102 protein-coding genes and 1 CRISPR repeat array (1 of these 103 cut by a window edge) are annotated in these 114772 nt (G+C 62.7%); of the genes, 35 read left to right on the top strand and 67 right to left on the bottom strand.

Annotated features, from left to right (window positions below):
• From cas9 to KI609_RS00495, 4 genes are all read left to right on the top strand, one after another.
• Window positions 1-2263 carry the 3' portion of a type II CRISPR RNA-guided endonuclease Cas9 gene (gene cas9 / locus KI609_RS00510; RefSeq protein ID WP_226445896.1) on the top strand. It extends 1127 nt beyond the left edge of the window, so only the last 2263 of its 3390 coding nucleotides appear in the window; its start codon lies off the left edge, out of view; it ends in the stop codon at window positions 2261-2263.
• A complete protein-coding gene (gene cas1 / locus KI609_RS00505) occupies window positions 2250-3158 on the top strand; it encodes a type II CRISPR-associated endonuclease Cas1 (RefSeq protein WP_226445895.1) in 909 nt (302 codons plus the stop codon). The genes cas9 and cas1 overlap by 14 nt, the downstream gene beginning before the upstream one ends.
• Window positions 3159-3215: 57 nt before the next feature.
• Window positions 3216-3524: a CRISPR-associated endonuclease Cas2 gene (cas2, locus tag KI609_RS00500; protein ID WP_182119397.1), complete on the top strand. Its 309-nt coding sequence runs from the start codon at window positions 3216-3218 to the stop codon at window positions 3522-3524.
• A gap of 64 nt (window positions 3525-3588) precedes the next feature.
• Window positions 3589-4955: direct repeats of the CRISPR family, unit length 36 nt; unit sequence AGTGTAGCTATCCGGGGTGAGAGAGGGAGCTACAAC.
• 275 nt (window positions 4956-5230) lie between these two features.
• Window positions 5231-7465: an NADP-dependent isocitrate dehydrogenase gene (locus KI609_RS00495; protein WP_226445894.1), complete on the top strand. Its 2235-nt coding sequence runs from the start codon at window positions 5231-5233 to the stop codon at window positions 7463-7465.
• A 195-nt stretch (window positions 7466-7660) separates the two neighbouring features.
• Here the strand turns inward: KI609_RS00495 and KI609_RS00490 are convergent, their stop codons facing one another.
• The 3 genes from KI609_RS00490 to KI609_RS00480 form a co-directional block, all read right to left on the bottom strand.
• Entirely contained in the window at window positions 7661-9052 is a 1392-nt protein-coding gene (locus tag KI609_RS00490; RefSeq protein ID WP_226445893.1) for a hypothetical protein, read from the bottom strand.
• Between the two features lie 202 nt (window positions 9053-9254).
• Entirely contained in the window at window positions 9255-9767 is a 513-nt protein-coding gene (locus KI609_RS00485) for a DUF1993 family protein (protein ID WP_226445892.1), read from the bottom strand.
• Between the two features lie 174 nt (window positions 9768-9941).
• Window positions 9942-11213, bottom strand: coding sequence for an MFS transporter (locus KI609_RS00480; protein ID WP_226445891.1), 1272 nt, complete (start codon window positions 11211-11213; stop codon window positions 9942-9944).
• 65 nt (window positions 11214-11278) lie between these two features.
• On the opposite strand from KI609_RS00480, the gene KI609_RS00475 reads away from it, so the two are divergent.
• From KI609_RS00475 to KI609_RS00465, 3 genes are all read left to right on the top strand, one after another.
• Entirely contained in the window at window positions 11279-12220 is a 942-nt protein-coding gene (locus KI609_RS00475) for an AraC family transcriptional regulator (RefSeq protein WP_226445890.1), read from the top strand.
• 38 nt (window positions 12221-12258) lie between these two features.
• Window positions 12259-13854 (top strand): PilN domain-containing protein, encoded by a 1596-nt coding sequence (locus KI609_RS00470; protein WP_226445889.1) that lies wholly within the window; start codon window positions 12259-12261, stop codon window positions 13852-13854.
• 158 nt (window positions 13855-14012) lie between these two features.
• A complete protein-coding gene (locus tag KI609_RS00465; protein ID WP_226445888.1) occupies window positions 14013-14648 on the top strand; it encodes a flavin reductase family protein in 636 nt (211 codons plus the stop codon).
• 60 nt (window positions 14649-14708) lie between these two features.
• On the opposite strand, the gene KI609_RS00460 is transcribed toward KI609_RS00465, so the two are convergent.
• The 13 genes from KI609_RS00460 to mnmG form a co-directional block, all read right to left on the bottom strand.
• Entirely contained in the window at window positions 14709-15767 is a 1059-nt protein-coding gene (locus tag KI609_RS00460; protein WP_226445887.1) for an alpha/beta hydrolase, read from the bottom strand.
• Window positions 15768-15806: 39 nt separating this feature from the next.
• Window positions 15807-16763 (bottom strand): DUF1373 domain-containing protein, encoded by a 957-nt coding sequence (locus KI609_RS00455; RefSeq protein WP_226445886.1) that lies wholly within the window; start codon window positions 16761-16763, stop codon window positions 15807-15809.
• Between the two features lie 192 nt (window positions 16764-16955).
• Window positions 16956-17570 (bottom strand): penicillin-binding protein activator LpoB, encoded by a 615-nt coding sequence (gene lpoB, locus KI609_RS00450; protein WP_226445885.1) that lies wholly within the window; start codon window positions 17568-17570, stop codon window positions 16956-16958.
• A 176-nt stretch (window positions 17571-17746) separates the two neighbouring features.
• Window positions 17747-18151: a YcfL family protein gene (locus KI609_RS00445; protein WP_226445884.1), complete on the bottom strand. Its 405-nt coding sequence runs from the start codon at window positions 18149-18151 to the stop codon at window positions 17747-17749.
• A gap of 40 nt (window positions 18152-18191) precedes the next feature.
• Window positions 18192-19727 carry a COG3014 family protein gene (locus KI609_RS00440; protein ID WP_226445883.1) on the bottom strand — a complete coding sequence of 512 codons (1536 nt, stop codon included), beginning with the start codon at window positions 19725-19727 and terminating at the stop codon, window positions 18192-18194.
• Window positions 19728-20086: 359 nt separating this feature from the next.
• Window positions 20087-20815 (bottom strand): class I SAM-dependent methyltransferase, encoded by a 729-nt coding sequence (locus KI609_RS00435; RefSeq protein ID WP_226445882.1) that lies wholly within the window; start codon window positions 20813-20815, stop codon window positions 20087-20089.
• Between the two features lie 392 nt (window positions 20816-21207).
• Window positions 21208-22131: a ParB/RepB/Spo0J family partition protein gene (locus KI609_RS00430; protein ID WP_226445881.1), complete on the bottom strand. Its 924-nt coding sequence runs from the start codon at window positions 22129-22131 to the stop codon at window positions 21208-21210.
• Window positions 22132-22142: 11 nt separating this feature from the next.
• Window positions 22143-22415: a hypothetical protein gene (locus tag KI609_RS00425; RefSeq protein ID WP_226445880.1), complete on the bottom strand. Its 273-nt coding sequence runs from the start codon at window positions 22413-22415 to the stop codon at window positions 22143-22145.
• Window positions 22412-22957, bottom strand: a complete 546-nt coding sequence (locus KI609_RS00420) for an RBBP9/YdeN family alpha/beta hydrolase (protein WP_226445879.1) — start codon at window positions 22955-22957, stop codon at window positions 22412-22414. The genes KI609_RS00425 and KI609_RS00420 overlap by 4 nt, the downstream gene beginning before the upstream one ends.
• 34 nt (window positions 22958-22991) lie before the next feature.
• Window positions 22992-23804, bottom strand: coding sequence for a ParA family protein (locus KI609_RS00415; RefSeq protein ID WP_226445878.1), 813 nt, complete (start codon window positions 23802-23804; stop codon window positions 22992-22994).
• A gap of 36 nt (window positions 23805-23840) precedes the next feature.
• The gene (locus tag KI609_RS00410) at window positions 23841-24455 is read right to left on the bottom strand and encodes a LysE family transporter (RefSeq protein WP_226445877.1); all 615 of its coding nucleotides are present in this window, start codon (window positions 24453-24455) and stop codon (window positions 23841-23843) included.
• Window positions 24456-24573: 118 nt separating this feature from the next.
• Window positions 24574-25248, bottom strand: a complete 675-nt coding sequence (rsmG, locus tag KI609_RS00405; RefSeq protein ID WP_226450604.1) for a 16S rRNA (guanine(527)-N(7))-methyltransferase RsmG — start codon at window positions 25246-25248, stop codon at window positions 24574-24576.
• A 2-nt stretch (window positions 25249-25250) separates the two neighbouring features.
• Complete coding sequence (gene mnmG, locus KI609_RS00400; protein WP_226445876.1) at window positions 25251-27248, bottom strand: tRNA uridine-5-carboxymethylaminomethyl(34) synthesis enzyme MnmG; 1998 nt, start codon at window positions 27246-27248, stop codon at window positions 25251-25253.
• 356 nt (window positions 27249-27604) lie between these two features.
• Here mnmG and KI609_RS00395 point away from each other — a divergent pair, with 356 nt between their 5' ends.
• The 5 genes from KI609_RS00395 to KI609_RS00370 all read left to right on the top strand — a co-directional run bounded on the left by KI609_RS00395 (window position 27605) and on the right by KI609_RS00370 (window position 31931).
• The gene (locus KI609_RS00395; RefSeq protein WP_226445875.1) at window positions 27605-28213 is read left to right on the top strand and encodes an NADPH-dependent FMN reductase; all 609 of its coding nucleotides are present in this window, start codon (window positions 27605-27607) and stop codon (window positions 28211-28213) included.
• Between the two features lie 14 nt (window positions 28214-28227).
• Window positions 28228-28509, top strand: coding sequence for a YkgJ family cysteine cluster protein (locus KI609_RS00390; RefSeq protein WP_226445874.1), 282 nt, complete (start codon window positions 28228-28230; stop codon window positions 28507-28509).
• 405 nt (window positions 28510-28914) lie between these two features.
• A complete protein-coding gene (locus tag KI609_RS00385) occupies window positions 28915-29688 on the top strand; it encodes a class II aldolase/adducin family protein (protein WP_226445873.1) in 774 nt (257 codons plus the stop codon).
• Window positions 29689-29777: 89 nt separating this feature from the next.
• Window positions 29778-30386: a glutathione transferase GstA gene (gstA, locus tag KI609_RS00380; protein ID WP_226445872.1), complete on the top strand. Its 609-nt coding sequence runs from the start codon at window positions 29778-29780 to the stop codon at window positions 30384-30386.
• Between the two features lie 420 nt (window positions 30387-30806).
• Window positions 30807-31931, top strand: a complete 1125-nt coding sequence (locus KI609_RS00370; protein WP_226445871.1) for an alkene reductase — start codon at window positions 30807-30809, stop codon at window positions 31929-31931.
• A 61-nt stretch (window positions 31932-31992) separates the two neighbouring features.
• Here the strand turns inward: KI609_RS00370 and KI609_RS00365 are convergent, their stop codons facing one another.
• The 3 genes from KI609_RS00365 to KI609_RS00355 all read right to left on the bottom strand — a co-directional run bounded on the left by KI609_RS00365 (window position 31993) and on the right by KI609_RS00355 (window position 37202).
• Window positions 31993-32571, bottom strand: coding sequence for a hemerythrin domain-containing protein (locus tag KI609_RS00365; RefSeq protein ID WP_226445870.1), 579 nt, complete (start codon window positions 32569-32571; stop codon window positions 31993-31995).
• Window positions 32572-33094: 523 nt separating this feature from the next.
• Window positions 33095-34729 (bottom strand): methyl-accepting chemotaxis protein, encoded by a 1635-nt coding sequence (locus KI609_RS00360; protein ID WP_226445869.1) that lies wholly within the window; start codon window positions 34727-34729, stop codon window positions 33095-33097.
• Window positions 34730-34853: 124 nt separating this feature from the next.
• Window positions 34854-37202 (bottom strand): heavy metal translocating P-type ATPase, encoded by a 2349-nt coding sequence (locus KI609_RS00355; RefSeq protein ID WP_226445868.1) that lies wholly within the window; start codon window positions 37200-37202, stop codon window positions 34854-34856.
• A gap of 176 nt (window positions 37203-37378) precedes the next feature.
• Here KI609_RS00355 and KI609_RS00350 point away from each other — a divergent pair, with 176 nt between their 5' ends.
• The 3 genes from KI609_RS00350 to KI609_RS00340 all read left to right on the top strand — a co-directional run bounded on the left by KI609_RS00350 (window position 37379) and on the right by KI609_RS00340 (window position 38593).
• A complete protein-coding gene (locus tag KI609_RS00350) occupies window positions 37379-37585 on the top strand; it encodes a heavy-metal-associated domain-containing protein (RefSeq protein WP_226445867.1) in 207 nt (68 codons plus the stop codon).
• Between the two features lie 172 nt (window positions 37586-37757).
• Window positions 37758-38294, top strand: a complete 537-nt coding sequence (gene cueR / locus KI609_RS00345) for a Cu(I)-responsive transcriptional regulator (RefSeq protein WP_226445866.1) — start codon at window positions 37758-37760, stop codon at window positions 38292-38294.
• A 41-nt stretch (window positions 38295-38335) separates the two neighbouring features.
• Entirely contained in the window at window positions 38336-38593 is a 258-nt protein-coding gene (locus KI609_RS00340) for a type I restriction-modification enzyme R subunit C-terminal domain-containing protein (protein WP_226445865.1), read from the top strand.
• 87 nt (window positions 38594-38680) lie between these two features.
• Here the strand turns inward: KI609_RS00340 and KI609_RS00335 are convergent, their stop codons facing one another.
• On the bottom strand, window positions 38681-39739 hold the full coding sequence (locus tag KI609_RS00335) for a recombination-associated protein RdgC (protein ID WP_226445864.1): 1059 nt from the start codon (window positions 39737-39739) through the stop codon (window positions 38681-38683).
• A gap of 238 nt (window positions 39740-39977) precedes the next feature.
• Here KI609_RS00335 and KI609_RS00330 point away from each other — a divergent pair, with 238 nt between their 5' ends.
• Together KI609_RS00330 and KI609_RS00325 are read left to right on the top strand one after the other, a co-directional pair.
• A complete protein-coding gene (locus KI609_RS00330) occupies window positions 39978-40964 on the top strand; it encodes an IS5 family transposase (protein WP_226443853.1) in 987 nt (328 codons plus the stop codon).
• A 299-nt stretch (window positions 40965-41263) separates the two neighbouring features.
• The gene (locus KI609_RS00325; RefSeq protein ID WP_226445863.1) at window positions 41264-41905 is read left to right on the top strand and encodes a Spy/CpxP family protein refolding chaperone; all 642 of its coding nucleotides are present in this window, start codon (window positions 41264-41266) and stop codon (window positions 41903-41905) included.
• A gap of 1105 nt (window positions 41906-43010) precedes the next feature.
• Here the strand turns inward: KI609_RS00325 and KI609_RS00320 are convergent.
• From KI609_RS00320 to leuA, 4 genes are all read right to left on the bottom strand, one after another.
• Entirely contained in the window at window positions 43011-47885 is a 4875-nt protein-coding gene (locus KI609_RS00320) for an EAL domain-containing protein (protein ID WP_226450602.1), read from the bottom strand.
• A gap of 308 nt (window positions 47886-48193) precedes the next feature.
• Window positions 48194-49294 carry a 3-deoxy-7-phosphoheptulonate synthase gene (locus KI609_RS00315; protein ID WP_226445862.1) on the bottom strand — a complete coding sequence of 367 codons (1101 nt, stop codon included), beginning with the start codon at window positions 49292-49294 and terminating at the stop codon, window positions 48194-48196.
• 188 nt (window positions 49295-49482) lie between these two features.
• The gene (locus KI609_RS00310; protein WP_226445861.1) at window positions 49483-49995 is read right to left on the bottom strand and encodes a C40 family peptidase; all 513 of its coding nucleotides are present in this window, start codon (window positions 49993-49995) and stop codon (window positions 49483-49485) included.
• A 151-nt stretch (window positions 49996-50146) separates the two neighbouring features.
• Entirely contained in the window at window positions 50147-51826 is a 1680-nt protein-coding gene (gene leuA, locus KI609_RS00305) for a 2-isopropylmalate synthase (RefSeq protein WP_226445860.1), read from the bottom strand.
• A gap of 438 nt (window positions 51827-52264) precedes the next feature.
• On the opposite strand from leuA, the gene KI609_RS00300 reads away from it, so the two are divergent.
• From KI609_RS00300 to KI609_RS00280, 5 genes are all read left to right on the top strand, one after another.
• The gene (locus KI609_RS00300) at window positions 52265-52630 is read left to right on the top strand and encodes a YciI family protein (protein ID WP_226445859.1); all 366 of its coding nucleotides are present in this window, start codon (window positions 52265-52267) and stop codon (window positions 52628-52630) included.
• 147 nt (window positions 52631-52777) lie between these two features.
• A complete protein-coding gene (locus KI609_RS00295) occupies window positions 52778-53191 on the top strand; it encodes a YciI family protein (RefSeq protein WP_226445858.1) in 414 nt (137 codons plus the stop codon).
• Between the two features lie 25 nt (window positions 53192-53216).
• A complete protein-coding gene (locus tag KI609_RS00290; protein ID WP_226445857.1) occupies window positions 53217-53753 on the top strand; it encodes an SRPBCC family protein in 537 nt (178 codons plus the stop codon).
• Between the two features lie 65 nt (window positions 53754-53818).
• Complete coding sequence (locus KI609_RS00285; protein WP_226445856.1) at window positions 53819-54226, top strand: VOC family protein; 408 nt, start codon at window positions 53819-53821, stop codon at window positions 54224-54226.
• Between the two features lie 6 nt (window positions 54227-54232).
• Window positions 54233-55525: an RNA polymerase sigma factor gene (locus KI609_RS00280; protein WP_226445855.1), complete on the top strand. Its 1293-nt coding sequence runs from the start codon at window positions 54233-54235 to the stop codon at window positions 55523-55525.
• Window positions 55526-55651: 126 nt separating this feature from the next.
• On the opposite strand, the gene KI609_RS00275 is transcribed toward KI609_RS00280, so the two are convergent.
• The 9 genes from KI609_RS00275 to metC all read right to left on the bottom strand — a co-directional run bounded on the left by KI609_RS00275 (window position 55652) and on the right by metC (window position 63527).
• The gene (locus KI609_RS00275) at window positions 55652-56158 is read right to left on the bottom strand and encodes a ribonuclease HI family protein (RefSeq protein WP_226445854.1); all 507 of its coding nucleotides are present in this window, start codon (window positions 56156-56158) and stop codon (window positions 55652-55654) included.
• Window positions 56155-56418: a DUF3297 family protein gene (locus KI609_RS00270; RefSeq protein ID WP_226445853.1), complete on the bottom strand. Its 264-nt coding sequence runs from the start codon at window positions 56416-56418 to the stop codon at window positions 56155-56157. Before KI609_RS00270 ends, KI609_RS00275 begins: the two co-directional genes overlap by 4 nt.
• Before the next feature lie 89 nt (window positions 56419-56507).
• The gene (locus KI609_RS00265; RefSeq protein ID WP_226450600.1) at window positions 56508-57089 is read right to left on the bottom strand and encodes an NnrU family protein; all 582 of its coding nucleotides are present in this window, start codon (window positions 57087-57089) and stop codon (window positions 56508-56510) included.
• 187 nt (window positions 57090-57276) lie between these two features.
• Window positions 57277-57888, bottom strand: a complete 612-nt coding sequence (locus tag KI609_RS00260; RefSeq protein ID WP_226445852.1) for a PolC-type DNA polymerase III — start codon at window positions 57886-57888, stop codon at window positions 57277-57279.
• Between the two features lie 156 nt (window positions 57889-58044).
• The gene (locus KI609_RS00255; RefSeq protein ID WP_226445851.1) at window positions 58045-58413 is read right to left on the bottom strand and encodes a glycine cleavage system protein H; all 369 of its coding nucleotides are present in this window, start codon (window positions 58411-58413) and stop codon (window positions 58045-58047) included.
• Window positions 58410-59585 (bottom strand): CMD domain-containing protein, encoded by a 1176-nt coding sequence (locus tag KI609_RS00250; protein WP_226445850.1) that lies wholly within the window; start codon window positions 59583-59585, stop codon window positions 58410-58412. The genes KI609_RS00255 and KI609_RS00250 overlap by 4 nt, the downstream gene beginning before the upstream one ends.
• Before the next feature lie 60 nt (window positions 59586-59645).
• Window positions 59646-61127 carry an NAD(P)-binding domain-containing protein gene (locus KI609_RS00245; RefSeq protein WP_226445849.1) on the bottom strand — a complete coding sequence of 494 codons (1482 nt, stop codon included), beginning with the start codon at window positions 61125-61127 and terminating at the stop codon, window positions 59646-59648.
• Window positions 61128-61162: 35 nt separating this feature from the next.
• A complete protein-coding gene (locus KI609_RS00240) occupies window positions 61163-62122 on the bottom strand; it encodes a Bug family tripartite tricarboxylate transporter substrate binding protein (RefSeq protein ID WP_226450598.1) in 960 nt (319 codons plus the stop codon).
• A 223-nt stretch (window positions 62123-62345) separates the two neighbouring features.
• Window positions 62346-63527: a cystathionine beta-lyase gene (gene metC / locus KI609_RS00235; RefSeq protein WP_226445848.1), complete on the bottom strand. Its 1182-nt coding sequence runs from the start codon at window positions 63525-63527 to the stop codon at window positions 62346-62348.
• A 134-nt stretch (window positions 63528-63661) separates the two neighbouring features.
• Between metC and KI609_RS00230 the strand changes: the two genes are divergently transcribed.
• On the top strand, window positions 63662-64120 hold the full coding sequence (locus KI609_RS00230; protein WP_319003148.1) for an Lrp/AsnC family transcriptional regulator: 459 nt from the start codon (window positions 63662-63664) through the stop codon (window positions 64118-64120).
• A 137-nt stretch (window positions 64121-64257) separates the two neighbouring features.
• Here the strand turns inward: KI609_RS00230 and KI609_RS00225 are convergent, their stop codons facing one another.
• The 5 genes from KI609_RS00225 to dinG form a co-directional block, all read right to left on the bottom strand.
• Window positions 64258-65541: an alpha/beta hydrolase family esterase gene (locus tag KI609_RS00225; protein ID WP_226445846.1), complete on the bottom strand. Its 1284-nt coding sequence runs from the start codon at window positions 65539-65541 to the stop codon at window positions 64258-64260.
• A 78-nt stretch (window positions 65542-65619) separates the two neighbouring features.
• Window positions 65620-66045: a CopG family transcriptional regulator gene (locus tag KI609_RS00220; protein ID WP_226445845.1), complete on the bottom strand. Its 426-nt coding sequence runs from the start codon at window positions 66043-66045 to the stop codon at window positions 65620-65622.
• Between the two features lie 278 nt (window positions 66046-66323).
• Window positions 66324-66827 (bottom strand): pyridoxamine 5'-phosphate oxidase family protein, encoded by a 504-nt coding sequence (locus KI609_RS00215; protein ID WP_226445844.1) that lies wholly within the window; start codon window positions 66825-66827, stop codon window positions 66324-66326.
• A gap of 147 nt (window positions 66828-66974) precedes the next feature.
• Window positions 66975-67334 carry a zinc ribbon domain-containing protein YjdM gene (locus KI609_RS00210; protein ID WP_226445843.1) on the bottom strand — a complete coding sequence of 120 codons (360 nt, stop codon included), beginning with the start codon at window positions 67332-67334 and terminating at the stop codon, window positions 66975-66977.
• A gap of 139 nt (window positions 67335-67473) precedes the next feature.
• Window positions 67474-69636: an ATP-dependent DNA helicase DinG gene (gene dinG, locus KI609_RS00205; protein ID WP_226445842.1), complete on the bottom strand. Its 2163-nt coding sequence runs from the start codon at window positions 69634-69636 to the stop codon at window positions 67474-67476.
• A 133-nt stretch (window positions 69637-69769) separates the two neighbouring features.
• Between dinG and KI609_RS00200 the strand changes: the two genes are divergently transcribed.
• Together KI609_RS00200 and KI609_RS00195 are read left to right on the top strand one after the other, a co-directional pair.
• Entirely contained in the window at window positions 69770-70654 is an 885-nt protein-coding gene (locus KI609_RS00200; RefSeq protein ID WP_226445841.1) for a Bro-N domain-containing protein, read from the top strand.
• A 302-nt stretch (window positions 70655-70956) separates the two neighbouring features.
• The gene (locus tag KI609_RS00195; protein ID WP_226445840.1) at window positions 70957-71265 is read left to right on the top strand and encodes a hypothetical protein; all 309 of its coding nucleotides are present in this window, start codon (window positions 70957-70959) and stop codon (window positions 71263-71265) included.
• Window positions 71266-71366: 101 nt separating this feature from the next.
• Here KI609_RS00195 and KI609_RS00190 read toward each other — a convergent pair whose 3' ends face one another.
• The 3 genes from KI609_RS00190 to KI609_RS00180 form a co-directional block, all read right to left on the bottom strand.
• Window positions 71367-73247 carry a B12-binding domain-containing radical SAM protein gene (locus tag KI609_RS00190; RefSeq protein WP_413463450.1) on the bottom strand — a complete coding sequence of 627 codons (1881 nt, stop codon included), beginning with the start codon at window positions 73245-73247 and terminating at the stop codon, window positions 71367-71369.
• A 132-nt stretch (window positions 73248-73379) separates the two neighbouring features.
• Entirely contained in the window at window positions 73380-73958 is a 579-nt protein-coding gene (locus tag KI609_RS00185) for a gamma carbonic anhydrase family protein (protein ID WP_226445838.1), read from the bottom strand.
• An 87-nt stretch (window positions 73959-74045) separates the two neighbouring features.
• Entirely contained in the window at window positions 74046-74780 is a 735-nt protein-coding gene (locus KI609_RS00180) for a TetR/AcrR family transcriptional regulator (RefSeq protein WP_226445837.1), read from the bottom strand.
• A 151-nt stretch (window positions 74781-74931) separates the two neighbouring features.
• Between KI609_RS00180 and KI609_RS00175 the strand changes: the two genes are divergently transcribed.
• Complete coding sequence (locus KI609_RS00175; protein ID WP_226450596.1) at window positions 74932-76044, top strand: MBL fold metallo-hydrolase; 1113 nt, start codon at window positions 74932-74934, stop codon at window positions 76042-76044.
• 1 nt (window position 76045) lies between these two features.
• Here KI609_RS00175 and KI609_RS00170 read toward each other — a convergent pair whose 3' ends face one another.
• On the bottom strand, window positions 76046-77518 hold the full coding sequence (locus KI609_RS00170) for a PLP-dependent aminotransferase family protein (RefSeq protein WP_226445836.1): 1473 nt from the start codon (window positions 77516-77518) through the stop codon (window positions 76046-76048).
• A 100-nt stretch (window positions 77519-77618) separates the two neighbouring features.
• Between KI609_RS00170 and KI609_RS00165 the strand changes: the two genes are divergently transcribed.
• The gene (locus KI609_RS00165; RefSeq protein ID WP_226445835.1) at window positions 77619-78098 is read left to right on the top strand and encodes an OsmC family protein; all 480 of its coding nucleotides are present in this window, start codon (window positions 77619-77621) and stop codon (window positions 78096-78098) included.
• A 1-nt stretch (window position 78099) separates the two neighbouring features.
• On the top strand, window positions 78100-78726 hold the full coding sequence (locus tag KI609_RS00160) for an FMN-binding negative transcriptional regulator (protein WP_226445834.1): 627 nt from the start codon (window positions 78100-78102) through the stop codon (window positions 78724-78726).
• Between the two features lie 178 nt (window positions 78727-78904).
• Here the strand turns inward: KI609_RS00160 and KI609_RS00155 are convergent, their stop codons facing one another.
• From KI609_RS00155 to KI609_RS00145, 4 genes are all read right to left on the bottom strand, one after another.
• The gene (locus tag KI609_RS00155; protein ID WP_226445833.1) at window positions 78905-80284 is read right to left on the bottom strand and encodes a homoserine dehydrogenase; all 1380 of its coding nucleotides are present in this window, start codon (window positions 80282-80284) and stop codon (window positions 78905-78907) included.
• A 137-nt stretch (window positions 80285-80421) separates the two neighbouring features.
• The gene (locus KI609_RS22875; protein ID WP_264181361.1) at window positions 80422-80550 is read right to left on the bottom strand and encodes a hypothetical protein; all 129 of its coding nucleotides are present in this window, start codon (window positions 80548-80550) and stop codon (window positions 80422-80424) included.
• A 345-nt stretch (window positions 80551-80895) separates the two neighbouring features.
• Window positions 80896-81333 (bottom strand): OsmC family protein, encoded by a 438-nt coding sequence (locus KI609_RS00150; RefSeq protein WP_226445832.1) that lies wholly within the window; start codon window positions 81331-81333, stop codon window positions 80896-80898.
• Between the two features lie 146 nt (window positions 81334-81479).
• A complete protein-coding gene (locus tag KI609_RS00145; protein ID WP_226445831.1) occupies window positions 81480-81725 on the bottom strand; it encodes an ATP-binding protein in 246 nt (81 codons plus the stop codon).
• Window positions 81726-81883: 158 nt separating this feature from the next.
• On the opposite strand from KI609_RS00145, the gene KI609_RS00140 reads away from it, so the two are divergent.
• Window positions 81884-82192, top strand: coding sequence for an acylphosphatase (locus KI609_RS00140; protein ID WP_226445830.1), 309 nt, complete (start codon window positions 81884-81886; stop codon window positions 82190-82192).
• A gap of 87 nt (window positions 82193-82279) precedes the next feature.
• Here KI609_RS00140 and KI609_RS00135 read toward each other — a convergent pair whose 3' ends face one another.
• From KI609_RS00135 to KI609_RS00110, 6 genes are all read right to left on the bottom strand, one after another.
• A complete protein-coding gene (locus tag KI609_RS00135; RefSeq protein ID WP_226445829.1) occupies window positions 82280-82693 on the bottom strand; it encodes a YkgJ family cysteine cluster protein in 414 nt (137 codons plus the stop codon).
• 188 nt (window positions 82694-82881) lie between these two features.
• Window positions 82882-84309 carry a chloride channel protein gene (locus KI609_RS00130; protein WP_226445828.1) on the bottom strand — a complete coding sequence of 476 codons (1428 nt, stop codon included), beginning with the start codon at window positions 84307-84309 and terminating at the stop codon, window positions 82882-82884.
• A gap of 98 nt (window positions 84310-84407) precedes the next feature.
• Window positions 84408-84656, bottom strand: a complete 249-nt coding sequence (yedF, locus tag KI609_RS00125; protein ID WP_226445827.1) for a sulfurtransferase-like selenium metabolism protein YedF — start codon at window positions 84654-84656, stop codon at window positions 84408-84410.
• A gap of 14 nt (window positions 84657-84670) precedes the next feature.
• Complete coding sequence (gene yedE, locus KI609_RS00120) at window positions 84671-85981, bottom strand: selenium metabolism membrane protein YedE/FdhT (protein WP_226445826.1); 1311 nt, start codon at window positions 85979-85981, stop codon at window positions 84671-84673.
• A 423-nt stretch (window positions 85982-86404) separates the two neighbouring features.
• Window positions 86405-87241, bottom strand: a complete 837-nt coding sequence (locus tag KI609_RS00115; protein WP_226445825.1) for a hypothetical protein — start codon at window positions 87239-87241, stop codon at window positions 86405-86407.
• 718 nt (window positions 87242-87959) lie between these two features.
• Window positions 87960-88763, bottom strand: a complete 804-nt coding sequence (locus KI609_RS00110; protein ID WP_226445824.1) for a hypothetical protein — start codon at window positions 88761-88763, stop codon at window positions 87960-87962.
• Between the two features lie 219 nt (window positions 88764-88982).
• Between KI609_RS00110 and KI609_RS00105 the strand changes: the two genes are divergently transcribed.
• On the top strand, window positions 88983-91088 hold the full coding sequence (locus KI609_RS00105) for a DUF4238 domain-containing protein (protein ID WP_226445823.1): 2106 nt from the start codon (window positions 88983-88985) through the stop codon (window positions 91086-91088).
• Between the two features lie 249 nt (window positions 91089-91337).
• Here KI609_RS00105 and KI609_RS00100 read toward each other — a convergent pair whose 3' ends face one another.
• From KI609_RS00100 to KI609_RS00060, 9 genes are all read right to left on the bottom strand, one after another.
• A complete protein-coding gene (locus KI609_RS00100) occupies window positions 91338-91718 on the bottom strand; it encodes a hypothetical protein (RefSeq protein WP_226445822.1) in 381 nt (126 codons plus the stop codon).
• Between the two features lie 292 nt (window positions 91719-92010).
• Window positions 92011-92499, bottom strand: coding sequence for a hypothetical protein (locus KI609_RS00095; protein ID WP_226445821.1), 489 nt, complete (start codon window positions 92497-92499; stop codon window positions 92011-92013).
• Window positions 92500-92527: 28 nt separating this feature from the next.
• A complete protein-coding gene (locus KI609_RS00090; protein ID WP_226445820.1) occupies window positions 92528-94483 on the bottom strand; it encodes a helix-turn-helix domain-containing protein in 1956 nt (651 codons plus the stop codon).
• Window positions 94480-95544, bottom strand: coding sequence for a TniQ family protein (locus tag KI609_RS22990; RefSeq protein ID WP_226450594.1), 1065 nt, complete (start codon window positions 95542-95544; stop codon window positions 94480-94482). Before KI609_RS22990 ends, KI609_RS00090 begins: the two co-directional genes overlap by 4 nt.
• A 2-nt stretch (window positions 95545-95546) precedes the next feature.
• A complete protein-coding gene (locus tag KI609_RS00080; RefSeq protein ID WP_226445819.1) occupies window positions 95547-96605 on the bottom strand; it encodes a TniB family NTP-binding protein in 1059 nt (352 codons plus the stop codon).
• Between the two features lies 1 nt (window position 96606).
• On the bottom strand, window positions 96607-98622 hold the full coding sequence (locus tag KI609_RS00075; RefSeq protein WP_226445818.1) for a hypothetical protein: 2016 nt from the start codon (window positions 98620-98622) through the stop codon (window positions 96607-96609).
• On the bottom strand, window positions 98603-99250 hold the full coding sequence (locus KI609_RS00070; RefSeq protein ID WP_226445817.1) for a TnsA endonuclease N-terminal domain-containing protein: 648 nt from the start codon (window positions 99248-99250) through the stop codon (window positions 98603-98605). Before KI609_RS00070 ends, KI609_RS00075 begins: the two co-directional genes overlap by 20 nt.
• 266 nt (window positions 99251-99516) lie before the next feature.
• Entirely contained in the window at window positions 99517-99939 is a 423-nt protein-coding gene (locus tag KI609_RS00065; protein ID WP_226445816.1) for a helix-turn-helix transcriptional regulator, read from the bottom strand.
• A gap of 563 nt (window positions 99940-100502) precedes the next feature.
• On the bottom strand, window positions 100503-101555 hold the full coding sequence (locus KI609_RS00060; RefSeq protein ID WP_226445815.1) for a hypothetical protein: 1053 nt from the start codon (window positions 101553-101555) through the stop codon (window positions 100503-100505).
• 33 nt (window positions 101556-101588) lie between these two features.
• Here KI609_RS00060 and KI609_RS00055 point away from each other — a divergent pair, with 33 nt between their 5' ends.
• The 3 genes from KI609_RS00055 (at window position 101589) to KI609_RS00045 (ending at window position 104682) form a co-directional block, all read left to right on the top strand.
• Entirely contained in the window at window positions 101589-102455 is an 867-nt protein-coding gene (locus KI609_RS00055) for a competence protein CoiA family protein (protein WP_226445814.1), read from the top strand.
• Window positions 102456-102855: 400 nt separating this feature from the next.
• A complete protein-coding gene (locus KI609_RS00050) occupies window positions 102856-104415 on the top strand; it encodes an anti-phage dCTP deaminase (protein WP_226445813.1) in 1560 nt (519 codons plus the stop codon).
• 57 nt (window positions 104416-104472) lie between these two features.
• Entirely contained in the window at window positions 104473-104682 is a 210-nt protein-coding gene (locus tag KI609_RS00045; RefSeq protein ID WP_226445812.1) for a hypothetical protein, read from the top strand.
• Between the two features lie 193 nt (window positions 104683-104875).
• Here KI609_RS00045 and KI609_RS22950 read toward each other — a convergent pair whose 3' ends face one another.
• The 3 genes from KI609_RS22950 to KI609_RS00030 form a co-directional block, all read right to left on the bottom strand.
• On the bottom strand, window positions 104876-105064 hold the full coding sequence (locus KI609_RS22950; RefSeq protein WP_319003147.1) for a DUF6527 family protein: 189 nt from the start codon (window positions 105062-105064) through the stop codon (window positions 104876-104878).
• 197 nt (window positions 105065-105261) lie between these two features.
• Window positions 105262-106644, bottom strand: coding sequence for a ThiF family adenylyltransferase (locus KI609_RS00035; protein ID WP_226445810.1), 1383 nt, complete (start codon window positions 106642-106644; stop codon window positions 105262-105264).
• Window positions 106641-107729, bottom strand: a complete 1089-nt coding sequence (locus KI609_RS00030) for a multiubiquitin domain-containing protein (protein ID WP_226445809.1) — start codon at window positions 107727-107729, stop codon at window positions 106641-106643. Before KI609_RS00030 ends, KI609_RS00035 begins: the two co-directional genes overlap by 4 nt.
• Window positions 107730-108118: 389 nt before the next feature.
• Between KI609_RS00030 and KI609_RS00025 the strand changes: the two genes are divergently transcribed.
• Together KI609_RS00025 and KI609_RS00020 are read left to right on the top strand one after the other, a co-directional pair.
• Complete coding sequence (locus tag KI609_RS00025) at window positions 108119-108463, top strand: helix-turn-helix domain-containing protein (RefSeq protein ID WP_226445808.1); 345 nt, start codon at window positions 108119-108121, stop codon at window positions 108461-108463.
• An 8-nt stretch (window positions 108464-108471) separates the two neighbouring features.
• Complete coding sequence (locus KI609_RS00020; RefSeq protein ID WP_226445807.1) at window positions 108472-109062, top strand: ImmA/IrrE family metallo-endopeptidase; 591 nt, start codon at window positions 108472-108474, stop codon at window positions 109060-109062.
• A gap of 294 nt (window positions 109063-109356) precedes the next feature.
• Here the strand turns inward: KI609_RS00020 and gyrB are convergent, their stop codons facing one another.
• The 3 genes from gyrB to dnaA all read right to left on the bottom strand — a co-directional run bounded on the left by gyrB (window position 109357) and on the right by dnaA (window position 114772).
• Window positions 109357-111972, bottom strand: a complete 2616-nt coding sequence (gene gyrB, locus KI609_RS00015) for a DNA topoisomerase (ATP-hydrolyzing) subunit B (RefSeq protein ID WP_226445806.1) — start codon at window positions 111970-111972, stop codon at window positions 109357-109359.
• Between the two features lie 126 nt (window positions 111973-112098).
• Window positions 112099-113217, bottom strand: coding sequence for a DNA polymerase III subunit beta (gene dnaN, locus KI609_RS00010; protein ID WP_226445805.1), 1119 nt, complete (start codon window positions 113215-113217; stop codon window positions 112099-112101).
• 130 nt (window positions 113218-113347) lie between these two features.
• Window positions 113348-114772, bottom strand: coding sequence for a chromosomal replication initiator protein DnaA (gene dnaA / locus KI609_RS00005; protein WP_226445804.1), 1425 nt, complete (start codon window positions 114770-114772; stop codon window positions 113348-113350).

Genomic DNA, 114772 nt, shown 5'->3' with positions numbered 1-114772 from the left:
GTTAAGCAAAGCCGGGCTGCAAGCTGTGTGGCAGCAAGTCAGCGTAGCCGCGTTGGACGGGCAGTCGCAGTGGCTTGACGGCATTGGCTGGGTGCTCAGCGTCTACAAGGACGATGCCGAAGTGGAGCGCGAACTTGCCGCACTGGAGCTGCCGCAAGCGCAGGCAGTCATACCGGTATTGCTGGGGCTGCGCTTTGACAAGTTTCATGCGCTGTCGCTCAAGGCGCTGCGCCAGATCGTTCCGCACATGGAGCGCGGCCTGCGCTACGACGAGGCGGTGGCGCAAATCAGCGACTACGGCCACCACAGCCAGCGCGTGGTGCTTGGCACGGGCACAAGGTCCTACCTGCCGTCGTTCTACAAGGACGAGCGTAGCAGCACCGGCTCCATGGTGTTCCGCGATGACATCGACGTACCGCGCAACCCCGTGGTACTACGAGCCTTGAACCAGGCGCGCAAGGTGGTGAACGCCATCATCAAGAAGCATGGCAGCCTGTCTGCCGTGCACATTGAAATGGCAAGAGATTTGTCGCGGCCACTAGATGAGCGGCGCGAAGTCAAAAAACTGCAGGAGGAATTCAGAGATCGCAACGACAAGGCCCGGGAGAGCTTTGAACAAGACCATGGCTATCGTCCCAAAGGCATTGTTTTTGAAAAGTGGATGCTTTACCGCGAGCAACATGGCAAGTGTGCGTACTCGCTGGAAGGCCTGGACATTGATCGCGTCCTCAACGATGCCAACTATGCGCAGATCGACCACGCGCTGCCCTACTCGCGCAGCTACGACGACAGCAAGAACAACAAGGTGCTGGTGCTGACGCGCGAGAACCAGAACAAGGGCAACCGCACCGCGTATGAATACCTAACCATCTTTGCCGGGGGCGAAGACGGCGACCGCTGGCGCAACTATGCAGCGTGGGTGAACGGCAACAAGAGCTACCGCATGGCCAAGCGCAACCGCTTGCTGCGTAAGAACTACGGGGCCGAAGAGGCCAGCGGCTTCAAAGACCGCAACCTCAATGACACACGCTACATCTGCAAGTTCTTCAAAAACTATGTGGAGGAACACCTGCAGTTGGCCCCACGTGCCGACGGCAATGCCAACAAGCGCTGCGTGGTGGTCAATGGGCAACTCACGGCCTTTTTGCGCGCCCGCTGGGGCCTGAGCAAGGTGCGCAGCGAGAGCGACCGCCACCACGCACTAGATGCCGCCGTAGTGGCCGCCTGCAGCCACGCCATGGTGAAAGCCCTGGCTGACTATTCTCGCAACAAGGAAGTGGCCTACTTGAAGGAGGGATTCCCTGACCCGGAAACTGGCGAGATCCTCAACCCCGAGGCCCATGCTCGCGGCGTGCTGCACTTTCCAGAACCCTGGGCGCACTTCAGGCACGAGCTGCAGGCACGCTTGTATTCGGACGACCTGCAGGCACTGCGCGAAGATTTGCAAAGGCTGGGTACGTATTCGGAGCAGGACTTGCTGGGGGTGCGCACGCTGTTTGTGTCGCGAGCTCCCCAGCGGCGTAATGACGGGGCGGTGCACAAAGAAACGATCTATGCCCAACCCGAAGCGCTGCGCAAGCAAGGCGGAGTGGTGCAGAAAGTACCTCTATCGAGCCTGACCCTCAAGGACCTGGACAACTTGGCAGACCCGCACCGCAATGCCAAGCTGTACGCCGCCATTCGCGCACGCCTGGAAGTCCATGGCGGCAAAGCCGACAAAGCCTTCGGCCCAGACCAACCGTTCTATAAGCCCGACAAGGACGGGAATCCCACTGGCCCCATTGTGCGAACCGTCAAGCTGGTGATCGACAAACTCAGCGGCATCCCCATTCGTGGTGGCATTGCCAAGAACGACACTATGCTGCGTGTGGACGTGTTCACCAAGGCGGGCAAGTTCCACCTAGTACCGGTGTACGTGCACAACCGGGTGACTGGCTTGCCCAACCGGGCGATCGTGGCGTTCAAGGACGAGGAGGAGTGGACGCTTGTGGATGAGAGTTTTGAGTTTTTGTTTTCCGTGTACAGCAACGACCTGCTGAAGATATGCCTTAAAAAGGAACAGTACGTTGGCTACTACTCTGGTTGTGATCGATCAACCGGTGCATTGAATCTTTGGGCGCACGATCGGGCAAGCGATGTCGGCAAAGACGGGCTCATTCGTGGCATCGGTGCGAAAACAGCGCTATCGATACGAAAGTTGAATGTCGACGTTCTGGGAACAAGCCACCCCACCCGGCCGGAGCAGCGTCATGGTCTGGCGTAGCGTCATCGTCAGCAAGCCCGCCAAGCTCAAGCGCGAGCATTTCGCGCTGGTGGTGGAGCAAGAGCAATCGGCCCGTGTACCGTTTGAAGACATCGCGGTAATCGTGCTCAACCACCGCGAGATCACGCTCACGCACCCTGTGCTTTCGGCCTGCGCCGAATACGGCATTGGCATGTACAGCACAGGCGACAACCACCAGCCTAATGGCGTTTTTTTGCCCTTCTTGCAGCACAGCCGTGCTACCCGCATGCAGCGCCTGCAGCTGAGCATTGACAAGCCCACCGCCAAGCGTGCATGGGCCACCATCGTGCAAAGCAAGATCGACAACCAGACCCGGTGCCTGCAACTGCTGGCTGTCTCTGGCGCAGACCGCCTGGCCTCGTATGCACGCAGGGTGCGCTCGGGCGATACCGGCAATATGGAAGCGCAGGCCAGCGCGTATTACTTTCCGCAACTGTTTGGACGCAGCTTTCACCGCAGCCAGGAAGGCTGGGTAAATGCCGCCCTGGACTACGGTTACGCCGTGATGCGCGGTGCCTGCGCCCGTGCGCTGGTAGCGCATGGCTTGCTGCCCAGCGTGGGGCTGTTTCACAGCAGCGAGCAAAACGCCTTCAACCTGGCCGACGACCTGATCGAACCGTATCGCGCCATCGTGGACCTGCATGTGGCGCAAAACTGCCCGGCAGAGACGGACGGCGACCTGAGCCCTACCGACAAGGTGGCCTTGGTGGGCCTGCTGAACGTGGACGTGGCCATGCCGCGTGGCCGCATGAGCGTGCTGTCTTCCATCGAGCAGGCGGCAGAGTCGTTGGCCAGGCTGCTGGACGGCGGCGGCGAACAAGCCCTGGAGTTGCCCAGGCTGGTGGGCCTAGACCAGCACAGATTTGAGATGTAGCTGTAGCTGTAGCAACGCTTCGACATCATCACCATGGGCCAGACCACGAGGCGATTCATGCGCATGATGGTGTTCTTCGACTTGCCAGTGGTGACCAAGGCCGAGCGCCGGGCCTACACCGTGTTCCGCCGCTTCTTGCTCAACGACGGCTACGACATGATCCAGTACTCGGTGTATGGCCGCATCTTGAACGGCAGCGACGCCGAAGAAAAGCATATGAAACGCTTGCTGGCAAACTTACCCCCTGAAGGCTCTGTACGGGTATTGACAGTGACCGAAAAACAATTTGCCAGCATGAAGATGCTGGTGGGGCTGCCGCTGTTTCAGGAAAAAAAAGTCAACGCTGCCCAAATTGCGTTGTTTTGAAGGGTTAATTTCACAAACGAAAACCCGCTCCAAGCCAAGCCTGGAGCGGGTTTCGAGAGGGCCAAGTGTAGCTATCCGGGGTGAGAGAGGGAGCTACAACGATCCAGCTTGGTCGGGCGGCGTTTTTATGGAGTGTAGCTATCCGGGGTGAGAGAGGGAGCTACAACTCGTCCGGCTGGCCCAGCACGATGCTCTCAAGTGTAGCTATCCGGGGTGAGAGAGGGAGCTACAACGTCACGCACGGCTTACCCGCATCAAGGGGCAGTGTAGCTATCCGGGGTGAGAGAGGGAGCTACAACTGGAGCCTCACAACACCACTCAACAAGCTTAGTGTAGCTATCCGGGGTGAGAGAGGGAGCTACAACGTCGCCGGGGTCGCCCTGCGGCTTTGCGGGAGTGTAGCTATCCGGGGTGAGAGAGGGAGCTACAACAAATCTCGATCAGGCCTTTGCTGGCCAACAAGTGTAGCTATCCGGGGTGAGAGAGGGAGCTACAACGCGCTGTGCGCCATTACCCCGGTGGCCTGGAGTGTAGCTATCCGGGGTGAGAGAGGGAGCTACAACGTTCGAAGGAACGGACATGAAGCCCGCCAGAGTGTAGCTATCCGGGGTGAGAGAGGGAGCTACAACAATAGTGATACCAATATCAGGGGGCTGCGTAGTGTAGCTATCCGGGGTGAGAGAGGGAGCTACAACCAACTTGGTGACCAGCACGTTTGAGTTGGGAGTGTAGCTATCCGGGGTGAGAGAGGGAGCTACAACTGGCAAACAGCAGGGCAGCAATGGGGCGGGGAGTGTAGCTATCCGGGGTGAGAGAGGGAGCTACAACCTACGAGGCCACCAATCACAACCACCTCATGAGTGTAGCTATCCGGGGTGAGAGAGGGAGCTACAACATAGCCCAGCGTCTCAAGCCAGGTATCCATGAGTGTAGCTATCCGGGGTGAGAGAGGGAGCTACAACCCCACCGATGATGACCGTGACAGCTACGTCGAGTGTAGCTATCCGGGGTGAGAGAGGGAGCTACAACCAAGGACACCACCAACGCCATCAAGCAGCAGAGTGTAGCTATCCGGGGTGAGAGAGGGAGCTACAACTCGCGGATGGATACCCCGGCTACCTCCCTGGAGTGTAGCTATCCGGGGTGAGAGAGGGAGCTACAACTTCTTTGATCGTCGTTCGTCGTCTCATTGCGAGTGTAGCTATCCGGGGTGAGAGAGGGAGCTACAACATTGCTGGGCGCGCAGAACCCGCTTGATCTGAGTGTAGCTATCCGGGGTGAGAGAGGGAGCTACAACCAAGTTCTCCACGGGTGAGGCGGACGCAGCGAGTGTAGCTATCCGGGGTGAGAGAGGGAGCTACAACCCGCTCGGCGGCGGGGTGGCTGGTGGTGCTGAGTGTAGCTATCCGGGGTGAGAGAGGGAGCTACAACCCACTTTGCCTTGCTGCCCCGGCAGCCCTTTCCGTAGCGTCGGCCAGGGAATGGCGCACACCCACCGAGCGGTCAAACTGCAGGGGCCGCAGGGTAATTACCACTTATTTAGTGAAAAAAATGCCCTGGGCTTATGATAATTTTGCATTATGAGATTCGATTGCAAAAACAGCAGGCACAGACAGCCCCAAGAAGGGAGAATGAGAGAGCATCCGCTTTCGGCCCCGCTGTGAACCAGCCGGGGGCGTTTACCTCCCTGTTTCGTGAGACAAGCCATGACGACCCAGCAACCGACCATCATTTACACCCTGACCGACGAGGCACCTCGCCTGGCCACGGCTTCTTTTCTGCCCTTGATCCGCGCGTTTACCGCGCCGGCCGGCATCAACGTGGTGGAGTCCGACATTTCGGTGGCGGCCCGCGTGCTGGGCGAGTTCCCCGAGTTCCTGAAGGAAGAGCAGCGCGCCCCCAACACGCTCGCCGAGCTGGGCAAAAAGACCCTGCAAGCCGATACCAACATCATCAAGCTGCCCAACATCAGCGCCTCGGTGGGCCAGCTGATCGCCTGTATCAAGGAACTGCAAGGCAAGGGCTACGCGCTGCCCGACTACCCCGAAGACCCGAAGACGGACGAAGAAAAATCGATCCGCGCGCGCTATGCCAAGTGCATTGGCAGTGCCGTGAACCCCGTGCTGCGCGAAGGCAACTCGGACCGCCGCGCGCCCAAGGCCGTCAAGGAATACGCACGCAAGAACCCGCACAGCATGGCCGAGTGGAGCCAGGCCTCGCGCTCGCATGTCTCGCACATGCACGCCGGCGACTTCTACCATGGCGAAAAGTCCATCACGCTGGACCGCGCCCGTGACGTGAAGATGGAGCTGATTGCCAAGAGCGGCAAGACCATCATCCTCAAACCCAAGGTCTCGCTGCTCGACCGCGAGATCATCGACAGCATGTTCATGAGCAAGAAGGCGCTGGTCGAGTTCTACGAAAAAGAAATCGAAGACGCGCACAAGACCGGCGTGATGTTCTCGCTGCACGTCAAGGCCACGATGATGAAGGTGTCGCACCCCATCGTGTTCGGCCACTGCGTGAAGATCTTCTACAAAGACGCTTTCGCCAAACACGGCAAGCTGTTTGACGAGCTGGGCGTGAACGTGAACAACGGCATGGCCAACCTGTACGAAAAGGTCGCCACCTTGCCCACCGCACAGCGCGAAGAAGTCATGCGTGACCTGCACGCCTGCCACGCCACCCGCCCCGAGCTGGCCATGGTGGACTCGGCCAAGGGCATCACCAACTTTCACTCGCCCAACGACATCATCGTGGACGCGTCCATGCCCGCGATGATCCGCAACGGCGGCAAGATGTGGGGTGCCGATGGCCGCCTGAAGGACGTGAAGGCCGTGATGCCCGAATCGACCTTTGCCCGCATCTACCAGGAGATCATCAACTTCTGCAAATGGCACGGCGCGTTCGACCCCAAGACCATGGGCACGGTGCCCAACGTGGGCCTGATGGCCCAGCAGGCCGAGGAATACGGCTCGCACGACAAGACGTTTGAAATTCCCGAAGACGGCGTGGCCAACATCACCGACCTGGCCACCGGCGAAGTGCTGCTGTCCCAGAACGTGGAAGCGGGCGACATCTGGCGCATGTGCCAGGTCAAGGACGCCGCGATCCGCGACTGGGTGAAACTGGCCGTGAACCGCGCCCGCAACTCCGGCATGCCCGTGGTGTTCTGGCTCGATGCGTACCGCCCGCACGAAGCGCAGTTGATCACCAAGGTCAAGATGTACCTGCACGAGCACGACACCACTGGCCTGGATATCCAGATCATGAGCCAGGTGCGTGCGATGCGCTACACGCTGGAGCGTGTGGTGCGTGGCCTGGACACCATCAGCGCCACCGGCAACATCCTGCGCGACTACCTGACCGACCTGTTCCCCATCATGGAACTGGGCACCTCGGCCAAGATGCTGTCCATCGTGCCTTTGATGGCGGGTGGCGGCATGTACGAAACCGGTGCGGGTGGCTCGGCGCCCAAGCATGTGCAACAGTTGGTGGAAGAAAACCACCTGCGCTGGGATTCGCTGGGCGAGTTCCTGGCGCTGGCCGTGTCGCTGGAAGACCTGGGCCTGAAAACCGGCAACGCACACGCCAAGGTGCTGGCCAAGACGCTGGATGCCGCCACCGGCAAGCTGCTGGACAACAACAAGAACCCCTCGCCCAAGACCGGCCAGCTTGACAACCGTGGCAGCCAGTTTTATCTGGCCTTGTACTGGGCACAGGAGCTGGCCGCGCAGACTGCAGACGCCGAGCTGGCCAAGCGGTTCGCGCCGCTGGCCAAACAGCTGAGTGACAACGAGCAGACCATCGTGGCCGAATTGGCCGCCGTGCAGGGCCACCCCGCCGACATCGGTGGCTACTACCTGCCCGATACGGCCAAGCTGGACGCCGTGATGCGCCCCAGCCACACGTTGAACAACGTGTTGAAGGCGGTGGCCTGAATCCAGCAGGCGGCGGCGTAGCCGCCACGTCACTGGCGCGCTGAGTGCGCGCCCGCAAAAAGGCCCCGTTGATCGGGGCCTTTTTTTGCGCGCCACGCCGTGCCTTCCATATCGGCCCGTGGCTACCGACCATGCTGATGAGCCACACGCCGCGCCGCGCGCGCCAACGCGTGCCTACGCCAGGGCTACGGGCGATCAGGGACGTTCGCGATCGGCAATGCGCGTGTTCAGCGCCGCAGGCGCATAGCCCGGCAGAAACGCACAACCTTTGCCCAGCGTCGCTTCCACCTCGGGGCATTGCCGGGCGATGCCCTCGGGCGTGGGCTTGACCCCGTCGTCCACCCAGCGCAGCAAGGCGGTCAATAACGTGGGGTACGTCGGGTCGCTCAGGTAGCTGTGCGTGTGGTGCTGGGTGAAGGTCTGCACCAAGCGCCCGCCACTTCCCCCGCGCTCCATGGTGTTTTTGAAATACGCATCGAGTTCGACAAACGCGGTGGGGTCGTTCACCCCTTTGACGGTGAGCACAGGCACAGGAATGGATCCGGTGAGGTCGGTGTCTTGCGCAAGGCGTTGCACGGCTGCCGGGTCGGCCCGGTAACGCAGCACCGCAGCGTTCAGCGCCCCATCATCGGCCGAGCCCCGGTAATAGGCACCAGCATTGCCAAATGGGCTGGTGCCCCCCGTGCGGTGCTGCACCACGTCGCGAAAGTGAAAGGTGGCCCAGGCCATGTGGCCCTGGATGGAGCTCGGCACGATGTGGACCACATCGGTAATGGTCTGGATCTTGCGCTGCTGCTCAGGGGTACGCTCGGCCACAGGTTTGTTCAGCGCCAGGCATTCGTTCACGCGCGCCTGCAGCTCGCGGCTTGTCAGCGTGGCGTCACGGGGCAAGCCGATGTTGAGGGGATAGGCGGCCTCGGTGGGCCGGGGGTGGTTGTTGCACAGGGTTTGGTAGACCACACGCAGGTCGGTGCGAAAGTCGTACGAACGGGTGCCACCCGCCAACACCCCGCTGGTCAGCAGCACGCCGTCGTAGGGGCGCTTGCCGTCGGCCGTGCGCTGAAACATTTCGGCCGCCTTGGCGGCCACGCTGGCGCCCCACGACTGGCCGTGCAGGATGGTGTGCTTTGGCCGGGCCACATGCTGCACAAAGATCTGCCGCAGCCGCTCGGTGTCCTCGGCGGCGGCTCGCACCTCCACGCCGCCCTGGCGGAAGGTGCTGCCCGCCCAGGCGTAGCCAGCGCGCACCATGATGGCCCAGCGCTCCAGGTCTTCCACCGACCGCTCCATCTTGGGCGCACCCAGTGCAGGGCCGCCGTGGGCGTGCAGCACCAGGTGGCCGTTCCACTGCTGCGGCAGGGCGATGAGGTAATACGCCCCGGCAGAATCCTGGCCCGACAGGCAGCGGGCAATGGGTGCCAGGTCCTTGGGGCATGGGGTGGCCGTGGGGGCGGCCTCGGCCACCGCACTCACCTGCGCGGAGGCCACAGGCTGTGTGGGCACCGGGGCGCAAGCCGCCAGCAGGCAGGCCATCCCGGCCAGCGCCAGGCGCGGCAGGGTGCGTTGTGTTGCGCAGAAGGTCTTCATGGGTCAGGTCTCCGTAGGAATGCTTCAGGCGGCCCGGGGTAAAAACACCTGCGGCGGGTCGTCAGCCAGCACTACCATTTTGATAGCTGCCTCCGCATACCCCATAAGCACCACCACCACTTTTGACTGCTATCTCACCGCGTTGCACGGCAGGGGGTTCCACACAGGCCCCTGCACCGCCAAGGGCCTGTCGGGCGTGGGGTCAGTATGTGCCCATGTAGTCGCGTTTGCCCAACTCCACGCCGTTGTGGCGCGCAATGGCGTAGGTTGCGTTCACGTGGAAGAAGAACTGGGGCAGGCCGTAGTGCAGCAGGTAGTGTTCGCCCACAAACTGCTTTTCGCGCGGCGTACCAGGCTGGATGGTGATCTGGCGCGTGGCGGCCTCGGCAAACGCCGCCTCTGGCAGGCCTTCGACAAACGCCAGCACGGCATCGATGCGCGCACTCAGGTCGGCAAAACCGGGGCGCTCGGCGTCGGGGAAGGACGGCACCTCCACCCCTGCCAAACGCGCCGCCACGCCCTTGACGAAGTCGCAAGCAATCAGCACCTGCCGTGCCAGCGGAAACATGTCGGGGAACAACCGCGCCTGCAGCAAAGCGTCGGGCTCGATCTTGCGCGCCGTGGCATGGACCTCGGTCTTGGCCAGAACGTCTTTGAGGGCGCCCAGCATCTGGCGGAAGACGGGAATGCTGGCGTTGTAGATGGGGAGGGTCATGGAGTGTCCTGGGAGTGATGCGAAAGGCTGCACAGCCGCCCATTCAATGGGGGCGTGCGCAGTCGAGAGCGATTGCAACACAAGCCCACCTCCCGCGCTGAACCGCTTGCAGAACCCCTGGCGCACCAGGCCCATGCGGTCGGTGTGCCGATTCCCTTGCAGCGTCCTGACCCCTCAGGCAGCCGCCGCCACGGGCCGTGCGGCGCGGGCCGCCACGCCCATGCCCACCATCGCCGCAGACACCACGCTCAGCGCCAGCGTGGCGGCCGAGCCATAGAAGATGCCCGACGTCATGCCATGGTCGAGCATGGCGCCAAACACGGGAGCGGACAGACAAAAGCCCAGGTCCAGCCCCGAATACACCGTGCCATACACCCGCCCCGTAGCGCCGGGGGGCGCAGCGCGCTTGATGAGCATGTCGCGCGATGGCCCCGCCAGGCCCGTGCCCAGCCCCGCCACTGATGCCACCACCAGCGCCGCCATGCCCGGCAGCAGCCCGGACGCCACCACCACCAGCAGTGCGGCCGAACCCAGCAGGCTCACCGAGATGATCTTCTCCAGCCGCTGCACACGCCCCACCAGGAACCCGCCCACCAGCATGCCCGTCGCGCCAAACAACATGTAGCCCGTGACCACCATGGCGGTCATGCTGAGCGGCAGGCCGTACAGGGACTGCAGCGCGGGGCTGGCAAAACTCTGGATGGCGCTCAGCGCGCAGGTGCTCCAGAAGAAAAACGAGAAACACAGCCACACCGAAGGCAGCTTGAGGAAAGCCATGGGGTGCTCGGGTGTGGCCGCCGCAGCGCCGCCCTTGGCCTGGTGGGCCCAGGCGCCCTGGCGGTCGTCGAGTGCGTCGCGGTTCCACACCATGATGGCCAGCACCGCGAGGGCCAGCACCGCGCCGCACAGACAGGCCGTGCGCCACGAACCCGTGGCCGCGGCAATGCCCGCCATGAACACCGGTGCCGTGGCCCAGCCCAGGTTGCCACTGATGCCATGCACCGCAAAACCATGGCCCAGGCGTTGGGGCGAGACGCGCTTGTTCAAAATGGTGAAGTCCACCGGGTGGAACGGCGCATTGCCCAGCCCGGCCAGTGCCGCTGCCAGCAAGAGCCCCGGGTAGCCCTGTGCCGTGCCGGCCGCCAGGCCCGCCGCCGCAAAACTCGACAGTGCAAAGAACATCACCGGTCGCGCGCCCACGCGGTCCACCAAAAAGCCCGACAGCGCCTGGCCCACGCCCGAGATCACAAAAAACACCGACACCAGCAGGCCCAACTCGGAATAGCTAAAGCCGAACTCACCAATCAGCCACGGAAACAGCGGCGGCAGCAGCATGTGAAAGAAGTGCGAGCTGCCATGGGCCAGGCCGATCAGGCCGATGGTGCGGGCGTCCTGCCGCAGGGGGACAGGGTTGGTGGTGGTGCCAGGGGAAGAAGAAACGGTCATGGGCTTGATCTTAGGCAGGCTGGCCTCGGCAGGTTTACGATAGACGGACAACTTCTATCGCAAACATGCCAAACCCTTCCGCTGCGACCGCTGCACCCGCTGATCCGGCGGCGGAACACTTTGCGGCCCAGATCGTGCCCCGTGCCCCAGCAGGCAAGCCGCGCGGCATGTCGTACGTGGGCTCGCTCACGCCCGAGCTGTTTGTGCCCACCACCGCCCGCCCGGTGCGCGCCAAGCTGCGCTGGCTGGCCGCCGACACGCAGGTGATGCCCCACAGCCACCCCTGGGCGCAGGTGGCGATATCGACCACGGGCGTGATCCGGCTCACGGTGAACCATGGCACCTACATCGTGCCGCCGTCGCGTGCACTGTGGATTCCGCCCGGCGTGGAACATGCCGTGACCATGGTGGAGGACGCCGACCTGCGCACGCTGTACTTCCACCAGCCCCGGGGGCGCTGCGGCCCCGGCGTGCCGCGCGACCAGGAAGACGCCTGGCGCCAGTGCCGCGTGCTGGAAGTGTCCGACCTGCTGCGCGCCCTGGTGCGAGAGATGCCCAACGCGCCCGACGGCGGGCCCGCGCTCACAGCGGCCGAACTGCGGCGCGAGCAGCACCAGAGCGCCCTGATCAAGGACGAACTGGCCCGCGCCGCCGCCGTGAAGCTGGGCGTGGACCTGCCCCAGGACAAGCGCCTGCGCCACCTGTGCGAGGCCGTGCTGGCCGACCCCACGCGCCACGACACCCTGGCCGACTGGGCGCAGGACACCGGCGCCAGCCCGCGCACCGTGGCGCGACTGTTCCGCTCCGAACTGGGCAGCACCTTCACCCGGTGGCGCCAGCAGGTGATCCTGGCCAAGGCCGTGTCGCTGGCCGCCGGGCACATGCCCATGGGCCAGATCGCCGCCGAGCTGGGCTACAGCGCGAGTGCCTTCAGCGCCATGGTGCGCAAGTCGGTGGGACAGACGCCGGGGCGGTTTCTGGGGCAGCAGCAGCCGTTCCCCCTGTGATGGAGGTGAGCGCAGGGTGTCAGTACCATGCGGACAGCATGACCCCCTTTCGTACTCCAAGCACTCCGCGCACTCTTCGTTCTCTGCTCCTGGCGGCGTTGGCGTGCGCAGCCACCGCGCTGGCCCACGCAGCGCCGCTGGACGCAACCCCCGACACGCTGATCGAGCGCGCCAACCTGCTGCGCGACGCCCGCGAGCGTCCCTGGGACCCGGGCACGGGTCGGCTTGGAAACTTGCGGCATGTGCACATCATCGCCAACGACTGCACGGTGCGCGTGGTGTCGGGTGCGGAGAACCGGCTGTTCCTTGGACGGGGGACGTTCCAGGTGGCCGACACCACCTACGGCGCGGACCGCCAGGGCGGCAACCGGCCCAGGCTGTACGACGTGACGATCAGCGCTGCACAAGGCGCTTCAACCATCCCGCGCGCGGGCGCTGACAACGCTGCCGTGTGCTTCACGCTGCAGCTGGCCACAGCCCACGAACTGCTGCTGCGCGGCGACCACCTGAAGGTGCTGTTCGACCGGGTGGACCTGCCGGCGTTGCGAATCAGTCTGAACCCCAGCCACGGCATGAAGCTGTGGTTCTATGGGGTGCGCCTGGGCCTGCTGAGCGTGCACTCGAACGCATCGGTCGTGGCGGGCGGCACGGGCCAGGTTCAGTGGCTGCAACTGGCCAGCGCGCAAAGCAGCACAGCGCTGCTGTTCCACGACATGGATGCGCGCCACGCGCGCGTGTCAACCACTACCACCCGGGCACGGTTCTCCATTCGCATTGGCGCAGACACAGATGCAGATGCAGATGCAGGCTACTACCAGCCGGCCAGCGCGCCGGGCCAGATCGCACTGGAGTACCCGATCTGGATTGATGGCCCCGTCAGCGCGCTGAAAGTGCCTGCAGGCCGCGTGAACCCCATGCCCCTGATCAGCGCCCTGCGCGATGAAACCCGCGCCCTGCAACTAGACGTGATGGGCCTTGCGGGCCCCCGGCCGGTGCTGCCAGCGCCCGACCCGGGCTCTCCACCGCCCCCTGGCGCGCAGGCTGCAAGCGGTGAGCCCGTCTCACCGCGCCGGCGGGTCAGCGATGTGCTGCAGCCGCTGCTGCCCAGCGGCGTGACCCTGGGCAAGATAGACCTGTGGAAGGACGGCGCAGCGCTGGAAGGCCGCGCACCCGATGACGCGACCGTGCGCCAGTGGGTGCAGGCGCTGCAGCGCTCGGGCGAGGTGCGCAACCCGCAGGTGGCCTGGGTCCGGCGCGAGGCCGATCAGGTGGCCTACCGCGTGCTCGTCAACTTTCTGTGCGCGGCCCCGGGCGACCGCAGTGTGTGTCTGCCAGCGTCGGGCAGCGCCTACACCGCGCAGCAGGTGGAAGACGCACTGCGCCCGGTGCTGGGCAACGACGTGACGCTGACGCGGCTGGCCCTGCATGACGGCAAGCTGGTCGAGCTGGAGGGACGCGGCAGCGAGGCAGAAGCCCGCGCAGCGCTGGAGCGCGTGCGCCAGCAGGTGCCCTGGCTGGAGGCGTCGAGCTCCGGCATCGGCAAGGGCGCGTTCTCTGCCCGGCTGCGCATGGTGTGTGCCGCGCCGCCGCGCGCAACCCCCGGCATCTGCGCCGCGCCCGAACAGCGCCGCTGAGCCACGGATTAGAGCCCCAGTGCTCCAATCGCCCCTGAGCGCTAGAACCATATGCCCGAATAGCTATTAAAAAGTGAGCATACAGATATCCTGATGACTGCAGTGCGCCACGTCTGCCGCTAAGGTAAGGGCTTGTTCGCCCCACCCTGCCGAGCCCCATGACCACTCCACAACCCCCACGCACCTTCCACAGCTACGAACCCCGCCAGGGCCATGGCCTGCCACACGACCCGTTCAACGCCATCGTGGGGCCGCGCCCCATTGGCTGGATCTCCACGCAGAACGCGCAAGGCGCCACCAACCTGGCGCCCTACAGCTTTTTTAACGCGTTCAACTACGTGCCACCCATCGTGGGCTTTGCCAGCATTGGCTACAAGGACACCGTGCGCAACGTACAGGCCACGGGCGAATTTGTGTGGAACCTGGCCACGCGCGACCTGGCCGAGGTGATGAACCAGAGCTGCGCCGCCGTGCCGCCCGAGGTGAGCGAGTTCAACCTGACCGGCCTCACGCCCCTGCCCTCCACCCGCGTGCGCCCGCCGCGTGTGGCCGAAAGCCCCGTCACCTTTGAATGCCGCAGCACGCAGATCCTGCAGCTGCAGGGGGTGGACGGGGCCCAGGTGGACACCTGGCTGGTGCTGGGCGAAGTGGTGGCGGTGCACATCGACCAGGCGCTGCTGAAAGACGGGGTGTATGACACGGCCGGTGCCGGCCACATTCTGCGCGGTGGCGGCCCGGCCGACTACTTCACGGTGGGGCCCGAGCAGCTGTTCAAGATGTACCGGCCCCGGTAAGCCCCGCACTGCGGCGCCCCGCCGCAGACCGCCCTCCCCGCCCCGATATTGGGCCATCGCTCAGCGCCGCAAGGGCCCGCACAGCCCGGCCTGCGGCGCACGCGCCCACTGCTCCGTCAAGGCCCACACCTGCTGCACGCCGTCGCCTCCCGCTGGCCCGGTGGTGTGCTCCAGTCCGTGGTCCGCCCCTTCAAGGCGGCGCACACACCATGACAGGGGCGCGCGCTGACCCATGCGCTGCGCAAAACGTTCGTAAGCGGCTGCGGGCACCAGGGCGTCTTCGCCGCCCCAGACCTGCAACACCGGCCAGGGGCCGTCGATCAGTGGCTGCGCCACGGGCCAACGCCACAGGTCGCGCCAATACCCCAGACTGCGGCCCTGCACCACCGTGGTGTCGGGCAGGTGCCCAGCCTGCATCACGCCAAGGGCACGCCAGTCCGCCTCCAGGCCCAGGCGGCGCGCTTGCAGCGCACCGGCTTCTTGCGGGTCAAGACCACTGGCGGACACCAACACCAGCCCCGCCAAATTCGGCACCTCGGGCGCCAATGCAGGCAGTAGCTCGGCCCCTTCCGAGATACCCACGAGCAATTGCGGCACAGCGGGCTGACCCTGTCGCTGCGATGCGTCGGCGCGCAAGGCGGCGCGGGCGTGTGCCAGCCATACAGCCAGGCGGTCTCGTTGCACAAAACCGGGGGCGCAATCGGCGGGGGCGGTGCGCGCCTGTGGGGCCACTCCGGGTTTGTGCAACACCAGCACCTGTGCGTGCAGCAGGCCCGCAAAATAGCGGTCGGCCATCACACCCATACCGGCACAGCCCGAGCCCGGCACCACGATGACGCGGTAGCGCAGGGGCGCTGCCCGCTCGCTGCGCTGCAATGCCCACAGCGTCACATCGCCGTCACCCGGCAAGGGGTGCACCTGAAAGTCGCTGGGGGCCTCGGTGGCAAGCGCAACAGGGTCCCCCGGCGGTACGCGCACGTTCATCCTTGCCCCTGCGGGGGGAGAACCCTGCGCGCACCCCGCCAGCAAGCCCGCGCACCCCAGCGCCACGGCACCCCGCCACACCGGGCGCAGCGGCACCCCGAGTGGCCGAAGCAGTCCCATAAAAAAGGCCAGCACGGGGCTGGCCTTCAGGCGCGTGGCAAACACCGGCAGCGCTTATTTGAGAATCAGCACCTGCTCAGGCTGCGGCTGAGGTGCAGGCATGGGTTGGCCGCCCTGTTGGTACACCACAGGTGGGCGCACGCCGCGCGCCAGATTGGCGTCGGTGTAGCCCAACTGCATGGCCATTTGCTGGTACACGTCCTGCGCCAGCGACAGCGAGGTTTCGCGCATCACCTTGGCACGGTTGGGCGGGGCAATGTCGCCACGGATCGACAGGATCTTGGTGTCGTTGCCTTCGCCCTGGGCCGAGAAGGCAGCCTTGATCTCATACGTCTTGGTGTTGATCAGCGAGAAGTCGGCCAGCAGCTGCAGGCCGTACTGGCGCGTGGCGCTGGTCGTGCCCTGCAGCGGCGAGAGTGCGTCGGTGAAATCGATGCTCGACACCACGCCAAACAGCACATAGTCGGCACCGGCAAACTCGCCCTTCTTGATGCGCGCAATCACGTTGTTGACCTCAGGTTGCGTCTGGGGTGTGGCCATCTTGCCGCCTTGCACCTGGTTGAGCACCTGCTCGGCCTTGGACGGCTGGGGCTTGCCCGCATCAAAGCCCTTGCCCTGGATCAGGCGGAAGTACGTGCCCTGCAGGATGGCGCCCTTGATGTCGTTGGTGTAGCCACCGAGTTCGCGTTGCTCGATGTAGCTGTAGCGCCCCGCCACATAGGTGCCGCTGGCCTGCTCGGACGCCTGCATGGACTGTTGACCCGAATGGGATCCCGAGCCGCCGTAGGCGCCCTGGCTGTAGCCGCCGCTGTGGCTGCCCTGCGCACTCATCTGGCTGCTGCGCTGGTAGGTGCCGGCCATGAAGTAATCGGACACGCGCTGGGCGTAGGCCAGGTCGGTCACGGCGATTTTGGGGGCCACGTTTTGCTGTGCGTGGGCGGTGGCACCCCACGCGAGGGTGGTGGCCGCGATCACGGCCAGGGCCGCGTGGAGGGTGATTCTGCGTTGCATGGTGTGCTCCTTGTGAGCTAACGGAAAGTCATGAATTGATCGAGCGATGCGGCCATAGCACCTACATCCTTCGAAACTGGCGCGGCCCAGGCCAGCAGCCGCCGTGCAAGGGCCGCCCCGCCGCACTGGCGGCGTCCCCCTTCCCGCGCGCAGCGCGAGAGAAAGGGGGAAGCGGCGCAGCCGCTCAGGGGGTTACCTCTTACTCGTCTTGCGAATTTCTTTTTCGTCCTGCCATTCGATCGTGCCTTCCTGCACGTCAAACAGCTTGAGCGTGAACTTGTAGTACACGTCCTTGGTGCTGTTGTTCTGCTTGACGATGCTGGTCAGCTCGCCTTCCATGGTGTATTTGGCGGCCGTCATCTGGCCGACCTTGGCGGTGGTCCCCTGCTTGTACAGGCCGCTCTGGTTCTGGCGCTGCAGTTCGTCCACGCCTTGCTGCATCTCGTTGATGGAGCGCACAAAACGCACCTTGCCCGACTTGACGAGCGCCGTCTGGATCGAGCTCATCACGTTGGTGGTGTCGATGTATTCGCTGGTCTTGTTCTTCACGGTCGAGATCGTCACCGTGGGGCGGCCCTGGAAGATGCCGGTTTCGAGCAGGCCGCCCGTCATCTTCTCGGCAATCATCTGCAGGTCGGTGGAGCCGAACTCGTTGGTCACCAGCTCCACAGCCTTGGCGTCGCCGTAGTTGACCTGGCGGTCAAAACGCACGGTGGGCGAAGACAGGTTCTGGCAGGCCGACAGGGCCAGGGTGCTGGCCGCAAAGGCCAGGATGAGCGCGCTGCGCTGGATGCGGTTCTTGGTCATGGTGTTGATTTCCTTAGTAATACATAGCGCTTTGCGCTACCTGCAACGCTTGAGCCTGGCGGGCCCCAAGCGCGGGCAGCCGCGCAAGGGCCGCCCCGCCGCGCTGGCTGCGTCCCCCTCCCACGCGAAGCGTGAGAGAGGGGGAAGGCGCGCAGCGACTCAGGGGGTGTTTCATCTCAGCGCTCCACATTCATTTCAAGCCGCAAATCGACCGCAGCACCCGTGGGCGCCACGCTCTTGACGGTCTGCTGGCCCAGTCCAAGCACGCTCAACTGCTTCCAGGATTCGCCGTCGCCCACCTGGTTGCCCACGTTGTCGAGCCACTTGAAGCGGTAGAACACGGTGCGGTCGGTGCGACCCATGTTGGCCATATCGGCCTGCACCACCAGGATGTCGTTCTTGCGCACGATGCGCATCTCGCGCACGGCGATGCCATTGGCTTCGCCACGCAGCGCCACTTTGGAGGCCACAGCCAGCGGCGTGGCGGGGTCGTGCTGCTGCGCGCTGGCGCTGCTGGTCAGGGTGATCAGGGCCGCGCACACCAGGGCAGGTGCGGCAGCGAGGGTGAAGCGGTTTCTCATGCCAGAGGCTCCTTCAGAAAATCAAAATAACGGTGTGTGATCAGTTCTTGGTGCCGGCTGGCGCAGTCGATGTCGACTTGACGGCGGCCGAGGGCACCGTGCGGTTGCGCGTGCGGTTGTTGTTGGTGCGCACCGGCGCTGCAGCGGGCGCCGCTTCGGCAGCTTGCGGGGCCGCCACAGCCACGGTGGGCAACTGGCCGAGCATGGCCACGTCGCCGATGAGCACACTGTTGTCATACATGCGCAGCGGCACCAGCGCGTACTGGCCATCGACCTTGATTGGCGTGGGCAACTGGCGGCCATTGATGGTGACGATGTGCTCGCCGGGGGGCAGGTAGCCGCGGGCTACATACACACGGCCCGGCAGCATGCGCCACATGCGGTCGTCCGCCTGCTCGGTGGCCACCGAGGCGGCCGCGCCGATGATGCCGCCGATCAGCCCACCGCGCTTTTGCAGCTCGTTCTGCATCACGCCCTTGGCGACGGCGCGCGTGAAGCCACGCAGCACCATGCCCGGCATTTCATCCTTGAGCGCTCGGCGTGCCATCACGTTCACGTCCACCACTTTTTCGAGCTTGAAGTCGGTGCCAGCGGCTGAAAGCTGGGTCAGCAATGGGTCTTGCGATGGCTCGATCACCGGGTACGAAAGGCTCGCTGTCACCAAACCACGGCCTGTGGGCACGGGCAGCGTGAAGGCCTTGGGCTTGCGCGCGGGTGCGTCGCCCGCTTCCACGATGAACAGCACGTCCGTCATGCGCTGACGGCGCTTCCAGGTGAAACCCGTGCGGGTGTCCAGGCCGCGCAGGCCTTCTTCAAGCACTGCTGTTTCGGGCTTGAGCTCGATGGCCTTGCGGTAACCAGGGGCCGCCAGTCCGGGCTCGTTGAGCATCTCGTACAGAAAGCCCGCGAGGTAATGCGAGAGCGCATTGGAGTAGCCGTTCTTGAGGGCCAGCACTTCAGGGTCATTGAGGGTCTCGACGGGGTAGCCGTTGAGCTCCTTGCCACCCGACGAAGCACCCTTGGACTTGGCTTCCTCTTCGGCCGCCAGGGTTTCCTTGGAGCGGAACTCGGCAATGACGGCTTCGCGCTCATGGGTGCGCTTGATGTCCACACGGGCGTTGTCAAAGTCTCCCACGGCCATGCGGTTCATGGCCAGGCGTGTGGTCAGCCACACCTTTTCATAGTCCTGGCCTTCGTAGGCCTTCAGGCGCTCGCTGATCAGCGCCGCACCCACGGTGCCCATGAGCTTGCTCGGGTTGGTCTTGGCCGTGTCTTCCCATTCCTTGACCTTGTTGTCGGCCAAGAGGAAGGCGTTGGTGCTGTCGGGGTAGCGGCGGTCCATGCGCAGCAATTCGCCACGCTCCAGATTGAACAGCAGCGCTGTTTTTTCGTCCTCGGTCTTGGCGGTGCTCTCCAGGCTGGCCAGCGCCGCAGGAATCCCGCCGGTGCGCCCGGCAGTTTGCATGTCGCCCGCCACCTTGTCGTGGCTTTGCATGGTGGCGCAACCGGTGAGGGCGGCGCTCAGCGCCAGCACCCACAAAAGGCACGGTCGAAATGGGGACTGGGATCGGGTCATGAATGCTCCTCGCAAGTGGTTCGGTTGAGCACCAGAAAACCCCGGCAAGCCCTACACGCCAGGCACTACCCGCTGGCGCGCGCACCACTGAAGGCGGCGCGCAGCAAGGGGGTTAGCCGCGTGAAGGAAGGACCGGACAAGGAAGGTACTGACAGCCCGTGCGCCCCCTCCCGGTGCGTGGACGTACTGTGTATGACCCCCTCTGGCTGTGAGTTTCTTGGTTGTTTTGTATGGGTTTGTAGCCAGCCTCGCAATGTAGCAAAAGCTTGTATCTTTTCTGTAACGCCCTCGCCCGGCATGCATCGATCAAACCGACCATAAGAACGTGTTCACGATCGATCTAAGGAGCCCCCCGCATGTCAGTTCTCCAGCCGATGGAGCGGCATGCGATAGAGCCACACCACCCGCCCCCCTGGGGCGCGCAACTGGGCACAGGGCAGCACGCCAGGCACGGCGAACTCCAGGCTCACCAGCCACGCGCCAGGTGCGAGTTCGGCCTCGGCCTTGGCGGCGGCGCGCGCCATGCTCTCGGGGCGCTGAAACAGGTAGACCATGCGGTACGGGCTCCAGTGCACTTTCCACATGTCCGCCCGGCGCACATGGGCCCAAGGGCACAACAACGCACACAGCAACCGCAGCGGCCAGCTCCACTCCAACCCGTCCAGCTCGGCAGCGGGGTAGGCATGGCGCAGCGCCTTCAGTCCATCGCCCAGGCCACAGCCGGCATCCAGCACACGGGCCCCCAAAGGCAGTGGCGCCTGCGCCGGAAGGGCGCGCAGCGCATAGCGTGGCGTAGGAAACAGGGGTGCATCGCGCCAGGCGTTCAGGGGATACACCAGCAACAGCAGCAGCAAGGGCACCAGCCAGGCCCAGGTGGGCAGGCTGGCGGTGCCCAGCAGCGCCAGCGACAGCGGAAAACCTGCGGCAATCAACCCCCGCCGCCACCAGCTGCCGCCCAACAGGCTGGCCGCCGTGCCCAACGCGCTGGCAGCCACCAACGCCGCCACCGGGGACACCGAGCGCTGCAGCGCCACAAAGAGCAGCCACGCGCACGCCCACACCATCAATGCGGGCAGGGGCCAGGGCATGCGTAGCGTCATGGAAACCGGTGCCCTAGCAAGTGAGCACGCCGCGCGGCAGGCCGCCCACAGCGCGGATCTGGCGTGCAAAGAAGAAGAAGAAGGGAACAGGGCTCAACGGGGTCATGTCGGTGTGCGGCAAAAGAGACATCGATCACCCGGGAACCTCCGTGGGCCACAGGGCAGCGCTGCTGCCCTGAACAAGCCTTGCGAACAAGCCGGGAGTGTCGAACGCAGCGCAGTGTAGGGCCCGCGCCGACGCATTTTGCCTGCGCAAGTTACGCAAGGAAACACGTTTCGTGCGCTATTTCACAGGTTTCTGTTGCGTGAAGGCTGCAACCTGTCGGCGCGCGGGCCGCAAGCCCGCAGTGGCCGCCGGATTCCACCTTGCAGCTGGCTTGTCAGGTGCTGCCGCGCAACCGATCAATCAAGCCGTTGAGCGCTTCGAGCGACCCGAACTGGATCGCCAGCTCGCCCATGTCCTCCACCCGGCCATGGCGCTTGACGCGCTTTTTCACGCGCACCTCGACCTCGGCCATGAGCAGGTCCGAGAGTTCTTCTTCCACCCGCTTCAAGTCGCGCGACTTTTCCTTCTGGGGCTTTTGCGGCACCAGGCTGAATTCGGCGCCGATCTTCTTGACCAGGGCCTCGGCCTCGCGCACCGACAGCTTCTTAGCAGCGATCTGGTTGCCCGCCGTGATCTGCGCGGCGCGGTCCAGCGACAGCAGCGCGCGCGCATGGCCCATGTCGATGTCGCCCGCCATCAGCATGGTCTGCACCGGCTCGGCCAGGTTCAACAGGCGCAGCAGGTTGCTGGCCGCGCTGCGCGAGCGGCCCACGGCCTGCGCGGCCAGCTCGTGCGTGAGGCCAAACTCCTTGACCAGGCGCTGCAGGCCGTGGGCTTCTTCCAGCGGGTTGAGGTCTTCGCGCTGGATGTTTTCGATGAGCGCCATGGCGGCTGCCGACTCGTCGGGCACATCGCGCACCAGCACCGGCACCTCGGCCAGGCCCGCCAGGCGCGAGGCCCGAAAGCGCCGCTCGCCCGCGATGATTTCGTACTTGCCCGCGTTGTCCCCACCCGTGAGGCGCCGCACCAGGATGGGTTGCATGATGCCCTGGGCCTTGATGGACTCGGCCAGCTCGTACAGCGCACCCTCGTCCATGCGCGTGCGGGGCTGGTAGACACCGGGCACCAGCTCGCTCAGCGGCAGGCTGCTGGGCAGCCCGGCTTCGGCCGCCTGGGCCTGTTCCACTTTTTCTTCGACCTTGGGGCCCAGCAGGGCTTCCAGGCCGCGGCCGAGGCCCTTGGGTTTTTTGGTAACCATGGTGATTTTTCCTAAGAGGTGTTTGTGCGGTTGCGCCAACGCTTGCGGCCCCGCCATAAGCGCAGCCAGACACCGGCGGCCACGGCCAGCAGCACCAGGGCCAGCGCGAACTGGCCGATGGCCGCCACCACCACGGCACTGCCCGGCAGGAACCAGGACAGCACGGTGAGCGGCACTTCGATCCACGCAGGATCCCGCCTTCGCGCAGGCGGTACGTCCGGCGTTTTTGGCGAACCCGGCTGCTGAGCCGGCGCAGGCGTGCGCCAGAAGGCCCGCATCTTCATGCGGCGTCGCTCGCCAGGTCGCGCAGCCAGGCATGGCCTTCGTCCCAGGCGCCCAGGCCCGACTCGGCATTGATGTGGCCGCGCGCACCGTAGTCGATAAAGCGGGCGCCCCAGGCCTGCGCCAGACCTTGTGCGCGCTCGAAGCTGCAATACGGGTCGTTGCGGCTGCCGACCAGCACGGCAGGGAACGGCAGCGGCTGACGCGCTATGGGCGCCCAACCATGAATTTGCGCTGCAATGTCGGGTCGCTCCACATCGCCCGGCGCCACCAGCAGCACACCCACCACGCGGTGTGCACTGGCCGAGTGCGCCGCCCACCACGCGGTGAGGATGCAGCCCAGGCTGTGCGCCACCAGCAGCACGGGGCCATCGGCATCGACCACTGTTTCTTCCAGCCGCGCCGACCAGTCGCCGCGCAGCGGGCGCATCCAGTCGTGCTGCTCCACGCGCTGGTAGCCGTGCGCAGCCTCCCAGCGGCTTTGCCAGTGGTCGGGCCCGGAGTTCTGCCAGCCGGGCAGCAGCAGGATGTTGGCGGCTTTCATTACTACTAATTTGATAGCTACTAGCGCTTACCCATCAAGCGTCAGGTGCCGTTTTGGCTATAGAAGTTGTCGCTGCAGGCATGTTCTGCACGCGCTCGACCATTTCTTGCGCAAACTCCACAAAGGCCTGGCTGCCCTTGGCGGCCGGGTCGAACACCACACCGGGCAGCCCGTAGCTGGGCGCCTCGGCCAGGCGGACGTTGCGGGGGATCACGCTGTTGAACACCTTCTCGCCAAAGTGGCCCTTGAGCTGGTCGCTGACCTGTTGCTGCAGGGTGATGCGCGGGTCGAACATCACGCGCAGCAGGCCGATGATCTGCAGGTCGGCGTTGAGGTTGGCGTGCACCTGCTTGATGGTGTTGACCAGGTCGGTCAGGCCTTCGAGCGCGAAGTATTCGCACTGCATGGGCACGATCACGCCGTGCGCGCTGCACAGGCCGTTGAGGGTGAGCATGCTTAAAGACGGCGGGCAGTCGATGAGCACAAAGTCATAGTCGCCATCGGCCTCGGCCAGCGCGGCCTTCAGGCGTTTTTCGCGGTGCTCCAATGCCACCAGTTCCACCTCGGCGCCCGCCAGTTCGCGGTTGGCGCCCAGCACCCAATAGCCACATTTGTCCGACAGCACGGCCGCCTCTTTGACCGAGGCGGATTCGAGCAGCACGTCGTACACCGTGAGGTCAAGGCTGCGCTTGTCCACGCCCGAGCCCATGGTGGCGTTGCCCTGCGGGTCCAGGTCCACCATCAGCACGCGCTGGCCGATCTTGGCCAGGCCGGCGGCGAGGTTGACGGTGGTGGTCGTCTTGCCGACGCCACCCTTTTGGTTGGCAACGCAGAAAATTTTGGCCATGGGGAATGTGCAGTCCGTGTGGTTGTCGTTGTTGTTTTATTTGGAAATGGCCAGCTTGATGCCAAAGCCGATCAGAAAGATGCCGGCCACTTTCTCCAGCGCGCGGCCGATGCGCGGGTTGGCGCGCATGCGCTCGGCCAGGTGGTGCGTGAGCAGCACGGCGGTCAGGCCGTAGAAAAACGTCAGCACCGCCACCGTCGCTGCCATCACACCAAAGGTCAGCATGCCCTGGTGCCGCGCCGGGTCCACAAACAGCGGGAAGAAAGCCATGTAAAACACGATGGCCTTGGGGTTGAGCAAGGTGATGAGCCCCGCCTGCTTGAAATAGTGGCGCGGCTGGATGTTGAGAATGGGTTGTGCCCCTGGCTTGGCGATGAGCATCTTGAAGCCCAGCCAGGCCAGGTAGGTCGCGCCCAGCCACTGCACCGAATGGAAGGCCGTCGGGTAGGTGGCCAGCAACGCAGCCACACCGGCCACTGCCGCCCACATCAGCACCTGGTCGCCCGCAATCACGCCCATGGTGGCCGCCATGCCGCCGCGAATGCCGCCCTTGCTGGTGGAGGTGATGAGCGCCAGATTGCCGGGGCCTGGAATGAGCAGGAACAACACAATGGCGGCGACAAAGGCGCCGTAGTCTGCGATGCCTAACATGATCTCTCCCGGTGTGCTGGATGGGTGCACAGAATGGATGCACCCGAAGTGAGGAGCCGAGTTTACGCGACCACCCTGCCCCGGCCGCTGAAAAGTCAGCGCCCGGCGGCCAAGATGGTCAGGCGGGCTTCATCCAGATGATGCAGCGCTCCGCATCCAGGCCCGGCACGGTGAGCTGTTCCACGTGAAACACCGCCACATCGGCGGGCAGCGCCGCGATTTCGTCCTCGGGGTGTTTGCCCTTCATGGCCAGCCAGACACCATGTGGCGCGGCGAGCGCACTGCGCGACCAGGTGACAAAATCGGGCAGCGAGGCAAACGCGCGGCAACTGATGATGTCGAACGGTGTGGTCAGCGTCTCAACCCGTGCGTGCACACCATGCAGGTTGCGCAGCTTCAGCGCCACCGCTGCCTGTTGGATGAAGGCTGCCTTCTTGCCCACCGTATCCACACAGCTCACGTCCACACCCGGGCAGCAGATGGCAAACACCACACCGGGCAGACCGCCGCCAGAGCCGACGTCGAGCAAGCGTACAACACTCTTGCCCTCCCCCACCAACGTTGCGACATGGCGGCGCAGCGGTGCCACGGCAGCCAGGCTGTCGAGCAGGTGGTGCGTCATCATCTCCTGCGGGTCACGCACAGCGGTCAGGTTGTAGACCTTGTTCCATTTCTGCAGCAGGGCCAGGAAGTCCATCAACTGCGTGATCTCGGCATCGCTCAGGTCCAACGCCAAGACATCCGCCCCGGCCTGCAGTTGCCGGCGCAGGCTGTCGTTGTTGTTCACCACCATCGTCATGCCGCCACTTCACCTTCTGCCTTGGCGGGCGTTGCCGGGGCCACGGCCAAGTCCTTGAACCCACCCTTCTTCAAATGCACCATCAGGAGCGAAATCGACGCCGGAGTGATGCCTGTGATGCGCGACGCATGGCCCAGTGTTTCCGGCCGGTGGCGACTGAGCACCTGGCGCGCCTCGATGCTCAAGGCGGTCACCTGCATGTAGTCCAGATCAGGCGGCAGGCGCAGCTTCTCAAAATGTGCCGCACGCTCCACCTCACCCTTCTGGCGGTCGATATAGCCTGCGTATTTGGCAGCGATCTCTACCTGCTCTAACACGGGTTCCGTCAGATCACCCAGGGTTTCACGTGAAACATCGTTGGATGCGTACTTGCCTCCATCCATCGACATCAGGGTGGCGTAGTTCACATCCGGGCGCCGCAGCAGCTCGAACAGGTTGTATTCGTGATCGATGCTTTTACCCAGCACCCGCTCGGACTCCGCCGCAGGCAGGTTGCGCGGGTTCACCCAGGTGGCCTTCAGGCGCTCTGTTTCACGTGAAACAGCGTCGCGCTTGCGGCTAAAAGAATCCCAGCGCGCATCATCCACCAGGCCCATGCCCCGCCCTGCTTCGGTCAGCCGCATGTCGGCATTGTCCTCACGCAGCTGCAGGCGGAACTCGGCCCGGCTGGTGAACATGCGATAGGGCTCGGTCACGCCTTTGGTGATCAGATCGTCCACCAGAACCCCCAGGTAGGCCTCGTCGCGACCGGGCAGCCAAGCTGCCTCACCACGGCATTGCAGCGCGGCATTGATACCAGCGAACAGGCCCTGGGCCGCCGCCTCTTCGTAGCCCGTGGTGCCGTTGATCTGCCCAGCAAAGAACAAGCCCTGGATCTGCCGCGTTTCAAAGCTACTCTTGAGCGAGCGCGGGTCGAAGTAGTCGTATTCGATGGCATAGCCGGGGCGCAGGATGTGCGCGTTCTCCAGCCCGGGCATGCTACGCACCAGCGCGTACTGGATGTCGAACGGCAGGCTGGTGCTGATGCCGTTGGGGTAGAACTCATGCGTGGTCAGGCCTTCGGGCTCCAGAAAGATCTGGTGGCTGTCCTTGTCGGCAAAGCGGTTGATCTTGTCTTCCACGCTGGGGCAATAACGCGGGCCCACGCCCTCGATCTTGCCCGTGAACATGGGGCTGCGGTCGAAGCCGCTGCGGATGATCTCGTGCGTGCGCTCGTTGGTATGAGTAACCCAGCAGGGCATCTGGCGCGGGTGCATGGCAGCCCCACCGTGTGCACGTGCCATGAAGCTGAACACCGGCACCGTACCCTCGTTCACCCCACCCGGCATACCGTCGCCGGGCTGCTCGGTGCATTTGGAGAAGTCGATGCTGCGGCCATCCAGGCGCGGCGGCGTGCCGGTCTTCAGGCGGCCCTGGGGCAGCTTCAGTTCTTTGAGGCGTGCCGACAGCGACACCGCAGGCGGGTCTCCGGCGCGGCCAGCGGCGTAGTTGTTCAGGCCCACATGGATCTTGCCGTCCAGAAAAGTGCCGGCTGTGAGCACCACGGTGCGGCTGCGAAACTGAATGCCCACCTGCGTCACCGCGCCCACCACCCGGTCGCCCTCGACCATCAAATCGTCCACCGCCTGCTGAAACAGCCACAGGTTGGGCTGGTTCTCCAGCATGCGGCGGATGGCGGCCTTGTACAGAATACGGTCGGCCTGGGCCCGCGTGGCGCGCACCGCAGGGCCCTTGCTGCTGTTGAGAATGCGGAACTGGATGCCACCCTCGTCGGTGGCCAGCGCCATGGCACCGCCCAGCGCGTCCACCTCTTTGACCAAGTGGCCCTTGCCGATGCCGCCAATGCTGGGGTTGCAGCTCATCTGCCCCAGCGTCTCGATGTTGTGGGTCAGCAGCAGCGTTTTGCTGCCCATGCGCGCGGCAGCCAACGCGGCCTCGGTGCCAGCATGGCCACCGCCGACAACGATCACATCAAATTCCTGGGGGTACAACATGGGGAGCGCTCCGGGGCCCGGCGGGCCCGATAGTGAAAATGTCCGGTGCGCCCACGGCCCCTGCCCACTCACAGAGCGGGGCGACGGCACACCGTCCCCACCCAGACCAGTCGCCACGCAGCGACCAGCCCCGGCGGGGCAACCCGCGATTTTCCCACTTTGTGTGGAATGTGTCTGTTTCCACAGCCAGCGACCCTGCGGGCTTCACTGAACACCCGCCCTCAGTGCACTCTGTGGCGCCTGCGTGTTTCACGTGAAACACACCCCCCGCCCCACGGCAGGGATACCGGGTGCGATGCCAAGGGCTTGGCAGGCGCGCAGGAATCCTGCCCCGGGCCTGTGATTCAATCGCGGGCATGTCCCATCCCACACACCCCTCTCTGCTCATCTTCGCGGGCAGCACCCGCCATCAATCCTTCAACCGCAAACTGGCCCACGCCACTGCGGCCATCGCGCGCGATGCCGGTGCCACGGTCACGCTGCTGGAGCTGTCGGACTTCGACATCCCGCTATACAACGCCGACCTCGAGGCCCAGGGCACACCGGCCGACGTGATCCGACTCAAAGAGATTTTGTGGCAGCACCCCGCCTGGGTCATCTGTTCGCCCGAATACAACGGCAGCTACACCGCCCTGCTCAAGAACACCATCGACTGGGCCTCCAGCCCCGTCAAGGGCAACCCCGACTGGGAGGACGGCGGCAAGAGCTTTCGCGGCAAGGTAGTGGGCATGCTCAGCGCCTCGCCGGGCGCCCTGGGCGGTCTGCGCTCACAAAGCCACCTGGCCCCTTTGCTCATCAATGCCGAATGTTGGCTGGCGCCCAAGGCGTTTGCGCTGGGGTCGGCCGGTAGCGCGTTTGACGACAGCGGCGCCCTCATCCAGCAAACCCACCGCGACCGCGTGCGCGCCGTGGTGGACCAGGTGCTGTGGGCAGCCAACCGCCTGCAGCCAACCACTGGCCAATAAGGCGGACCCCACCCATGAACTGCCGCCCCGGCTGCGGCGCCTGCTGCACCGCCCCCTCCATCAGCTCGCCCATCCCCGGCATGCCGCAAGGCAAGCCTGCGGGGGTGCGTTGCATTCAACTGGAGGACGATGCACGCTGCCGCATCTTTGGCCAGCCGGAGCGCCCGGCGGTGTGCGGGGGGCTGATGCCCTCCGCCGAGATGTGTGGCGCAAGCAATGAGCAGGCCCTGGTGTATCTGACACGGCTGGAACAACTGACCAAGCCGCGCGCATCAGAAGCGGCATCGCAGGCGTAGCTGCCGCGACGGCACCACAGCGGCAGCCCAGCCGAATCCACCCATGGGTACAGCGCATCCTCTAGAAAATGGCCGAATGTGCCATGGCCCCGCTCACCCATTTGGTTCAGCGCATTGAGGGTCTCGGCGCAAGACGACGCTCCGAGTGTCGGCATGGGCAGCACCTGCAGATCGCTGCGGTCCACCTGGGTCGCCCCAAGATTGCGCATACCACCATCTCCTGAGTCTTCAATTTTCTATAAAAAATGGCTCTAGCGCTTATCCATCAAGCGCCAGCAGCTATGAATTTGATTGCAACCCTCCACGGCTTACCGGGCGCCGCCTGTGTAGCCTGCCTGACAGCTGCCAGCGCCGCACCGGCCTACAGTGGTGTCTCTCACCCCTACAACCTTGGAGACAACCCCCATGCTCAACATCCCCTCGCTACAGGCCAGCGTCAGCCCCGAAGAATGGCAGCTGCGCTGCGACCTGGCCGCCTGCTACCGGCTGGTGGCTCTGTACGGCTGGAGCGACCTGGTCTTCACGCACATCAGCGCCAAGCTGCCCGAATCGGTGTCGGGCAAGGATCAGCACCATTTCCTCATCAACCCCTACGGCCTCATGTTCGACGAGATCACGGCGTCCAGCCTGATCAAGGTGGACATGGCGTGCAACAAGCTGCACGACTCGCCCTTCCCCGTGAACCCCGCCGGCTTCGTCATCCACAGCGCCGTGCACGAGGCCCGGCCCGAGGCGGGCTGCGTGCTGCACACGCACACGCGCGCAGGCGTGGCCGTGAGTGCGCAAAAGGGCGGCGTGCTGCCCATCAGCCAGCAAAGCACCTTTGTGCTGGGCTCGCTGGCGTACCACGCGTACGAGGGCGTGGCCTTTCGCGACGAAGAAAAGCCACGCTTGCAGGCCGATCTGGGCCAGGCCAACTTCCTCATGCTGCGCAACCACGGGCTGCTGACGGTGGGCAAGACGATTGCCGACGCGTTCCTGTCGATGTACACCTTCGAGAACACCTGCCGCATCCAGATCGACGCGCAGGCGGGCGGCAAGCTGACGCAAGTGAACCCGCAGATCGTGAGCGGCGTGGCCCAGGCCATGCGGGTGCAGACGGGCGGCCTGGGCGGTGCATTCGCGTGGCCCGCACTGCTGCGCAAGGCCCAGCGCGACGCGCCTGGTTTCGACCGCTGACGATGTGCCCCAAGGGCAAATGGCGGCGGCCTGCAGAGAAGCACGGCAACGCATAGGATGCGCTTTTCCATCTTTTCTGAAGGACCCCCATGAAGCTGTACTACTCGCCTGGCGCCTGCTCCCTGTCCCCGCACATTGCGCTGCACGAAGCCGGCCTGGCCTTCACCCCCGTGCTGGCCAGCACCAAGAGCCACAAGCTGCAGGACGGCACCGACTACTACGGCATCAACCCGCTGGGCTACGTGCCCGTGCTGGAGCTGGACGACGGCACCCGCCTGCGTGAAGGCCCGGCCATCGTGCAATACATCGCCGACCAGGTGCCGCTGAAGATGCTGGCACCGCAAAACGGCTCGCTGCAGCGCTACCGCCTGCAGGAGTGGCTCACCTTCATCGGCACCGAGCTGCACAAGGGCTTCAGCCCCCTGTTCAACCCCGCAACCCCTGAGGAATACAAGCCCATGGTGCGCGAGCGGCTGTTGCAGCGCCTGCAGTGGGTGGATAGCCAGCTCGCCGCCAAACAATACCTGATGGGCGACCAGTTCACCGTGGCCGACGGTTATCTGTTTACCGTGACCAACTGGACCCAGCCCACCAACCTGGACATCTCCGGGCTGGCAAATCTGGCGGCATACCGCGACCGCGTGGGCGCTCGGCCCGCCGTGCAAGCGGCGATGAAAGCCGAAGGCCTGCTGAAATAAGCCGCTACAGCGTATGCTGGCACCGCCCGCCAGCAAGCGCTGCACAAGCAACGGCGCGGCCTGGGTGAAAACCCGCTCAGGCCCATGAAGACCGTAGCCATCACCGCACCGGTCAACAACACCACCCCGTGCGCCACACGCCGCAGCCGCCACGGCGTGACCAGGACCCCGAGCAGATAGCCCAATGCGTCGGCCGTGTTCATTGCCACCGGCCAACACATCACCGTTCGCCTGCTTACCCGCACGCCAAGCGCCCTGCGCTGCCCTGCGAACCTTGCGATAGCACAAATCCCTTGACCTTTGTTACACGCGCCCACTGCAAGCCGAGGCGTTTGCGAATAGGCTTAAGAACCTGTTCACGTTCTTACTTACTGTCTGTTCAGCCCCCTGCAGCCACTGCACGAAAGAAAGAAACTCCGCATGTCCACCTCCCTTTTCGATCCCATCCAGGTCGGCGACCTGCATCTGGCCAACCGCATTGCCATGGCACCGCTCACGCGCAACCGGGCCCCCGACGCCGTGCCCGCAGACATCACCGCCACCTACTATGCGCAGCGCGCCAGCGCCGGCCTGCTCATCACCGAAGCCACCGCCATCAGCCACCAAGGCCAGGGCTATGCCGACGTGCCGGGCCTGTATGGCACCGAGCAACTCGATGCTTGGAAAAAGGTGACGGCGGCCGTGCATGAGGCGGGCGGCAAGATCGTGACGCAGCTGTGGCACGTGGGCCGCATCTCGCACACGGATCTGCAACCCGACAACGGCGCACCCGTGGCGCCCTCGGCCGTCATTGCCAAGTCCAAAACCTATCTGATCGACCGTGCCACGGGCAAGGGCAGTTTTGTGCCCACATCGCACCCCCGCGCGCTTGACGCGTCCGAGCTGCCAGGCATCGTGCACGCCTTTGCTGCTGCGGCGCGCAACGCCGTGGAAACAGCCGACTTTGACGGCGTAGAAATCCACGGAGCCAACGGCTATCTGCTCGACCAGTTCCTGAAAACCGGCGCCAACCAACGCACCGACGACTACGGCGGCAGCATCGTCAATCGCGCGCGCCTGTTGCTGGAGGTGACCCGTGCCGTCGCCGACGCCGTGGGCCATGGCAAGGTGGGCATTCGCCTGTCGCCCGTCACGCCCGCCAACGACATCGTGGACGAAGACCCGCAGCCCCTGTTCGACCACGTGGTGCGCCAGCTCGCCACCATGGGCCTGGCTTACATCCACATCATCGAAGGCGCCACCGGCGGCCCCCGCGAACTGCCTGACCGCCCCTTTGACTATGCCGCGCTCAAGGCCGCCTACCGCACAGCCGGTGGCAAGGGTGCGTGGATGGTCAACAACGCCTACGACGGCGCAATGGCTGAAAAGGCAGTGGCGGATGGCTCGGCAGACATCGTGGCGTTTGGCAAGCTCTACATCGCCAACCCCGACCTCGTCGAACGACTGCGTAGCAAGGCCCCCCTGAACGAGTGGGACCAGAGCACCTTCTACGGTGGTGGCGCTAAGGGCTACATCGACTACCCTAAGCTGAAAGCATCCAAGTAACGGGCAGGCACTGCCTTCGCATCAGGGCCGTGCAAAGCAGCGCACAGCCCTCACCCAAGACCTAACCCAGCCCTATAGGGCTGGGCGCCCGCATCACGATGCGGGTGAACAGGCGGTCATAGGCTGGGTCGCGCGTCTGGCCCGCGGCCAGCGGATTGAAGTTGCTGGCAAACGCCGCGTCAATCGTGGCCCAGTCGGCGGGCTCCAGGTGCTGCTGCGCTGCAGGCAACACCACGGTTTCTTCCAGGCGCATGTGTTCCAGGTAAAAGCGGATGTAAGTCTCCAGCGCCAGCGCAAATGCCTCGCGGCGTGCATCGCCCATCAGCTCCCAAGCCAGCAGCAAATGTTGCAGCTCGCGCACCGCTGACTCGCCGCCCGCGTGGTCGCGATCAAGCTGCGCAATCATCTCAGCGGCCTCGGGGGAGCGCTGCGCCACCTTGGGAAACAGCCACTGCGATTCTTTGGGGTGGTGCTGGCGTTCGGGAAACTCGTCGATGTAGAACAACATCGCCCGCATCACGTCAAAAAACGCAGCGGGCTCGTCGCCCGGGCCCTGGTCCATCATCAAACGCAGCGAGTGCAATACCGCCGCCAGCGACGCATGCTCCTCACGAATGGTTCGCAGACTGATCGACGGCATGGCGCACTCTCCAAGATGACACGAGGCTGCAAGGGTGCCACCACGGGCCCTCCAGCGGCCTGATACAGATCAAGGGTTGAGGTGCCCGGGCCCAAGCCGGCAACAGGGCTCCCGCGTTGCCCCTGGCGGTGTTCAGCAAGCCCCGGCTGGTGCCTGCTGCAGGCACCAGGGTATGCCGATCACCCGATCAAATCTGGTTGCGAAGCCGAACGATGGCCGCGCCCACGGCACTGGAGGCCTGCAAGAACCGTGTGTTGCCGCCAGCGCATCTTCCGCCTCGCCATAGGCGCCCCGGTTGATTGTTCTGGCGATTCCGCCCGCCACCTCATGGAACTCGCGGTGCCGGTCTACCAGCGACTGGAAGGCCGGCAGCCCGGCCATAGGAGCCCCGCCCCTTGCCATGCAGCCAACGGCCCAGCTCGCAGCAATCGTCTTTGCCGATGGTGTCTGCATCGAGCTGCTCGCGTTGCTGGGCCGCCCTACGCAGCTTGGAGCGCCATGGCGCATGCGCCTTGATGGCGGATTAGAGGTCGATGCCAGGGCCCGACGACGGTGCCGCCAGTGCCATGGGGTGCATGCCCCCTGCCTGTCCACCATCGGCCAACCGGAACTGCTGCACCACCTGCGACAGGCGGGCCGCCTGCTCGCGCAGCGACTCGGCGGCAGCGGCAGACTCTTCCACCAGCGCCGCGTTCTGCTGCGTCATGCGGTCGATCTCGCCCACCGACTGGTTCACCTGGCCAATGCCTGCGGACTGTTCCGACGCGGCGGCCGTGATCTCGCCAATGATGTCGCCCACGCGCTGCACGCTGCTGACAATGTCCTTCATCGCAGTGCCCGCCTCTTCCACATGGCGCACGCCACCGTCCACCGCCGTCACGCTGTTGTTGATCAGGCCCTTGATATCGCTGGCCGCTGCAGCCGAACGCTGGGCCAGGCTGCGCACTTCACTCGCGACCACAGCAAAACCACGCCCCTGCTCGCCCGCACGCGCCGCCTCCACCGCAGCGTTCAGCGCGAGGATGTTGGTCTGGAAGGCAATCGAATCGATCAGGCCGATGATGTCGCCGATCTTGCGGCTGGAGGTGGAGATCTCGTGCATGCTGGCCACGGCTTGCTGCACCACACCGCCGCCGTGTGTGGCCATCTGCGAGGCCGACGCGGCCAGCTGGTTGGCCATTTGCGACGAAGAAGCCGTTTGCTGCACGGTGGACGTGAGCTGCGACAGCGAGGCCACGGCCTCTTGCGCATTGCTGGCCGTCTGCTCGGTGCGCTGCGACAGATCCTGGTTGCCCGTGGCGATCTCCTGGCTGGCCGTGGCGATGTTGCCGCTGGCATCACGCACCTGCGCTACCAATGCGCCCAGGCCCTGCTGCATGTCGCGCAAAGCGCGTTGCAAGTCGGCCACTTCGTCCTTGCCCTCGGCAGCAATCTGCTGCGACAAGTCCCCGCCCGCGATCGCCTGGGCCATCTTGCGCGCGTCTTCCAGCGGGTTGCAGATCGAATTCATGTTCATCAGCGTGGTGGGCACCACCACCAGCACGGTAATCAACACCGCCAGCACAAACAGCCATTTGGTCTGGCTGGAGACTTCGCCTTGTTGCTCCACGGCCTTGGCGACCTCATTGCGCAACACCGTGTCCAGCTCCACCATCAATTTGTCTGCCTGGTCAAACTCGGCAATGGCCTTGCCACTCATGCGGTTGGCAATGGTGGCGGTGTCGTAGCCACTGGCTTCAAGCTGGCGGGCCACGTGGGCAAACTGGTCTTTGTAGCTGTCGAGCTTGCCAATAATGTTGCGCGCCACGGCGTTGTCGGCATCTTCTTCACCTTCCAGAAACTTGCTGGCGGTCTTTTTGGCCTTCTCGTGGCTGGCCTGCCATTTGGCAAAAGCGGCCTTCACGGCTTCAGGCTTTTCGTAGCCGATGATCATGTCTTTTTCGTACTGGCGGATGGCGCCCATCTCGCCACGCAACTCGGCCATGTTGCTGACCTTGGCGAACGAGTGGTCCATGAAGTTCTGGCTCATGTCATGGATACGGAACATGCCCAGCATGCCCGCGCCACCCAACAAGCTCAGCAACGCCAGCACCACGGCGATGGCTCCCAGCATGCGCATTCGGATAGTGAACTGCCGCATGAATGAAAAGAGATTCATGATTTGTCGTCCTTAGATCGGAGGGTGAGGGCCTAGTGACCCTGTTCTGCAGCCACCGACCTGATACAAAACGTTGCAGTTTGCCAGACATCCATGACGATGTCGTACGTATGTATCACATTCGTCACATGCGCCAGCGCTTGAGCAGCAACGCATTGGCCATGACACTGACCGAGCTGAGCGCCATCGCCGCGCCCGCCACCACCGGGCTCAAAAAGCCCAGGGCCGCCAGCGGAATGCCCGCCACGTTGTACGCAAACGCCCAGAACAGGTTCTGGCGGATCTTCATCACCGTGCGGCGCGAGATATCCAGCGCTGCCGCCACCAGCATCGGGTCGCCGCGCATCAGCGTGATGCCCGCCGCATGCATGGCCACGTCCGTGCCATTGCCCATGGCCATGCCCACATCGGCCGCCGCCAGCGCCGGGGCATCGTTAACGCCGTCGCCCACCATCGCCACTTGATGGCGCTTGCCGTCCGGCCCCTGTTGCAACGCCACCACTTTCGCGGCCTTGTCGCCGGGCAGCACCTCGGCCATCACCTCGCCCGCGTCGGGGTCCAGCCCCAGGCGCCGGGCCATGGCCTCGGCTGCGCCCCGGTTGTCGCCCGAGATCATCACGGTGCGGATGCCACGCGCCTTCAGCGCCGCCAGCGCCTCGCGTGCGCCGGGCTTGGGTTCGTCGCCAAAGGCCATCAGGGCCCGCAAGACATAGTGGGCCCCCACGCTCGGCACTGGCGTGTCCTCGCTGCCCCCCAAGGGGGCCATCGCGGCTTCGGGCGGCCGTGCGCCGCTCAACAACCCTTCCGTCACGCGCTGGGCCACAGCCGACACGGTGGCGCCCTCGTTCTGCCACTGCTGTGCCCGCGCTGCCAGTGCCCCCAGGTCCACCCCCAACTCCAGCATCCAGCGCAGGCTGCCCACCAGATAGCTCTGGCCGTCCACCTTACCCTCGGTGCCGCGCCCGGGCACGGCGCGCACATCGTGCGCGGTGGCCACGTTGATCTGCCGCTCACCCGCAGCCGCCACCACCGCACGCGCCAGCGGGTGTTCGCTGCCGCTTTGCACCGCAGCCACCGCCGCCATCACGGCCGCATCGTCGAGGCCTGGCACCACCTCAAACGCGGTCAGCCGGGGCTGGCCCACGGTCAGCGTGCCGGTCTTGTCAAAAGCCACCGTGTCCACCTTGTAGGCCAGCTCCAGCGCCTGCACGTCCTTGATCAGGATGCCGTTCTTGGCCGCCACGCCCGTGCCCGCCATGATGGCCGCCGGTGTGGCCAGGCCCAGCGCACAGGGGCAGGCAATCACCATCACCGCCACGGCGTGGATCAGCGCGGCCTCCACGCCCACGCCCATCCACAGCCAGCCCAGCAGCGTGACCACCGCAACCACCAGCACCACCGGCACAAAGATGGCCGACACCTGGTCCACCAGCCGCTGGATGGGCGCCTTGGCCGCCTGCGCGTCTTCCACCAGCCGGATGATCTGGGCCAGCACCGTCTCGGCCCCTACAGCCGTCACCGCCATCACGATGCGGCCGTCACCGTTGATCGAGCCCCCCGTCAGCGCCGCGCCCACATCGCGCGCCACGGGCAGGGGCTCACCCGTCAACATGGATTCATCCACCTGCGTGTGGCCCTCGTGCACCGTGCCATCCACGGGGATGCGCTCACCGGGCCGCACCACCAGCTGGTCGCCCACCAGCACCTCGGCCACGGGCACATCCACCTCGCCAGATTTGGAGAGCAGATGCACCACATCCGGCCGCAGCGCATGCAGCGCGCGGATGGCTGCCGTGGTCTGCCGCTTGGCGCGCGCCTCCAGCCACTTGCCCAGCAGCACCAGCGTGACGACGACGGCCGAGGCCTCGAAGTACAGGTGCGGAACATGCCCCGGATGGTCGGTGGGCGCCGTCAGCCACAGCCACATCGACAGGCCCCAGCCCGCACTGGTGCCCATGGACACCAGCAAATCCATGTTGCCCGACAGCGCCTTGAGCGCATGCCAGCCCGCCTTGTAGAACCGCGCACCCAGAATGAACTGCACCGGCGTGGCCAGCGCGAACTGCATCCAGGCCGGCAGCATCCAGTGCTGGCCGAACAGGTCACCGATCATCGGCAGCACCAGCGGCGCCGACAGCAGCAGCCCAATGCCCACGGGCAAAAACCCCGCCCAGGGCGACAGGTCCTCCGGCGCGTCCTCCTGCCCCGCCGCACGCGGCTCGTAGCCCGCGTTGCGCACCGCGCGGCGCAGCAGCGCCTCCATGGCCGCAGCGTCAGCGCCGACTTGCGTGACAAAGGCAATGCGCGCCGACTCGGTCGCCAGGTTGACCGAGGCCTCCTGCACGCCCGGCACCTTGCGCAGTGCACGCTCCACACGGCCCACACAGCTTGCGCAGGTCATGCCAGAAATGCCCAGGTCCAGCGAGTGGACGGACTCGGGCGCGGCGGTGGGGGTTGTGGTGATGGTGTTCATGTGGGGGATGGTGATCCTTGACGTGATGGCAAGGTCAAGCATTGATATTGATCAACCCTCACATCATGAGTGTCTTGAATGTTGTTTGACTCTGCCACGATGTCAAGCGTCAACATTTGCTTCGGTCGCTGCGGTCGCTTCAACGGCCGTTTTTTAACCCCCTACAAGGACACACCATGGCAATCACCACCACGACTTTCCAAGTGCAAGGCATGACCTGCGGCCACTGCGAACGCGCCGTCACCCAGGCCATGCAGCAAATCGACCCCACCGCCCAGGTGCGCATCAACCGCGCCAGCGGCCAGGTGGACGTGGACAGCACCGCCCCGCGCGAAGCCCTGGCCGCCGCCATTGTCGAAGAAGGCTACGCCGTGGTGGCCTGAAAGCGGTTGGGCCGCCAAGCAACCCGTTCCGATCCTGGTTCGATCCCCTACCGTTCACGCTGAGCCTGTCGAAGCGCCGCGCGAGGCTTCGACAGGCTCAGCCTGGTCGGTTTTCAAAGACGAACGCGAAGCCGGACAAACAAGGCCCCATTCACACCACAAGGCCCCCACCATGACCACGCCAACGCACCTTCCCGCACACCTGCCCGCCCGCCCGTCCGCCAAAAAACCCCACAAAACGGCAACACCCCGCGCCACGTCCTGGCCCGTGCCCATCGGCATCGCCGCCCAACGCGCGGGCATCTCAGCACGCATGGTGCGGCACTACGAATCGCTGGGCCTCATCAGCGGCGTGGCGCGCACCGACAGCGGCTACCGCCAGTACACCGAGGCCGACGTGCACGCCCTGCACTTCATTCGCCGCAGCCGCGACCTCGGGTTCTCGATGGAAGAAATCGCCGAACTGCTGGGCCTGTGGCACAACCGCAGCCGCGCCAGCAGCCAGGTCAAGCGCATCGCCCAGCAGCACATCGACGACCTGAGCGAACGCATCGCGCAGATGCAGGCCATGCAGCGCTCATTGCAAACGCTGGTGTCCTGCTGCAAGGGCAACGACCGGCCCGACTGCCCGATCTTGGATGATCTGGCGGCGGGGCAGGCAGAACACGGCAGCCGCAAAACGCCTCACAAGACGCTATCAAACAAATAGCTGCTAGCGCTTATCCATCAAGCGCTAGAGTCCAAAAATACTTGAAACCTCCGTCGGCGGCCGTGGCCGCATTCGCCCATCTGATTGCGGCAGGCACCGCCACTGCCAGCCAACTGCAGTTCATTGAAGAAATGGTGCAGCATCTGACCGAGCACGGTGCCATGCCCGCTGCGCGGTTGTATGAGTCGCCGTTTACCGACATCCACGCGCAGGGGCCCGATGGCGTGTTTGAAACAACCACGGTGGAGCAGTTGTTCAAGGCACTGGGCGGTTTGGAATGGGCCAGGGCGGCGGCCTGACATCCGATCGCCAAATCCGCCAATCTGCCCCCCGTCACGGGGCCAGATATCTCTGCTGACAGCAGGCGCACTTGCCTGCTATCTCGGCTAAAACGGCGCCGACCCCGGATCCGTATCCACCGGCACGTCCTTCGGCCCCGTCACCACGCCACCCCCAGCACTTTTGCGCGCGGGAGCTGACGCAGCAGTCGGGGCTTTTGGTACGCCGGGGGCAGCAATACCGTCGGCCGCCACCGCCTGCGCTGCGCTGGCCACGCCACTTTCCGCCTCGCCGCCCAGCGCCTCAATCAAGTCCGGAATCAGCTTGACCAGCTCGCCCGTGGCAATCGCCACGTCGGTGTCAAACCCGCCGTCGTCGGCCTTGGTGCCCTCGAACACGGTGTCCAGAAACGCCACCTTTTTGATCTGCAGCCCCTCGGTCAGCATGAAGCTCACGCGGTCGTCCCAGGTGAGTGCCAGCTTGGTGGGCAGCTTGCCGGCATCGATGTGGGCCTGCACCTCTTCGATGTCCAGCGCGTGGCGGGCGTAGCGCACCACGGACTTTTCTTCGCTGGCGCTCTTGAGCTCGCACTCGCGGTCCACCGTGAAGCCCACGGGCGGCTCCTGCTCCTTGAGCCAGTGGGACATCGCAGCCTGCGGGCTGGTCTGGGTGTTGATGAGCGACACCGACAGGCCGGGCAGCGACTCGACCAGCAGCGTGACGACCTCATCGGCGCGGCCCTGGCTGGAGGTGTCCAGCACCAGCAGGCGGGACGCGGTATCGATCCAGATCCACATCGAGCCCTGCTTGGTGAAGGCCATGGGCAGCAGGTCGAGCTTGGCTTCGTCTTTCAGCTCCTTGCTTTCCTTCTTGCCGGGCTTGCGGCCGGTTTCCTGCTCGATGCGCTCGGCCTTTTCCTTCACGCGGCGGGCCAGCACGCTGCCGGGCAGCACTTTCGTTTCGACCATGAAGCGCAGGATCCACTGCCCGCCCACCGATTCGGCCAGTGGGCCATGCGGGTCACCGCGTGGCGGCACCCAGCCCAGTGATTTTTCTTGCGTGGCGCCACATTCCAGGAAGGGGGCCTTGGCCAGGGCATCTTCCACCTGCGTCAGTTCGACCTGCCATTGCGGGGCAATGCGGTACACGATCATGTTCTTGAACACGGAAAACCTTTGGTTCGGGGTCTCAGGGAGGGTTCGCTGGTCGCGTAAGGGACCAAAACCGCCATTGTCGGGGGTCACCAACCCAGGGCCCACGGCACCTGCAGGCCCTGGGGGTGAAAGTGGCACCAAACGCTCTATTTGTGATAGCTATTAGCGCTTATTCAACATCCCTAGGGATTCTCTGCACAAATCCCTGCGTAATGTGCTTACGAAGGCTTGAAGCCGAGACAATAAGGCCATGAAGCAAAGCAGCCTGGGCCTGAGCAATACCACCAAGCGCACACGCAAGCGCGAGTTCCTTGATGCGATGGAGTTGGTGGTGCCCTGGGCCGAGTTGGTCTCGCTCATTGAGCCCTACGCCCCAGAGATCGGACGCCGGGGCCAGCAGCCCTTTGCGGTGCAGACCCTGCTGCGTATCCATTTCATGCAGCAGTGGTTCAAGCTTAGCGACCCAGCCATGGAAGAGGCACTGCACGACGTGCCAGCCTTTCGGGACTTTGCCGGCCTGTCTCACTGGGACGAACACATTCCCAGTGAATCGAGCATCCTGCGTTTTCGGCATCTGCTGGAGCGCCACAAACTGGCCGATCAGATCCTCGCTACGGTCAATGCCCTGCTGCAAGCCAAAGGGCTGCAACTCAAAGCAGGCACGGTGGTGGATGCCACGCTGATTGCGGCGCCGACGTCCACCAAGAATGAAGGCAAGGCACGAGACCCCGAGATGCATCAAAGCAAGAAGGGCAACGAGTGGTACTTTGGCATGAAGGCTCACATTGGCGTGGATGCGGATTCAGGCCTGGTGCACAGCGTGCGCGGCACCAGTGGCAATGTGAACGACGTGATAGAAGCCAACAGCCTGCTGCACGGGCAAGAAACGGATGCCTTTGGCGATGCGGGCTACCAAGGAGTGGACAAGCGGCCCGATGCCAACAAGAACGTGCGCTGGCATGTAGCCATGCGCCCGGGGTTGCGCCGGGCTTTGGACAAAAACAAGCCTGTGGATGCGCTGATCGACCAACTTGAACGCACCAAGGCCAGCATCCGGGCCAAGGTGGAGCACCCGTTTCGGGTGCTCAAGCAGCAGTTCGGGTACGTGAAGGTGCGCTACCGGGGGCTCATGAAGAACACGGCGCAGATCGTCACGCTGTTTGCGCTGGGCAATCTGTGGATGGCAAGGCACAAGTTGCTGGCCTGCATGGGGCAGGTGCGCGTGCAGGGGGCTTAATGCCCCGCGAAACCGGGCAATGGCCCTCGCGCAGCGCCTGCCGGGAGTACCCAATGACCCAACGCGGGCGCTGTCTTAGTTCGGGCATCGCTACGGCACAGCCAGAACCGATTCGTGAAGAGCTTCCCTAGAGGCCAATTTCTATCAAAAATCGCACCGTTGCAGATCAACGCTTCTTGTCGCAACTTTACACAGCGTCACCCAATGCGCACGCGGCCGATACAAGCGGGGCAGACACTGGCCCTCAATCGCTGAAACGGTCGTTGCAGCGAGCTCACCACTGTGAAAGGACTCACACCATGGCATCCACTCTCCAACGCCGCTTTGCCGCTACGGCCATCCTGGCTGCCCTCTCGTTGCCCGTGCTGGCACAACAGCCCGCTGTGGCCTCACCCGCCGCATCGGCCAAGGCCACGGCACCCCAAGGCCGCCACGAGCGCCATGAGCGCCACCATGGCGACATGGCCCAGTACCACGCCAAGCACCTGGCCGACCTCAAGGCCCAGCTCAAGCTGACCGCCGCCCAGGAACCCGCCTGGACCAGCTTCACCACGGCCATGCAGCCCGACGAGCGCCCTGCCCGCCTGGACCGACTGGACCGCAAGGAAATGGACAAGCTCACCACCCCTGAGCGCATTGACCGCATGCGCGCGCTGCGTGCCCAGCACGCCGCCGAAGCCGACCGCCGGGGCGAAGCCACCAAAACCTTTTATGCCACTTTGACACCCGAGCAGCAAAAGACCTTTGATGCCCAGGCCCACCGTGGCATGCGCATGGGCGGTATGAAAGGCATGGACGGCATGAAGGGCGCCGAAGGCCACCGCCGCGGCCAACACGACCACCGTGGCGACATGCACCGGGGAGGTGAAGGCAAGCCCGGCATGGGCCCCGCAAAAATGATGCCTGCACCGGCACCAGCACCAGCACCGGCCTCCAAGTAAGCCTGCCCACGCCCCACCAGAACCAGGTCAGCGCCACCCCGGACCCAGCCTTGAAGGCTGCGGAATGGGCAACGCCCCCCCGGTTTTGCCTGCAGCCCGGTGTCCATCCATGGACACCGGGTTTTTTGTTTTGCGGGGCCGCCCTGGCATGGGATGCGCCGAATGGAGGCATGGCGTGGACAAACCTGTGGATAGTTTTGGCACAACCAGGCACTTATCCACAAAAAAATGCCCTGTGCCGAAGTTGTTGTGTGTGGGCCCCGTGTTTTGTGCACGCTGCCGCACAGACTTTGAAGCAACACAAACCCGCGCCAGCATTACGAAAAAGAGGTTTGTCCACAGAAAGGGGCCTGCTCTACTACTACTGCTATTTATATATAAAGACTTAGAAGAACAACCTGAACCCCAACATCCGGGCGCCAGTTCAGGGGTGACGCTGGCAGCGGATTTCAAAAAATAGGCGCCAAGTCCGCGCAAAAAAACGGTTGGAGGCTCCCAATGCGGGCCGGCGGACAGGTGCTCCTTTACGCGCTTACAGCCCGTATGGATCCGTTGTTTCAACTGTTTTGCTATTAATAGAGGAGCTGCTTGCGGTTGTTAGATAAGCACTAGAGGCTCATTTGACCCAAAAATGGAACCATTCCCAGCCCGGTGCGTAAGACTGGGGATAGATCTGGCACAACCGACCGGTTATCCACAGCAACGAGCCCAGGCCGCCTTTTGTCCCCGTTATGGCGACAGCGGCAACAGGGATTCGTGCACAGGGTTGCCACGTTCGCAAGTGGGCGCCGTGGCTGGGGAAAACACAGTTGTCCACACCAGAAGGAGCCCTCTACTACTACGACTATGTATCAATAGAAGATATAAGAAGAAGACAGAGGACAACATCGACACGCAGCCCACCGCCGCAACAGATGCGGGGCTCTGATGTAGAGGGGACGGCGGCTCGCTCGAATGGTTAAGAACGTGGACACGTTCTGAGCCCGCCATGCGTGTATGGCGGTGGATCGGTGGATATCCACGCGAAAACCCATACGGCAGGCGAAAAAAAACCGCCGGAGGCGGCGGTCTGGTTTGGGTGCGGCAGATGCCAGCGCACAGCCCTTTAAACAGGGGGATGCCGCAGGAAGGCCTCCAGAAGGTCCACAGACAGGGGGCGGCTGAAGAGGTAACCCTGGTAGAGCTGGCAACCCGCTTCGGCCAGCAGCGCGCGTTGCTCGGGGGTTTCCACCCCTTCGGCGATCACCTCCAGGCCCAGATTGCGCGACAGGCCGATGATGGTGTCCACAATGGCGGCATCGTTGGGGTCGGTGAACAGGTCGCGCACAAAACTCTGGTCGATCTTGAGCTGGTCCAGCGGCATGCGCTTGAGGTAGCTGAGCGATGAGTAGCCCGTGCCAAAGTCGTCCAGCGAAAACCCCACGCCATAGGAGCGCAGGGCCGCCATGGTGGCGATGGTGGTTTCCATGTCTTCCACCAGCACGCTTTCGGTCAGCTCCAGCTTGAGCTGGCCCGAAGGTGCCCCGGTGATGGCGAGCACGCGGGCCACGTCGTCCACAAAACTGGCATGGAGAAACTGGCGCGAACTCACGTTGACGGCCATGGTCAGGTGGGCCAGCGCGGGGTCGTCCTTCCAGCTGGCCAGCTGCTTGCACGCGGTGTGCAGCACCCAGCGGCCCAGCGGCAGGATGAGCCCGGTTTCTTCGGCCAGCGGGATGAACTGGGCGGGTGACACCATGCCCCGCTGCGGGTGGGCCCAGCGCACCAGCGCCTCGACCCCCACGCAGCGGCCCGAGTTGTGCATTTGCGGCTGAAAGTGCAGCAGAAATTCGTCTTGTGCGAGTGCTGCGCGCAGGTCGGTCTCCAGCGCGGCCCGGGCCGTGACCACGGCCTGCATGTCGGGGTCAAAAAATCGCAGCGTGTTGCGGCCTGCGGTTTTGGCCTGGTACATGGCCAGGTCAGCCTGCTTGAGCAACTCGCCCACGCTGGTCTGTTCGCCCGTGAACGGTGCAACGCCGATGCTTGGCGTGCTGCGGTATTGGTAGCCGGCCAGCGCATAGGGAACGGCCAGCATGGTGAGGATTTTTTCACCCACGCCGCGCGCATGCAGTGCCAGCTCATGGGGCTTTGCCGACAGCTCTTCGAGCATCACCACAAACTCGTCGCCACCCAGGCGGGCTACGGTGTCCACGCTGCGCACGCAGGTGTTCAGGCGCTGCGCAACCTGTTGCAGCAGCAGGTCGCCCTGGTCATGGCCCAGCGTGTCGTTCAGGGTCTTGAAGTTGTCCAGGTCGATGAACAGCAGCGCCCCGCCCTGCTGGCGGCGCTGTGCGTTGGCCAGCGCCTGGCCCATGCGGTCCATGAGCAGCATGCGGTTGGGCAGGCCGGTGAGCGCGTCGTAGAACGCCAGCCGCTGGATCTCACGCTCGCTGGCCTTGCGCTGGCGGATGTCGGTGTTGATGGCGAGGATCGATTGCGGCTGGCCGTCGTCACCGCGTACCAGTGTCCAGCGGCCCTCCACCTCAATGACGCTGCCGTCCCGGTGGCGCTGCACGATTTCGCCGGTCCACTCGCCTTGCTCTAGCACTGTCTGGGTCGCGTGTCGGAAATGGGTGGGGTCATCGTAGAGCAGGGTTTCGATGGATTGGCCCAGGGCCAACATCTGCGACCAGCCATACAGGCGCTCTGCACTCTTGTTCCAGAAAATGATGTGGTGCTCCAGGTCGCGCACCAAAATAGCGTCCTGTGCCTTGTCCAGCAGCGAGGCCTGGTGGCGAATGCGCGCGTCCGCCAGCTGGCGGTCGATCTCAGCCGAGGCGCGCGCGGCAAAAATCTGCAGCGTCGAGGTGATGAAATCGGTCTCGGCAATGGGCTGTCGAAACAGCACGAACACGATGCCCACCACTTCGCCATCGGCATTGCACAACTGCTGGCCTGCGTAACCCTGGGCGCCCACGTAGCGAAGAATGGGGGCCTGCGGGTACAGCTGCTGAACCTTCTCGGTCACCACGTACTGGCGGTGGGTCAGCAATTGCAGGCTGGGGGTGTTCTCGAGCGCATATTCATCGTTGGGCAGCATCTGGCCATCGAGCACGGCCGCGAGTGTGATAACCCGGGGAGGGCGATCGCCCGCAGCGGGCAGCAGCCGCACCACGCAGCCGCCCTGCGCGCCCAGGGCATCGGCCATGTTGCGCACCAGCTGCACAAAAAACTCGGTGCCGGTGCTGGCTGAAACAGCCGCTGCCACCTTGAGCACCGACGCCTGTAGCCGCTGTTGCGCCTTTTGTGCCCGCAGGCTCGTGATCCCGAAGGCGAGGTCGTTGGAGAGCTCTTGCAGCAGCGCGGCCTCCTGGGCGCTGATCTGCAGGATGTCGGGCGCATACAGGTACAGCAGGCCAAAGGTGCGGTCCCGGTCACGCAATGGCAGACAGATCACGCCATGAAAGCCGTGGTTGAGCATGTGCTCGGTCCAGTCCGAAAAATTGTCCTCGGTGCGGATGTCCTGCACGATCACAGGCTGGCCAGTGCGCACGGCCATGCCCGCCGGCCCCCGGCCCGAGACGTGATCGGCCGACCAGCTCAGGGCCAAGTTCTCCAGGTAGTCAGGGTTGTAGCCCGCATGTGCCACGGGAAGAATGGACTTTTGTTCATCGTCTTGGGCAAAACCGACCCACCCCATGCGGTAGCCACCGATGTCCACCGCAATCTGGCAGATGGCTTGCAGCAAGGTGGTTTCTGAGGTGGCGCGCACCAGTGTCTCGTTGCAGGCACTCAGCAGTCGCTGCGCACGGCCCATGCGCGCAAGCTCGGCGTCGGTGCGCAGGCGCTCGGTCACGTCGATGGCGAGCACCTGGCGTGCGGGGCGGCCATTGAAGCTGATGCGGCCGGCCGTAATCTCCATGTCTGTGAAAGAGCCGTCTTTCTTGACATGGCGGCTGATGATGGGCTTTTTGCGCTCATCGATCGAGATGGCGCTGATACGGGCCTTGACGCTCGCGCGCCGGTCCTCGGGCCACAGATCCGTCATCGCCATGGACAGCAATTCGGCTTCCGTGTAGCCGTAATGTGTCTCCATCGACCGGTTCACGGCCAGCAGGCGCAGGCTTTCCTTGTCATACACCCACATCGGGTGCGGGTGCTCGTCAAACAGCATGCGGTATTGCAGCTCGGACGCATGCAGGCGCCCGGCCACATGCCTGAGCTGCACCATGGCACCGAGTGACTCGGTCAGGATCTCCAGGTGCGCCACATCGCGCTGCGAAAACGCATTGACTTTGTCTGACGTGACCTTGAGCGCACCCACAATCACGTCGCCGCTGCGCAGTGGCACGGCCATCACCGAGCGCACGCCTTGGCGGTGGGGCATGTGGGCCATGTCCCAGCCTTGCGCTTCGGTGTCATTGCACACAATCGTGCGCCCCTCGCTCAGCGTCGACCACAGCAGGCTCTGGTCCACCGGCAGCAAATGCCCCACGGGCCGCACATGGTCGCCCGCCGCAGCTTGCGCCAGCAGTTGGCCGTCCTGCAACAGCTCTACCACCGCGCCGCGCGCATTGGTCTGGCGCAGCACGGTGTCTGCCACCAGTTGCAGCACGTCGGGCAAAGGCATTTCGAGCGACGAGATGCGCTGCTGCACCTGCAGCAAATCGGCATGGTTTTGGGCGTCGTTCTGGGCGTCGATCTCGGCCAGCTTCTGTGTGCTGATATCGGTCACGCCACCGACCATGCGCACGGCTTTTCCCTGAGGGTCGCGAATCAGAAAACCGCGATCCGACACCCACGCATAGCTGCCATCGTGGCGGCGAAACCGGTATTGCGCTGTCCAGTGGTTGGTGGTGCCCGCAATGGCGGCCTCGATGCTGCGCAGCAGCTCGTCGCCATCATCGGGATGCAGGCGTAGCGTCCAGGAGGTGCTGTCGGGTGGGAGCTCAGCCTGCGACACGCCAAAGAGGGTCTGCATGCCCTCGTTCCACCACATCGCATCGGTCTGCAGGTTCCAGTCCCACACCGCGTCGGCCGTGGCGCGCGCAACCAGGTGAAACCGCTCTTCGCTGATGTGGCGGTCTTCAAGCGCCTGGTGCTGTGCCGAGATGTCCTGGAAAGCGCCTTGCACGCGGACGATATTGCCGCTGGCGTCGCGCACTGCTTCGCCCGCAGTGCGCACCCAGAAACACCGGTTGCCTGGAATGACCACCTCCGCTTCGAGATCGAACGCCACGCCCTTGCGCATGCAGTCGTCGAACGCGCGGCGCACGGTGGTGCGGTGGGGTTCGGTGTAGAGCTGAAGGATCCCTTCCACGGTGCCCGCGCGCTCGGTCAGCCCGAAGGTGGTGGCAATCTCGGGCGACCAGACGAGTTGCATGCCAGGCAGCGTCACGATCCAGCCGCCGATGCGTGCAATCTGCCCTGCAACACGCAAGGCCTCGCTCTGTGCCACCAGCTCGGCATGCATGCGGTCACGCTCGGCGGCCAGATGGCCCAGTACCTGCTTTTGGCGGCGCAACTCCAGCTGCGCCATCGCCTGCCGGGCCAAAATCTGCAGTCCCTCAATCTGCTCGGGCTGTATGGCGCGGGCCACACCATCGAGCACGGCCAGGGTGCCCAGCGCAAAACCGTCGTGGGTGACCAATGGCACACACGCGTAGAACCGGACGTGGGGGGCCTCGCGCACCAGCGGGTTATCGGCAAACGTGGGATGCAGCGTGGCATCGGGCACCACCACGGGTTCACGGCTGCCGCTGAGGGCGTGTGCACAGAAGGCGATGGCGCGGTCCGTCTCCCGAAACGGGACACCCACCGCCGCCTTGAACCATTGGCGCTTGTTGTCCACAAAATTGACCACCGCCATCGGACACTGGCAGATGCGTGCCGCCAGTTGGGCCAGTTGGTCAAAACTCTCTTCAGCAGGGGTGTCCAGGATCGCGTAAGCCTGCAATGCCTGGAGCCGTGCGGCTTCTGCGGTGGCTTGCGCTGGTGGCATGCTCATTGACCCCCACGGGCATTGCGCGCGCGCCTCGCCCGCCTGACCGCAGCGGCCAGGTGGTCGGGGAGGGTGTGATGCGACGTGGGCAAAGCGTTTTTGGAGGGCGGGTGGCGCGCGCATGGCGGCCGCCACCCCGGGTCAAAACCAGAGGGCCGGGACCCCCGGCTAGAAGCATGGGCAATGCTACACCCAGCAGCCTTGTATTGCAGCAAGAGCCCATGCGGGTTTGCCCCAAAAGCCCACAGGCCCCGAAACGGTGCAGCCGTGCCGCATGGCGGTTGCGCGTGCCGTGTCGCCAGGCTTGTTCAGGCGCGGGTGCGGCGCATGCGCACCGCACTGGCCAGCGACTGCAACACCGGTGTGGTTTGCGCCATGCTGATGCAGGCATCGGTCACCGACACACCGGGTTTGAGCGCCTGGCCGGCAATGATGTCCTGGCGGCCCTCTTGCAGATGGCTTTCGATCATGAGGCCTGTGATGCGCTTGTCGCCAGCGGCAATCTGCTCAGCCACTTCACCCGCCACCACGATCTGCCGCTGGTGCTGCTTGCTGCTGTTGGCGTGGCTGACGTCAATCATGACCTGTTCACGCAAGCCCGCTGCCTTGAGCACGGCGCAGGTGGCATCCACATCGGCAGCGCCGTAGTTGGTCTGTTTTCCGCCCCGCAAAATCACATGGCAATCGTGGTTGCCGCGTGTCTCAAAGATCGCAGCCTGGCCCATCTTGGTCATGCCCATGAAGGCGTGCGGTGCCTGCGCGGCCTGGATGGCGTCGCTCGCCACCTTCACGCCGCCATCGGTGCCATTCTTGAAACCCACGGGGCAGCTCAAGCCACTGGCCAGCTGGCGGTGGCTCTGGCTCTCGGTGGTGCGCGCCCCAATCGCGCCCCAGCTCACCAGGTCGCTGATGAACTGCGGGGACAGCAGGTCCAGGAACTCGGTGCCCACCGGCAGGCCGACCGCGAGCACATCCAGCAGCAACTGGCGGGCCCGCTCCAGCCCTTCATTGATGGCAAAGCTGCCGTCCAGGCGCGGGTCGTTGATATAGCCCTTCCACCCCACGGTGGTGCGGGGTTTCTCGAAATAGACGCGCATCACGATGAGCAGATCGTCCTGCAGGGCATCGGCCTGTTGCTTGAGCTGGTGCGCATATTCCATTGCCTGGCTGTGGTCGTGGATGGAGCAGGGCCCCACCACCACGATGAGCCGGTCGTCCTGGCCGTGCAGTACGCGCGAGATGGCAGCGCGGCTGGTTTCCACCAGCGTTTGCGCAGCGTCAGGGGTGGGCAGCCATTCTTGCAGCAGCGCGGGCGTGATGAGCGGGCGCACGGCCTTGATGCGCGTGTCGTCGATGCGCGTGGTGTCGAGGGTAGAAAGCGGGGTGGCGGAGTGGTGGGCGTGGGTCATGGTGGCCCCGATTGTCGCGGAGCCCGGTCGCTGACCGAATTGAGGCACGTTGCTGGATACCGGCGCGGCCTTCGCGAGAGACGCAGAGCAAGGGCCGCCCCGCAGCGAGTGCGTCGTCCCCCTGCCCGCAGCGCGCAGCGATGCGAGAGCGGGAGGAAGCGGCGAAGCCGCTCAGGGGGTGTCCGAATTCAAGGCCGGCGAAACGACGCGTTCTGCCGTGCCCAATAGCGTGACTGCAACTGATCGAGCCGCACTTCGCCGCCGGTCGACGGCGCATGCACAAAACGTCCCTCGCCCACATAGATGCCGGCGTGGGTGGGTGCCCGGCCACGGCCAAATACCACCAGGTCACCGGTGCGCAGTTCTGCGCCGTCGATGGGGTAGCCCCAGTTGTTGAGCTGGGCCACGGTGCGTGGGGGCGGTGTGCCCACCTGGTTGCGGTACACGTAGCCGATCAGGCCACTGCAGTCAAAACCCGAGTCGGGGGTGTTGCCGCCGTAGCGATACGGTGTGCCCACCAGGCCCAGTGCGTGGATCGCGATGTCGTGTGCCTGATCGGGTGTGAGCGGCGGCGTGGTGCGTGGTGCGGCAAAGGCTGGGGGCGGGGAATACGATGATGGAGGCCGCGACGTACCGCAGCCGGCCAGCACCAACAGGGCGGCGGTGCAGGCGGCAAGGCTTAGGTGGTGAAAGGCGCGCATGGGCCGAAGGGTAACGGATGGCGCGCGGTACGGGCGCCTACTCCACCGGCTGCCAGGGGATATTGGTCAAAAATGCCACCAGCGCTTGTCCTTCAAGCGCCAGCAGCTATCGTTTTTAACAATGCACTGAACTCAGAACGTGAACGCGTTCTTACGCCAGCGCCACGGCTTGGGCCGCCGTACGCCGCACCATCAAGCGGTTGGCCACGCTCACGATCGCCTGTACCGAGGCGGTCACGATGTTGTGGCGGGCGCCTGCCCCAAAGGTGGAACCCGCCACGCCGTCCATGGCTGCTTCCACGATCGCCATCGCCTGGGCGTTGGCGCCCGTGCCGGTGGCGCGTTCTTCGTAGTGGTCCACACGCAGTGGCAGGCCAAGGGCATCCACCGTGGCGGCGATGGGCCCGTTGCCCTGGCCGCGCAGCGTCTGGCGGGTGCCGTCGATGGTCACATCCAGCTCGATGCCCTGGCCGTCTTCATCGATGCGGTGGCTGTGGCAGACGATAGCGGCCTGCACCGTGGCCTGCAGGTAGGTCGCCTGGAACAGGCTCCACAGCGCATCGCCCGTCATCTCGCTTTCGCTGGCATCGGTCTGGCGCTGCACCACGGCGCTGAACTCCACCTGCATGCGCCGCGGCATTACCACGCCATGTTCGCGTTCGAGCAAGAAGGCGATGCCGCCCTTGCCCGACTGGCTGTTCACACGGATCACGCTGTCGTAGGTGCGGCCGAGGTCGGCTGGGTCGATGGGCAGGTAGGGCACTTCCCACAAGGCATGAGGGTCTTGTGCCGCAAAGCCTTTCTTGATCGCGTCCTGGTGCGAGCCCGAGAACGCGGTGAACACCAGGTCGCCCGCATACGGGTGGCGCGGATGCACGGGCAGCGAGGTGCATTCCTCTGCAATGCGCGCGACCGAGGTGATGTCCGAAAAGTCGAGGTTCGGGTGCACGCCCTGTGTGTACATGTTGAGCGCCAGCGTCACGATGTCCACATTGCCGCAGCGCTCGCCGTTGCCAAAGAGGCAGCCTTCCACACGGTCGGCACCGGCCATCATCGCAAGTTCTGCCGCCGCCACGCCCGTGCCCCGGTCGTTGTGTGGGTGCACCGACAGCACGATGTGCTCGCGTGGCGACAGGCGGCGGTCCATCCATTCGATCTGGTCGGCAAACACGTTGGGCGTGGCGTTTTCCACCGTGGTGGGCAGGTTGATGATGATGGGGCGGCCGGGGCCGGCATTCCAGGCCGCGATGGCCGTCTGGCAGGCCTTGAGCGAGACGTCGAGCTCGGTGGCGCTGAAGGTCTCGGGCGAATACTGCAAGGTCCACTGCGTTTCGGGCTGGGCGTCGGTGAGCTGCTTGAGGTAGCCCACGTGGTGGCTGATGAGTTGCATCACCTGCGTCACGTTCATGCCGAACACGATGCGCCGCCAGGCGGGCGCGGTGGCGTTGTAGAGGTGCACGATGGCCTTGGGGGCGCCCTTGACGGCCTCGACCGTGCGCGTGATCAGGTCCTCGCGCGACTGGGTCATGACCATGATGGTCACGTCGTCGGGGATCAGGTTCTCGTCGATGAGGCGGCGCACAAAGTCAAAGTCGATTTGTGACGCGGCCGGAAAGCCGACCTCGATCTCCTTGAAGCCGATGCGCACCAGTTCGTGAAAGAGCTTCATCTTGCGCTCGCCATTCATGGGCTCGAACAAGGCCTGGTTGCCGTCGCGCAGGTCGGTGGAGAGCCACACGGGCGCGCGGGTGATGCTGCGCGACGGCCACTGGCGGTCGGTCAACGCGACAGGGGCGATGGGCTGGTATTTGGTAGCGGGCTTGGCAATCATGAGAGGCTCCACGAACGGTGTGTGCGGTGTGCAAAACAAGCACGGTGCACGGGTCAGACGAAATAGAAACGAATGACATCCCCTGCAGCCCTTTGCATGTGTGCAAAGGCTGGTTCGCGGGCCGGGGTCAGGGGGAGATCAGGTGTTGCGCTGAGCGAATCAGGCAACGAGGGTGGCGAACGCAGGCAGACCCCGGCCAGGCACTAGGCCTAGCGATAGGGTGGATAGGAGCATGCTGCGTTGCATAGCGGTCGAAGATAGCACAGGCTTGCTGCAGTACGCAACAATTTGAACGAAAAATGCCTCTAGCGCTTTTAGGATAAGCGCTGACAGCTATCGAATTGATAGTAATGACCGATGGTAGGATGGCAAACGCCGCCCTTGCCCCACCCTTGAACCGCCCTTCAACGGCCACCTACCCCCTCTTCAGGAGACCCCATGCCCTACATGCTGCTCATCATGGAACCCCACGGCCAGCGGGCCGAAAGGGGGCTGGTTGGCGGGCAAGAGGCCTATGCCCGCATGCAGCGTTTTGGCGAGGGCCTGAAGGCCCGGGGCCTGCTGCGCGCCACTGAATCCCTGGCCTCTACCGAGCAGGCGGTGCGGCTGCAGGTGCGCGAGGGCCACGCCCGCCTGGTGGACGGCCCGTTCACCGAGACCAAGGAGATGGTGGGCGGCTTTTTTCTGATCGACTGCGCCACGCGCGATGAGGCGGTGGCCATTGCCCGCGAGTGCCCCGCCGCAGAATGGGCCACGGTAGAGGTGCGCGAGCTGGCGCCCTGCTACCACGGCGCGGTGGGTTGAACGTCGGCAGGCCTGTGGCCTGCGCCGCCCCGCATCCGGTCATCGTTTTTTTTCAAGGGCGTTTGTCGATCTGGCAGGTTCTTGTTCGTCGTGTGGTTGAAGGCCGCAGATTCCCCTGTGGCTCCCCATCTGAACCAGGAGAACCCCATGCGATTCATGATCATCATCAAAGCCACGGCCGAAACCGAACAAGGCGGCATGCCCAGCAGCGCCTTGATGGCCGACATGGCCCGCTACCACGAGGCACTGGACCGCGCCGGTGTGCTGCTTGATGGCAGCGGCCTGCAGCCCACCTCCAAGGGCTGGCGCGTGCGCTACAGCGCCGCTGGCCGCACCGTCACCGACGGCCCTTTCACCGAAACCAAGGAGCTGATCGCGGGCTACACCCTGATCCAGGTGCGCAGCCGCGACGAGGCGCTGGAATGGACGCGCCGCTTTCCCAACCCGCGCGGCGAGGGGCTCGACGCCGAGATCGAAGTGCGCCAGCTCTATGAGATGGAAGACTTTGCCGGGGTGGACGGCGTCGAGCAGTTTCGCGACCTCGAAGCCCTGCGCGGCTGATGCCATGGCACGAAGGACACCCTCCATGATCAAGACCATTGCCCTCGTGTTGCTGGCGGCGCTGGCTCTGCTGCTGGCGTTTGCCGCCACCCGCCCCGACACCTTCCGCGTGGAGCGCAGCCGCGTGATCTCTGCACCGCCTGAGCGCCTGTATGGGCTCATCCACGACCTGCGCCAGTTCAACACCTGGAACCCCTACGAGCGCAAGGACCCGGCCATCCAGGGCGAATACAGCGCCACCACCACCGGCCCTGGCGCGCGCTACGCCTGGCGGGGCGACAAGGTGGGTGTGGGCAGCATGGAGATCGTGGAGGCCACCGCGCCCCGCCGCGTGGGCATGCAGCTCGACTTTGTGAAACCCTTTGAAGCGCACAACCAGGTGGAATTCACGTTGCAGCCCGAGGGCGCGGGTGCCACCCGCGTCACCTGGGCGATGCAAGGCCCGGTGCCCTATCTGGCCAAGATCGCCCACCTGGTGTTCAACATGGACCGCATGGTGGGGCAGGACTTTGAAGACGGCCTGGCCAACCTGCAGGCCGTGGCCCAAAAGCCGGCAGGCTGATGGCTGCCACGTGCTTTGCGAAACCGCTGTTTCCCCTTACCGTTTCTACCCCTCAGGAGTTTTTCATGCACCAACAAATCTTCGTGAACCTGCCCATCGAGAACATGGCCCGCTCGCAGGCGTTCTTCCGTGCGCTGGGCTACGAGTTCAACCCCCAGTTCACCAACGACCAGGGCGCCTGCCTGGTGGTGGGCGAAAACCTCTTCGTGATGCTGCTGGTCAAGGATTTCTACCAGACCTTCACCAGCAAGACGATTGCCGATGCGCGCACCACATCGGAGGTGCTGGTGTGCTTCTCGTGCAACAGCCGTGAGGAGGTCGATGCCTTGGCCGAAAAGGCCGTCGCGGCAGGCGCCACCACGCCCCGCCCGGTGCAGGACCTGGGCTTCATGTACTCGCGCAGCTTTGACGACCTGGATGGCCACACCTGGGAGTTTGTGCACATGGTGGACGCAAGCCAAGCCCAGGGCTGACTGCAGGTGAGCGAGCCCGCCCTGCCCGACCGTGATGCCCTGCACCGCAGCATCGACTCGGTGTGGCGCATCGAGGCCGCGCGCATCATCGCCAGCGTGGCGCGCATGACGCGCGACGTGGGCCGGGCTGAAGAGCTGGCGCAGGACGCCCTGGTGGCCGCGCTGGAGCACTGGCCCACCACCGGCCTGCCCGCCAATCCGGCGGCATGGCTGATGACCACCGCCAAGCGCCGCGCCATCGACCACCTGCGCCAGCAGGCGCTGCACGCCCGTGAGCACGAGGCGCTGGGCCAGGACCTCGAAGCACTCGAAGCCCAGTACGCGCCCGATGTGGTGGACACCCTCCTGCACGCCGAGCAAGACGACATCGGCGACGACTTGCTGCGCCTCATCTTCACCGCCTGCCACCCCGTGCTGCCCACTGAAGGAAGGGTGGCGCTCACGCTGCGGCTGCTGGGCGGCCTCACCACGGCCGAGATCGCGCGCGCCTTTCTGGTGCACGAGCCCACCGTGGCCCAGCGCATCGTGCGTGCCAAGCGCAGCCTCACGGCCGCGCAGGTGCCGTTCGAGGTGCCCGGCACAGCCGAGCGCGCGCCGCGCCTGGCGTCGGTGCTGGAGGTGATCTACCTCATCTTCAACGAAGGCTATGCCGCCACAGCAGGCGACGACTGGATGCGCCCCGCGCTGTGCGGCGAGGCCCAGCGACTGGTGCGTGTGCTGGCCAGCCTGGTGCCCGACGAGCCCGAAGTGCAGGGGCTGGTGGCGCTGCTGGAGATCCAGGCCTCACGCCTGCCTGCACGCACCAACGCGCAGGGCCAGCCCGTGCTGCTGATGGACCAGGACCGCGCGCGCTGGGACCACCTGCTCGTGCGCCGGGGGCTGGTGGCGCTGGACAAGGCCGAGCAGCTAGCGCGCGCAGGCCACGCCTGGGGCCCCTACGCGCTGCAGGGCGCCATTGCCGCCTGCCATGCGCGCGCCCGCCGTGCCGAGGACACCGACTGGCACCACATCGTGGCGCTGTACGACGCGCTGCTGCAGGTGGCGCCCTCGCCCGTGGTGGCGCTCAACCGCGCGGTGGCGGTGGGCATGGCCCTGGGGCCTGCCGCCGCGCTGGCCTTGGTGGATGAACTGGCCGCAGAAGCCAGCCTGCGCCACTACCACTGGCTGCCCAGCGTGCGCGGCGACCTGCTGGCCAAGCTGGGCCGGGGGGATGAAGCCCGCGCCGAGTTCAAGCGCGCAGCCAGCCTCACCCGCAACGCGCAGGAAAAGGCGCTGCTGCTGGCCCGTGCGGGCGCATGATCTGATACGGATTGGCGCCCAACCATCCCCAACCGTTCAGGCCGAGCTTGTCGAAGCCACGCGCAGGGCTGCGGCTTTGTGAGCAGATGTTGGGACAAGCCCAGAACAGACCCGGCTCAAGCCCGCTCAGCAGCGCCGCTTTTTCTTCTTTGTATGGTGGTGGCCCGGCGGTGTGGCCGCCTTGGGCGCCAGCCCCAGCGCGGCGCGCGCCAACGTATCGGCGGCGCCATTGCGGTGGCGCGGAATCCATTGCAGGCGGACATTTTCGAATCGCTGCAGTGCCTGGCGCGCCTCATCAAACAGCGTTGCCAGCCGCACGATGGGGGCTGCGGCAGACAACGAGCCCAGCTGCTCCACCAGCACGCTGTTGTCGCTGAACACCTGCACCGGGGTCGATGCCGCCAGCCCTTGCTGCGCCAGCCACTGCAGCGCCTGCATCAGGGCGCGCAGCTCGGCCTCGTTGTTGCAGCCGGTGAAGGTGGTGGCTTCGGAAATCTGGTGCTGCACGGTCCCGTCGGGCCCCGTCAGCACCGCCCCCAGGCCCATGCGCCCGGGGTTGGGCCAGGCGCTGCCATCACAGTGGATCACCCAGGCGCCGGGGGCGAGCGGCGCTGCCGCCCGAGCGGTGGTCACTTGTAGAACGCTTCGACCGTGCCCTTGATCTTGATGAGCAGCGGCTGGCCCTTGCGGTCCACCGTCTTGCCGGCGGGCACCTTCACCCAGCCTTCGCTGATGCAGTATTCCTCCACATCAAAACGCTCCTTGCCGTTCAGGCGGATACCGATGTCGTGCTCGAACACGGCGGCCACATGGTGCGGGCTGCGGGGGTTGACCGACAGGTGGTCAGGCAGGGGCGGCTGGGCGGGGGTGTTGGGGGTGTTGGCTTCGGTCATAGAGGTCTCAGCGAGAAAGGAGAAAACGCAAAGCGCGGATTCTCCGGCATTTGGCGCGCTGGCCGCATTGGTGTCCGATCAGCACCTCGTCACCGCCCCAACGGCGCCACGCCAATCAGCCACGCATGGCCCCAGAACGCAAAGCCCGCCCAGGCCACCAAGCCCACCACCACGGCTGCTGCCGTGCCCGCTGCGCTACCGGCCGCATACACCGCGCCTTGCGCCCGGTCGCGCTGCCGCGCCGCCCGAAAGCTCAGCACCGCCCATAGCAAGAAACTGCCAAACAGCAGCACATCGGCCAGGTTGCCGTTGGACAGCAGGTGCGCCAGCGCCCACACCTTCACGCCCAGCACCATGGGGTGGTGCAGCCTTGCCTTGATCGCATTGCGCGGCACATAGGTGGCGGCCAGCAGCACAAAGGCGATCAGTGTCAGCAGCGCTGCGGCGTGCCGCATGCCGACAGGCGGCACCCACAGCACCATGGGCGCCTGCCGCGCCAGGCCATAGCCCCACACGATGAGCGCCAGGCCCACGGCAGACACCAGCGAATACAGCCCCTTCCACGGCATCTCGCCCATGCGCGCCAGCGTCTGCGTGCGCCAGCCGTCGGCCACGATGCGCACCGAGTGCACGCCCAAAAACACAACGAGTCCAAGAACCAGAAACCACATGGTAGAGCCTTTCATCGGGGGGCAAAGGGAGTGGCCACTGTTTGCCGAGGGTTCCCACAGTGCCCACCGCGAGTATGCCGCCCGTTGGGTGATAGTTTGAATAAAAATGGCTTGTAGCGCTTATGTATCAATCGCTGACAGCTATCAATTGTGTAGTGGCCTGCCTGTGCGCCAGGTCAGCGCACCATCACGCCACTGCGTGTTGGGCCAAAAGCGCGCCCACCTTGGGCTTGGCGCAGCGCTGCACTTGTTGCAGCAGCGCATAGCTGGGCTCTGCCACGCGCCACTGTGTGCGCAGGTCGTGCTGCATGCGCGCCAGCAGCGCAGCGGCCATCTCGGCATCGGCCAGTGCCCGGTGGGCCTGGCCCGTGCGCGGCAGGCCGTGGTAGTCCACCAGCGTACCGAGCTTGTGGCTGGGCGCCTGCGGGTACAGCCGCCGCGACAGCAGCACCGTGCATGCAAACGGCTGCGGTGCGGGCAGCCCGGCCAGGGCCAGCTCGGCCTGCCAGAACTTGCTGTCGAACGACGCGTTGTGCGCCACCATGGGCGCATCGCCCACAAACCGCGCTGCGTCCGCCATCACCCCGGCCGCATCGGGCGCGGCGTTCACCATGGCGTTGGTGATGCCGGTGAGCTGGGTGATGAAGGACGGAATCCACACCCCGGTTTTCATGAGGCTCTGGAACCGGTCCACCACCTGGCCTCTCTCCAGCAGCACGATCGCCACCTCGGTCGCACGCGCGCCCTGGCCGGGCGAGATGCCGGTGGTTTCAAAGTCGATGACGGCGATGGGCGGCATGGGTGCGAAGTGAGTAAAACGAGGGCAACGGTCGATTGTGCCGCGCCCCTGCTTTATGCCCCGCTGTCTGGTCACTGCGGCGCCGGGTCTGGAAGGCCTTGCTTTCTTGCGGCGGGGCCACCCATGCAGTGGCCCCGCCGCGAAAGCGGTGCGGCGTCAGGCGCCGGTGTGGGCCTGGTAGGCCGCTTCGTCCATCAGTGCGGCAAAGTGCGCCGGGTCCACGTGGGCGATCCGCAGCATCCAGCCCGCGCCCTCGGGGTCTTCGTTCACCAGCCCCGGGTTGTCTTGCAGTGCCGCGTTGACCTCCACGATGTCTCCGTTCAGCGGCATGTGCAGGTCCGACGCGGTTTTCACCGACTCGACCGTGCCGATGACAGTGTTTTCGGGCTGGGCGCCTCGGGCGTTCACGTCCACCAGGACGATGTCGCCCAGGGTGTCTTGCGCATGGCGGGTGATGCCCGCGATGGCGCTCTGCCCTCCCTCCTCCAGTCGCACCCAAAGGTGCTCTGCGGTGTAGCGAATCACAGGCGTCCCTTCTCGGCGAGTGTGCCGTCCAGATGAATGGGCTCGCCCAGGTTGAGCATGAGGCGGTTGGCCCAGGCGAACAAAGCCACGGCGTGCACCAGGTCGAGTGTTTCGGCGTCGGTCAGGCCCACGGCGCGTGCGGCATGGACATGGTGCGCATCCAGCTCGGCCGGTGCCAGGCCCAGCACGGCGGACAAGCGCACGATGCATTGTTCGCGCTCGGTGGTGCCTGCGCTGGCCGGGTCTTCAAAGAGCTGGGCGATGACATCGTTGCGTTTGGCCAGCTGCTCAAAGCGCTGCGCATGCACCGAGGCGCAGTACACGCAGCCGTTCAGGCGCGACTCCACGGTGGCGCCCAGCTCGCGCTCTGCGCGGGGCATGCCGCCCGGGGCAAACATGATGGCGTTGAAGGCGATGGAGCGCTGCAGCAGCATTTCGGGCTGGTGCGCAAGCAGGCGGAAGTAGGCCTGGTCTTTGGCGGTCGGGTTCATGGCCTCCAGTGCCGCCAGCTGTTCGGGCGTGGCGTCTTCAAGGCGCAAGGGCTCCACCCAGGGGCGCCAATCGAGCACCTCGTTGGTGAAGCCGTGGATGCGCAGCGGGTTGGGCAGCGATTGGCCCACGGGGGCGGGCGCACGGGGCGCCGCCGTGGTCTCGGGCGCCGGGCCTGCGGCCACCAGAGCCCGCAGGCCTGCGTGCAGCCTGATTTGGTAGGACAGGAACGCAATGAGCTGGCCCACAGCAACGATGGCCGACGGTGCCAGGCCCACGGCCTGCAGTGCCTGCACGGCCTGTTGGCCGCCTTCGATCGGCTTGTGCGTGAGTTTGCGGGTGAAGTCCAGCAGCGCCGCGAGCCGGGCGTCGGGTGCGGTGGTGGTGCCGGTTGTGTCATCGGCTGCTGCCAGGGTGGCAGCACTGGCGCCTTCCGCCAGCAGCCGCTCGCGGTAGTGCGCCGCCAGGGGCGCAGACCCGCTCACCTGGCAGGCATGCAATGCAACGGCCAGGCGCTCCGCCACCGTCACCCCCGCCACGCTGGGGGCGAACATGGCGGTGTAGCTGCCCTGAGTGGCATCGACGATTTTGGGGCGCTGGCGGCGCAGGGCATGCACTGCGTCGTCGGGTGCCAGGGGCACGCTCTGGTCGATCACGTCGAAGTCTGTGGGCGGGAGGGTCATGGAGCTTTGTCTTCCTTTGTGGGGTGGGTGTGGCGTCTGAAAAAAGGGCTGCAGGGGGCTTCAGCAAGCCGCCTCGGTCACTGCCAGGGGCGGGGCGGGCACCCATTCGTCGCCTTGCAGTTCAGGCTCTTCATAGGCTTGCAGGGTGGCAAAGTGCTGCTCAAAATCCTCGCCATAGAAGTGGCTGGCGATGCCCTGGGCCAGGCGGCGAGCGCCGTCGCTGATGTTGGGGATGTCGCCTGCCACCGCGCCGTGCGACAAGGTGGCGGGATAACAAAAGCAGTGCACCCGCGACAGGCCGGGGCAGGCGCCCGGGGTGGCCTCTTGGAACTCGAACGCGGGGCCCAGCACGGGCGAATCGGCCAGCTCCTGGTCGGCCTGGCCCGCCGGGGGCTGGTAGCGCTGCGACCACACCTGCAGGTGGGGGGCAATGGCCGCGAACTCGGGGCGCTGGCTCCAGTCGATGACGAAGCCGGTGGAGACGATCAGAAAGTCGAACGTGAACCGCCCCTTGGGCGTGCGAACCACCACGGTATCGCCCTCGGCATGCACGGACTGCACTGGGCAGCCCAGGTGAAAGTGCGCGTTGGTGTGGCGTGACACGCGCAGCGTGCTGCCCCGTGGCGGCGGCACCTGGGCGCTGTTGATGTACTGGCGCAGCCGCCATTTGTCGGCGTCGGGCAGGTCGTGGTGGCCGTGGGTCAGGCCCGCGACGCCGGAGCCCTTGCTCTTGTTGATGCGCGGCAGGTCGGTGCGGCGGATCAGCAAATCAACGCGGGCGGCGCCAGACTCCAGCGCCGTGGCGGCACTGTCCATGGCCGACGAACCTGCGCCGATCACGCCCACGCGTTGGCCCTTCAGCAAGGTGTAGTCGTTGGGGTCGGACGAGTGTGCCCACAGGTGGCGCGGCAATTCCTGCATGAAGCCGGGAATCGCAGGACCCCCCAGACCGTCGCGCCCGGTGGCTACCACCACACGGCGCGCCAGCAGTGTGCCGGGCCCGCTCTCGGTGCTCAGTTGCAGCTGCACCAGGCCGTCGGCGCGGGGCTCGATGCGGGTGACCGTGGTGCCGTTGCGCACGTCCACCTGGTTCACGCGGCGGAACCAGCGCAGGTAGTCCATCCACTGCAGGCGCGGTATCTTGTCCAGGGCGTCCCATGCGGGCATGCCGAACTGCGCGACGAACCAGGCGCGGAACGTGAGGGCCGGTTGCCCCATCGCCGGGCCGACCAGTTCCTTGGGCGAGCGCAGGGTCTCCATGCGCGCGGTGGTGGCCCACGGGCCTTCCAGGTCCTTCGGGGCGCGGTCCAGCACCACGGCCTCGATGCCTTGGTGCGCCAGGCCCACGGCCGCCGCCAGGCCCGCTTGCCCGCCACCGATGATGGCCACGTCCAGCACCTTGTCCCCATTGCAAAGGCGGGGCCGCATCCAGGCGCGGGGCGGCAGGCCCAGGAAGAGCATGTCTTGCGCCAGGCGCTGCTCCAGCGCGGGCAGGCCGATGGCGTGTGGACAGGTGACGGGGGCTTGTGCGGCAGTGGACATGGTGCTTGGCAGAGGGGGATAGAAAAAAAGGAAGGTCAGTTCAGCTCGATGCCCGCAGCCTTCACGACCTCGGCCCACTTGACGCGGTTGTCGTGCACGGTCTTCTTGAACTGCGCGGGCGATTCCACCCGGATGCTGTTGCCCATGGCCTCGAACTTGGCGCGCACTTCGGGCTGTTGCACCACGGTGGCGATGGCGCTGTTGAGCTTGGCCACAATGGCTGCGTCTGTGCCATGGGGGGCGAACACCCCAAACCAGATCGAGCTGTCAAAGCCTTGTGTACCGGCCACGCCACTGGAGGCGATGGTGGGCACTTCAGAAACGGCGGCCACGGGCTTGGCGGTGGTCACGCCCAGCAGGCGCACCTTGCCCGCCTTGTACTGGGGCAGCGCGGTTTGCACCTGGTTCATGATGCAGCAGGTTTCGCCGCGCACCACCGAGGTCAGCGCCTCGGGCCCGCCCTTGTAGGGCACATGCACCATGTTCAGGCCCAGGCGTGCGTTGAACTCGGCAAACGCCATGTGCGTGCCCGTGCCGTTGCCGGTGGAGGCGTAGTTGTATTTTCCGGGGTTGGCCTTGATGAGCTCGACGAATTCCTTGAGGGTCTTGGCCTGCACCACGTCAGGGTTGACCATCAGCACGTTCGACACATCCAGCACCGGGGCCACGGGCACAAAATCGTTTTCCACGTCAAACGGCAATTTCTTGTACAGCGCTGCGTTGCTGCCGTGGGTGGCTGCGGTGCCAAAGACCAAGGTGTAGCCGTCGGGCTTGGCGCGTGCCACGAACTCGCTGGCAATGTTGCCTGCGGCGCCCGTCTTGTAGTCGATGATGACCGGCTGGCCCAGCAGCTTGCCCAGGGGCTCCTGGATGGAGCGGCCCACCACGTCCACCCCCGAACCGGCCGGGAAGGTCATGATGAGGGTGATGGGCTTCGCAGGCCAATCGCCCTCGGCTTGCGCCGCCGTGGTGCTGAGCGCCAGTCCTGCGGCCATCCACAAAGATGCGATCAGGGGGCGTGTCTTGGAGGGGTGCAACATGAAAATCCTTCAGTGGGTTAAATGCGAGCCATCAACGCAAACGCTGTGCCAAAGAGTGCAATGTTGGTGCAAAACCCATGAAATTTAGCAATTCTTTTCCTATTAGCTCATTCGAAAGAATAATTTTGCGAGAGCAAGAAATGAAGGGCTGCGCCATGGCAGGAATTGGCGCGGGGCTTCACGCCACGTGCTGCAGCCGGTTGAGCGCAGCTTGCATGTCATGCACCAAGTCGTTGCAGGACTCCAGCCCGGCGTGGATGCGCAGCAACGGCCCCGTGTGTGTCCACGGGCGCACCGTGCGCGTCGGCGTGTCCATGGGCAGGCACAGGCTCTCATAGCCCCCCCAGGACAGGCCAATGCCAAAGAGCTCCAAATGGTCGAAAAACGCCTCCAGCGCGGCGCGGGGCACGGGGCGAAGCGCCACGGCAAAGAGCCCGCTGGCACCCCGAAAGTCGCGCCGCCACAGCGCATGCCCCGGGTCACCGGGCAGTGCGGGGTGCAGCACGCGCTCCACCATGGGGTGGCGCGCCATGCTCTCTGCCAACAGCACACCGTTCTCCCAGTGCCGGTGCAGCCGCACAGACAGGCTGCGCAGGCCCCGCAGGGCCAGGTAAATGTCGTCGGGCCCCGCCGTCTGGCCGAAGTCATGGGTGGCCTGTTGCAGCAGTCGCCACGTACGCTCGTTGGCGGTGGCCACGCCCAGCAGTGCGTCGGAGTGGCCCACGATGTACTTGGTGGCAGCCTGGATGGACAGGTCCACCCCGTGCTCAAACGGTTTGAAGAACAAGGGGCTGGCCCAGGTGTTGTCCATGACAACGAAGGCGCCCACGCGGTGGGCTGCCAGCGCAATGGCGGGAACGTCCTGCACCTCAAAAGTGGCCGATCCCGGGGACTCGACGAACACCACCCGGGTGTGGGGCTGCAGTTGCGTGGCAATGCCCGCCCCGGCGCATGGGTCGTAGAACTCCACCTGTACGCCCATGCGCTGCAGAACGCCCAGCGCAAAACTGCGCGTGGGCCCGTAGATGCTGTCGGGGAACAGTGCGTGGTCGCCTGCGCGCAGCAGTGCCAGCAAGCTGTGGGTGATGGCGGCCAGCCCCGAGGGGAACACCAGCGCGTTGTGCCCACCTTCCAGGGCGGCGACTGCGGTTTCCAGCGCACGCGTGGTGGGGGTGCCAAAGCGGCCGTACGAGGCGTAGGGGTTGCCCGGCAGCTTGCGTGACTCCCATTCGTTGAGCGACTTCGAGATGATGGTGGAGCCCCGAAACGCGGGGGTGTTGACCATGCCGGCATGGCTGGAAGGGTCGCGGCCCGCGTGGACCAGATGGGTGTCGCAGTCGAAAGTGTGGGGGAGTGCCATGGCGGTTTCTGCTGTCATATGCACTGCAGTCTAGGCACGTGGCATGCGCAATAATTACCAAAATAGGCTATGTTTTGTTAAAGTTTTAGAAAACTTTTCCCTTTCAAAGGTGATGCATGGAATCCACCGCTTCCATCGACAAGATCGATAAAGCCATCCTGGCGTTGCTGCAGGCCAATGCCAGCGCGTCGTTGCAAGAGGTGAGCGAACATGTCAACCTCTCGGCCACGCCCTGTTGGCGGCGCATTCAACGGCTGGAGCGCGAGGGCTATATCCGCCAGCGCGTGGCCCTGCTGGACCCCGCCAAGCTCAACGTGGGGGTGACGGTGTTCGTGTCCATCCGTACCAGCCAGCACAACGAGCAATGGGTCCGGCGCTTCACTGCGGTGGTTACGGCGATCCCGCAGATCGTCGAGTTCTATCGCATGAGCGGTGACGTGGATTACCTGTTGCGCGTGGTGGTCCCCGACATCAAGGGCTACGACGCGGTGTACCAGCGGTTGATTCGCGAGATCGAGCTGTCGGACGTGAGCTCCAGCTTTGCCATGGAGCAAATCAAGTACACCACTGCCTTGCCGTTGGAGTACGCGTAAGCGAGGCACCGGGAAGCGACTGTGCGGTGTTTGGGCGCACCGCACGGTCTCATGGGCGCGTCAGCTGGAGCGGGTTGATCCGCCGAGGGTCCGGTTTGCCGGGGGCGTTGAAGTGGGTGTTGGTCCTGCCCCGTGTGTCAACTGCGGCGTTGCGCCAGAAAAAACTGCAGCATGGCGTGCGTGGCGCCCACACCGCCTGGGTCGGTATGGCTGCCGTCCGCATGCCCGCCGGCCCAGGCGTGGCCCGCACCGTGCAGCACCCAATGTTCTGCCACCACCTGTTCGTGTGGCGCGTTGGCGGGCGACGCGCCAGCGGCCGTCGAATACACGGTGCATGTGTAGCCTTTGCCGCCAGGGGACTGGCCGGTGTGCACGGCCTCTACCGTCTCACGCGCGCCGCCTGCAGCAGCGGCCAGGGCGGCCAGTGTGGCCTCGATCAGTTGCTCTCCATTGTGCGCATGCACGGTGGTGTCGGCATCGCCATGGAACACGATGATCGGTGGTGGGGGCAGGGCTGGCACGTTGGCTGGGCGGTGGGCTGTGTGATGTTCTGCGGCGCTGGGCTTGGCCCCGTTTTTCATGGCCGACAGCGCGCCCATCACGTTGTGCGCTGCACCCGCCTGCAAGCCCGAGTGCACGCCCACGGCGGCAAACAGGTCGGGGTATTCGCGGCCCAGCAGTGCGGCCATGGCGCCACCGGCCGACAGGCCGGCCACGTACACGCGTTGTGCATCCACCGAGTGGCGTGCCACCACGTCGTGCAGCATGGCGACCAGCAGTGCGGGCTCGCCGCTGCCACGGTGTTGGTCGCCAGGGCGAAACCAGTTCCAGCAGCCGTTGGGGTTGGCGCTGTGGGGCTGCTCGGGGTACAGCACCAGCGCGTTGGCAGGCGTGGCCGCCGCGTTCATGCCGGTGCCGGTGGCAAAGTCCACGGGGTCTTGGGTGCAGCCGTGCAGCATCAGCACCAGGGGCATGGGGCTACCTGCCGTGGCACCCGGGGGCACATACAGGTGGTAGTGGTGCGTCTGGTGCCGCGTGGCGGTGTGGGTGAACGCCACCCGCGTGAAGCTGCCGGGCGGTTCGGCCAGTGGGTTGTGGTTGGCAGCGGGGCGGGGTGCGGCGTAGGCCCGGGCTTCGTCCTCCGCCTGGGGCGCACGGCTGCTGCGGTCGATGACCACGGCGTCCGCCACCTCTTGCGGCGTGCCGGCTCTTCGCCAGAGAGGGGCCTCTGCCATGTGTGGCTGGGGTGTGTGAGACGGGGGTGTGACGTCCGCGCGGGCGGGTGTCGGGGGGCCGCCGTGGCGCGCCGCGGCCCCGCCCAGCGCCTGCTGTATGGCGCGCGTGGCATCGGCCAGTTGGCCGCTGCGCACCAGGTGGGTGGCTTCACCCATCAGGCGCTTGAGGTCGGTATTCCAGTCCATGGGGACTCCTTCGTGGTGGGTGCGCGCGCTAGGCGGCGCGCTGCGGTCCGTGTCCGTGCGTTGTCTCGGCGCAGGGGCTCAGCCCATGCGCCCGGCCAGTGCGGCTTTGACCGCTGCGCTGGCATGGAATGCGCCCAGTACCGTCACCGAGGCGATCGTGGCCTGCGCCAGTGCGGGCGGCACGTCGTCGTCGATGCTGGCCAGGCCCAGCACGCGGATCTCCAGTGCCTGGCCAGCCGCCTGCACGGCCTCCAGCTCGGCCCGGCCAAAACGCTGCAGCCCCAGCACAAGCATCTTGCGGGCCACCACCTGGCGCACGGCGTCGTTCTGGGCCGTCAGCTGGTTGCGGATGGCGGTGCGGATGAAGTCGGTGCGGTTGGCGTAAAAGCCTTCGGACACCAGCAGGTCAATGTGGCCCAGGTCCACAAAACCGAGGTTGATGGTGACCTTCTCGGACTCGGGCACCTTGCCGCGCGGCGGGGTGATGGGAACGATATTGCTCATCAATAAAACTCCATAAGACATCCATATGGATGGCGCATGGATGGCAATTGGATGCTGCTTGGCAGGTTTTCAAGACCAGTGGCCAAAGAAAAGGAGCCCGTAGGCTCCTGTGGCGGGAGAAAATGCTATTAAATATGTAGCTGTTTGCGCTTTTACCATAAGCGCTAGAGGCCATTTGGCTCATACATCTTCGATGAACCACTCTTTGTTGCGCCCGTGGCGTTAGCAAAGCCCAGCCGACGCCCCACCTTGGGGCAGGCTGAGCCCGCCCCAGCCGCTTAATTCAAGGTCAGCTCTTTGTGTTCGCCCAGGTCGCGCGGCTGCTCACCCGTGATGGCGGCTTTGGCCATTTTGTAGAGCTGCACCATCTTGCTTTCGTCCACATCCCAATATTCGGCGTGCCGAATACGCACGGCCAGCAATGCCAGGTCCGGGTCGCTCACCCCACCGGGAAACCAGGCCTCAGCCATGGGCGTCCACAGCGCTTCTTTTTGAGCCGGGTCATCCACAAACCGGGCCTGGCCTGACAACGAGACATAGCTGTCCTCATCGGGGTCGGCGTACGACACATTCACTTCCCCATCGGTCAGCAGCCGTTCATACAGCTCGCCTTTTTGCGAGATGAAGAAATAGAGCTCGGCCTTGGTGTCCAGATTTTTGTTCTGGGTGGTCAGCGGGTGCGCGTGCAATATGCCTGTGGCGGTGCGGTGCGTGAGCATCCCGAAACGAATGTCCTTGATGAGCTTCCACAAGGTGTCGTGGGCGGGGGAGTTGGGGTGCATGGGGCCTCCAGCAGGTGGTGGGAATCAATCGGTCAGTGCGAACACTGCAACCGATTGACTCTAGACACCACCGCAAGGCCTGAGCGTCGGCGGGGAGCGCCGATGCCTGTGGGCCGTTGTCTGACATGGGGGCGCCGCCCTCCCCTGTCAGGCCTTTTTCAAGAACTCCGACTTCAGCAGCATGCTGCCCAGGTCCGTCTTGCAGTCCACGTTGTGGCCGTCGGCGCCATCGACCAGGCGGATGCTTTTGATCTTGGTGCCCTTCTTGAGCGTGGACGACGAGCCCTTGACCTTGAGGTCTTTCACCAGGATCACGGCGTCGCCGTCGGCCAGGGGGTTGCCATTCGCATCACGCACGATGCCGTCGCCGGCTTCTGCGGCATCGGTGTCGGCTGCATCGGCCGCCTGCGGCCATTCAAACGCGCAGTCGGGGCACACGTAGTTGGCGCCATCGGGGTAGGTGTTCTCCAAGCCGCATTGGGGGCAGGCAGGGACGGTATGGGGCATGGTGAGGTCCTCTCTGTAGGTTGTTGTTGAGTGGGTATTTTTGAACACGAACCGGCGCTTCGACAGGCTTAGCCCGAATGGGTTCAATGGCTATGCCGACTCTGCGGGGTTGAAAATGAACGTGTGAAGTGTCGCCATGTCATAGCGGCGCGCGTTGCTCCAGTGCAAACGGCGGCAGCCCTTTGAGCAGCCGCTGGCCGTAGCTGGTGCGCGTCAGGCGCTTGTCGTAGCAGTACACATGCGCCATGTCTTCTTCGGTGCGAATCGCGCGGCCCACCCATTGCGCCAGCCGGATGGCGGTGGCAGGCACCACCAGCTCGCTGAAGGGGTCGCGGCCCACGGCGCGCAGCCACTCGGCGCGGGCCTCGCCCACCGGGTCGTCAGGCGGGGCAAAGGGTAGCTTGGTGATGAAGACCGATTCGCACAGCCGCCCCGGCAAATCCAGCCCCTCGCCAAACGACTGCATGCCGAAGATGACGGAGGGCTCGCCGTTTTCCACCCGCTCACGGTGGCGGCGCAGCAGCTGTGTGCGCGGCAGTGCGTTTTGCACCAGCACCACGCTGCGCATGGCGGTGGGCAGCGCGTCCACGGCCTGGCGCATCTGCTCGCGCGAGGTGAACAGCACCAGCGCGCCGTACTCCACGCGGGCAATGTCGTGCAGCAGCGCCTCGACCATCTCGGCCGTGAATTGCGCGGCGTTCTTGGGGTCGGCGCGCGTCTCGGCGGCAATCAGCGTGCCTTGTGCAGCGTAGTTGAAGGGGCTGGGCACCTCCAGCGTGGTGGTGGCTTCATCGCCATGCAGGCCTGCCTCTCGCAAGAAGAAGTCGAAGTGCCCGCAGCTGGTGAGCGTGGCCGATGTCAGCACCGCGCCGCGCACCGCACTCCACAAGTGGTTGCGCAGCGTGGTGCCGGGCAGGATGGGGCTGGCGTGGGCCTTGACCACAATGAAGTCGCCATCCACCTCCAGCGTGAACCATTTGGCGGCGGGCACCGCGCCCTCGGGTGCATCCTGCAGCAGCAGTTGTGCGGTGGCGTGCAGCTCTTCCAGGCGCGGGGCCAGCATGCCGATCTGCGCGTACAGCGTGGACAGGCGCTTGGCCTCGTCGGGCTTGTCGCGCATCTCGGCGCGCAGGGCTTTGCTGATGGCGCGCAGGGCGTCGAGAAAGCCCTCGGCACTCGCGGCCAGCAGCCCGAGTGGGGCAATGAGCTGTTCAGGCAACTCACCCCGTGGCACACGCACACGCGCCGGGCCCCAGGCGCTGGGCTGGCTTTTGAGCTGCGCGCCATACACCTCCATCACGATGCGCGCCAAGTCCTGCAGCGTCTGCCGCAGTTGGGCGGAGTGTTTGGGGATGTCGGCAATCTCCTCCACCTCCAGCAGCGCGCCAATGCGCAGGCCCCGGCTGGACAGGCGCTCGATCCAGGTGATGCGCGACAGGTCCATGCTGCACGCAAACTGGTCGAGCGCGGTGGCAGGCAGGTGGTGGGCTTCGTCCAGCACCAGGAGGCAGTTGTCCAGCTCGGGCAACACACGGGCGCCCAGCGATGACAGCAGCAAATCGTGGTTGGCCACAATCACCTGCGCGCCCACCAGCTCCTTGCGCTTGTCGTAATAAGTGCATTGGCTGAAGGCCGGACAGTGCTTGCCGGTGCACGATGCGCCCTCGGCCGCCACGGGGCTCCACACCTCGGGCTCGGGCGGCGTGTCCAGGCTGTCGCGGTCGCCATCCCACGCGCCTTTCGATAGCGTCTGCGCCATCGTTGAATAGAACTGCATGCGCGCCTCGGTCTCGTGCCGGGGGCGCTTGGCGCGGGCGGCGGCTTCCTCTTCTGCAAACAGGTCGTCTTCGCCCTCTTCCTCGGCCTCGCCCGTGCCCGCCAGGCGGTCGAGCTTGAGCTTGCACACATAGCGCCCGCGCCCCTTGGCCAGCGCAAACTTGAAGGGCTGGGGCATCAGCGCGGCCAGCGCGGGCAGGTCTTTGTTGACCAGCTGCTCTTGCAGCGCCACCGTGGCGGTAGAGATCAGCACCCGCGTGCCGCGCGACAGCGCCAGCGCAATGGCCGGCGCGCAGTACGCCAGCGACTTGCCCACACCCGTGCCCGCCTGGATGACGGCGATGGACCGCGTGGGCGCGGCCTCGCCACTTTCTTCATCCACCTTGCCCAGCGTGGCGCTGCTGAAGGTGCGCGCCACCTGCTCGGCCATCAGCCGCTGGCCGGGGCGGCTGCGGAAACCCGGCGTGGCTGACACCACCGCATCAAACGACTGCAGGGCCTGGGCGGCCCATTCTGGGGAGGACATGGATAAAAAGTGGCTGTAGCGCTTGATAGATAAGCGCTATAAGCTATCTATTATGTAGCATTCGGTGGATCGAGATGAATCTAGAGGCTGGTGATTTATACAGTAATATCCCGAAAGCGATGCTGGAGCACCCATGAAAACCTTGCCCGCAGAATTCGATAGTCAGTCCATCCGCCGTGTGTACGACGACAGCACGGAAACCTGGTGGTTTTCGGTGATTGACGTGGTGCAAGTGCTGACGGATAGCAACAACGCTAGGCGTTACTGGTCTGACCTCAAACGCAAGCTCATGCAAGAAGCTGGTTCTGAGCAACCGTACGAGAAAATCGTACCGTTGAAATTGATTGCACCAGACGGCAAAAAGCGTGAGACCGATTGCGCAACCGCAGAAACTTTGCTGCGCATTGTGCAATCCATCCCCAGCCCCAAGGCAGAACCCATCAAGCTCTGGCTGGCCAAGGTGGGTTACGAGCGCATGCAGGAGATGGCTGACCCTGCCCTGTCGCTGGACCGTGCCCGCCAGACCTGGCAGCAGCACGGCCGCAGCGACAAGTGGATTCAGCAGCGCATGACGGGGCAGGAAACCCGCAACAAGCTCACCGACTACTGGAGCGAGCATGACATCAAGGCGGGCAGCGAGTTCGCCATCCTCACCAACATCATTCACCAGGAATGGGCGGGTTTGAGCGTGGCGCAGCACAAGGAGTTAAAGGGCCTGGCCAGCCACAACCTGCGCGACCACATGAGCGAGGCCGAGCTGATCTTTACCGCCCTTGCCGAGCTATCAACCCGGCAAATTGCCGAGAGCGTGGAAGCCTCGGGAATGGCCGAGAACAAGACTGCTGCCAAGACCGGCGGGCGCATCGCGCGCCAGGCCCGCAACCAGCTGGAGAGCCAAACCGGCAAATCGGTGGTGACAGGGTCCAACTACCTGCCCCCCGCTGTGCCTAAAGTGACCAAGGTGGCAAAGGCAGTGAAACCGGCCAAAGTCACCAAAGCGCCGTCCAAGAAGGCGTAGGGCATAGCGCAACCTTACTCACCTCAGGAGCCGCCCGTGGTTGACGGCTGCCATTGAACCCGTTCCCCTGTCTGCCCTGCAGCACTGGCAATACTGCCCACGCCAGTGTGGGTTGATCCATCTGGAGCGGCAACCTGCACACCCTGCGCGGCCAGGCAGTGCACCCGGGCCGACCAGCCTGGGGTGGAGACTGCCAACAGCCCTGCGCCCACATGGCGCATAGACCTACACGGGCCACGATGTCCGCGTTTTTACGATGGAGCTGTTGCGGCAACAAATGTCGCTCGTCCCAAGGAGACCCCATGCCCCGCACCCCCAACCCCCCTGCACCCGCCCCCACCGGGCCAGAACCCTCGGTAGACACCACCAAACGCCAGGCCCCGGGGCCAAAAACGCAGGGGCTGCTGAGGGAGCCTGGTGCACCGCCTAATGCGCAAGAAAAGGCGCAAGAAAAGCCCAAGCTCCCCCACGAGCGCGATGAATCGGTGGACATGACCCATGGGAAGCCGGACGTTCAAATCGAGCAGGCTTACCGTGATGTGCAGCGTGGACTGCAGGACACCGACCGGGGGCCGCCCGCCGACAAGGCCTATCAGAAACAAAAGAGCTGACGGTTTGTCGTTATTTCTTCATTGATAGCTGCTGACGCTTATGGAATAAGCGCAAGCAGCCATTTTTTCTTGAGGGGACTACCTGCGTTGCGCGGCGCCCCTCATCCCCGCTCGCGCAGCGCCCGCTCGATCCGGTCGCGCCGCACCGTCGTCTTGGGCACCTTGAACGGGAACCAGCTGCGCACGTCTTCTTCGAGCCCAATGCCGTGCATGTAGTTGTAGATGGCTTTCTTGAGCGCGCCGCCCAGCGCGTCGTGGTCGACGCCCGTGGGGTCGATGAAGGCCACGTCGTTCTTGGCGAAGTCGCCCGGGGGCAGGGGCGCCAGGGTCACACCGTACTCCTCGGGGTTCTGGCCGACGGGCGAGTGCACGGTGCAGGCAAAGCGGTGAAAGAACCCGCTCTGGATGCAGCCGTTGGCGAACAACTGGCGCACATATTCGAGCGCATCCACCGTGTCTTGCACGGTCTGCGTCGGAAAGCCGTACATCAGGTAGGCATGCACCAGGATGCCCGCGTCGGTGAAGGCCCGCGTCACGCGCGCCACCTGGTCTACCGACACGCCTTTTTTCATAAGCTGTAGCAGCCGGTCCGATGCAACCTCCAGCCCGCCTGAGATCGCAATACAGCCGCTGTCGGCCATCAGCTCGGCCAACTCGGGGGTGAAGGTTTTTTCAAACCGTACATTGCCCCACCAGCTGATGCCCGCGTTGCGCGCGATCAGCTCGGTGGCCAGGGTCTTGAGCGCCTTGGGCGGCGCGGCCTCGTCGACGAAGTGAAAGCCCGTTTGCCCGGTCTCGCGCACGATCTCTTCGATGCGGTCGGCCAGCACGGCGGCGCTGGCGCCCTCGTAGCGGCTGATGTAGTCCAGGCTCACGTCGCAGAAGCTGCACTTCTTCCAGTAGCAGCCGTGGGCCACCGTCAGCTTGTTCCAGCGCCCATCGCTCCACAGGCGGTGCATGGGGTTGAGCATGTCCAAGAGCGACAGGTAGCGGTCCAGCGGCAAGCCGTCCCAGGTGGGCGTGCCCACCTCGGCAAAGGCAACGTCGGCCTCCATCATGTTGATGTACTGCACCGCGCCGTCGCCGCCTTCTCCATCGTTGCGCACAAAAGTGCGCACGAGGCGCTGGCGGCCGCGCTCGCCGCGCACATGCTCCAGCAGCGCCAGCAACGGGCGCTCGCCCGCGTCCAGCGTCACGTAGTCAAAGTGGTCGAACACGCGCGGGTCGGCCAGCTCGCGCAGCTCGGTGTTCACAAAGCCGCCGCCCAGCACGGTGGTGATGTGCGGGTGCCGTGCCTTGATGGCCTGCGCAATGCGAAACGCCGCATACACCGAACCCGGGAACGGCACAGAGAGCAGCACCACATCGGGCGCATGGCGCTCCAACGCCTCGTGCGTGAGCTGCTGCAGCATCTCGTCCACCAGCGTGGGTGGGGCGGCGAGTGCATTGGCCAGCGGGTCAAACGTGGGTTGGCTGCCCGCCAGCGATTCGGCATAACGCACAAACGCAAAGCGCTCATCCACCGCTTCGCGCAGCACATCGGCCAGGTCGTTCAGGTACAGCGTGGCCAGGTGCTTGGCCTTATCGTGCAGGCCCAGGGCACCAAAGGCCCAGCCCAGCGGGTCGCCGCCTTCGTCGTCCACATACACATCCAGCGTGGCGAAGCGTGGGCCTTCGGGCAGGTAGTTGCGGCCTGCGATGCGGTGCGCCAGCGTGCTGTCGCGCCCCTGCAAAAAGGCGATGGCAGGGCCGATGGTGGCGAGGTACCTGTCCTTCTGCGCCGCAAAGCTCTGCACGGCGGGGCTCTGCTTTTTGGTGGGCAGCGCATCCACCTTGGCCGCCACGGCACGCAGCCCTTCGGGCGAGAGCAGTTGCAGCACCAGCGCCAGTGCCAGGTCTTCCTGAAACGCGGTGACGCCGCGCGAGCGCAGAAAGCCCGTGAGGTAGGCGGTGGACGGGTACGGCGTGTTGAGCTGCGTCATCGGGGGGATGACGGAGAGCACGCGCAGCGGTGGGGCGGGAGGGGCGACGGCGGACATGGTGGGGAAAAGCAATAGGGCGATGCGGTGCCGCCGCAGGTGAGCGTGGAAGTCGCCGATTATCCCGGCGCAGCCTTATCCCTTGCTCGCTGGCGGTTCAGTCGCTGGCAGCGGTGCATCGGGGGTGCCTGCCAGGTAGTTGTTCTTCACCCGCACATAGTGCTCGGCCGAGTACTTCAGGTACGCGATCTCGGCCTCGGTCAGCGCGCGTTGGCGCACTGCGGGGCGGCCGATGTAGAGGTAACCGTTCTCCAGCACCTTGCCGGGCGAGACCAGGCTGCCCGCGCCCAGCATCACGCGGTCTTCGATGATGGCGTCGTCCATCACGATGGAGCCCATGCCGATCAGGCACTCGTTGCCGATGCGGCAGCCGTGCAGGATGACCGAGTGGCCCACCGTGACGTAGTCGCCAATGACCAGGGGCGAGCCTTCGGGCTTGCTGGCGTTGCGGTGCGAGACATGGCCCATGGTCAGGTCCTGCACATTGCTGCACACGCCCACGGTGATGCGGTTCACATCGCCACGCAGCACGGCGTTGCACCACACCGAGCTGTCGCGGCCCAGCGTGACGTCGCCGATGACCTGGGCAGAGTCGTGGATGAAAACGCCGGTGTCCAGAACCGGGGCGGTGTCGAGATAGGGAGCGATGGGCATCTTGGTTTCAGGCTGCGTGTAAACAACGGGCGAGCGTAGTGCAAATCGCTCCTCACGCTGGCTTGCTGGCCAGGGTGGTTGCATTGATCAGCGCGCTGGGGCGCGGCGAGGGGCGGGTTTTGCCGGTGCGGCGGCCGGGCCTACCACCGCTTGGCCCGTGCTTCGCCTCTTGGCATTTGCGGGCGCCTTGGCCTCTTGGGAGGGCGCGGCATAGAACCCCAGGAACATGTCCACCGCATCCCCCACCACTTGGGTTTGCTGCGCGGTGGTCAAGGGCGGCTGGCCCATGGCCAGCTGGGGCCAGAACGCGAAGGCCTTGACCATGCCCTGCAGTTGTTGCGCGGCATAGGGCACATCCATGGTGCTGCGCAGGCGGCCGTCCTGCTGGGCGGCGCGCAGCCAGCGCGGCAGGCCTTCTTCCTTGGCCGAGAGCTTGGCCGTGATGGCGCGCGCGCGCTCGGGGGTGTGCATCATGTCGGCCATGGCCACGCGGCTCAGGTCGACGAAGCTCGCGTCGTTGAGCAGGCGCATCTTTTGCGCGAGCAGCTCCATCAGTTGTTTGCGCAGCGGGCGGGCGGCGGTGTAGGCCAACTCGTCGGGCGACTGGCTGCGCTCCCACATCAGCAGCAGGATGGCTTCGAACAGCTCTTCCTTGCTCGGAAAGTGGTTGTACACCGTGCGTTTTGACACATCGGCCGCTGCGGCCACGCGGTCCATGCTGGTGCCGTTGAAGCCGTGTTCGCGGAACTCGCCGATGGCGGCCAGCACGATGGCCTCGCGCTTGCGGTCGGTCAGGCGGGGGGTGGGCGGGGCGGCGGTCATCGGGTGATTTTACACCCGGCAGTGTACTTTTTATAAAAGTGAACTACACTGTGCAGTGTAATAAATGTCTCGCAGATCCGGCCCCCTCCCCGCTGTCCTTCGCCGCCGCCTGCTCCCGGCACTTTGTGTCGCCATCGTTGTACTGATCGCCATGGCCTACAGCCTCTTCTCGCGCGCCGCCCAGCCGGTGGCCACTTATGAACAGTCGCCGCAATTCGCGGGGGGCAAGTTTCGCAACGCGGCGCCCCGCCACGCGCTCGGTGCCCTCAAGATGCTGCAGGTGATGTGGCGCTTTGCCACCGGCAAGCCCGATGACTCGGTGCCGCGCCAACCTGTGCCGGTGTACGCCGTGATGCGCTCGGACCTGCTGGCCGCGCCCGACCTGAGCCTGTGGCGCCTGGGGCACTCCACCCTGCTGTTCAAGATCAACGGCCAGTTCTGGCTGACCGATCCGGTGTTTTCCGAGCGCGCTTCGCCGTTCCAGTTCATGGGTCCCAAGCGTTTCCACGCGCCGCCCATCACCATTGAAGAGCTGCCGCCCATCACCGGCGTGATCCTGTCGCACGACCATTACGACCACCTGGACTACGCGGCCATCCAGAAGCTGGCGCCCAAGGTGGCGCACTTCATTACGCCGCTGGGCGTGGGCGACCGCCTCATCGGCTGGGGCGTGCCGGCGGCCAAGGTGCAGCAGTTCGATTGGTGGCAGGGCACCACCGTCGCAGGGCTGCAGCTGGTAGCCACGCCCGCGCAGCATTTCTCGGGTCGGGGCCTGCAGGACGGCAACAGCACGCTCTGGGCATCGTGGGTGCTGATCGCGGGTCAAGGCGCCGACCCGATCCGCATCTTCTTCAGCGGCGACACGGGCTACTTCGACGGCTTCAAGGCCATTGGCGAGCGGTTCGGTCCGTTTGATCTGACGCTGATCGAAACCGGCGCCTACAACGCCGACTGGCCCGACATCCACATGCACCCCGAGGAGAGCCTGCAGGCCCATCTCGACGTGAAAGGCCGCCATCTGTTCCCCATCCACAACGGCACGTTCGACCTGTCGTTGCACCCGTGGGTGGAGCCCTTCGAGCGCATCACCGCACTGGCCGCTGCCGCGCAGGTGCCGCTGGTGGCGCCCATCATGGGTGAGCGGCTGGACGTCCGCGCGCCTGCGCTGTCCACGCACTGGTGGCGCAAGGTGGAGCCACAGGCTGCGGCCTCGACGTTGGCAGACCGCAGCGCTGCCCTGGCCCCGCAGCCTGAGGCCTATTGATTCATCGCAACTTGCGCGCGAGCCCGCCCACCACCCGCGCCGCAGCGCGGATCTCCGCCTCGGCATACCCTGCATAGCCCAGCAGCCACCCCTTGCGCGGCGACTGCATCGCGTAGCGCGACAGTGGGGCCAGCATGACCCCGGCCGTGAGCGCCTGGCGGCTCAGGGTCTCGTCATCGCTGCCCAGCGCGGCTTCGTGCAACAGGTGCATGCCCCGGTCGCTGGGTCGCAGTTGCCAGGCGCCATCGCTGGCATCGGCCAGCGCATCGATCAGCACCCGCTGGCGCGCCTGGTACAGCTCGCGCATCTGCCGCAGGTGGCGCAGCAGGTGGCCTTCGGCAATGAAGCGCGCCAGCACCGCCTGCGTATCACCCGGTGCGTGCCGGTCGGTGATGGCGCGGGCCATGGCAAAGGCCTCGACCAGCGCGGGCGGCACCACCACAAAACCCAGGCGCAGGCCGGGGTGCAGCGTCTTGCTGAAGGTGCCTACATACAAAACGCGCTCCGAGCCCGGCAGGCTGCACAGCGCAGGCACGCGCTGGGCCTTGCCGTCGTTTTTGCCGTACTGGAATTCGCCGTCGTAGTCGTCTTCCACCACCCAGGCGTCGTGCGTGCGCGCCCATTGCAGCAGCGCCTGCCTGCGCGCCAGGCCCATGCATGCGCCGGTGGGGAACTGGTGCGTGGGCGTGACCACGGCCATGCGCGCGCCGGGCCATTGGGCCGCACCCTCGTCGATGCGCAGGCCCTGCGCGTCCAGCGCCACAGGCCGCGCCAGCACACCGTGGCCCAGCAGGCTGGCGCGAATGCCGGGGTAGCCCGGGTCTTCCACCAGCACCTCGTCGCCCACGTCCAGCAGCAGGCGTGCCATCAGGTCGATGCCCTGCTGTGAGCCCGAGCACACCACCACCTGCGCCGCATCGCAGCGGATGCCGCGCGACGCCCACAGCCACTGCGCCACGGCCTGGCGCAGGTTGGGGTCGCCCGCAGGGTCCAGGTACTGCGCGCGGGCGCTGCGCTGGCCGGGGCGGGCCTGGCGTGCGAGGCGGTCCCACAGGGCAAACGGAAACGTATCCACCTCGGGCGCGCCAATGCGGAACGCGCGTGCCGCCACATGCGGCGGGCGCCAGCGCGCGGCCGTCTCGGCAATCAGCTGCCCGCGCCGCGACAGCCCACGCGGCGGTGCCACCAGCCCTTGCGTGGGTGGCGCGCCTGCGGCCTGCGAGACATAGGTGCCATCACCCACGCGCGCTTCCACATAGCCCTCGGCCTGCAGGCGCTGCACGGCCCACAGCACGGTGTTGCGCGACACGCCCAGGCTGGCTGCGTGCTCGCGCGAGGGCGGCAGGCGCGTGCCCGCCGGCAGCCGGCCCTGCTCGACGGCGCTGCGCAGCTGCTCGTACACCCGTTGGCGCAACTGGCCCAGGCGCCCGTCCCGGGTGGCTGTGGTTTGGGGATTGGCTCCGGCAACTGGCATGAATTGGCCCCTTCGTTGTGGCAATGCAGCCATAAACTGAAGAACCATTGTAGAAACCATCCGGGTCGCCTGCGAGGCCCGGACCCACAAGAAAGACCCCATGGCCGAGCACACCGCCACCATCACCTGGTCCCGTGGCAATGACGACTTTCTGGACAAGCGCTACCACCGCGCTCACACCTGGCAGTTCGATGGCGGCGCCACCGTGGCCGCGTCGTCGTCGCCCCATGTGGTGCCGCTGCCGTATTCCGACGCGGCAGCGGTGGACCCGGAAGAAGCCTATGTCGCGGCCCTGTCGAGCTGCCACATGCTGTGGTTCATGGACTTCGCCAGCCGCGCGGGCCTTCGGCTCAACAGCTACACCGACGCGGCCGTGGGCACCATGGCCAAAAACGCGCAGGGCCAGCTGGTCGTCACCCATGTACAGCTCAAGCCCGTCACGCGCTTTGATGCGGCGCATGCGCCCAGTGCCGCACAACTCGATGACCTGCACCACCGCGCCCACGCGTCGTGTTTTCTGGCCAACTCGGTCAAGACGCAGATCGACTGCGCGCCAGTGCTCGAAGTGGAAGGGGGCTGACATGGCCAACGCCAACCGGCAGTTTCAGGTGACCGATGCCGCCGCCCAGCAGGCGCTGGTGCGTGTGCAGCCCCTGGCCACACTCGTCATCGCCCATGCAGGCGCGCTGCACGTCAACCACATCCCGTTGTACCTGGACCCAACGCGCGGCGCGCATGGCACGCTCATCGGCCATGTGGCCCGCGCCAACGCGCTGTGGCCGCTGCTGCCCCAGCAGGCGGTGGCGGTGTTCCACGGCCCGCAGGCCTATGTGTCGCCCTCGTGGTACCCGTCCAAGGCCATCGACGGCAAGCAGGTGCCCACCTGGAATTACGCCACCGTGCACGCCCACGGCGCCCTGAGTGCGTTTGACGACCCGGTGCGCCTGCGCGCCATCCTGCACACCCTGAGCGAGCAGCACGAGGCGCACCGCCCCGACCCGTGGCGCATTGACGATGCGCCGCCCGACTACATCGACAAGCTGCTGCGCGCCATCGTGGGCATCGAGCTGGCGGTGGAGCGCTGGGAAGGCATCTGGAAGGTCAGCCAGAACCGCACCGACACCGACCGTGCGGGCGTGGTGCAGGGGTTGCTGGCGGAGGGCACACCGGCGGCTGCGGACATGGCGGCGCTGGTGCGGGGCGTGTGATTTGCGTGTTGAGAAGATCAAATTTCATAGCTGCTTGCGCTTGATGGATAAACGCCAGAGCCTGTTTTGACCATATTTTCTGACCGTGGCTGAAATCATTCCCCACCGTTCGGGCTGAGCCTGTCGAAGTCGTGCGCGGCGCTTCGAACGGCTCAGCATGAACGGGTTTTTGGGCGAATCATCCCTCCAGCATCTCCACCCGCAGCGCCGCCACCGGGCCTGCCACGGCCGGGTGCGCTGCCAGCGCAAACACGGCCAGGTCCACGGTGGATTGCGCCACGGCGTCCGTCAACACCAGCACCTGCGGGCCGCTGCCCGGGGGCAACGCCTTTTCTTGTGCCAGCGCGACCTGCAACACGGGCACCTGTTGTGTGGCCAGCCATGCGCCCACGGCTTCGATCTGCTGGGCGCTGTGCACCGGCACGCGCAGGTAGTGGCGCGTGCGCACCGCAGCACGCGGCAGCACCGCCACTGTGTCGTCCACCGCGTGGGCATGAAAACCCAGGTGCGGCACCCGCTGTGCGGCATGGGTGCCATCCAGCCGCGCCACATCCACCAGGTCTGCAATCACGGCCGATGCGGTCTGCTCCGACCCTGCGCCCGCGCCGTAGTACATCGTCACGCCTGACGCATCGCCCTTGACCATGATGCCGTTCATCGAGCCGTTCACATGCGCCATCAGGTGTGAGGCGGGCACCAGCGCGGGTTGCACCCGCAGCTCGACCCCGTCGTGGCGGCGCCGGGCCACGCCCAGCAGCTTGATGCGATAGCCCAGCTGCTCGGCACACGCCACGTCCTGCCCTTGCAGGCGCGTGATGCCTTCGATCTGCGCATCGGCAAAACGCACCGGCATGCCAAACGCATTGGCCGCCAGCAGCGTGATCTTGTGCGCGGCGTCCACGCCCTCGATGTCGAAGGTCGGGTCGGCCTCGGCATAGCCCAGCGCCTGCGCCTGGTCCAGCGCCTGGGCAAAACCCAGGCACTCGTCGCGCATCTTGCTCAGGATGAAATTGGTGGTGCCGTTGATGATGCCCGCCACCCACTCGATGCGGTTGGCCGTGAGGCCCTCGCGCAGCGCTTTGACGATGGGAATGCTCACCGCCACCGCGCCCTCATAGGCCACGGCCACGCCGTGCTGGCGGGCGGCGGCAAAGATCTCGTTGCCATGGATGGCCAGCAGCGCCTTGTTGGCCGTGACCACGTGCTTGCCTGCACGGATGGCGGCCAGCACCCAGTCGCGCGCGGGGCCGGCGCCACCCGCCACCTCCACCACCACATCCACGTCGGGGTGGGTGGCCACCAGCACCGGGTCGTTGGTCAACGCCACGTCGGTGCCCACCACACTGGCCGCACGGGTCAGGTTGCGGGCGGCCACCACCACCATCTCAATGCCACGCCCGGCGCGCCCTGCAATCTGCACCTGGTTGCGCGCCAGCACGCGAAATGTGCCGGCGCCCACGGTACCAATGCCAATCATGCCCACGCGCAGAGGGCGCATCGCTACAGTGGCGGCGTGCAACGGTTGAGGCGCTAGGGACTGGACGGGATCGCGGACCATGGACTTCTCCAAACGACTGAAAAACAATCAAACGAACAAACAAAAAAACCCAGCTGCCAGAGCTGGGTTTCATTCATTCGTCTTGGGGAGAAGAGAGCGATCACCAGGTGGCTGCCGAAACGGCCACCTGCGCGTGCTCAGGTGGCCGCGGGGGTAATGGTGGTAATCATTCGTGCACCCATCGCCCGCGTGAATGCGGGCAGCATCATGCACATGCCTTGGGAGGCCGTGGCGCGTGCGGTGAAGGGGATGGCGGTGTACGACATGAGGCGGTCAGTGTAACTGAGGCGCTTGGGCTGTCGTCAAGCCTGCTTTCGAAAGGGGGCGTTGCGGGTGGGCACCGTAGGTGGCATTACCGTCACGGCTTCAGGCAGATGATTGCTATAAAAACAGAAGCTGTTAGCGCTTTATGGATAAGCGCTACGGGCATTTTTGTTCATATATTTTCATATGCCACCAGTACCTGACTGGTGGCTGTTATCCCCTCAGGCCCAGCTGTTGCATCGACGCCAGCACATGGCGCAGATGGTGGCCGCAGCGAGTTCCAGTCATGGGTCCTCGACAAATGGACTTTGGCAGCGGTGCGTTGCGCCGCGCCGCGTGCCGCTCCGCTATTTCGCCAGTGTGGCGGTGAGTGTGATCTCGGGAACCGACGCCAGCGCTTTCGACAGCGGGCAGTTGGCCTTGGCGTCTGCTGCCAATTTTTGAAAGGCCGCGTCGTCCGTGCCCGGCACCTTGGCGGTGAGCGTGAGGGCAATGCGGTCGATCACAAAGCCATCGCCCTCCTTGCTCAGCCGCACGGTGGCCGTGGTGTCTATGGTCTCGGTGGCAATGCCGGCCTTTTCGGCGGCAAAGGCAAATGCCATGGTGAAGCAGGCCGCATGCGCGGCGCCGACGATTTCTTCGGGGTTGGTGCCTTTGCGGTCATCGCCAAACCGGCTGGCAAAACCATACGGGTACTTGTCGAGCGCCCCGGTCTCGGTGCTGATCTGCCCCTGGCCGGACTTGCCGGCTCCTTCCCAGTGAACGCTGGCTTTCTTTTCCGTCATGGTGTGCTCCTTGTGGTGGTGGATCGGGTGAACCACTGATATCACCACGCCCTGCTGCGCGGGCGTGTGGGACAGCATCGCATTGCACTGTCCACCCCGCAAGTGCAAGTGCAGGGGGACAGCGCTTGTGCCCGCACGCCGTGGAGCTAAATACCGTCTCCCATGGGCTCCATCCGCACCATGCGAATCGCATCAAACGGGCACCGCACCGCACACAGGGCGCATCCCGAGCAGCCCGCCGCATCGTGCAACCGAGACCGCTTGGGCCCCCAGTCGGCCGTGCCTTGCACCTGCAATGACAACACATGGGGCGCGCACACCGCCACACACCACCCGCAGCCAGTGCAGCGGTCGGTATCGATGGCGGGCAACGCTTTGCGTCGGGCATTCATGGGCGGAGGGTTGGGGCACACAACCAAAGGGAGTCACTGGGGACCAGACTTCTGTTTGAACTGCAGCTTAGCGCGCAGCGTTCCAACGGTCGAGCATGGCCATGGTGGCCGGGGCGCCGTCGGCACCTTGCTCGGTGCGCTGGCGATACAGTGCGCCCATGCACCCCGCCAGCAGCAACAATCCCACCATCACCCGGCACCTGCTCATCCGTGGCCAGGTACAAGGCGTCCGTTATCGCTGGTCCATGGTGCAAGCTGCCCAGCAGCATGGCGTGCAAGGCTGGGTGCGCAACCGCAGCGATGGCAGCGTGGAGGCCCTGGTCACGGGCCCCACCGACGCCGTGCAATCGCTCATCGGCTGGGCCCGCCATGGCCCGCCGCATGCGCGGGTGGATGGGGTGGAGGTGCAGGCCGCGCCCGGGCCTGCGGAGCCCCTGGCAGGGTTCGTTCAAAGGGAAACGGTCTAGAGATGGAGCGACTGGCTGGCCACCGCTGCGGCGGGCGGCCATGTCGCATCGACACCCACCGGTGGGCCGCGCCACTGGCCCCGGCGCTCAGCCTCTGCGTTGCAAATCACGCGCTCCATACGCGCAGTAACCGGGCTTGGGGCTTTTCTTCTGGGGGTGCAGGCGGCACGTTTCGGGCCGCTGGTCATACACGGTGCACAGCCGCGTCTTGGGGTCCAGAAAATGGCAGTCGCCACTGGCGCGCCGCGCCATCGTGAAGATCGTGTTCTTGTGGTTGAAGTGGTCAATCAGCCGCGCCTTCTGCAGCCGTTTGGCAATGTGCCTGGGCTCCTCGTGTTCAGCCTCGAACGGGTCTACCAGACCCAGTCGCACCAGGTCCGAAAGCTGCACCTCCAGCGGCATCGTGCAGCAGTTGGCTGCGCAGGTGTCACACAGGCCTGCGCGGTAGCGGGTCCAGGTGTCTGGGCGGTCTACGTCAACGATGGCGATGGGCGAGCGCATGGGTGTGAGGGCAATGGCACAAGGTGAAGGGATGGCTGCGATTTTGTACGCGTTCTGTCTTTTGCAGCGGTTTTTGGCCTGCTTTGTGTTCCGCGGGCATCGCTGCGTCGCCAACACTTCTTCAGCGACGCAGCCACCAGCATCCGGCCGGACCGCAGATTGTTACTGCTGCATCAGCCGGTGGCACGTCAGACTGCTGACGCCCTGCTCGGCGGGGTGTCGTTGTCTTGCGGTGTCGCCGGCGAAACGGTGGGGGGCGTTGCCGTAGACGATGACGAGGGGTCTGGTTCTGAGGATGGTGGTGCTGGCGCCGCACTGATCACCATGTAATGCGCCAGCGTTTCATACAGCGGCCGGGCCAGCATGCGCGACACCAGGCTGGCGAGCATGGCCGCCGACATGAGGCTGAGCACCATGGCGTGTCCGTCGACCATCTCCATCACGATGATGAACGCGGTAAGCGGCGCCTGGGTTACCGCCGCCAGGAAGGCGGCCATGCCCATGGCGATCAGTGCGGGGGCCACGTCGCCGCCCATCAGCATCGACACGTTGTGCCCCACGCCCGCCCCGATGGACAGCGACGGTGCAAAGATACCGCCCGGTATGCCCACCCAGGCCGACAACCAGGTGGCGATGAATTTGAGCGTGACGTAGAAAGCCGGCACATCGGCCTCCCCTTGCAGCATGTGTTTCACGGCGTCGGAGCCCGCACCAAACGTGGCACCCCCGGTGACGAGGCCAATGATGGCGATCAGCAAGGCTCCCGCTGCTGCAAAACGGATGGGAAAACGCGAACGCAACCGGTTCAGGCGCTCGGGCGCGGACGTGAGCGAGGCGGCGAGCAACTTGGCGAACAGACCGCCCAGCACGCCGCAGGTCAGCGTGACGCACAGGCCGGGCAACAACGCGTCCCAGGTCAGGCGCGGCACCTGGATGCGGCCAAAATAACTCAGATTGCCAAAGACCGAGACCCCCATCAAACCGGCCAGCACGATGGCGCTGATGATGAGGCCGCTGGAGCGCGACTCCATGCGGCGTGACAGTTCTTCAATCGCAAAAACAACCCCCGCCAGGGGCGCATTGAATGCCGCCGCGATACCTGCTGCGCCACCAGCCACCAACAGTGCGTGGTACGTGATGCCCGAGTGCGGGCCAAACCAGCGGCGCGCATGGTGCATGACCCCGGCGGCCACCTGCACCGACGGCCCTTCGCGACCGATGGACAGCCCCGCCATGAAGCCAGCTCCCGCCAACACCATCTTGGCAAATGACAGCCACAGCGACACAAGGCGCCCGCGTTGTGTGGTGTCGAGCGAGGGTTCCAGCGCGGCCATCACCTGCGGAATTCCTGACCCTGCGGTGCCGGGCGCCCAGCGTCGCGTGGCCCATACCGCTGCGGCTGTGATGGTGGGCGTCCAGACCAGCACCGCCCAGCCACCCTGCCAGTGATAGATGCGCTGAAACACACCAAAAGCGGTATCTACCAACAACGTGAATGCCACCACACACAAGCCCGCCGCAGTCGCATAGGCGAGCACGATGCTGCGATCCAGCCAACGCCTGCCGTCCTTGAGTTCCTGGCGCAGGTTGTGGAGGAAGTCCGGTTCTTTGTGCATCCCGATGAAAAAGAGGGCGGGTTTGTGAAAGCGCTCAGATAGATTGGGGGGCTGGCATCAGCGCAGGGTTGTGCGCGCGCGGCCGCCCACGGCGGCTGTCAGCGGCGGATCAGGTAGCGGATGGTGGGCCCGTCCTGCTGAATCTCCAACACTTCGTAGCCATGATTTTTCGCATCCAGCGGGATGTTGTTGATCGACTGAGGGCAGTCCGAAATCACCTCCAAAATCTGGCCGGGCGCGAGCTGGGGCATGGCTTCGAGCGTGGCGACGGCCGGGTAGGGGCACGGCTCGCCGACCATGTCGAGGCGAAAGTCGGGAACGTAGGTGCTGGTGGGGGTGGGTGTCATGGCGGGCTCCGGTTTCAAAGGGCGGTTTGCAGCTTGGTGGCGGCGGCGTTCTGGCGGGCCTTCTTGGCAAAAAAGTGCTTTTCCCACCAGATGACCAGCGTCAGCGACAGGCCCAGCATCCCATAGGTGGCCAGCAGGCCGCCCTGGGGGCCCAAGGTCTTGAGCAGGTTGATCTTGTCGTAGTTAATGGCAATGGCGGGTGCCAGGTCGTCCCACACCAGCGCCAGCAGCGTTGAGCCGATCACATTGCCCAGGCCCACCCACCAGTAGTGCACCTGGCCTTCGACCGCGCGGTACATCCAGCCGGTTTCGCAGCCGCCGGCCAGCACGATGCCAAAGCCAAACAGCAGCCCACCGATCACGGCATTGGGGCCGGCCCAGAAGATCTTGGGGTCCAGCCCCAGTTGCACATAGCTGTAGACGCCAATGGTGCTCACGGCCATGCCGGCGATGATGGCCTTGGCCATCTGCGTGCGCCCGGTGATCCACAAATCACGAAACGCCGAGGTGAAACACACCTGGGCACGTTCGATGATCAGCCCAAAGGCCAGGCCAAACAGGGCCGCAATGCCCAGTTTGGGCGCATCGAACATCTTGGCCACAGCCCAGACCATGAAGCCCAGAAACAGCGCCATGCCGATGCGAAAGCGTCTTTTGGCTTGCGCCTGGTGTGCCGACAGCGGCTGCGGTGCCGACACCTTTTGCAGCTTCACGGGGATGCGAAAGACGGGCAGCAGGCTGACCTTGGCCCCGGCCAACGAGCCGATGGCTGTGGCAATGGCAAAAAACCAGGCGTGCAGCGAAAACTGCGGAATACCCGTGAAGAACGCCGCGAGATTGCAGCCCATGGCCAGGCGCGCGCCAAAGCCCGCAATGATGCCGCCCGCCAGCGCCTGGAACACCCGGATGCGGTGCGTGGGGTGGCGCAGCTTGACGTTATTGGCCCACAGCGCCGCCGAAAAGCAGCCGACAAACATACCGATGATCATCACCCCGTCGATGCGTGTCAGAGGTGTGCCTTGCAGGCCGATGATCTTGAAGTACCCCCAGTTCGACAGGTCCACGCCCGCAAACTGCAGCGCATGTCCGCCCCATCGTGTGAATTCGCCCGTGACGGCCCAGAAGGTACCGGTCAGGCCGAAGTAGTAGGCCGAGAGCACGCCCGCGGCAATCACGGCCGGCACAGGCGACCAGAAGCGCACAAGGTACTGTTGTTTGAATTCTTGCCAGGTCATGACGGGTTGGCTTTCAGAAAAAAGGGCTGCGCGGGAGCGCAGGCAGAGGATGGAAACAACAAAGGCTCCATGACGGAGCCTTTGTGGCAAAGCGTGTGTGTTACGGCAAGGCCCGCCGCTCTGTAGGTTCTCAGAATGATTGCAAAAGTGAGGGACGAAAAATCAACAACTTCTGCACGGATTCTAAGAATAGGAATGTCGCCGTTCTCAGAATCATTGAAAAAATCCTACATGCTCAGAAAGTCCTCCGTCGCCGTACGATACGGGGGCGAACCCCGGTGCGTTTGATCACTTCAACCGATCAGTCGTGATCAGCTAACCGCTGAAGATGATCGTACTGCTATCGAACCGTTGAATCCGCAACCGGTAGTCGGTTGGTTTATCTCTTGCTGAGGTGCTTGTCTGGGAGACTTTTAGCATGCAATTTGGACCATGGATTTTTTGCCGGCGCCCATTCTCTACACGCCGTCCGTAAATGGCCGATGCGCGCTCAGCGCCACCTGCCCAACTTGGCTACTCCGATCGCTTTCGCTGGTCGACAGTCCTCTTTGCTGGATAGACGCGCAGATTCACCCCCTCCTCGTGCCTCAAGATACGCGTTTCGCTGCCGGTCCAAAAAGCACAATGAATCGCCCCGCAGGTTACTTGGAAGGCAGTAAACGACGGCTCACCTTTGGCGCTGGCAACCGCTGTTCGCTGAGCCCCTTCTGCCCATCGGGCCTTGTCTCTTTCGGCAGCCTTGGCTCCTGCCTGCGACGAAAGAAGTACCGCGGACACAAGCGCTACGACAATAAAGAAAAACCCCGCGACATAAAAGTAGAGCACTCCCCCTTTGTCTACCAATGCCACCATGGCAGGCGCAGGCTTATTTTGAATTGAAGCGAGCCGTTTACGTGCGCATCGCGCAAAAACAGCTTGACCGCGCTGAACCTTCGGGAAGGAAGAAAGAGCTGCGGCAATGATCACCGCCATCACGATCAGCAACACAATCATTACACCCATCAACATTGGTGCGAGACCAAATGACAACAAAGATGTGAAGCCGTATAACCATACCCGATCGAGCGGCAGTGGGAACATGGAGTTATCTACACCAAAGGCCAACAAGTAGCTCTCCTGATACATCGTGCCTACCAGGTACAGCGCTGCGGAGAGAACCGGAAGCACGGTTAAAAGAAGTTGAAGCTTGGGGTCTCTTTCCGAGGGAGTGGGAGAGCCTTGATCTGGAGCGGGATCAAGCTGCGCCAATACACTTCCATCTCTTCCCGTCCTGCTTTCAGCATAGCCTGAGGCCCTACTTGCATCCGCAATCTGTACTGTCTTTTGATGCGCTTCGTCGGTTTTCTGCATTACTCCTCCAAACTAAATAAAGAGCGCCCCAGACCCAGAGATGAAACCAGGACGTCGCACCGCTATTACGCGGCTTTCGTGATGATCATCGATCCCGCGTTCACCGCCTTGGCCGAGAGATGGGCGTGCCATATCGTCGGCTCGGGGTCTATGCCCGAGTATCTGCGGAACGTCGTACAAGCTGCGCCCGCTAGTGACAGCAATTAGGCGTAGGTATTCCTCAGATCATGGATGCGAACATTGGCGCTGGCCTTTTCATGCAGCTGATATCACGCCCGGGTGATCGCTGTGTAGGTGTTGCCTGCTATCGGTTTTGGGAACAGATAGGGGGAGCTGCCTTTGGCCTCCATCTGCGCCAAGTCCCACAAGCCAGAGTCATTCAGCGGAATGGACTGCAGCTTCTGGGATTTGGCGTGCAGAGCGTGTTCGCATTCATCCTAGACCCGCCGCTTGCGGTCTCGCACCGAACGACAGCATTTGGCCGATAGTACGGGTTCGGCTACGCGGGAGCGGATCACTGCATTCGCTGCGAAACGGCGCTTCGGAATGGCAGCTCCAGGTTGGTGCAGTCAATCGCCGGAATGAACAGCGTGGCAGCTTTGCGCCATGAAACAGCCGCTTGCGGGGTACCAGAATTCCTACGCACTCTTGAACAAGACATGCACCGAAAAACTGAGGCACCGTTCAGTGCCTCAGTTTTCCAAAGCCATCGAGAGCTCTATCGGACTTTCACGCGTTGGGCTTCTCCCCAGGACGTTCTCACAGCCACGGAAATGGATTGGTATCGAAGCTGCCCGAGCGGTGTCTGCTTTTCAAACATGAACGCACTAGCGTCCGCGATGTCAGGCTCTTCGTTCACGACGAAGGACATGCTCACCGCGTCGATCAGATGGCGAAAACGATCCAATCGGGAGCGGGCTTGACCCACCCATGGCTCTCGGGTCACACGCGTCGCAGAGCCGCCGACCCAACACCACTGCACGGGCGCGGCAATCGACTCCAAGGCGCTCTTGAGCGACTGATGACCTGATGCTGAGACATGGAAGAAGCGTAGACAAGTGAAATCATCCATCACCTCCAAGTCTCGTCGAGAGTCATCCTCGTTAGGTAGTTCGACATACCGACCTTGCAGTACCGCAGGCCAAATGTCCGCCGCCGCGATATACCAGCCATCAGAGACCTCACAGTAATCCGGTGTTGCTCCCAATCGTCCAGCATCGGCCACGTCTACAGCAATGACCAGCCCCTTGGCAAAGGCCTCTACAGTGGCCTCAGCCGCCGGGAAGCGAGTTTGAGCCTCGGTCAGGATGCTTTGCATTCGGCGTGTCATAGGCTGCGCCTTTGGCTCTTGTCGCCCCCGCTCTCGGCAAAGACAAGCATGGTGCCAATGTAGAAAGCCATGCCCCCGGGCAACAAGATTCAGAGAATCTTGCCGACCAAGGCTGGGATCAGATTTTCGGCGCGACTTGGCTTCGCGCTCGATCTTTTGAGCGCGTGTATAGGTAATGGGGAAAATTTCCATTGCATGCTCCGTACCAGGAGATTCACAGTGCTCACTGCTGCACTCCATTGAGGTTGGGCTGTGCAAATGGTTCGAGATGGCTTGATCTTGCGTCGTCCCAGCGGACCGGGTCTGCCTATGGTGAGCAGCGCGCACCGACGTGTGCAGCGCTATTCTAACGAAGGCAATACTGAGAAACAAGTTTGGTGATCATCACAGGAATTGAATCGAAGCACGCATATGGCCGGAATCAAGCAACATTTCATCCCACAACTTCTGCAGCGAGGCTTCGAAGCGTCGAAGTCGGGTAAGCACTCCCAAGTGTGGGTATTCCGCAAAGGACAAGCGGCCTACAAGTCATCCACAGAAGGCGTTGCCGCGCAGCGGCACTTCTACTCCGAACCTTCGCTTGACGAGGATGCACTCGACAACATCATTACTCGGTATGAGAAGGACGTCCTTACACCGGCTGTAGACGGACTGCGAAACGCACCTCTAGGGCAAGTAGAACCCGAGGCCGCAGCTTCGGTCGTGTCCCACCTTTCCATTAGGGCTGCATTTGTGCGAGGCGCTTTCAGCGAAATAACAAAGAAGTTTCTAGATCACATGTCGCAGGTCCTGGCCACCGATGAGTCGGCTCGCGCGTACATGGGCATTGACTCTGTCTCAAAAGACTCAATGATCGAAAAAACTATTAATGAGAGTCTTGCCGAGGATGTGGCCATGCTCCCAGAAACTGCACGGCACCGACTTGGCAGGATGGTGAGGTTTCGCTTCCGGGAACACTTTCATGCTGACTTCACGAGCATGGCAGGCATGTTCGACATGCAGATAGAACGCTTTGTTGGGGTCACGTCCAGTGCTATTGAAAACGGACACATCCGGATGCTGGAAAGGGAAATTGTTCCGCTGAAGCGCACTGAGCTACTTAAGTCCTTGCACTGGAAGCTCGTTTTGGTGCCCGAGAACTCACATGTGATATTGCCTGATTGCTTGGCGCTTGCCAGCGACCATGCTGATCTTTCACGCCCCATACCCTACACCCTGGCCGACGACGAGACTCTGGCGAGCGTACTGATGCCAGTTAGTTCATCCAGGGTGCTTGTTGGCAGCCGAACAGATGTAGTCATTGACTGGAAAAAACTCAATTCGTTGTTAGCACAGTCCTCGCTGGACTTTTTCATCAGCTCTCGCAACGACATGGAGATGGTCGGGCTCGCGCAGCAGATTGGGCACGCGGTGTCGAACCACTCCCAGAGGCTGTTAGAGAAGGATGCGTTTGATGCGCCTTCCCCCTACCCCGAAAGAAGTGAACCGACGGCAGCAAGACTGGTATCTTTGGTTCCGATTGTTGAGTTCTTGCCCGGGAGCCCCAAAAACGGTGCCGTTGAGGCCGCAATTCGGGCGCAAATGCGCGCGCCTGAGTTAGCGCCGTATCTGGACCAACTGCGCGCAGTCGTTGTCGTCCCGGATGTCGCCGCAGCTCTGACGCAGCGTGGCGTGCCACTCAACGAGTACGGGCAGCAGCAAGTGCAATTCGGAGCATGCCAATCGAGTTTCACGCCTGAAGGCTTTGTCTGCGAAGTATTCGTGCCCACGGAACTCGCACAACTCATGGTCAACGCCAAGGCCGAGCACGCTCGTTCCGCAAGCGCTCTTGTGCGCCATCATCTTGGCCGTGCCGTATACATGCACTTTTTTGCGGGAAGCGTGTCGCAACAGGAGGTGCAAGAGTCGCGAGGTCAGCTGGAGAATCTACTGCTCGGCATGGCGCAATTGGCGGCGTCCCACTACTTTGGCGCACGCCTGTCATCTCCCCAAAAAATGGGGACACAGGAGTTCCAGATGGCAGATGCGCTCCAGTCCCAGGCTATGAGCTGGAGCCTAGAGGGACTCTCCCGAGTTCGGGAGCAGTACCTTGCTGAGCCCGATGTGGACAAGCTACTACTCACCCTTGCTGTATTTACAGAAGCGCTCTTTACAACAGCGGCGTCTGGCTGCGTACTACGCCATGTCAATCCAACTTACTGGGAATCTGGGAAATGCGCCGAGAAACTTGAAGCAGCGGGTCTCTTGAACTGGTTCTACCTCTTATCCCGCGATATGGACTCGTACTTTGTCGCCAGGGATACCTGGGCGAGCCTCGCCGAACTAGAGTTCTTGACTGTCCACGCTGAGCGGATCCTTTGGGGCTTCGGGTTTTACTTGTCGCCAGCGGGCAACCAGATTCGAGTGGATGTGGGAAATGACCAAGAGCTAGCTATGCTCACAAAGCTGATCAGTGGTGCGAGATTTCCCGAGCGGAGACAGCACAGTCATTCGAGCAATATGCTGCGCGATTCCTAAGGCGGTTGAACGTTGCGTGGTCTAAGTCCGAAACGCTCGGGTTGTCATTGGCAATGACTGCTTTTTACCATTAGGGTGAACACAGAAGAAGGCGCCCACGGACAGCAACCGCTGCGATACTGGACCTCGCGCTGCTTGGCAAAAGTGGATAGATTTGTCGCGCCACAGCTCTTCCCCGCTTAGTAACTTGGGTATGGGCTGCATGGCGTCTGGACATTCACCAAGGTAGCTGAGTGGCTAAGCGCCGAATCACTGCGGAGGCAGCAGGAGCGGTGTGCCGCCAACTGGCCACGCTCCTGCATTAATGGCATCCCAGATGACCTGACTCACGTCTCCAGAGATCATGTGCAGGCTTATCAGGGCGTTGAGCTGAATGATCGCATGGAGTACCTCATCGTCTTCAGGCTGGGCGCATAGCTGATAGCTACGCCCCGAATCCGTTCTGATAATGCCACGCGAAAGCTCCATACATTGCAGCTTGGAAGTCACCCGCAGAGATCCCGAATCCATCTGCGCGGCCAGATGCAGATCCCCATTGCCCCGCTTCAGGATGCGCCAGTGATGGAGTTCCACTGAGGGCTGGGACTCAACGGTAGGCGCTAAACGATCGTTCAGAAACTGAACCTGCATTGAAGCCTCCTTGCGATTGGCGACTAGGACACCAACAGACCGTCCCAGTCCATGGCAACTCCAGCCGCATTTTGCACTTGTTCACCTACATGCCGTCTTCTAGGATGCAGCTCCAGGGAGGAAGATGCCTCATCCTCCTCCAGTTGCAAAGCCACGTTTGCGCCACTGCGTTGTTGGATCTACTGGGCCAAATCTGACACAAATTTTTTTGCGTCTTCGTCCATCCGTTTGTCGAAATCGGGACTTCCAAAGTCAAGACCCACTGGGCCATTGAGTTCCATGCAAAATCTTCTTAAGTGGATTTATACGAAGCGCCGGATATTGAAGTTGCCGAAATTTGATCACCTGGGCCAATCCAGAACTCGTGATACCCGCATTGCTCTGTAAACACTGCTACTCGATGAATGGCCCCATCAGCGGGTGTTTCGCCTAGGTAAAACGCACGCCGAAATGTCAGATCAGAGCCATCCTTAAATTGGACGTGAACACTGTCATTTGAAAAATCTGCCGCCAAAAGGTTGTCTTCAACAATGTCTGCGGCAGAGCGGCTCAGCCTCTTTGAAAGAGCAATCTGCCAGTTCTCCAGGATACTGATCCACGGCATGACTGCCTTTTTCTTGAGATGATCAAGCTCCTCCTCGGCTGCAGCCCGGATATCGTCCTGAGATGGAGTGCCCTCCTCACTAAAGAGGCGGTCCAGGTATGCTCCTCGCGCGTCCATGGTTGCGACTGCATAGTCAAGCCAAGACTGGAAATTAGTCGGTGGAGCTGGTGTACTCATATCAAACCTCTATCTTCCGTTGCGGACTTTAATGACAGCCATTGAAAATCGGAATGAGTGGATCTTCTGAATCGGAATAACGGGCAAGTCCGGCACCGGAATCGGTGGTTTTTTCGGCTTGGAGTGGCGGGCTTTGCTGGCCGGAATGCGCAAGATCTTCACAAGCGTGCGCGCACCGATAGCGCACTGGCACAGAAGCAGGGGAGGCTGGTCTTTCGAGTCCATTGCGGCGTAGACATTCGACAATAACTTCCCGGTCATAAATAAGTTGCCTGCAGCGATCGACCCCTGGTCCAGCGATCGGTCGTATCCCTGCCGCCAACAAAAAATCGGCAATTGCGCGCGGCGATCGGCCGAGGGACTGTGCAACGTCTCGGCCCAGGATGTATCGCTGTTCAAATGTCTGCAGCGCAGCGACTCCGATCTTTTGTACCGAGCGGCGACCAATACGCCGCAGGGATGCTGTAACCAGACCTGACCGGACAAGTGCATAGACAACCTCTTGCTTGACACCAAGTCGAAGGGCCACCTCAGGAATCGTCAACTCGGGACATGCTTGCCGCTGCTTGCCCGTGAACCACTCATCGAGCTGAGCGACGCAAAGTACCAATGCACCTACACCGTTGCTGAACTTGACGGATCCCACCGGTACAAGAGAACCGTTGTAAATATCCGCCAGCAGAAGGCCGACCTGCTCGGTGGTCCAAGGCCAGTATCGGATCAAGTGTCCCAATGTGGTAGTTCCTAAATCGGCGGAGACGACCTGAACCTGGTTTTGAATCAGTGTTTCCCAGCATTCGATCCAGTTGCTAGGGATCGCCCATGGGCACCCCTGCACGCCAAGCTTCTTTGCCTGGGGACAAATAATGGGTAGAAGCGCAAGCAGTCGTTGCCGTTTCAGCCCGAGCCGAATGGAAACATCTAGGAGGGAGATTCCATCGTCTAGGGTTAAGGCCAGCTTTTCGACATCGGCCCTTTTCACAACGACGAACTTGCGGTGCCCGGCCGTCATACGTTCCTCACCCTGCACGCTTCCATCCTGGATCAAATCAGTGAGGCGGCGTCGAGAAACGTGGAGTATTCGACAGGCATGGGTAGCAGGAATCCAGGCCATGCCTTTCAATACCGATGCATCAAGGCGTCGGTTACGTTTCCCGATGGCGCCTGTCCAATGCGCCGCTACATAGTTCTCGAAGTCGGTGCGGAGAAAGTCGAATTCGGCGTCCTTGAATCCGCGATAGAGTGCCGCATAGAAGCCGCTGAATGCCTTGGGAAGGCTGCCTTTCTCTTCGGCGTTTCCTTGCATTTGCAAATTTCCCAACAGGGTATGGAGCCCAGCGGGCCAAGCGGCAAGAATTTCGGCGGCCATGCTCGTGATGGGCCAAGAAACAGTTAGTTTGTCGATGTTGAGCACCTTCTGAGGTACCCCGGAGTCACGGCCGTTGCCATAAGTGCCCAGTAATCGAACAAGTCGCACGCATTGCCCCAGGCTCAAGCCATGGAACACCGGCATATTGATGGGGGCTGTTCCTTGGGCTACGTTTTGAAGTGCTCGGCTGAGGCCGAATACGGAGACTGGTGCTGTACGGCCCTGTTCCGCCGTAAGGTGGTTGCCGCAAATGCATTGCAGTAGGTTGTCCCGATGCCACGGTATTTGGGCGCTACAGATGCTGCAGGTGTCCACCAACCAAAAACCGCATGCCGAACATGCATCTGCAAACAAAATTTCCCAGCCGATCGACCAGCATCGCCTGCGGTTCAAACATTCTGGGCAGAACCTTGACCATCTTCGCACCCATGGGGTGAATGTTTCCTCGCCGCCGACAGCCAGATTTGGGGCGCGGCCCTGTACCGGATCAACCTCACCACTGGTTTCGAGCTCCGCAAGATCTCGAATGGACAAGAGATTGGCTGCTGCCAGCCGGAAACGAAAACCAAGTGGTCCCTCATCAGCCATGCGCTCCGGGGTGACAAGCAAGCTCATTCGTGCCCCTCACTAAAAGCGTATGAGAGTACTGAGGTCAATGTGGCAAGCTGCAACTGAACCCTATGAGACAGCGGCCGACGCTCATCGGGTCCACGTGTGAATTCGGATGATGATTGTGTCGTGGGTTTTCGGTTTGTTTTCCGCTTCAATTTGATAGCCGTAAGGTGATCGTGAATCACAATTTCCTTAAGGCATGGACGGAAAAAAACCAAAGCCCCCGTTTCCCAGTTGTCCAATCTCAACGTGCGAGCTAGCGTCAGAGGATTTTTGGCCGCATGAAGAAAAATGACCTGCCTCAGATGCTGGCAGTATTCGCTGTCATTGAGTATCGTCCGAAGCAGCTTTTCGCTAACAACGGTATTCAATCGAGATCTGGATTTCAAGTGCTCCAAGGAGAATTCTGGCAGCAGAATGGATCGTGTGAAATTTAGAAGAATGAGAAACCAGTTAAGCGGCGTCAGCGCTCCTGAAATGACTTCGATATTGTCCGGGGGAGCGATTGTTGCCGCCATGGCCTTGGCAGCCAATTTGCATATTAAAACTCGGTGTTGTGATGCCTTTTGTGCTGGTATGTTTGCAAATCGGACGCCACATGAACAATTTTCCAGTGGCATGGAGAACCAGCTGAGGGGACGATTGCAACCACTGCAGTGACTTACAAGAAAGCATTTGTGTATATGACAAACGTCATATTCTTTCAACTCCCAGCAGCAATCGGATATCGGCAGATTTTTTCCGATGCATATGGGGCAGACCATCCGACGTTCTAATCGGACCTGTCTGGTTGATAGTAAACCGGTACCGAACAGCACCCCGGAGCCACCCCCAACACAGTTTTTTATATATGAACCATGTGTTTCAAGTTGGGCTTCACTGCAACCGGTCAGCGTGGCGATCTCAGGGATTGCTTTTGTAGTGGTTTGCAGTGACTCCAGAAATGGCTTGACTATTGGTGACCACCCGTTCCGGCTTGATACGCGCGAAACATATCCGCGAAGGCTTTCATTTTTGACGGGTTGTGGGCGAACGAGGAGTCGCGCTGGGATTGAGGGGAGCATGTTCATATCGATGCCATCTTGCCCGCTGTCACACTTCGTCCGGCTTTCCGATAGCCGTCTGCCTGGGTGTACTGCGTGACGTCATCAAAAATATCAAATGGCTCTAATACCCCATTCAATAGGCGTAAAGTTGCATCCTTGGAAAATGGATTGAGGTGCTCTGGAGCGTCTAACCAAACCGCTCGTTTGAACGCAGTTTCAAAAGATTGCTGCGTCAACATCCCTTCGACGTCCATGCTGGACCGTGAAACAGCATCGTCGATGATCTTGACGACATAGTCCAATATGCCGTGGCTCGCATAGTAGAAGCATCGAGCCATGTTATTTTCGGACAATGAGATGCAGGGTATCGGCAAGCGCGATTGAATGCTGTTAAGGACGGCTCTGAATTCAAGCCTTTCATCGTCGGTATCGAAGCCAAATGGCTGCATATAGTGCGGTGTGCCAAATCTGCGCCTCAATTGAGGGTTGGCATTGACCACCGCTATCGAACGGGGGAGGCCGGCAAGAATCACCGGCGCTTGAACCTGATTGATTAGATTTTTCAGCCAATCGGACACCCGCCTGGATTCCGTGGACCGTCGGCCGTCATAGAAGTGCTGAAACTCATCGATTAGAAGTAACTCGACGCCGCATTCTTTGAAAAAATGAATGATCCTGTTTGTTTTGGCGGCCGCTGTGCCTTTCGTGGCGGCAAGGTCACCCAGCGCAAAAAGGATGGCCTCCGCCAGTGTCTTAACGGTGGGGGATTCAGGGGTGTCCACACGCAGAACAGGAATCCGAGTGCCACTTTTGGAATGGGTCCGGGGAAACTTAGCCTCGTAGTACTTCAACACCGTACTTTTTCCACTGCCTGTCTGCGCAACAAACAGCAGGCCTTCCGTGACGCCCGCCACCTTGCTGCGCTCATGCAGCCGTGCGATTTCGCGGATGGCTAAGGTGAACTTAGGATGTTCAATGATCTGCTTTCGCAGAGTGAACGTCGCCAGGGATTCGGGCGATTTGGACGCCTTGGATTCTGCGATGGATACGGATTCATCTGAGAGTCCAAGGGTCAACATTTCAACCAGGGAGGATCGTGTAGCCATGAGCTTCCATCTGTTTCTGGGTTGAGACGTTGAATGCTGGCAAGGCGTCGCCATGCCCAGAATCCAATGGCCGAGTTGGTTTTGGTGCTGGGTCCACCTGTCGTCTCGCGGTCTGCAGTGCTTCTTGCGAATCACCGTGGATCACCTGTTCGCTGTCCGTGAGTTTCAGTTTGGCCACTTTTTTTCGAGTGGCCTTCTTCTGAGCCCGAATCGCTTCATCCACAATGGCCTGAATTTCAGCTTTTACGACCAGGAGCTGTGCATGAGTCCAAGCGTCGGTAAAACGCCGTCGCGTCTCGGCGCATATGAGCTGGTGGGTGTACCGATTGACTCCGGATGCATAGTCGCAATCGACGGCAGGGACGTCTATGAACTCTTTAAGATCAGGATGGAAGACGGCGATGTAGCCAACGTCATGTTCAAACGCACGAAGCTGTAACTTGCGTGTCCCCTTCGTACCCTTATTGAGCGTCTGGAGCTGAGGGGAGTTGTACATGAGGTTGTCATGTTCCAAGCCGTAGTGGAACAAGGTGCGCGTGCTGTCAATGCCAACGATGTTGTCCAGCTGCCGGGGAAACGCAGGCAGTTCAATGACAGCGTTGTTTTCGCCCTCTTGCCACGCCTGCAACGGCGTGCGACCCTTCAAGCCTCGGTGGGGCTGTTTGTTGTACTGATCGACGATCCACTTCATGATGATGTGGGTTAGGTCTTCAATATCTATAGCTGCGTGCGCTTCCGAAGCGTAGTCACCGCGTTGTTCCACGTTCGAAAATGTCGTACCGGGCAAGGTATGGATCAATCCGCGATTGAGGGTGCCAATGGCTCTTTCGATACCCCCTTTCATTTCCGGGTGGGCGACCCCGCAGTAGTGCAAGTTGATACCCATCTCTAAGGCAACTGCCTCGACTGTGTCGCCGTGCAATTCCATGCCGTTATCGCTCACAACGGTGTCTGGTAAACCACGAGCGGGCCATGGTCCGACGACGTCAGGAAATCGCGCCAAGATTGTGTCTTTGGGCATGATCATCATGCGCATCGTGTAGAGCACAGACGCCTGCGATGGCGTGTGAAAACTGATGTAAAACCCGACAATCATTCGACTGTATCGGTCGATCGCCAAGGTGATCCATGGCCTTCCCAGAACCAGCCGGGTAAGCTTGCAGATGATCATCGCGTCGATGGGGCTGTGGTCCAGCTCGATCCGTTCCAGTATCCTGCTTACCTTGAGGCGATCAATGGCGCTGCGAAGTTCTTTGGCGGTGGCGGCTCGACCCGCTCGTGCGTTCGAAACCACCTGGTAATAGAGCTTATTTAGCCAACGGTAGACGCTGGCCGGACTGGGCATATCGATGTGCTCAGCTGCAGGACTGGACTGATTGACGCGGGTGATTTTTCTTTCTACAGCTTCGACGACAGCCTTCCCTGGTCGCTTCTGCGGAGTTAAGAAAACTTCTGAAACGGCCTCGTCAAAGATTGCTCGCTGAGCTTTGTTCGGGCGGCGTCCTGCACGGTGATGCCGTGGGCATAGTTTGGTAGCGCATTGGGTTGGAAGATATTTCTTCCACCACCGCCACACAGTGCCCGGGGAAGGAGGGTTTGCATCCTCTAGTTCTAGCGCGATGGCTGCAATCTTCGGCTGGAGTTTGGATGGTGATGACACGAGAGGAGACTCGTCTTGCGCGAACAACTCCTTGATGCGGCGGACATATTTCATCCGGCGGGCTGCAAGGTCTTGATCTTCTTGCGGATACGTTCGTAGATCCAGCGCAGTGGTGAAGTAAAACACATTGCTGGACCGGCCCAGGCTCTCCTCGTCAATTTGCCACTCTCCTGTACTCCACCGTGTATGGATCTCGGATTCGGTCAAGTTACAGGGTTCACCTGCTTCATCTTCTAGCTGAAAACTGCCATTGGCTAGACGGCGTAGCAGCGTGAATGCATGGGTTTTTTGGAGGAATCGCAGCCCCTGCTTAAATGCGAAACGAACCATATGCGCCTCCTTGCATTTCTGGAGGCCACACATCGCTGTCATCCGACAACGGTTGCTCAAGGTCAATCTGAAGGTGGTTGGACTGCACTAGGCGCAGTACCTTGTGAATTCCCTGCAACTGGTCTCTGAGCTGAGCCAGCTTCCAGCAGGGGCCACCTGTCAATGTCTTTACCAACTCTAAATTGGGAATTGCACGTGCCGCGCGTTTACTGCTCGTGTGCAATGCTCGCAAGTTCTCCAACAAAGGTTGACGTCGAATGGTGTCCTCGTCCATCACGTGGAAGCGGCGACCTTGCTCGGCGAACCGTTTGGCAACCGCCTGAAGCTTGTTGCGCACTTCCGGGGTCTGTAAATCGCACTTGGGTTTGACTTCTATGTACAGCTCGCTGCCGTCACGGAAAATCAGGCAGAAATCCGGAAAATACCTGTGTTGTTCACCGTTCTCGTCGTAGTAAATTTCAATAGAAGGCTGTTCTTGGTAGCTCAGTACCAGAGGGTGGTATTCGAAGTGGAAAATTGCATCCCGCTCCAGAAGGGACTCCCAATGCACCATGCGGCCGAGTTTTTGGGATGGAAATTTGCCTCTAAATCGCTTGCCGCTGCGCGTGACAACTTTTCGGACTCTCATACGATTTGCCTGCTCGAATGTTGATAGGCATGCGCAGGGCGTGAGTCGTCCCTGGCCTGTTTGCCATAGATTTAATAACTGGGTATTGCCGATTTTTGGGCGTGAAAACGCCCCTCGCCAGAATTGCGTCAGGCGATCAGAGATGAAAATGGGTGGGGAGTGTCTTGACCTAGTAATCGCGTTGCGCGATACTGAAATTCTCAGGTGACAGTATCAATCGCTCTGGCGGTTGTGTAGACGGGACATTCCGCAAGGTTTGTCCCGTTTTACATTGGAGCCTCCTGTTTGGTGCGCCGCTTCAGTCGGGTGGGCTGGTAGCGGGGGCGCTCTGCCACCCGATCTTCCACATCAAGCATGACATGCATGGCCTCCAGCAAGGCCGGATGGAGTCTCTCTAGCTTGTTCCACAGATCGTTGCAGAACTGATAAGTTCTTGTTGACGCATCTGGTGGCAGCACGAATCGCCTCTTAGATGCCTGTAGAGCGAGTTCCAGTTTCTGCTGGTCCTCGACGCTTAGCTCCATCACACCAACAAGCTTGTCCAAGAATTCTTTGCTTGGACTTTTGGTGCCTAGTTCAAGCGACGAAAGATAAGCCTGCTCGTATCCCATTGAATGTGCCAAGTCCAATTGCGTCATACCGATTTGTAGACGTAAGTTGCGCAAATGGACTGATATTGGGCTAGACATTTAACACTTGCAGAGGCAGTTAGAACATGTTGTTTTTGAATTTTAGATTAATGTCGGGAATGATGGGAAGTTATGATTTCATGTGGAGGGGCGGCTTATCTATAAGCTCAATGTCGCAAAAAATCATGTATTTTTCTCAACTAGGTTTTGCCGCAAAAGTTGCCCAACGTCATCCCCAGAAAGATTAATTAATAAATGCAGATACGCAGGTAAGACGGCCTACAAATTGTTGGTCAGGTAGCTATACGCATGCGGTGCTACGGTCGTGACTTTCCTTTTCTGGCAGGTTTGGCCAGAATGGGGTTTGTATACGAATCGGGCACTTGATGCCGTAACGAAGGCGGGTGAAACCATAGAGCGCATCAGGGAACAGCAGGAGGTTGCGAACGCTTCTTTCAGTTCAATTGAAGAGAAGCGTCAGCATCGGCGTTAGCTTGACAACGACTCTCCGCAGACCCACCCGTAGAAACACATGGCGCAAACGATCCTTGGCCGCTGACACGTGACCTGCCAAAAAATCCTGTCGATTAGCTCGAAGCACTCAATCGCTTCGTTGATCGTGGCTATCTAAAGCGCTTGCCGCGCCGGGTGACCCGATCAAAGGTAAACACGTGCTCCTGGGGAGATTCCACACAGCAGCCAAACAGCCGACGCCCCTCGTTTCCCTCCCCGTAGCGCAGCTCAATCGCAGCAGCGCACTCCAGACAGGTGGCGGTATAGCGGACTAAGCCAATAACGCGTTCCTCCCCTGTCCTAAAGCTTTCCAGTTGGGCGGGTGTTTCTTTCCAACTGACCAGTACCTCCGAGGCAGGAGCGATCCGATCTGCAAGCAACCACCAGCCGTCGCGGATCGTTCCCCACAAGATCCAGCAGCCCAGAACCGCCAGAACGGCGAAGGCCAGGTCAGAAGTGGCAAGGGGACGGTGGACATAGAGGTGCAGCCACCCAGTCCCTGTCAACAGCAGCATGCACAACGCTGGCACGATGATGGTGCTGGCGAAGGCGAGGCCCCGAACCGATCTGATCTTGAACGACCCTGTGCCGAGCAGCGGCTTGGCGATGAACGAGCACCTCACCAAGCCCGCTTCCGCATAGTCGTACTGAATTTGATGTGCTGTGGCATCTGACAGGGGTTCAACCAGTTGATCACCGGGTTGTCCATCTGGCGTGTCTGCTTGTCCCTCCAGGGAATAAACCTCCAGGAACCATTGCGCCCGATGCCGTCCGCCCGGTGAGTGTTTTTTTAGCTGTAACGCATGGCGGAAACCGTGCTCCGCAAAGAAGGCTTCAACGCTCGCTCTTCGACTTTCAAGGTACCGACCAAAATTAGCGTTTTTGACCTTTTGTGCGGATGCTTCGTAGTCATCCCGCTCTGGCATACCACTGGCCTCGGTCAGCTCCTGTGCATCGAACTCCAGCTGCCGCGCCCCCTTGGAATTTGTGCCCAGGGTGATGGATTGACTCACTAAGGCACGGATGAGTTTCGAGGCCGTCGCCTCATCGCGCTGACTGTCCAGCCAGTCATTCAGACAAGGCAAAAGCTCACGCAATGACGGCTCGGACAACCCGTTGGCAACCGGTTCAGGGCTGGTTGGCTGGGATTCGGATCGCAACACTTGGTTTTCCTCCACTCAACTCTTGGAATCCCTATGTTGTCACTTTTCGCGCTGCACAAATCCAATCGTTTTGTTCATGTGAGCGAGGTCGAGCGTGGTTTGGCCTGTGATTGCCGATGTGCCGTTTGCGGTGAGCCGGTGATCGCCCGCCAGGGCGAACTCAGGGAACACCACTTCGCGCACAGCTCGAACGCCGATCCCTGCGCATCCAGCTACGAATCAGACCTGCACCGCTTTGCCAAGCGGGTAATCATCGAAGCCCGGGGGCTGGTAGTCCCCGTGAGTCTGGCAGCATCTCAAGCGCTGGGGTTCGGCGGAAGGTTAGATCCCTCGATCCTGCTAGCGTGCACGGACATTGAGGAGGAGGTTGACGTTGGTAATCGGCGGCCCGACTTGTTGGCAGCGACGACGGCTGGGGTCAACGTGGCCATCGAAGTCGCCTACTCGTCCTTTTGCAGTGCGGAAAAGTGCCACGCGTACGAGCAACTGCAAATGCCTGCCTTGGAGATCGATCTCCGTGCGTTCACACCCACGGCCTTTGACGTCGTCAAGGTCACGCACGCAATTTTGGAGGACGTCGCGGGAAAAACCTGGCTCTGGCCCGAGAACATTGAGGCTCAGACGCCGGGGGAGTTGTCTGCTGAGAACGCTCCTAAACAACATTTCCTTCTGGAGGAGATCGTGACGATCCAGGGACGTTGGATATCGGTCAAGGAGCTGCCCAGCGGCGACATCGCCATCAAAGCAGTGCGATACGACCCAGATGTTGTCTCTGTTGTACGAACGGTCGCACGCGCGCATTCTGGGCGATACCGTGAGGCGTACCACAACTGGGTCATTCCACGCTTCAGGGCGCAGGCAGCCCGGTTGCAGTTGCGCGCGATTGCCTCAGCCGCTTAGTGCTGCGCGATCTGAAAGCGCTTCCTGGGAGGTGACCATGAGGCCATCGAACACGGTGTTGCACCAGCAGCTCGGTGTCCATTCTGGGGAGGCCAACTGCAATGGCCGCGAGTCAGACACCTTCCGGCCAGAGCCGTGCCATTTCCGCCAGACTCGGTCAGGTACCTCGGCAGTCGCCTCAGGCGAGGGTTTGCTAGCGTAGGGAAGTGCCAGGTCCGCTATGCGCCCCCATTGCGACTGGTCATCACTAATCCGGCATGCGAACCCTTCAAGCTCACCAAACTTTGTTCGCTCCGAAAGCACTTCGAGGTTCTAGACTGGTTACTGGTATTCACGCATTTGTGCGAGTGACAACTTGGCATAGCATTCCCATTAAACATAAGGGGAGCGAAGTGGTTGTATGAGTGCAGTACCTACGCTGAATGCGGTACCTGAAACCGGTGCTGCCAACGATCAAAATGAAAAAACTGCCAAAGATCGTATTAAGGGCACCCATACTCCTGAAATCGTTGTAGCTTTGTGTGGGCCGTTGGGTACGCCGCTACATGACGTGGCTAAGATCTTTCAAGAATTGCTTCGCGGCCAGGACTACGGATACAAACAGGTAGAGATCATCAAGCTCAGCAGTGAAATTCGGGAGATGGTTGGTCTACCCCCCGAAGCAGACATCGCAGCACTCATCAAAGCGGGAAACGATCTCCGCGAAGCGCATGGGCGTGCCGTCCTGGTCCAGCGCGCCATTCGTCGAATTTCTCTTGCGCGTTTGAAGAAGAGTGAGGAAAAAGCTGATTTCACTCACCAGCCAAAACTTTTCGTTGAAGAGTCGGGCGACGTTGTTATCCCTACACCGATCGAATGGACCTGTCACATTATTGATTCGATTAAGAACGAAGAAGAACTCGAACTTCTGCGTTTCGTTTACGGTGACATGCTGCATATCGTCGGCGTATATGCCCCAATCGAACAGCGAATTGCTCGACTTCAGAAGAAAATTTCTAGACCGGAGCAAATCCACACGCTAATCAACCGTGATTCCGGCGAAGAGCAGGATCACGGACAGCAAGTACAAGACACCTTCCCGCATTCGGACTTTTTCCTGAGGGTCGACACAGGTACCGATTCGCAACTGACATCACGCGTTCGTCGTTTCCTGGACTTGATGCTTGGTACCAGAATCATCACGCCAACGGTTGCAGAGCGCGCCATGTACGCTGCATCGTCCGCTGCCATGAACTCGGCTTGCCTGTCACGCCAGGTGGGAGCTGCATTGACAAGCGCGAGCGGGGAGTTGATCGCCACCGGATGGAATGATGTACCACGAGCGTTTGGCGGTCTCTATGAGATTCAAGACTTGCGCGCGTCGCCTGATGAAGATCATCGTTGCTACAACAAGGACGGAGGAAAATGCTTTAACGATGAAGAGAAGGATTTGATTGCAAATACCGTCATCGATAAGATGATCGCCGAGGGCATAGTTGATAGAGACAAGGCCGAAAAAGCCGTGAAACTCATTCGACACGATTCTCAGCTTCGCAGTCTGATTGAATTCTCTCGCGCAGTTCATGCTGAGATGCATGCTCTCTTAAACGCGGGAGCGCAGCATGGTTCGAAGGTACGCGGAGGAAAGCTATTCGTCACTACCTACCCATGCCATTCATGTGCACGACACATTGTTGCGGCGGGTGTGCGTGAGGTCTACTTCCTGGAGCCTTACCGCAAGAGCTTGGCGACTAAGCTTCATGAAGATGCGATAACTGAGCAGGAAACGAACACCTTTAAGGTAAGGATCATGCCGTTCGATGGTGTTGCGCCGTCGCGCTTCCTCAAGTTTTTTGAAGGCAACGACCGCAAAGACGGTCATACAGGAAGGATGCGAAAGAAGATCGCTCGACCAGTGACCGCCGTCACGATGGAAGCAGTTTCTTCGCTTGAAGGCATCGCTATTAAGTCTCTACAATAGCGTTTTAGCGAGAATTCGTTGATCAATTTACTGCCTAAAACAGATCCGGAGCCTTCCATGACCCGTGCATCCAATGAGCAGTTGGAGTTCGATTTCGAAAGCGTAGTTGAGCCGTCTGAGCAAGAACTTCCGGCGCAAAGTTCTCAAGTGCCTGCTCTAGTCATCTGTTTCAACGCATATCTTCGCTCACGTCGCGTCCGCGAAAAAGAGGGACAGGACGCCAAGCTGATCGAGCGGATCACCAGTCGAGTTCAGCATTTCAAGTAGTTTTCTTCTTGAGGGTGTTGCACCTTTGAAATTGGTGCGGTCCTGAGGATCGGCCGAGAAAATTCGGATTCAGCTTTCTTTGACAGCCCCGGAGGGCATCCAACACCCTAGGGTAGCTGGCACTGCTTGTTCACCTTTTTCATCGATTCCAAGCTAGCCTTCAAAAGTGAATGGGTGATCGATTCACACGCGTTTAGTCGTCGCGACACCACTCTATTTGGCCCTGTCTCAACCAGAAATGAGAGCGGCAACCGTCCTTTACCCAGACAGAAGGATGCAAGGTAGGTCGGCCACCCGAGTCAACCGTCAGTTTCCAGCGAGGGTGGGCCTCAGGAATCAACAGAAGCTCAAGAATGCGTCCACAGCCACAGGGGCACTTCATTCCGACACACCAATCCTCGCCACCGTCTCGGGCAAGAACAAGATCTCGGTCGGGTAGCTCCTTGGGAAGACTGTCGCCAGAGACTACGATAAGGCTCCGAGCCTCTGGGGGGCCTTTCCACAGCCTGGCCCACCATGCGCTATACCAGTTGATGATGCGCCGCGTAAAGGTTCGCATAAACGTTCTCAAAGCTGAAGTTACCGCACCTCGGCCTGCGAAGTGAGTTGCGGCATACCAAGCAAGGGCTCGCGAGCTCCGTGCCCTAGCAGCGGAAATGGATCGGATTTAAAGCTGCTCTCCGCCAAAAACTCCTCTTCTGCAGCAGCCAGAGATCGATTACGGCGAGCATGGCCTGAATTGCCATCGTGCCGAAATGGGTGGATGCGGGCGATGAATTCGAGCACGGTGTCGGCTGAGGCGCTCATGTTGAGCGCTATTACCGATGGGGCCTCCTCATTCGCACCGGGAATGTACCCGTCCGCGATCTGGGCCTTGAACTGCTCAGGATCTGTTCGCTTCAATTGCTCGGCACGGACGCCTTGTTGGGTATACACGCCACGCTCGTAGAGCATGGGCCCACCAGGCCGCACGTAATCGACACGCGCACACACGTCGAGAATCGCCACGCCGCTTTTGTTCTTCCGCGTGGGGATGGTGACGCCCACATCAAAAGCGGGCATCAAGAAGAAAGCTGCGATCAGATCGACGATCTGTCGGCCTTCTTGAGAATCCACGCAACTGAAGATCACGTCGGCCTGGCACGCTTCCAAGACCGCGCTGCGCGAAAGGATTGTCTCCGGCACAACACGGGCGACGCCAGGGCCTCGATAGGAATCAATCGCTCGCCGAATTGACTCTACCTTCAGTACATTTGATTTGGCGTCGAGCAGCGTCGAATTCAAGATTCGGTTCAGATTCTTGTGCTCAACGCGATCAAAGTCGACCAAAACGACCTGGCCAAAGCCTAGTCGGGCCAACTGTTCTGCGACGATTGATCCAGTGCCGGACACCCCCACCACACACGCCGACAGCCTTCTAAGCTCGCGGCGGGACTCGCTGGTGAAGGCCATTGGCCGCGTGGAGAATTCGCCATCCGCCCACCAGAAACGCAGGTCGTGATGGGCCATCGTGACCACCTCGAGCACGCTCACCTGCATGTCTTTCGAGTAGATCCTGGCCAGCATTGCCCCTGACGACACCATGATGGCGGAGCCGTGCAGACTATCCACGGCATGGTAGATGCAGGGGATGACATCGTGATCACTTTGATCGTCCAGCCGGGAGAATCCGAAGAGGTCCCCTGGATGCGAGTGCAGAAGGATGAGACTGTGCCCCGCTGCGTCGGCCTTGTCGATTCCATCCTCGATGGAAGCCCCGGGCCAGCGCAGAAAGTCAGCTGCGCGCTGGCATTCTGCGTGGGGTACCAGCACGATGTCGTGGGCGAGTAGACGGGTACGAGGACCAGCGACCCTGGAGCACACCAGGATCGCCGCAGCCTCGAGTCCATCGCCAGGAAAGAGGTGCTTGCGCGCAAGCGCATACACCTCATGCGTAAGCGTCAGACACGAGGCCGGCATCATTTCTGCACCTCGTTCAGCAATGCAGCCTCTACGAGGGCAAGATGCGTGACCATGCTGTCGACTCCAGGTCGCCACTGCGATGCCGAACCACGATGGCGTGACCAGCGCTGGAAGGTCAGCCCTTGTACGGAAATCTGCGCTTCGGTGGCGGGGATAGTGACACCGCTGTTGAGCGATGCAGCGGGGAACAGGTAAAACATGTCCACTTCCGACATAGGGTACGTGGGCGGGATGTTCAGCGCCATCTGCACCACCGCCGGCGAGAAGCCTTCAGGAAGTTGGTACTTAAGCAGGATGACCCACCGGGCACTTCCCTCCAGCACGGCCACCCACCCCGGGTAGTGGGTATCCAAGTGGCGCTCATCGCCATCGAGCAGCCGGAACTGCCGCAGCGGGTGCACCCCCTCGCCGTTGTTGACTTCCTTTGGAGACACACGCAGCTTCTCGATGCCGGGCGTGGTCAGATCAATGACGTCGTCCAACTCCATGGTTTGTTTGGGCTGATCCTTCACCTTCAGGAAGATCTGCCATCCCGCATCGAGGTTGATGCCCGCGACGGTCAAGGCATCACGCACCTTTACTGTCGGGGTCCGGAAGCCGAAGAAGCTGTCTCCAATCTTCAAGACCCAGCGGGTGAACAGCTGTTCCACCCCAGCTTCACCCAATCGGACGATTTCGTCATCTTCCAGAAGGCGGTCTTCTTGGCGCTCGTGCTCAAGGTAGAAGCTCTTGGAGCGTGGGAGATGCGCCAACTTACGTAGGGTGGTCACGGAGACGGTTGGAACCGGCCAGTCGTACCGCAGCCCATCCACCGTCAGGCGCTCCAGGCCATCGCTCTCGCACACGATGAAACGGTTCTGGCCTTCTTTCAGCCGAGCTACTTCAGTTGGACTGATGTCCTCCACGCCCCGGTCCAACCACTGCAAAACACAGACATTGGGCTCGGGATTGAACCCGGCTGCCAGTGCGATCTGCGTTCCCGTAGGCGTTTGATCTTGAAGTTCGACGGTGCGCAGCTCCAGGTCAAGGCCGCACACTTCAACGGTTTGCCCCTGGCCGGGGCGAGCGATTTCATTCGGAGCCATGTTGACTTCCTTTCATTCAAACAGTATTTGTCATGTGGAAAATTCCCACATTCCGCTCTAGCTTTGCAATGAAAAGTTGACAGCCTCAGGTACTAAACGCGACACTCGTGGCTTCCACACCGGACGAGCGCTCTAGCGCGAGTTCACTCAGGGGGTCAACCTTCACTGGTTTGACCCCTTGTTTTATTCGGTGATGTTCATAGCGCCTCCTTGTTTGTCAATAAATCGCACAAATATTAGAAAGTGCAATATGTTGGCATCTTATGCTGGGCGCGCTGCTGTGTCAATCTGGCAAACACTAAAACATTTGTGCCATCCATTGACTTTGTCAGCCTCATTGACATGATTGGCTGCATTCGCTAGATTTTGATTTCACTGGAGTCACTGACGTGATTGAAGAGAGCCGTCTGTACGTTGTCTTAGGCGAGATCATTCGTTCTCGTCGGTTGCTTGCTGAGTTCACGCAAGCACAACTGGCGGAGCAGGTCGGGCTGGAACGTACCTCGATTACCAACATCGAGAAGGGAGTGCAGAAGGTCCCGCTCCACGTTTTGTTCCGCATCTGCGGCGCTCTCGATGTGAGTGCAACAAAACTCTTGGAGTCATTAAACGTGGATGAGTCCGCTGAACGTCGTGAATCCGAGATTGACGGTGCGACGATCAAAGCTCAGTTGAGCTCTGCGGGTAGTCCATTGTTAGGAAGCGCCATCGAGCGCGTATTGACGCCATCCTGAGAAAGCAAATGTCACACACACCAAAAGTCATCGAACAGCGTGCGCAAGAACTTTTGCGAGGTGCGCGTGTTATGAGCACGCCTGTAGATCTGTTCAAGATTGCACGGTTTTGCAACGCAGAAATTCACTACGAAAAGATGGAGGCGGATGTTTCAGGCGCCCTTGTTGTTCGTGGTGCAGAGCGACATATTTTCGTTAATGACGAACATCCTGAACCCCGACAGCGTTTCACCATTGGGCATGAGTTTGGGCACCTGATCCTTCACGATACAGGCGACAGAATGATCGTGGATAAGGACTTGCGTGTTTATCAACGCGTTGGAGAGGCCACATCTGCTGCGTACACAACTGGCGGCTCTACAACAACACCCCAAGAAGAGCGCGAAGCGAACATGTTTTCTGCTGCTCTACTCATGCCTGCTTCGGTGATAGCGGCCGAGGCGCTGATCCGTGACATTTCTGATGACGAGCAGACGCTAGGCCTGGCAAAGGAGCTGAAAGTCAGTGTCCAGGCGCTGTTAATCCGCTTGCAGCAACTCAAAATTATCGAGAGCACTCTGGGTAGCGCTACTCAAAAGCAAACGGCATTGTTTGAGTAAGGGGTATTCCTGCAGCGAAAAGCTTCTCCGACGGTGGCTGTGCAGTTCGTGCCTGAAAAGCGCACCTCGAGTGACAACAAGGATAGCAACAGGCCTGCGACTTCCGCCCACGCCCTGCCATAGAGGGTCGCGAGTCACTTATGGGCGGAAAGCACCATTGAGTTCTTAGCGAAATTTGCAAGTAATGAGAATATTTGCAAGATCAATGAGACCTGCAACATACGCAAGACCCAATGGAGCTAGACTTTTTGCAAATTATGAGAATTTTTGCAATATTTTTGAGAACCTACACGCTCAAATGTCGATGTTGCCGGCCCGCAGCGCATTCGTCTCGATGAATTCCCGACGCGGTTCCACCTCATCGCCCATCAGCATCGTGAACACGCGATCCGCCTCGATGGCATCATCGATCTGTACGCGCAGCAGGCGGCGCACATTGGGGTCCATGGTGGTTTCCCACAGTTGCTCAGGGTTCATTTCGCCCAGCCCCTTGTAGCGCTGGCGGCTGGTGGTGCGTTCGGCTTCCGATATCAGCCACTTCATGGCCTGGCGGAAGTCACCCACTTTTTCTTCCTTCTGTTTGTCGCCTTCGCCACGCAGGGCCTTGGCGCCCTCGCCCAGCAGGCCACGGAAGGTTTCGGCGGCTTCGGCCAGGGCGGCGTAGTCGGCGCCGTGCACGAAGTCTTGCGTGATGACGCTGCTCTTGATGTTGCCGTGGTGGCGGCGGCTGATGCGCAGCATGGGTTTGTCGGTGCGGGCATCGAATTCGCCCGCCACCTCGGCGGGGGCGCCGGTGGTGTTCAGTTCGCGCAGCTTGGCTTGCAGGGCCACGGCACTGGCTTCGGCCTCTGCCACGGTGTCGAGCTTGAGGCTCACGCCGTCGGCAATGGCGCGCAGGGCTTCGGCGTCCATGAAATTGCCCAGGCGGGCGATGACGCTTTCAGCGATCTGGTGCTTGCGCGCCAGCTCGGCCAGGGTGTCGCCGGCCAGCGTTTGCGGGTTGGCACCGCCGGTGGTCACGCTGGCGTGGTTGAGCGCAATGCGCAGCAAGAAGCCGTCGAGCGCGGGCGCGTCCTTCAGGTACAGCTCCTCCTTGCCGGCCTTGACCTTGTACAGCGGCGGCTGCGCGATGTAGATGTGGCCGCGCTCCACCAGTTCGGGCATCTGGCGGTAGAAGAAGGTGAGCAGCAGCGTGCGGATGTGGGCGCCGTCCACGTCGGCGTCGGTCATGATGATGATGCGGTGGTAGCGCAGCTTGGCCACGTCGAAGTCGTCGTTGCCGGTGCTGCCGCCGGCCTTGCCGATGCCGGTGCCTAAGGCGGTGATCAGCGTGAGGATTTCGTTGCTGGTCAGCAGCTTCTCGTAGCGGGCTTTTTCCACGTTCAGGATCTTGCCGCGCAGCGGCAGGATGGCCTGGAACTTTCGGTCGCGGCCCTGCTTGGCAGAGCCACCGGCGGAGTCACCCTCGACGATGTAGATCTCGCACATGGCGGGGTCTTTTTCCTGGCAGTCGGCCAGCTTGCCGGGCAGGCCCATGCCGTCGAGAACCCCTTTTCTGCGGGTCATTTCCCGCGCTTTGCGGGCGGCTTCGCGGGCGCGGGCGGCTTCCACGATCTTGCCGCAGATGATCTTGGCGTCGCCGGGGCGCTCCTGCAGGTAGTCGGTGAGCAGCTTGCCCACGATGTCTTCCACGGGCGCGCGCACTTCGCTGGACACCAGCTTGTCCTTGGTCTGGCTGGAGAACTTGGGCTCGGGCACCTTCACGCTGAGCACGCAGCACAGGCCTTCGCGCATGTCGTCGCCGGTCACTTCGACCTTGGCTTTCTTGGCGAACTCGTTTTCTTCGATGTACTTGTTGATGACACGGGTCATCGCGGCGCGCAGGCCGGTCAGGTGGGTGCCACCGTCCCGCTGGGGGATGTTGTTGGTAAAGCAGAGCACCTGCTCGCTGTAGCCGCTGTTCCACTGCATGGACACTTCCACGCCAATGTGCGTGCCAGGGATGCCGCCATAGGTTTCGGCCGGCCGCTCGCCAGCGGCGTAAAACGACGTGGGGTGCAGGACGGTCTTGCCCTTGTTGATGAATTCGACAAAGCCGCGCACGCCACCCGCGCCCGAGAAGTCGTCTTCCTTGCCGCTGCGTTCGTCCTTCAGGCGAATGCGCACGCCGTTGTTCAGGAACGAGAGCTCGCGCAGACGCTTGGCCAGGATCTCGTAGTGGAAGTCGTTGTTCTCTTTGAAGATTTCCGTGTCGGGCAGGAAATGCACTTCTGTGCCGCGCTTGTCGGTGTCGCCGGTGATTTTCATCGGCGACACTTCGACCCCGCCGACGGTTTCGACAATGCGGTTTTGCACAAAACCACGGCTGAATTCGAGCGTGTGCACTTTGCCTTCGCGCCGCACGGTCAGCCGCAGCATTTTCGACAGCGCGTTCACGCAGCTCACACCCACACCGTGCAGGCCGCCCGAGACCTTGTAGCTGTTCTGGTTGAACTTGCCACCGGCGTGCAGCTCGGTCAAGGCGATTTCGGACGCGCTGCGTTTGGGCTCGTGTTTGTCGTCCATCTTCACGCCCGTGGGGATACCACGGCCGTTGTCGGTCACGCTGATGGAGTTGTCCGAGTGGATGGTGACCACGATGTCATCGCAATGGCCTGCCAGCGCCTCGTCGATGGAGTTGTCGACCACCTCAAAAACGAGGTGGTGCAGGCCGGTGCCATCGGACGTGTCGCCGATGTACATGCCGGGGCGCTTGCGCACGGCCTCCAGCCCTTCGAGGATGGTGATGGAGCCTTCGCCATACCCTTCGCTGGCGCCTGCCTGGTGCGCATCAATCTTGTGGACCGGGGGCTCACCTTGGCCAGTGGAGCCAGTCGATTCGGGCTCGGGGAGTGTGTTGTCAGCGGTCATGGTGGGCCTTGGGGTCCGAGGAAACCGGGGTTTCCAATGGGTTCAATATGAATGAAATGTGCTTCAAGCGCTTATGTGATAAGCGCAAGCAGCTATCAATAATGTAGTGAAGGCGCTGGACGGGCGTCAAATACGCATGGGCATCACGACGTATTTGAAGGTGTCGTTGTCGGGGATGGTCAGCAATGCAGAACTGTTGCCGTCCGAGAGCTCCACCCTCACCATGTCCTGGCCCATGTTGGCCAGGGCGTCGATGAGATAGGTGACGTTGAAGCCGATCTCAATGGTGTCGCCACCGTAGTCGATGTCGAGCTCGTCCACGGCTTCTTCCTGCTCGGCGTTGTTGGACGCCACGCGCAGGGTGCCGGGCTCCAGGTTCAGGCGCACGCCCTTGAACTTGTCGCTGGTCATGATGGCCGTGCGCTGCAGGCTGGCCAGCAGCGGTGCGCGGCCCAGAGTGATGCCGTTCTTGTGGTTCTTCGGAATCACGCGGTTGTAGTCGGGGAACTTGCCCTCCACCAGCTTGGTGACGAACTCCATGCCGCCAAAGGTGAACTTGGCCTGGTTGTTGGCGAACTGCATCTCGATGTGGGGCTGGTTCTCGCCACCGGCGTCACTCAGCAGGCGCTGCAGCTCGATCACGGTCTTGCGCGGCAGGATGACTTCCTGCTTGGGCACTTCGACGTCGAGCGTGGCGCTGGCAAACGCCAGGCGGTGGCCGTCGGTGGCCACCAGGCTCAGCTGTTTGCCCTCGGCCACGAACAGAATGCCGTTGAGGTAGTAGCGAATATCTTGCACCGCCATCGCAAACGACACCTGGCCCAGCAGGTCCTTCAGCGTCTTTTGCGGCACGGCGAACACGGGGCCGAAGGCGGCCGACTCTTGCACCAGCGGGAAGTCTTCGGCCGGCAGGCTTTGCAGCGTGAAGCGGCTCTTGCCGCCCTTGAGGATCAGCTTGGACTGGGCCGATTCGAGGCTCACCGTCTGGTCGCCCGGCATGGTGCGCAGGATGTCGATGAGCTTGCGCGCACCCACGGTGGTGGTGAAGTCGCCAGTGTCGCCACCCAGCTCTGCGGTGGTGCGGATCTGGATTTCGAGGTCGCTGGTCGTCAGCTGCAGGGCGTTGCCCGTCTTGCGGATCAGCACATTGGCCAGGATGGGCAGCGTGTGGCGGCGCTCCACGATGCCAGCCACGGACTGCAGAACCGCGAGAACCTTGTCTTGTGTTGCCTTCAGGACGATCATGTCATCAACCTCTTGTGGTTTTTTGGGACGGTGCGTAAACAGCGGCACACCAAGTGCCTCCCCCTGCTCACAACCCGTCATTTTGCCCTTTTACGGGGCCTGCTCTGTTCGGGGCCATTGCGCCCTGTTCTCAGCCTTTGAGCGTCTGCTCCAACACATGCAATTGCTGGTTCAGCTCGGTGAGCTGCTGGCGTTCACCCGAAATCTTGCGCACAGCGTGCAGCACCGTGGTGTGGTCGCGCCCGCCAAACAATTCTCCGATCTCGGGAAGACTCTTTTGCGTCAGCTCCTTGGCCAGGTACATCGCGATCTGGCGCGGGCGGGCAATGCTGGCCGGGCGCTTCTTGCTGTACATGTCGGCGACCTTGATCTTGTAATAGTCGGCCACCGTCTTCTGGATGTTTTCCACAGAGATCTGACGGTTCTGGATCGACAGCAGGTCGCGCAGCGCCTCGCGGGCCAGCTGGATGGAGATTTCCTTCTGGTTGAAGCGCGAGTAGGCCAGGATCTTGCGCAGCGCGCCTTCCAGCTCGCGCACGTTGGAGCGCACGTTCTTGGCGACGAAGAACGCCACCTCTTCGGGCATCTCGGTGCCTTCGACGCGGGCCTTGTTGATCAGAATGGCCACGCGCATTTCCAGCTCGGGCGGCTCGATGGCCACCGTCAGGCCCGAGTCAAAACGCGAAACCAGCCGCTCGTGGATGTTGGCCAGACCCTTGGGGTAGGTGTCCGACGTCATCACAATGTGCGACTTCTTGGCCAGCAAGGCCTCAAATGCGTTAAAAAATTCTTCCTGCGTGCGGTCCTTGTTGGCGAAGAACTGCACATCGTCGATCAGCAGCAGGTCGAGCGAATGGTAGCGTTCCTTGAACTCGTCGAAGGTGCGCCGCTGGTAGGCCTTAACCACATCCGACACAAACTGCTCGGCATGGATGTAGAGAACTTTGGCATCGGGGCGGTCCTGCAACAGACGGTTGCCCACGGCGTGCACCAGATGGGTCTTGCCCAGGCCCACGCCGCCATAGATGAACAACGGGTTGTAGAGATGCCCGGGCATGCCCGCCACATGCATGGCTGCTGAGCGTGCCATGCGGTTGGCCGTGCCCTCCACCAGCGTCTCGAACGTGAGGGCTGCGTTGAGCCGGTTGCGGAACGCGCCTGCGGAGGCTTCATCGCTGTTGCCTTGCGCAGCTTCGGCGGGAGCCGGAGCGTTGGTGGGTTCGCCAGTGTTGGGGCGAACATAAGTACGTGCAATGGATTCCCGCTGAGCAAGTGCTAACTCCAAGGTTACCGGTTGACCATAGAGCCCCTCAAGCAACGCCGCAATGCGGCCTGCGTATTGGGCGCGGATCCAGTCGAGCTTGAAGCGGTTGCCCACCAGCAACGTGACTTTGGAAAAATCCTCGGCCACCTGCGCAATCAGGGGCTTGATCCAGGTGTTGAACTGCTGCTCAGGAAGGTCTTGTACCAGCTGTTCTACGCAGGCCTGCCACAGGCCCTGACCGGCATCGGCGCCGGGTGGTGGGGACGGGCTGCGGGGGGATTCCTCGGTCAT

The sequence above is a fragment of the Acidovorax radicis genome (assembly GCF_020510705.1).
GTDB lineage: Bacteria > Pseudomonadota > Gammaproteobacteria > Burkholderiales > Burkholderiaceae_C > Acidovorax > Acidovorax radicis_A.
The sequence above is the reverse complement of the archived record's forward strand: the minus strand, read 5'-3'. Positions and strand labels throughout refer to the sequence as shown.

Bases quoted from the DNA above. Each gene is read 5' to 3' on its own strand.
- KI609_RS00215 (WP_226445844.1), bottom strand. From the start codon at position 66,827: ATGCACCCCAACTCCCCCGCCCACGACACCTTGTGGAAGCTCATCAAG.
- KI609_RS00020 (WP_226445807.1), top strand. From the start codon at position 108,472: ATGTCACACACACCAAAAGTCATCGAACAGCGTGCGCAAGAACTTTTG.
- KI609_RS00360 (WP_226445869.1), bottom strand. From the start codon at position 34,729: ATGAATCTCTTTTCATTCATGCGGCAGTTCACTATCCGAATGCGCATG.
- KI609_RS00440 (WP_226445883.1), bottom strand. From the start codon at position 19,727: ATGACCCGATCCCAGTCCCCATTTCGACCGTGCCTTTTGTGGGTGCTG.
- KI609_RS00300 (WP_226445859.1), top strand. From the start codon at position 52,265: ATGCCCTACATGCTGCTCATCATGGAACCCCACGGCCAGCGGGCCGAA.
- KI609_RS00135 (WP_226445829.1), bottom strand. From the start codon at position 82,693: ATGCGCTCGCCCATCGCCATCGTTGACGTAGACCGCCCAGACACCTGG.
- KI609_RS00055 (WP_226445814.1), top strand. From the start codon at position 101,589: ATGTTGTCACTTTTCGCGCTGCACAAATCCAATCGTTTTGTTCATGTG.
- metC (WP_226445848.1), bottom strand. From the start codon at position 63,527: ATGGCACTCCCCCACACTTTCGACTGCGACACCCATCTGGTCCACGCG.
- KI609_RS00365 (WP_226445870.1), bottom strand. From the start codon at position 32,571: ATGCCGTCGATCAGTCTGCGAACCATTCGTGAGGAGCATGCGTCGCTG.
- KI609_RS00315 (WP_226445862.1), bottom strand. From the start codon at position 49,294: ATGACCCACGCCCACCACTCCGCCACCCCGCTTTCTACCCTCGACACC.
- KI609_RS00170 (WP_226445836.1), bottom strand. From the start codon at position 77,518: ATGCCAGTTGCCGGAGCCAATCCCCAAACCACAGCCACCCGGGACGGG.
- KI609_RS00195 (WP_226445840.1), top strand. From the start codon at position 70,957: ATGCCCCGCACCCCCAACCCCCCTGCACCCGCCCCCACCGGGCCAGAA.
- KI609_RS00150 (WP_226445832.1), bottom strand. From the start codon at position 81,333: ATGACGGAAAAGAAAGCCAGCGTTCACTGGGAAGGAGCCGGCAAGTCC.
- cueR (WP_226445866.1), top strand. From the start codon at position 37,758: ATGACCACGCCAACGCACCTTCCCGCACACCTGCCCGCCCGCCCGTCC.
- KI609_RS00110 (WP_226445824.1), bottom strand. From the start codon at position 88,763: ATGGAAATTTTCCCCATTACCTATACACGCGCTCAAAAGATCGAGCGC.
- gyrB (WP_226445806.1), bottom strand. From the start codon at position 111,972: ATGACCGCTGACAACACACTCCCCGAGCCCGAATCGACTGGCTCCACT.
- KI609_RS00130 (WP_226445828.1), bottom strand. From the start codon at position 84,309: ATGCACAAAGAACCGGACTTCCTCCACAACCTGCGCCAGGAACTCAAG.
- KI609_RS22990 (WP_226450594.1), bottom strand. From the start codon at position 95,544: ATGCTCCCCTCAATCCCAGCGCGACTCCTCGTTCGCCCACAACCCGTC.
- KI609_RS00320 (WP_226450602.1), bottom strand. From the start codon at position 47,885: ATGCCACCAGCGCAAGCCACCGCAGAAGCCGCACGGCTCCAGGCATTG.
- KI609_RS00465 (WP_226445888.1), top strand. From the start codon at position 14,013: ATGACCACTCCACAACCCCCACGCACCTTCCACAGCTACGAACCCCGC.
- KI609_RS00480 (WP_226445891.1), bottom strand. From the start codon at position 11,213: ATGACCGTTTCTTCTTCCCCTGGCACCACCACCAACCCTGTCCCCCTG.
- KI609_RS00330 (WP_226443853.1), top strand. From the start codon at position 39,978: ATGAAGCAAAGCAGCCTGGGCCTGAGCAATACCACCAAGCGCACACGC.
- dnaA (WP_226445804.1), bottom strand. From the start codon at position 114,772: ATGACCGAGGAATCCCCCCGCAGCCCGTCCCCACCACCCGGCGCCGAT.
- KI609_RS00070 (WP_226445817.1), bottom strand. From the start codon at position 99,250: ATGAGAGTCCGAAAAGTTGTCACGCGCAGCGGCAAGCGATTTAGAGGC.
- gstA (WP_226445872.1), top strand. From the start codon at position 29,778: ATGAAGCTGTACTACTCGCCTGGCGCCTGCTCCCTGTCCCCGCACATT.
- KI609_RS00410 (WP_226445877.1), bottom strand. From the start codon at position 24,455: ATGTTAGGCATCGCAGACTACGGCGCCTTTGTCGCCGCCATTGTGTTG.
- KI609_RS00180 (WP_226445837.1), bottom strand. From the start codon at position 74,780: ATGACCGCCGCCCCGCCCACCCCCCGCCTGACCGACCGCAAGCGCGAG.
- KI609_RS00350 (WP_226445867.1), top strand. From the start codon at position 37,379: ATGGCAATCACCACCACGACTTTCCAAGTGCAAGGCATGACCTGCGGC.
- KI609_RS00260 (WP_226445852.1), bottom strand. From the start codon at position 57,888: ATGCCGCCCATCGCCGTCATCGACTTTGAAACCACCGGCATCTCGCCC.
- KI609_RS00310 (WP_226445861.1), bottom strand. From the start codon at position 49,995: ATGCGCGCCTTTCACCACCTAAGCCTTGCCGCCTGCACCGCCGCCCTG.
- KI609_RS00240 (WP_226450598.1), bottom strand. From the start codon at position 62,122: ATGGCCGCAGGACTGGCGCTCAGCACCACGGCGGCGCAAGCCGAGGGC.
- KI609_RS00290 (WP_226445857.1), top strand. From the start codon at position 53,217: ATGATCAAGACCATTGCCCTCGTGTTGCTGGCGGCGCTGGCTCTGCTG.
- KI609_RS00200 (WP_226445841.1), top strand. From the start codon at position 69,770: ATGAAAACCTTGCCCGCAGAATTCGATAGTCAGTCCATCCGCCGTGTG.
- KI609_RS00485 (WP_226445892.1), bottom strand. From the start codon at position 9,767: ATGACCCTCCCCATCTACAACGCCAGCATTCCCGTCTTCCGCCAGATG.
- KI609_RS00490 (WP_226445893.1), bottom strand. From the start codon at position 9,052: ATGAAGACCTTCTGCGCAACACAACGCACCCTGCCGCGCCTGGCGCTG.
- KI609_RS00190 (WP_413463450.1), bottom strand. From the start codon at position 73,247: ATGACGCAGCTCAACACGCCGTACCCGTCCACCGCCTACCTCACGGGC.
- KI609_RS00370 (WP_226445871.1), top strand. From the start codon at position 30,807: ATGTCCACCTCCCTTTTCGATCCCATCCAGGTCGGCGACCTGCATCTG.
- KI609_RS00245 (WP_226445849.1), bottom strand. From the start codon at position 61,127: ATGTCCACTGCCGCACAAGCCCCCGTCACCTGTCCACACGCCATCGGC.
- KI609_RS00145 (WP_226445831.1), bottom strand. From the start codon at position 81,725: ATGAATGCCCGACGCAAAGCGTTGCCCGCCATCGATACCGACCGCTGC.
- KI609_RS00185 (WP_226445838.1), bottom strand. From the start codon at position 73,958: ATGCCCATCGCTCCCTATCTCGACACCGCCCCGGTTCTGGACACCGGC.
- KI609_RS00105 (WP_226445823.1), top strand. From the start codon at position 88,983: ATGGCCGGAATCAAGCAACATTTCATCCCACAACTTCTGCAGCGAGGC.
- KI609_RS00295 (WP_226445858.1), top strand. From the start codon at position 52,778: ATGCGATTCATGATCATCATCAAAGCCACGGCCGAAACCGAACAAGGC.
- KI609_RS00115 (WP_226445825.1), bottom strand. From the start codon at position 87,241: ATGCAGAAAACCGACGAAGCGCATCAAAAGACAGTACAGATTGCGGAT.
- KI609_RS00080 (WP_226445819.1), bottom strand. From the start codon at position 96,605: ATGTTGACCCTTGGACTCTCAGATGAATCCGTATCCATCGCAGAATCC.
- KI609_RS00265 (WP_226450600.1), bottom strand. From the start codon at position 57,089: ATGTGGTTTCTGGTTCTTGGACTCGTTGTGTTTTTGGGCGTGCACTCG.
- KI609_RS00220 (WP_226445845.1), bottom strand. From the start codon at position 66,045: ATGAGCAATATCGTTCCCATCACCCCGCCGCGCGGCAAGGTGCCCGAG.
- KI609_RS00090 (WP_226445820.1), bottom strand. From the start codon at position 94,483: ATGAGCTTGCTTGTCACCCCGGAGCGCATGGCTGATGAGGGACCACTT.
- KI609_RS00390 (WP_226445874.1), top strand. From the start codon at position 28,228: ATGAACTGCCGCCCCGGCTGCGGCGCCTGCTGCACCGCCCCCTCCATC.
- KI609_RS00095 (WP_226445821.1), bottom strand. From the start codon at position 92,499: ATGAGTACACCAGCTCCACCGACTAATTTCCAGTCTTGGCTTGACTAT.
- KI609_RS00210 (WP_226445843.1), bottom strand. From the start codon at position 67,334: ATGCCCCATACCGTCCCTGCCTGCCCCCAATGCGGCTTGGAGAACACC.
- KI609_RS00250 (WP_226445850.1), bottom strand. From the start codon at position 59,585: ATGACCCTCCCGCCCACAGACTTCGACGTGATCGACCAGAGCGTGCCC.
- cas1 (WP_226445895.1), top strand. From the start codon at position 2,250: ATGGTCTGGCGTAGCGTCATCGTCAGCAAGCCCGCCAAGCTCAAGCGC.
- cas2 (WP_182119397.1), top strand. From the start codon at position 3,216: ATGCGCATGATGGTGTTCTTCGACTTGCCAGTGGTGACCAAGGCCGAG.
- KI609_RS00075 (WP_226445818.1), bottom strand. From the start codon at position 98,622: ATGGTTCGTTTCGCATTTAAGCAGGGGCTGCGATTCCTCCAAAAAACC.
- mnmG (WP_226445876.1), bottom strand. From the start codon at position 27,248: ATGTTGTACCCCCAGGAATTTGATGTGATCGTTGTCGGCGGTGGCCAT.
- KI609_RS00475 (WP_226445890.1), top strand. From the start codon at position 11,279: ATGCCAAACCCTTCCGCTGCGACCGCTGCACCCGCTGATCCGGCGGCG.
- KI609_RS00065 (WP_226445816.1), bottom strand. From the start codon at position 99,939: ATGTCTAGCCCAATATCAGTCCATTTGCGCAACTTACGTCTACAAATC.
- dinG (WP_226445842.1), bottom strand. From the start codon at position 69,636: ATGTCCTCCCCAGAATGGGCCGCCCAGGCCCTGCAGTCGTTTGATGCG.
- KI609_RS00165 (WP_226445835.1), top strand. From the start codon at position 77,619: ATGGCCGAGCACACCGCCACCATCACCTGGTCCCGTGGCAATGACGAC.
- KI609_RS00325 (WP_226445863.1), top strand. From the start codon at position 41,264: ATGGCATCCACTCTCCAACGCCGCTTTGCCGCTACGGCCATCCTGGCT.
- KI609_RS00225 (WP_226445846.1), bottom strand. From the start codon at position 65,541: ATGGACTGGAATACCGACCTCAAGCGCCTGATGGGTGAAGCCACCCAC.
- KI609_RS00415 (WP_226445878.1), bottom strand. From the start codon at position 23,804: ATGGCCAAAATTTTCTGCGTTGCCAACCAAAAGGGTGGCGTCGGCAAG.
- KI609_RS00355 (WP_226445868.1), bottom strand. From the start codon at position 37,202: ATGAACACCATCACCACAACCCCCACCGCCGCGCCCGAGTCCGTCCAC.
- KI609_RS00425 (WP_226445880.1), bottom strand. From the start codon at position 22,415: ATGAAGATGCGGGCCTTCTGGCGCACGCCTGCGCCGGCTCAGCAGCCG.
- KI609_RS00455 (WP_226445886.1), bottom strand. From the start codon at position 16,763: ATGCAACGCAGAATCACCCTCCACGCGGCCCTGGCCGTGATCGCGGCC.
- KI609_RS00420 (WP_226445879.1), bottom strand. From the start codon at position 22,957: ATGAAAGCCGCCAACATCCTGCTGCTGCCCGGCTGGCAGAACTCCGGG.
- KI609_RS00495 (WP_226445894.1), top strand. From the start codon at position 5,231: ATGACGACCCAGCAACCGACCATCATTTACACCCTGACCGACGAGGCA.
- KI609_RS00140 (WP_226445830.1), top strand. From the start codon at position 81,884: ATGCACCCCGCCAGCAGCAACAATCCCACCATCACCCGGCACCTGCTC.
- KI609_RS00175 (WP_226450596.1), top strand. From the start codon at position 74,932: ATGGCCTACAGCCTCTTCTCGCGCGCCGCCCAGCCGGTGGCCACTTAT.
- KI609_RS00470 (WP_226445889.1), top strand. From the start codon at position 12,259: ATGACCCCCTTTCGTACTCCAAGCACTCCGCGCACTCTTCGTTCTCTG.
- KI609_RS00160 (WP_226445834.1), top strand. From the start codon at position 78,100: ATGGCCAACGCCAACCGGCAGTTTCAGGTGACCGATGCCGCCGCCCAG.
- yedF (WP_226445827.1), bottom strand. From the start codon at position 84,656: ATGACACCCACCCCCACCAGCACCTACGTTCCCGACTTTCGCCTCGAC.
- KI609_RS00045 (WP_226445812.1), top strand. From the start codon at position 104,473: ATGACCCGTGCATCCAATGAGCAGTTGGAGTTCGATTTCGAAAGCGTA.
- KI609_RS00270 (WP_226445853.1), bottom strand. From the start codon at position 56,418: ATGACCGAAGCCAACACCCCCAACACCCCCGCCCAGCCGCCCCTGCCT.
- KI609_RS00050 (WP_226445813.1), top strand. From the start codon at position 102,856: ATGAGTGCAGTACCTACGCTGAATGCGGTACCTGAAACCGGTGCTGCC.
- KI609_RS00435 (WP_226445882.1), bottom strand. From the start codon at position 20,815: ATGCCCTGGCCCCTGCCCGCATTGATGGTGTGGGCGTGCGCGTGGCTG.
- KI609_RS00385 (WP_226445873.1), top strand. From the start codon at position 28,915: ATGCTCAACATCCCCTCGCTACAGGCCAGCGTCAGCCCCGAAGAATGG.
- KI609_RS00285 (WP_226445856.1), top strand. From the start codon at position 53,819: ATGCACCAACAAATCTTCGTGAACCTGCCCATCGAGAACATGGCCCGC.
- dnaN (WP_226445805.1), bottom strand. From the start codon at position 113,217: ATGATCGTCCTGAAGGCAACACAAGACAAGGTTCTCGCGGTTCTGCAG.
- KI609_RS00395 (WP_226445875.1), top strand. From the start codon at position 27,605: ATGTCCCATCCCACACACCCCTCTCTGCTCATCTTCGCGGGCAGCACC.
- KI609_RS00430 (WP_226445881.1), bottom strand. From the start codon at position 22,131: ATGGTTACCAAAAAACCCAAGGGCCTCGGCCGCGGCCTGGAAGCCCTG.
- KI609_RS22875 (WP_264181361.1), bottom strand. From the start codon at position 80,550: ATGTCGTACACCGCCATCCCCTTCACCGCACGCGCCACGGCCTCCCAA.
- KI609_RS00445 (WP_226445884.1), bottom strand. From the start codon at position 18,151: ATGAGAAACCGCTTCACCCTCGCTGCCGCACCTGCCCTGGTGTGCGCG.
- KI609_RS00100 (WP_226445822.1), bottom strand. From the start codon at position 91,718: ATGCAGGTTCAGTTTCTGAACGATCGTTTAGCGCCTACCGTTGAGTCC.
- KI609_RS00035 (WP_226445810.1), bottom strand. From the start codon at position 106,644: ATGATGCCGGCCTCGTGTCTGACGCTTACGCATGAGGTGTATGCGCTT.
- lpoB (WP_226445885.1), bottom strand. From the start codon at position 17,570: ATGACCAAGAACCGCATCCAGCGCAGCGCGCTCATCCTGGCCTTTGCG.
- leuA (WP_226445860.1), bottom strand. From the start codon at position 51,826: ATGATTGCCAAGCCCGCTACCAAATACCAGCCCATCGCCCCTGTCGCG.
- KI609_RS00155 (WP_226445833.1), bottom strand. From the start codon at position 80,284: ATGGTCCGCGATCCCGTCCAGTCCCTAGCGCCTCAACCGTTGCACGCC.
- KI609_RS00030 (WP_226445809.1), bottom strand. From the start codon at position 107,729: ATGGCTCCGAATGAAATCGCTCGCCCCGGCCAGGGGCAAACCGTTGAA.
- rsmG (WP_226450604.1), bottom strand. From the start codon at position 25,248: ATGGTGGTGAACAACAACGACAGCCTGCGCCGGCAACTGCAGGCCGGG.
- KI609_RS22950 (WP_319003147.1), bottom strand. From the start codon at position 105,064: ATGAAGTGCCCCTGTGGCTGTGGACGCATTCTTGAGCTTCTGTTGATT.